This window comes from Mesorhizobium sp. M0598, from assembly GCF_040320865.1.
In the GTDB taxonomy this organism is placed as follows: Bacteria; Pseudomonadota; Alphaproteobacteria; order Rhizobiales; family Rhizobiaceae; genus Mesorhizobium.
In genome coordinates, this window is record NZ_JAMYQL010000010.1 from 110,297 (window position 1) to 206,711 (window position 96,415).

At 63.5% G+C, this 96,415-nt stretch carries 89 protein-coding genes, 1 other RNA gene and 2 pseudogenes (1 of these 92 only partly in view); 29 read left to right on the forward strand and 63 right to left on the reverse strand.

All coding sequences use genetic code 11. From position 1 onward, the window contains the following. Positions 1 to 124: the 3' portion of a DUF4169 family protein gene (locus NKI59_RS15270; RefSeq protein WP_352705129.1), read on the forward strand. It extends 80 nt beyond the left edge of the window; only the last 124 of its 204 coding nucleotides appear in the window; the start codon falls outside the window, past its left edge; it ends in the stop codon at positions 122 to 124. Between the two features lie 20 nt (positions 125 to 144). Continuing rightward, complete coding sequence (locus tag NKI59_RS15275) at positions 145 to 366, forward strand: ribbon-helix-helix domain-containing protein (protein WP_023676709.1); 222 nt, start codon at positions 145 to 147, stop codon at positions 364 to 366. Here the strand turns inward: NKI59_RS15275 and NKI59_RS35085 are convergent. Beyond that, positions 330 to 653: a hypothetical protein gene (locus NKI59_RS35085; RefSeq protein ID WP_502901065.1), complete on the reverse strand. Its 324-nt coding sequence runs from the start codon at positions 651 to 653 to the stop codon at positions 330 to 332. The two genes, NKI59_RS15275 and NKI59_RS35085, sit on opposite strands and share 37 nt — an antisense overlap. An 86-nt stretch (positions 654 to 739) precedes the next feature. Between NKI59_RS35085 and NKI59_RS15285 the strand changes: the two are divergent. Next, positions 740 to 1,045, forward strand: a pseudogene (locus tag NKI59_RS15285) (MarR family winged helix-turn-helix transcriptional regulator); the annotation flags it as partial. A gap of 11 nt (positions 1,046 to 1,056) precedes the next feature. Here the strand turns inward: NKI59_RS15285 and NKI59_RS15290 are convergent. Then, positions 1,057 to 5,178, reverse strand: a complete 4,122-nt coding sequence (locus NKI59_RS15290; RefSeq protein ID WP_352705131.1) for an AsmA family protein — start codon at positions 5,176 to 5,178, stop codon at positions 1,057 to 1,059. Between the two features lie 94 nt (positions 5,179 to 5,272). Further along, positions 5,273 to 6,688 (reverse strand): FAD-binding oxidoreductase, encoded by a 1,416-nt coding sequence (locus NKI59_RS15295; RefSeq protein ID WP_352705133.1) that lies wholly within the window; start codon positions 6,686 to 6,688, stop codon positions 5,273 to 5,275. 119 nt (positions 6,689 to 6,807) lie between these two features. Here NKI59_RS15295 and NKI59_RS15300 point away from each other — a divergent pair, with 119 nt between their 5' ends. Then, complete coding sequence (locus NKI59_RS15300) at positions 6,808 to 7,293, forward strand: thioesterase family protein (RefSeq protein WP_352705135.1); 486 nt, start codon at positions 6,808 to 6,810, stop codon at positions 7,291 to 7,293. 147 nt (positions 7,294 to 7,440) lie between these two features. Continuing rightward, positions 7,441 to 7,638 (forward strand): hypothetical protein, encoded by a 198-nt coding sequence (locus tag NKI59_RS15305; protein ID WP_023676715.1) that lies wholly within the window; start codon positions 7,441 to 7,443, stop codon positions 7,636 to 7,638. A 72-nt stretch (positions 7,639 to 7,710) separates the two neighbouring features. Here the strand turns inward: NKI59_RS15305 and NKI59_RS15310 are convergent, their stop codons facing one another. Beyond that, positions 7,711 to 8,190 (reverse strand): Lrp/AsnC family transcriptional regulator, encoded by a 480-nt coding sequence (locus NKI59_RS15310; RefSeq protein WP_352501111.1) that lies wholly within the window; start codon positions 8,188 to 8,190, stop codon positions 7,711 to 7,713. Positions 8,191 to 8,280: 90 nt separating this feature from the next. Here NKI59_RS15310 and NKI59_RS15315 point away from each other — a divergent pair, with 90 nt between their 5' ends. Further along, positions 8,281 to 9,189 (forward strand): EamA family transporter, encoded by a 909-nt coding sequence (locus tag NKI59_RS15315; protein WP_352501033.1) that lies wholly within the window; start codon positions 8,281 to 8,283, stop codon positions 9,187 to 9,189. Here the strand turns inward: NKI59_RS15315 and NKI59_RS15320 are convergent, their stop codons facing one another. Then, positions 9,190 to 10,089: a dienelactone hydrolase family protein gene (locus NKI59_RS15320; RefSeq protein WP_352705137.1), complete on the reverse strand. Its 900-nt coding sequence runs from the start codon at positions 10,087 to 10,089 to the stop codon at positions 9,190 to 9,192. Positions 10,090 to 10,361: 272 nt separating this feature from the next. Here NKI59_RS15320 and NKI59_RS15325 point away from each other — a divergent pair, with 272 nt between their 5' ends. Beyond that, positions 10,362 to 10,511: a hypothetical protein gene (locus NKI59_RS15325; RefSeq protein WP_023676719.1), complete on the forward strand. Its 150-nt coding sequence runs from the start codon at positions 10,362 to 10,364 to the stop codon at positions 10,509 to 10,511. 9 nt (positions 10,512 to 10,520) lie between these two features. Further along, positions 10,521 to 10,952, forward strand: coding sequence for a hypothetical protein (locus NKI59_RS15330; protein WP_352705139.1), 432 nt, complete (start codon positions 10,521 to 10,523; stop codon positions 10,950 to 10,952). A 10-nt stretch (positions 10,953 to 10,962) separates the two neighbouring features. On the opposite strand, the gene NKI59_RS15335 is transcribed toward NKI59_RS15330, so the two are convergent. Beyond that, on the reverse strand, positions 10,963 to 13,275 hold the full coding sequence (locus NKI59_RS15335; protein WP_352705141.1) for a glucose/quinate/shikimate family membrane-bound PQQ-dependent dehydrogenase: 2,313 nt from the start codon (positions 13,273 to 13,275) through the stop codon (positions 10,963 to 10,965). 252 nt (positions 13,276 to 13,527) lie between these two features. Here NKI59_RS15335 and NKI59_RS15340 point away from each other — a divergent pair, with 252 nt between their 5' ends. Then, positions 13,528 to 16,251, forward strand: coding sequence for an ATP-dependent helicase (locus NKI59_RS15340; protein WP_352705143.1), 2,724 nt, complete (start codon positions 13,528 to 13,530; stop codon positions 16,249 to 16,251). Positions 16,252 to 16,260: 9 nt separating this feature from the next. Here NKI59_RS15340 and NKI59_RS15345 read toward each other — a convergent pair whose 3' ends face one another. The 5 genes from NKI59_RS15345 to NKI59_RS15365 all read right to left on the reverse strand — a co-directional run bounded on the left by NKI59_RS15345 (position 16,261) and on the right by NKI59_RS15365 (position 21,309). After that, positions 16,261 to 17,310, reverse strand: coding sequence for an ABC transporter permease (locus tag NKI59_RS15345; protein WP_023676723.1), 1,050 nt, complete (start codon positions 17,308 to 17,310; stop codon positions 16,261 to 16,263). Then, a complete protein-coding gene (locus NKI59_RS15350; RefSeq protein WP_352705145.1) occupies positions 17,307 to 18,104 on the reverse strand; it encodes an ATP-binding cassette domain-containing protein in 798 nt (265 codons plus the stop codon). Before NKI59_RS15350 ends, NKI59_RS15345 begins: the two co-directional genes overlap by 4 nt. 86 nt (positions 18,105 to 18,190) lie before the next feature. Further along, on the reverse strand, positions 18,191 to 19,204 hold the full coding sequence (locus tag NKI59_RS15355) for a substrate-binding domain-containing protein (protein WP_023676725.1): 1,014 nt from the start codon (positions 19,202 to 19,204) through the stop codon (positions 18,191 to 18,193). 165 nt (positions 19,205 to 19,369) lie between these two features. After that, positions 19,370 to 20,275 carry a sugar phosphate isomerase/epimerase family protein gene (locus NKI59_RS15360; protein ID WP_502901067.1) on the reverse strand — a complete coding sequence of 302 codons (906 nt, stop codon included), beginning with the start codon at positions 20,273 to 20,275 and terminating at the stop codon, positions 19,370 to 19,372. Next, positions 20,275 to 21,309, reverse strand: coding sequence for a Gfo/Idh/MocA family protein (locus tag NKI59_RS15365; RefSeq protein ID WP_352705149.1), 1,035 nt, complete (start codon positions 21,307 to 21,309; stop codon positions 20,275 to 20,277). The genes NKI59_RS15360 and NKI59_RS15365 overlap by 1 nt, the downstream gene beginning before the upstream one ends. A gap of 195 nt (positions 21,310 to 21,504) precedes the next feature. Between NKI59_RS15365 and NKI59_RS15370 the strand changes: the two genes are divergently transcribed. After that, positions 21,505 to 22,530 carry a LacI family DNA-binding transcriptional regulator gene (locus tag NKI59_RS15370; RefSeq protein WP_352705151.1) on the forward strand — a complete coding sequence of 342 codons (1,026 nt, stop codon included), beginning with the start codon at positions 21,505 to 21,507 and terminating at the stop codon, positions 22,528 to 22,530. 10 nt (positions 22,531 to 22,540) lie between these two features. Here the strand turns inward: NKI59_RS15370 and NKI59_RS15375 are convergent, their stop codons facing one another. From NKI59_RS15375 to NKI59_RS15400, 7 genes and pseudogenes are all read right to left on the reverse strand, one after another. Continuing rightward, the gene (locus tag NKI59_RS15375) at positions 22,541 to 23,458 is read right to left on the reverse strand and encodes a ribokinase (RefSeq protein WP_352705153.1); all 918 of its coding nucleotides are present in this window, start codon (positions 23,456 to 23,458) and stop codon (positions 22,541 to 22,543) included. Further along, the gene (locus tag NKI59_RS15380) at positions 23,455 to 24,330 is read right to left on the reverse strand and encodes a MurR/RpiR family transcriptional regulator (RefSeq protein ID WP_023676730.1); all 876 of its coding nucleotides are present in this window, start codon (positions 24,328 to 24,330) and stop codon (positions 23,455 to 23,457) included. Before NKI59_RS15380 ends, NKI59_RS15375 begins: the two co-directional genes overlap by 4 nt. After that, entirely contained in the window at positions 24,327 to 25,304 is a 978-nt protein-coding gene (locus NKI59_RS15385) for an ABC transporter permease (protein ID WP_352456543.1), read from the reverse strand. Before NKI59_RS15385 ends, NKI59_RS15380 begins: the two co-directional genes overlap by 4 nt. 16 nt (positions 25,305 to 25,320) lie before the next feature. Next, positions 25,321 to 25,734, reverse strand: a pseudogene (locus NKI59_RS35090) (ATP-binding cassette domain-containing protein); the annotation flags it as partial. Then, positions 25,713 to 26,846 (reverse strand): sugar ABC transporter ATP-binding protein, encoded by a 1,134-nt coding sequence (locus NKI59_RS15390; RefSeq protein WP_502901066.1) that lies wholly within the window; start codon positions 26,844 to 26,846, stop codon positions 25,713 to 25,715. The pseudogene NKI59_RS35090 and the gene NKI59_RS15390, both read right to left, overlap by 22 nt. Before the next feature lie 56 nt (positions 26,847 to 26,902). Next, positions 26,903 to 27,961 carry a sugar ABC transporter substrate-binding protein gene (locus NKI59_RS15395; protein ID WP_352705155.1) on the reverse strand — a complete coding sequence of 353 codons (1,059 nt, stop codon included), beginning with the start codon at positions 27,959 to 27,961 and terminating at the stop codon, positions 26,903 to 26,905. A gap of 43 nt (positions 27,962 to 28,004) precedes the next feature. Further along, complete coding sequence (locus NKI59_RS15400; RefSeq protein ID WP_352705157.1) at positions 28,005 to 28,994, reverse strand: TIM barrel protein; 990 nt, start codon at positions 28,992 to 28,994, stop codon at positions 28,005 to 28,007. Positions 28,995 to 29,241: 247 nt separating this feature from the next. On the opposite strand from NKI59_RS15400, the gene NKI59_RS15405 reads away from it, so the two are divergent. After that, a complete protein-coding gene (locus tag NKI59_RS15405; protein WP_352705159.1) occupies positions 29,242 to 30,720 on the forward strand; it encodes an esterase-like activity of phytase family protein in 1,479 nt (492 codons plus the stop codon). A 137-nt stretch (positions 30,721 to 30,857) separates the two neighbouring features. Here the strand turns inward: NKI59_RS15405 and NKI59_RS15410 are convergent, their stop codons facing one another. Next, the gene (locus NKI59_RS15410) at positions 30,858 to 31,646 is read right to left on the reverse strand and encodes a L,D-transpeptidase (protein WP_352705160.1); all 789 of its coding nucleotides are present in this window, start codon (positions 31,644 to 31,646) and stop codon (positions 30,858 to 30,860) included. Between the two features lie 193 nt (positions 31,647 to 31,839). Here NKI59_RS15410 and NKI59_RS15415 point away from each other — a divergent pair, with 193 nt between their 5' ends. Beyond that, a complete protein-coding gene (locus NKI59_RS15415; RefSeq protein ID WP_352705162.1) occupies positions 31,840 to 33,312 on the forward strand; it encodes an MATE family efflux transporter in 1,473 nt (490 codons plus the stop codon). A gap of 9 nt (positions 33,313 to 33,321) precedes the next feature. Here the strand turns inward: NKI59_RS15415 and NKI59_RS15420 are convergent, their stop codons facing one another. Continuing rightward, the gene (locus NKI59_RS15420) at positions 33,322 to 34,530 is read right to left on the reverse strand and encodes an MFS transporter (protein WP_352705164.1); all 1,209 of its coding nucleotides are present in this window, start codon (positions 34,528 to 34,530) and stop codon (positions 33,322 to 33,324) included. A gap of 156 nt (positions 34,531 to 34,686) precedes the next feature. Here NKI59_RS15420 and NKI59_RS15425 point away from each other — a divergent pair, with 156 nt between their 5' ends. Next, positions 34,687 to 35,262, forward strand: a complete 576-nt coding sequence (locus NKI59_RS15425) for a TMEM175 family protein (protein ID WP_352705166.1) — start codon at positions 34,687 to 34,689, stop codon at positions 35,260 to 35,262. Between the two features lie 6 nt (positions 35,263 to 35,268). Here NKI59_RS15425 and NKI59_RS15430 read toward each other — a convergent pair whose 3' ends face one another. Beyond that, positions 35,269 to 35,550 (reverse strand): hypothetical protein, encoded by a 282-nt coding sequence (locus NKI59_RS15430; protein ID WP_023721174.1) that lies wholly within the window; start codon positions 35,548 to 35,550, stop codon positions 35,269 to 35,271. Positions 35,551 to 35,680: 130 nt separating this feature from the next. Here NKI59_RS15430 and NKI59_RS15435 point away from each other — a divergent pair, with 130 nt between their 5' ends. Next, positions 35,681 to 36,553: an SDR family NAD(P)-dependent oxidoreductase gene (locus tag NKI59_RS15435; RefSeq protein WP_352687592.1), complete on the forward strand. Its 873-nt coding sequence runs from the start codon at positions 35,681 to 35,683 to the stop codon at positions 36,551 to 36,553. 69 nt (positions 36,554 to 36,622) lie between these two features. On the opposite strand, the gene NKI59_RS15440 is transcribed toward NKI59_RS15435, so the two are convergent. The 3 genes from NKI59_RS15440 to NKI59_RS15450 all read right to left on the reverse strand — a co-directional run bounded on the left by NKI59_RS15440 (position 36,623) and on the right by NKI59_RS15450 (position 38,449). Further along, positions 36,623 to 37,054, reverse strand: coding sequence for a low affinity iron permease family protein (locus NKI59_RS15440; protein ID WP_031211766.1), 432 nt, complete (start codon positions 37,052 to 37,054; stop codon positions 36,623 to 36,625). Between the two features lie 168 nt (positions 37,055 to 37,222). After that, positions 37,223 to 37,864: a DapH/DapD/GlmU-related protein gene (locus NKI59_RS15445; RefSeq protein WP_352705168.1), complete on the reverse strand. Its 642-nt coding sequence runs from the start codon at positions 37,862 to 37,864 to the stop codon at positions 37,223 to 37,225. A gap of 96 nt (positions 37,865 to 37,960) precedes the next feature. Beyond that, positions 37,961 to 38,449, reverse strand: coding sequence for a CreA family protein (locus NKI59_RS15450; protein WP_023676745.1), 489 nt, complete (start codon positions 38,447 to 38,449; stop codon positions 37,961 to 37,963). 205 nt (positions 38,450 to 38,654) lie between these two features. Between NKI59_RS15450 and NKI59_RS15455 the strand changes: the two genes are divergently transcribed. Both NKI59_RS15455 and NKI59_RS15460 read left to right on the forward strand, forming a co-directional pair. Continuing rightward, positions 38,655 to 39,233 carry an SCO family protein gene (locus tag NKI59_RS15455; RefSeq protein WP_352465122.1) on the forward strand — a complete coding sequence of 193 codons (579 nt, stop codon included), beginning with the start codon at positions 38,655 to 38,657 and terminating at the stop codon, positions 39,231 to 39,233. Positions 39,234 to 39,244: 11 nt separating this feature from the next. Continuing rightward, positions 39,245 to 40,117, forward strand: a complete 873-nt coding sequence (locus tag NKI59_RS15460) for a 50S ribosomal protein L11 methyltransferase (protein WP_352705171.1) — start codon at positions 39,245 to 39,247, stop codon at positions 40,115 to 40,117. A gap of 39 nt (positions 40,118 to 40,156) precedes the next feature. On the opposite strand, the gene NKI59_RS15465 is transcribed toward NKI59_RS15460, so the two are convergent. Further along, positions 40,157 to 40,336, reverse strand: coding sequence for a hypothetical protein (locus NKI59_RS15465; RefSeq protein WP_031211768.1), 180 nt, complete (start codon positions 40,334 to 40,336; stop codon positions 40,157 to 40,159). A 201-nt stretch (positions 40,337 to 40,537) separates the two neighbouring features. Between NKI59_RS15465 and NKI59_RS15470 the strand changes: the two genes are divergently transcribed. Then, positions 40,538 to 42,382, forward strand: coding sequence for an aminopeptidase P family protein (locus NKI59_RS15470; RefSeq protein WP_352705173.1), 1,845 nt, complete (start codon positions 40,538 to 40,540; stop codon positions 42,380 to 42,382). Here the strand turns inward: NKI59_RS15470 and NKI59_RS15475 are convergent. The 24 genes from NKI59_RS15475 to mraZ form a co-directional block, all read right to left on the reverse strand. Further along, positions 42,372 to 43,262 carry a LysR family transcriptional regulator gene (locus tag NKI59_RS15475; protein ID WP_352705175.1) on the reverse strand — a complete coding sequence of 297 codons (891 nt, stop codon included), beginning with the start codon at positions 43,260 to 43,262 and terminating at the stop codon, positions 42,372 to 42,374. The two genes, NKI59_RS15470 and NKI59_RS15475, sit on opposite strands and share 11 nt — an antisense overlap. 316 nt (positions 43,263 to 43,578) lie before the next feature. Continuing rightward, on the reverse strand, positions 43,579 to 43,875 hold the full coding sequence (locus NKI59_RS15480; RefSeq protein ID WP_352667125.1) for an AzlD family protein: 297 nt from the start codon (positions 43,873 to 43,875) through the stop codon (positions 43,579 to 43,581). Beyond that, positions 43,872 to 44,600, reverse strand: a complete 729-nt coding sequence (locus NKI59_RS15485; protein ID WP_352705177.1) for an AzlC family ABC transporter permease — start codon at positions 44,598 to 44,600, stop codon at positions 43,872 to 43,874. The genes NKI59_RS15480 and NKI59_RS15485 overlap by 4 nt, the downstream gene beginning before the upstream one ends. A 119-nt stretch (positions 44,601 to 44,719) precedes the next feature. Then, positions 44,720 to 45,412, reverse strand: coding sequence for a DUF2461 domain-containing protein (locus NKI59_RS15490; protein ID WP_352705179.1), 693 nt, complete (start codon positions 45,410 to 45,412; stop codon positions 44,720 to 44,722). Next, positions 45,412 to 47,619, reverse strand: coding sequence for an NAD-dependent DNA ligase LigA (ligA, locus tag NKI59_RS15495; protein ID WP_352705181.1), 2,208 nt, complete (start codon positions 47,617 to 47,619; stop codon positions 45,412 to 45,414). Before ligA ends, NKI59_RS15490 begins: the two co-directional genes overlap by 1 nt. Positions 47,620 to 47,859: 240 nt before the next feature. Further along, the gene (gene recN, locus NKI59_RS15500; protein ID WP_352705183.1) at positions 47,860 to 49,533 is read right to left on the reverse strand and encodes a DNA repair protein RecN; all 1,674 of its coding nucleotides are present in this window, start codon (positions 49,531 to 49,533) and stop codon (positions 47,860 to 47,862) included. Positions 49,534 to 49,546: 13 nt separating this feature from the next. Continuing rightward, positions 49,547 to 50,416: an outer membrane protein assembly factor BamD gene (locus NKI59_RS15505; RefSeq protein ID WP_023676756.1), complete on the reverse strand. Its 870-nt coding sequence runs from the start codon at positions 50,414 to 50,416 to the stop codon at positions 49,547 to 49,549. 203 nt (positions 50,417 to 50,619) lie between these two features. Then, the gene (gene lpxC / locus NKI59_RS15510; protein WP_352692044.1) at positions 50,620 to 51,567 is read right to left on the reverse strand and encodes a UDP-3-O-acyl-N-acetylglucosamine deacetylase; all 948 of its coding nucleotides are present in this window, start codon (positions 51,565 to 51,567) and stop codon (positions 50,620 to 50,622) included. A 279-nt stretch (positions 51,568 to 51,846) separates the two neighbouring features. Then, positions 51,847 to 53,517 carry a cell division protein FtsZ gene (ftsZ, locus tag NKI59_RS15515; RefSeq protein WP_352705185.1) on the reverse strand — a complete coding sequence of 557 codons (1,671 nt, stop codon included), beginning with the start codon at positions 53,515 to 53,517 and terminating at the stop codon, positions 51,847 to 51,849. A gap of 68 nt (positions 53,518 to 53,585) precedes the next feature. After that, positions 53,586 to 54,893 carry a cell division protein FtsA gene (ftsA, locus tag NKI59_RS15520; RefSeq protein WP_023676759.1) on the reverse strand — a complete coding sequence of 436 codons (1,308 nt, stop codon included), beginning with the start codon at positions 54,891 to 54,893 and terminating at the stop codon, positions 53,586 to 53,588. Continuing rightward, positions 54,890 to 55,831, reverse strand: coding sequence for a cell division protein FtsQ/DivIB (locus NKI59_RS15525; RefSeq protein WP_352471564.1), 942 nt, complete (start codon positions 55,829 to 55,831; stop codon positions 54,890 to 54,892). The genes ftsA and NKI59_RS15525 overlap by 4 nt, the downstream gene beginning before the upstream one ends. Continuing rightward, entirely contained in the window at positions 55,819 to 56,745 is a 927-nt protein-coding gene (locus tag NKI59_RS15530; RefSeq protein WP_352471563.1) for a D-alanine--D-alanine ligase, read from the reverse strand. Before NKI59_RS15530 ends, NKI59_RS15525 begins: the two co-directional genes overlap by 13 nt. A gap of 312 nt (positions 56,746 to 57,057) precedes the next feature. Then, positions 57,058 to 58,023 carry a UDP-N-acetylmuramate dehydrogenase gene (gene murB / locus NKI59_RS15535; RefSeq protein WP_031211769.1) on the reverse strand — a complete coding sequence of 322 codons (966 nt, stop codon included), beginning with the start codon at positions 58,021 to 58,023 and terminating at the stop codon, positions 57,058 to 57,060. Further along, the gene (gene murC, locus NKI59_RS15540; protein WP_352705188.1) at positions 58,020 to 59,426 is read right to left on the reverse strand and encodes a UDP-N-acetylmuramate--L-alanine ligase; all 1,407 of its coding nucleotides are present in this window, start codon (positions 59,424 to 59,426) and stop codon (positions 58,020 to 58,022) included. The genes murB and murC overlap by 4 nt, the downstream gene beginning before the upstream one ends. After that, complete coding sequence (gene murG, locus NKI59_RS15545; RefSeq protein WP_352705190.1) at positions 59,423 to 60,550, reverse strand: undecaprenyldiphospho-muramoylpentapeptide beta-N-acetylglucosaminyltransferase; 1,128 nt, start codon at positions 60,548 to 60,550, stop codon at positions 59,423 to 59,425. Before murG ends, murC begins: the two co-directional genes overlap by 4 nt. Before the next feature lies 1 nt (position 60,551). Continuing rightward, positions 60,552 to 61,703 (reverse strand): putative lipid II flippase FtsW, encoded by a 1,152-nt coding sequence (ftsW, locus tag NKI59_RS15550; RefSeq protein WP_352705192.1) that lies wholly within the window; start codon positions 61,701 to 61,703, stop codon positions 60,552 to 60,554. Beyond that, complete coding sequence (gene murD / locus NKI59_RS15555; protein ID WP_352705194.1) at positions 61,703 to 63,103, reverse strand: UDP-N-acetylmuramoyl-L-alanine--D-glutamate ligase; 1,401 nt, start codon at positions 63,101 to 63,103, stop codon at positions 61,703 to 61,705. The genes ftsW and murD overlap by 1 nt, the downstream gene beginning before the upstream one ends. Before the next feature lie 8 nt (positions 63,104 to 63,111). Continuing rightward, positions 63,112 to 64,194 (reverse strand): phospho-N-acetylmuramoyl-pentapeptide-transferase, encoded by a 1,083-nt coding sequence (gene mraY, locus NKI59_RS15560; protein WP_023676767.1) that lies wholly within the window; start codon positions 64,192 to 64,194, stop codon positions 63,112 to 63,114. Between the two features lie 24 nt (positions 64,195 to 64,218). Beyond that, complete coding sequence (locus NKI59_RS15565; protein ID WP_352705196.1) at positions 64,219 to 65,652, reverse strand: UDP-N-acetylmuramoylalanyl-D-glutamyl-2,6-diaminopimelate--D-alanyl-D-alanine ligase; 1,434 nt, start codon at positions 65,650 to 65,652, stop codon at positions 64,219 to 64,221. Further along, on the reverse strand, positions 65,649 to 67,103 hold the full coding sequence (locus NKI59_RS15570; protein ID WP_352705198.1) for a UDP-N-acetylmuramoyl-L-alanyl-D-glutamate--2,6-diaminopimelate ligase: 1,455 nt from the start codon (positions 67,101 to 67,103) through the stop codon (positions 65,649 to 65,651). The genes NKI59_RS15565 and NKI59_RS15570 overlap by 4 nt, the downstream gene beginning before the upstream one ends. 54 nt (positions 67,104 to 67,157) lie before the next feature. Beyond that, positions 67,158 to 68,903 carry a peptidoglycan D,D-transpeptidase FtsI family protein gene (locus NKI59_RS15575; protein WP_352705200.1) on the reverse strand — a complete coding sequence of 582 codons (1,746 nt, stop codon included), beginning with the start codon at positions 68,901 to 68,903 and terminating at the stop codon, positions 67,158 to 67,160. Then, positions 68,900 to 69,277: a cell division protein FtsL gene (gene ftsL / locus NKI59_RS15580; RefSeq protein WP_023676771.1), complete on the reverse strand. Its 378-nt coding sequence runs from the start codon at positions 69,275 to 69,277 to the stop codon at positions 68,900 to 68,902. Before ftsL ends, NKI59_RS15575 begins: the two co-directional genes overlap by 4 nt. Before the next feature lie 4 nt (positions 69,278 to 69,281). Continuing rightward, positions 69,282 to 70,313, reverse strand: a complete 1,032-nt coding sequence (gene rsmH / locus NKI59_RS15585) for a 16S rRNA (cytosine(1402)-N(4))-methyltransferase RsmH (RefSeq protein WP_352705202.1) — start codon at positions 70,311 to 70,313, stop codon at positions 69,282 to 69,284. Next, the gene (gene mraZ / locus NKI59_RS15590; protein ID WP_352705204.1) at positions 70,310 to 70,768 is read right to left on the reverse strand and encodes a division/cell wall cluster transcriptional repressor MraZ; all 459 of its coding nucleotides are present in this window, start codon (positions 70,766 to 70,768) and stop codon (positions 70,310 to 70,312) included. Before mraZ ends, rsmH begins: the two co-directional genes overlap by 4 nt. A 405-nt stretch (positions 70,769 to 71,173) precedes the next feature. Between mraZ and NKI59_RS15595 the strand changes: the two genes are divergently transcribed. Next, positions 71,174 to 72,289, forward strand: coding sequence for a cystathionine gamma-lyase (locus NKI59_RS15595; RefSeq protein WP_352705206.1), 1,116 nt, complete (start codon positions 71,174 to 71,176; stop codon positions 72,287 to 72,289). An 8-nt stretch (positions 72,290 to 72,297) separates the two neighbouring features. On the opposite strand, the gene NKI59_RS15600 is transcribed toward NKI59_RS15595, so the two are convergent. The 7 genes from NKI59_RS15600 to NKI59_RS15630 form a co-directional block, all read right to left on the reverse strand. Next, positions 72,298 to 72,591, reverse strand: a complete 294-nt coding sequence (locus NKI59_RS15600) for a type II toxin-antitoxin system RelE/ParE family toxin (RefSeq protein WP_352501067.1) — start codon at positions 72,589 to 72,591, stop codon at positions 72,298 to 72,300. Beyond that, entirely contained in the window at positions 72,588 to 72,869 is a 282-nt protein-coding gene (locus tag NKI59_RS15605; protein WP_352705208.1) for a type II toxin-antitoxin system ParD family antitoxin, read from the reverse strand. The genes NKI59_RS15600 and NKI59_RS15605 overlap by 4 nt, the downstream gene beginning before the upstream one ends. Before the next feature lie 153 nt (positions 72,870 to 73,022). After that, an RNA gene (gene rnpB / locus NKI59_RS15610) (RNase P RNA component class A) lies at positions 73,023 to 73,421 on the reverse strand. A gap of 59 nt (positions 73,422 to 73,480) precedes the next feature. Then, the gene (locus NKI59_RS15615; RefSeq protein ID WP_352471549.1) at positions 73,481 to 74,230 is read right to left on the reverse strand and encodes a lytic transglycosylase domain-containing protein; all 750 of its coding nucleotides are present in this window, start codon (positions 74,228 to 74,230) and stop codon (positions 73,481 to 73,483) included. A gap of 185 nt (positions 74,231 to 74,415) precedes the next feature. Then, entirely contained in the window at positions 74,416 to 75,183 is a 768-nt protein-coding gene (locus NKI59_RS15620) for an N-acetylmuramoyl-L-alanine amidase (protein ID WP_352705210.1), read from the reverse strand. Beyond that, positions 75,180 to 75,899, reverse strand: coding sequence for a TerB family tellurite resistance protein (locus tag NKI59_RS15625; protein ID WP_352471547.1), 720 nt, complete (start codon positions 75,897 to 75,899; stop codon positions 75,180 to 75,182). The genes NKI59_RS15620 and NKI59_RS15625 overlap by 4 nt, the downstream gene beginning before the upstream one ends. Positions 75,900 to 76,096: 197 nt before the next feature. Beyond that, positions 76,097 to 76,303, reverse strand: a complete 207-nt coding sequence (locus NKI59_RS15630; protein ID WP_023676780.1) for a hypothetical protein — start codon at positions 76,301 to 76,303, stop codon at positions 76,097 to 76,099. Between the two features lie 182 nt (positions 76,304 to 76,485). Here NKI59_RS15630 and NKI59_RS15635 point away from each other — a divergent pair, with 182 nt between their 5' ends. The 5 genes from NKI59_RS15635 (at position 76,486) to NKI59_RS15655 (ending at position 83,118) form a co-directional block, all read left to right on the forward strand. Further along, on the forward strand, positions 76,486 to 80,373 hold the full coding sequence (locus tag NKI59_RS15635) for a hydantoinase B/oxoprolinase family protein (RefSeq protein WP_352705212.1): 3,888 nt from the start codon (positions 76,486 to 76,488) through the stop codon (positions 80,371 to 80,373). A gap of 82 nt (positions 80,374 to 80,455) precedes the next feature. Next, positions 80,456 to 81,703, forward strand: coding sequence for a BtaA family protein (locus NKI59_RS15640; RefSeq protein WP_352705214.1), 1,248 nt, complete (start codon positions 80,456 to 80,458; stop codon positions 81,701 to 81,703). Then, the gene (locus tag NKI59_RS15645) at positions 81,700 to 82,365 is read left to right on the forward strand and encodes a class I SAM-dependent methyltransferase (RefSeq protein WP_352705216.1); all 666 of its coding nucleotides are present in this window, start codon (positions 81,700 to 81,702) and stop codon (positions 82,363 to 82,365) included. The genes NKI59_RS15640 and NKI59_RS15645 overlap by 4 nt, the downstream gene beginning before the upstream one ends. Before the next feature lie 135 nt (positions 82,366 to 82,500). After that, positions 82,501 to 82,797 carry a type II toxin-antitoxin system RelE/ParE family toxin gene (locus NKI59_RS15650; RefSeq protein ID WP_352456184.1) on the forward strand — a complete coding sequence of 99 codons (297 nt, stop codon included), beginning with the start codon at positions 82,501 to 82,503 and terminating at the stop codon, positions 82,795 to 82,797. 12 nt (positions 82,798 to 82,809) lie between these two features. Further along, positions 82,810 to 83,118 (forward strand): HigA family addiction module antitoxin, encoded by a 309-nt coding sequence (locus tag NKI59_RS15655; protein WP_352453138.1) that lies wholly within the window; start codon positions 82,810 to 82,812, stop codon positions 83,116 to 83,118. A gap of 24 nt (positions 83,119 to 83,142) precedes the next feature. On the opposite strand, the gene NKI59_RS15660 is transcribed toward NKI59_RS15655, so the two are convergent. Continuing rightward, positions 83,143 to 84,522, reverse strand: a complete 1,380-nt coding sequence (locus NKI59_RS15660; protein WP_352705218.1) for a serine hydrolase domain-containing protein — start codon at positions 84,520 to 84,522, stop codon at positions 83,143 to 83,145. Positions 84,523 to 84,927: 405 nt separating this feature from the next. On the opposite strand from NKI59_RS15660, the gene NKI59_RS15665 reads away from it, so the two are divergent. Then, a complete protein-coding gene (locus NKI59_RS15665; RefSeq protein ID WP_502897774.1) occupies positions 84,928 to 85,725 on the forward strand; it encodes a glycoside hydrolase family 25 protein in 798 nt (265 codons plus the stop codon). Between the two features lie 80 nt (positions 85,726 to 85,805). Beyond that, positions 85,806 to 86,978 (forward strand): lytic murein transglycosylase, encoded by a 1,173-nt coding sequence (locus tag NKI59_RS15670; RefSeq protein ID WP_352680278.1) that lies wholly within the window; start codon positions 85,806 to 85,808, stop codon positions 86,976 to 86,978. Positions 86,979 to 87,100: 122 nt separating this feature from the next. Here NKI59_RS15670 and NKI59_RS15675 read toward each other — a convergent pair whose 3' ends face one another. Then, positions 87,101 to 87,994 carry a LysR family transcriptional regulator gene (locus NKI59_RS15675; protein WP_352680279.1) on the reverse strand — a complete coding sequence of 298 codons (894 nt, stop codon included), beginning with the start codon at positions 87,992 to 87,994 and terminating at the stop codon, positions 87,101 to 87,103. Positions 87,995 to 88,117: 123 nt separating this feature from the next. Here NKI59_RS15675 and NKI59_RS15680 point away from each other — a divergent pair, with 123 nt between their 5' ends. After that, positions 88,118 to 88,849, forward strand: coding sequence for an SDR family oxidoreductase (locus NKI59_RS15680; RefSeq protein WP_352705220.1), 732 nt, complete (start codon positions 88,118 to 88,120; stop codon positions 88,847 to 88,849). Positions 88,850 to 88,939: 90 nt separating this feature from the next. Here NKI59_RS15680 and NKI59_RS15685 read toward each other — a convergent pair whose 3' ends face one another. Continuing rightward, positions 88,940 to 90,160, reverse strand: a complete 1,221-nt coding sequence (locus NKI59_RS15685) for an alanine racemase (RefSeq protein ID WP_352465177.1) — start codon at positions 90,158 to 90,160, stop codon at positions 88,940 to 88,942. A 226-nt stretch (positions 90,161 to 90,386) separates the two neighbouring features. Between NKI59_RS15685 and NKI59_RS15690 the strand changes: the two genes are divergently transcribed. Continuing rightward, complete coding sequence (locus NKI59_RS15690; protein ID WP_352705222.1) at positions 90,387 to 91,304, forward strand: DMT family transporter; 918 nt, start codon at positions 90,387 to 90,389, stop codon at positions 91,302 to 91,304. A gap of 36 nt (positions 91,305 to 91,340) precedes the next feature. Here the strand turns inward: NKI59_RS15690 and NKI59_RS15695 are convergent, their stop codons facing one another. The 4 genes from NKI59_RS15695 to NKI59_RS15710 all read right to left on the reverse strand — a co-directional run bounded on the left by NKI59_RS15695 (position 91,341) and on the right by NKI59_RS15710 (position 94,956). Further along, on the reverse strand, positions 91,341 to 92,030 hold the full coding sequence (locus NKI59_RS15695; protein WP_352705224.1) for an RES family NAD+ phosphorylase: 690 nt from the start codon (positions 92,028 to 92,030) through the stop codon (positions 91,341 to 91,343). After that, entirely contained in the window at positions 92,031 to 92,468 is a 438-nt protein-coding gene (locus NKI59_RS15700) for an antitoxin Xre/MbcA/ParS toxin-binding domain-containing protein (protein ID WP_352705226.1), read from the reverse strand. Between the two features lie 548 nt (positions 92,469 to 93,016). After that, entirely contained in the window at positions 93,017 to 93,934 is a 918-nt protein-coding gene (gene metF / locus NKI59_RS15705) for a methylenetetrahydrofolate reductase [NAD(P)H] (RefSeq protein WP_352705228.1), read from the reverse strand. Continuing rightward, positions 93,934 to 94,956, reverse strand: a complete 1,023-nt coding sequence (locus NKI59_RS15710; RefSeq protein WP_352705230.1) for an ArsR/SmtB family transcription factor — start codon at positions 94,954 to 94,956, stop codon at positions 93,934 to 93,936. The genes metF and NKI59_RS15710 overlap by 1 nt, the downstream gene beginning before the upstream one ends. Positions 94,957 to 95,098: 142 nt before the next feature. Here NKI59_RS15710 and tsaA point away from each other — a divergent pair, with 142 nt between their 5' ends. Both tsaA and NKI59_RS15720 read left to right on the forward strand, forming a co-directional pair. Then, on the forward strand, positions 95,099 to 95,617 hold the full coding sequence (gene tsaA, locus NKI59_RS15715; protein ID WP_352705239.1) for a tRNA (N6-threonylcarbamoyladenosine(37)-N6)-methyltransferase TrmO: 519 nt from the start codon (positions 95,099 to 95,101) through the stop codon (positions 95,615 to 95,617). After that, on the forward strand, positions 95,617 to 95,928 hold the full coding sequence (locus tag NKI59_RS15720) for a DUF2293 domain-containing protein (RefSeq protein ID WP_023721229.1): 312 nt from the start codon (positions 95,617 to 95,619) through the stop codon (positions 95,926 to 95,928). Before tsaA ends, NKI59_RS15720 begins: the two co-directional genes overlap by 1 nt. The last annotated feature ends 487 nt before the right edge of the window (positions 95,929 to 96,415 follow it).

A 96,415-nucleotide genomic window follows, 5' to 3' on the forward strand; every position in this document is an offset into this window, starting at 1 on the left:
GGCGCTGCATGGCCGTTCCAAACCCAGCCGGGATCGCGACCGCCTGATCGCCGACAAGGCCGATAAATTCGTCGCCGGCCATCGCCGCGAAAATTCGGGCGATTCGGACAAATCCGATGCTTGAAGTGTGAGTAGGATCGTCTCGTGAGCCCGGTGGAAAAGCGCTCGGTCACCATTCGCGGCCACCGCACCAGCTATTCGCTCGAAAAGCCTTTTTACGACGAACTGGGCGCCATCGCGGCCGTGCGAAAACTGACGCTCGCCGCGCTTGTCGCCGAAATCGACGAGAGCCGCCCGCGGGATGCCAATCTCTCCTCGGCGCTCCGGCTCTATGTGCTGGATTGGGCCAAGCGCGGCAAGTTGTAGCCTTCAGGCAACGCTATCCTGTTTCCTGTGCCGGATACGGAAGCCCAGCAAAGCCGAGCGGTCGCGTTCTTCGGCCTGCCATGCAGCGTATCCTGCAGTTTCAGGTCGGCGAGCGTGAACTGGCCAAAATAGGCGATGTTCGTGGCAAGCCGGATCAGCTTCACGAGGGCAATGCCGGCAAACAACCCCGCCGTCGCAACCACCACCGCTATGCCGGCAATGAGCAGCACCCGGGCATCGGTGGTAAAATCGCGCAGATGGCCGGGGTTGGCGTGATCGGACTTCATTTGCAGACCTTGCTTTCTGGCGGCGTGCCGACTTGCGGATGGGTCGCCGGCCGTGCCACCGAGGATGGCGGGCACGAGCGATGTTGGTGACACCACGCCAGCATCAGGCCCTGCCTGCAATCAAAGGGTTTCCCGGCGGAGGGCCGGTGACCATTGGCGACCTCGCGGAGCGCCCGCGCATCCGCCATCACAGCGCAGTGGAATTGGTCAACCGTCTTTGCGAAGCCGGGCTGGTCGCGAGGGACCACGACGAGGAGGACCACCGCCGCGTGCTGCTGCGGCTGACCCAGCGCGCAGACGACAGTCTCGCCGATCTGTCAGCCGCTCATCTCGACGAACTCGGGCGGATCGAGCCGATGCTGAAGCGCTTGCTTGCTGGAGGCGACACATAAGGGATGCGCCGTCACCCGCCATTCAGTGATTTCAGCAGATCGTCGATCGACGAGGGATCGAGCTTGAGCTTTGGCGGGGGCTGCACTGGCGGTGGCACGTTGTTTGCGGCCGGTGGCTCCCGTTCCGCGCGCTCCGCCGCGGCCTTGCGTTCGGCGTCGAGCCTTGCCTTCTCTTCCGAGGCGATCCGCAACGCCTCTTCCGCCCTCTGGCGTTGCTGTTCTTCGGCCTGCGCGGCTTCCTCGGCAGCCTGTTGCGCCGCCTTGGCTTTGGCTTCGGCATCCGCTGCGGCCTTTGCAGCCGCCTCGGCTTTCGCCCTGGCCTCGGCTTCGGCTTTCGCCGCTGCATCCGCCTTTGCCTTGGCTTCAGCCTGCGCCCTGGCCTCCGCTTCGGCTTGGGCCTGCGCCTCAGCTTCGGCCTTTGCCTTGGCGTCCGCTTCAGCTTTCGCTTTGGCCTCAGCCTGCGCCCTCGCCTCCGCATCCGCCTGTGCCTTGGCGTCCGCTTCAGCCTTCGCCTTGGCTTCAGCCTGCGCCCTCGCCTCGGCTTCGGCCTGGGCCTGAGCCTCGGCTTCGGCCTTTGCCTTGGCGTCGGCCTCGGCCTTCAGCCGCGCTGCTTCCTGTTGCCTGCGCAGTTCCTCCGCCGCTCTTTCACGCTCGGTTTGCAGCGCAGCGTAGTAGCGCACCTCACGCCGCAGCCTTTGTTTCTCGAGCAGTGCGGCTTGCATGGCTTCGACCCGCTGCTGCTCCTTTTCCAGCGCACGCTGGGTCAGGAACTGTGCCAGCGGCTCGCTGTCGAACTGCCGTTTGGTGGCGCCAAACGGCCCGTCGACGCTGAAATTCAAAATCGGTTCGGAGCCGACCAGCGCCTCATCGCCGGGCCGGTAGGCGATCTCGCCCTTGGCATCGACGGTGCTGGTGTTCAGATCGGCGGTGATGTCGGCGGACAGCGTCGCGCCCGGGCTTTCGAATTTGACCGGCGGCGCCCTCAGCGTGCCGCCGGCGATGGTGAAGGCAATATCGGTGTCCTGCGCCGGAAAACTGCCCGCCGCGGCGATCTGCGGCACAAAGCCGGCGGTCTTCGACGCGTCGATATCGCGCCCTATCGCGTCGGCCTTGGCAATGAATGCGCCAAAGGCATCGGGATTGAAGCCGGCAATAGTCATGCCCTTCAGCGTCGCCGTGCCGGAACCGGACAGCGCCGCAACCATCGCGTCGACCGATTTGCCGCTGGTCGAAAGCGCCGTCGAGAACTCGCCGCTTCCGCTGATGCCGGCCTCCGGCAGCACGGCTGCCAGATCGGCGCCGGCGAGTTTCATCTGACTGGAGAAAAGCCCGGTGCCGTCATTGTTCTTGAGCTCGAACAGGCCACTCAACGCGCCGCCGAGGAACTTTGCCTTGAGGTCGGAAACGCGGATGCCCTCCTGGTCGAGCTGCAGCGACAGCGCAGCGTCATAGGCGGTGGCAAGCGGACCGGCGGCAAGCGACGCCGCCGTCAGATCGAGATCGGCGGTAAATGGCAGACTGGATTTCTGGCTGAACGGTGCCGTCGGCCAGGTCCTGTCGTTGACAAGGAAGGCCTGGTCGCCGAACAGCATCACCGCCATCGGATCGAGGTCCAGCTCGTCCAGCGACAGCGCGCCGGCAAGATGCGGCAGCCCCTCGTTGATGTCGATATTTACGTCACCGGAAACCGCCGCTTCGTTGACGGCGCCGCTGAGGCCGCTCAGCACCAGGAGACCATTGCCGTAATCGGCATCGGCTGCAAGCGACGTCGACATGCCGGTGCCCATGCCGGGCAGGCCGACGCCGGTCGTCATCAGCCATGGCTCGATGTCGGCCGTTTCAAGGCTGACCTTGCCCTTGGCGGCCGCGCCTTGAGGCGTGTCGGCAATTGTCCCGTCGAAACCAGCTTTGAAGTCGTTGCCGGCCAGGCTGAAGCGTGTCGCCAGGCCGCCGCCAAGCGTGCCTTTGGCCGAGACCTCGGTAGTCGCCTCGCCAAGCATGCCGAGTGGCAGCGCCGGCAGACCGTAAAGCGCCAGAAGCGCGGTGGCGTCGGCGTTCCTTGCGTTGAAGGTCAGCGTCACCGGCGCTTCGAGAGGCCGGTCGAGCGCCCCTTTGCCGGACAACGACGCCGAAAAGGCCGAGCCACCGGCCTTGCCCTGTGCGCTCATTGCCAGTCCAGTCGTACCGTCGCCATTGTCTGCGGCACTCGTGACCGCATCGATACGCGCATCCTGGAACAGCTCGGGATAGGCAGCAGCACGCTCCGCCAGGCCCTTCAGCACTGCATTGTCGGGATAATGCTGGACGGCGACGTCGATCAGCGGCTTGAGGTCGACGGCGACCACCGAGGCGTCGAGCTTGCCGGTCGGGCTCGCCGGGAAATCCTTGATTCGACCGGTAGCGCTGATCGAGGCGCCGGCAAGTCCGCCGACCGACAGGCGATCGATCTCAAGCAGCCCATCGCGCAATCTAAGCGCGGTGTCGACGCTATCGGCGGTCAACCCGCCGGCGCTGACCGGCCCGGCCTTGATCTGGAAATCGAGGTCGCGGTCGGAAAAGCGGTTGGCGCCCTTGTCGCTGACGAAGATCGAGGCGAAGGCGGCGAGCCCGTCGACATCGAGTTCGCCACCTTCCAGTTGCATCAGCACCGATGGCCTTGTGTCGTCGGGCTGGCTGGAATCGATGCGGCCGGAGAACTTCGCCTTGCCGAGGATGAGTTCGAGATCGCTGAAGGCCTGGTGCTTCTCGCTCAAATCCACCTTGGCCTTGAAGCCGGCGGCCGGCAAGCGGCGGATCGCCTCGTCGACGTCCTTCGACAGCCATGCGGCGAAGCCGGAGGGCTGCGCCACCGCCAGAAGCAGCGATCCGGTGAAACCGAAATGGTCCTCGACGCTGACCATGCCGTTGGCTTCCAGCTTGGCGCGGCCGGGCAGCGTGGCGGCCAGCGATTTTACCGCCCAGCCGCCCTCGGCTGGCTCGGCGGACAGGTGCACGTCGCGAACGGTGGTATCGCCTGCCACCACCGCCGGCAGTTTCACCTCGACCGTGCCCGGTATGGTCGGCTTCGGCAGGTCGAGCAGCGCCTGCTCCAGCGCCGCCACCCGCTCGGACAGCGTCAATCCGGCACCGGCCGCCGCCCCCACGGCCTCGTCGAACTGCACCTGCGCGCCATCGGCCTCGATCGAGAAATGCGGCTTCAGCCCAAGGTCGACCGCAGCCTTGCCGTCGGCAGTGTAGGGATTGTCGCGCGGCCCGGTCTCGAAGCGGAATTCGTCGACGCCGAGCTTCTGGTGGTCGAGCGAAAACTTGCCGTTCAGCCTGAAGCCCGGGTCCGGTTTGCCGGCGCTGACTTTCAGCGCCTCGCCGCCGGTGCCCAGCTGCCGCGCCGCAGTCTGATCTGCGCCCGATATCTTGAACTGGCCCGAATAGACGGCGGCGCCCTCGACGAGGCCCACATTGCCGTCGGTCTCGATGACCAGCGGATAGGCGTCCGGATCGGCCTTGAGCCTGAGCCGCATTTGCCCGTCCGGTTCGGCCTTGCCGGTGGAAGCGGCGATCGTCGTCCGCAACCCGTCCAGCAACAGCGAGCCGTCCAGCCGCCAGGGGCCGGCCAGCGACTTGGCCGAGATCGTCGAGTTGATCTCGGAAATAAGATGGCTGCGCCCGCCGGCGGCGTGGCTGAGCGCGATCTGTCCTTCCGTCACCGTCAGCTTCTCGATGGAGATCTGGCCGGGATCGAAGGGCGAGGACGGCCGTATCGTCCAGTCGACCGTGCCGTCGGCGGCGATGTCGATCGTCGCCTTCGGCCGCACCAGCCGCATGTCGAAGATCAGCACCTCGCCGCGCAGGAATGGCGCGAGTTCTGCATCCATCGAAAAGGTTTCGACGGTCATCGCCGGCTGGCCGTTAGGGCCACCGGCAACGGCGACGTTGGAAAAGGTCACCGAGGGGAACGGCAACAGCCTTGCCGTCGCATCGCCTCGCACGGTCACCTTGCGGCCCAGGACGGCACTGGCCTCGCGCTCGAAATCGGCACGGTAACCTGTCCAGTCGACAAAGTACGGCACCACCAGCGCCGCACACAGCACCAGCACAAGAAGCCCACCGAAGATCACGAACAGGCGTGCGAGCATGAACTCCTAGACAGTTGATAGTAAAGTCAGTGGCACTCTACCCGCATCAGCGTGTCGATAAAGAGGCAAATCGGGGCGCGGCAGCGGCCTGATGTCAGTCCTTTCCCGGCAGTATCTTCCCCGGGTTCATGATGTTCAGCGGATCGAGCGCCTGCTTGATCGTGCGCATAATGTCGACGCCATGGCCGAGCTCATGCCGCAGGAAGCCGATCTTGCCTTGCCCTATGCCATGTTCGCCAGTGCAGGTGCCGTCCATGGCGATGGCGCGCAAATTGAGCCGCGCCACGAATTTTTCGGCCAGCGCGATCTCTTTCGGGTCGTCCACGTCCATCAGCACCAGCACATGGAAATTGCCGTCGCCGGCATGGCCGACGATCGGGGCGATCAGGCCCATCTCGGCGATATCCGCCTCGGTCTCGGTGACGCATTCGGCAAAGCGCGAGATCGGCACGCAGACATCGGTCGACAGGCCCTTGGCGCCCGGCCGCAGCGTCAGCGACGACCAGTAGGCATCGTGCCGGGCTTTCCACAATTTTGTCCGCTCTTCGGCGACGCTGGTCCACAGGAACGGACCGCCGCTATTTTCCTCGGCGATCATGCCGAAGGTCTCGGCCTGTTCGGCGACGCTGGCATCGCTGCCGTGGAACTCGACGAACAGGCACGGGCTCTCCGGATAGTCGAGCTTCGAATAGGTCTTCATCGCCCGCATCTGCAGCGCGTTGACCAATTCTATGCGCGCCACCGGAATGCCCATCTGGATGGTCGCGATCACCGTGTTGCACGCCGCCTCGAGGCTGGGAAACGGGCAGACGCCGCCTGAAATCGCCTGTGGAATGCCCTGCAGCTTCAAAGTCAGCTCTGTGATGATGCCAAGCGTGCCTTCCGAACCGATCAGCAGCCGCGTCAGATCATAGCCGGCCGAGCTTTTCTTGGCGCGCTTGCCGGTCGTCACTGCTTCCCCGTCGGCCATCACCGCCGTCAGCGACAGGACGTTCTCGCGCATCGTGCCGTAGCGCACCGCGTTGGTGCCCGACGCACGCGTCGCCGCCATGCCGCCGAGCGAGGCATTGGCACCCGGGTCGATCGGAAAGAACAGGCCGGTGTCGCGCAGGTGCCGGTTGAGATCCTCGCGCGTCACGCCGGGCTCGACGGTGCAGTCGAGGTCCTGCGGATTGACCGCAATGATGCGGTTCATGCGTGACGTATCGAGCGAGATGCCGCCGCCCGGCGCATTGGTGTGGCCTTCCAGCGAGGAACCGACGCCAAAGGCGATCACCGGCACGCGATGCGCCGCGCATGCGCGCACGATCTCCTGCACCTCCTCCGTCGTCTCGGCAAAGGCGACGCCGTCCGGCGCCTGCGTCGGAATATAGGTCGTGGTGTGCGCGTGCTGGGCCCGGATCGCCTGGCCGGTCTGGAATCGCTCGCCGAGCCGCTGCTTGAGGATGCCGAGTACGGCGGCAATGCCTTCTTCGTTGCGCTCGACCGGATTGAGGTCGCTTAGAGCCATCGATTCCTCCGCGAATGGACCAGCGTCCACCCTTGTTCTGCATCTACGGATGCGTAGTCTCACCAACCACGCTCTGTCCAGTCCACGCTCATCCCGGCATGACGAGAAGGAAGTTTCCGATGCCCATCTCCGCCCCTTTCGTCTCTCGTGCCATGGACATCGAGGAGGCCTGGATCGACTACAATGGCCATCTCAACATGGCCTATTACAACGTGCTATTCGATCGTTGCTCCGACGAGGCCTTCGAGATGATGGGGATGGGGCCGGATTATGTGAAAGAACGACGGCTGACCATCTACACGGCGGAAGTCCATGTCTGCTACGTCCAGGAGTTGCATCTCGACCACAAGGTCACGGTCTCGTTCCAACTCCTCGACCATGACGAGAAGCGCCTGAGGGCCTATCAGGAAATCCGCCATCTCGACGGCTGGCTTGCCGCCACATCCGAAACGCTGTCGCTGCACGTCGACATGGCTGGCCCGAAGGTGGCGCCCTTCCCCGCCGACGTCCTGGCCAGGGTGGAAGCGATGCGCGCCGCCCATGCTGCCCTGCCGATGCCGGAGCGCGCCGGCCGCTCGATCGGTATTCGTCGTAAGTCGGCTTGAACCACGGTCCAACCGCCGTTAACCTTACCGAGGTTTTAACGTGAACAAGCCGAATTGAGACGTTGAACGACTCAGCGCGGCGTTGGAAAACCGTCCGCATCGAATTGCGATACGGGCGGCGGAGCAGCAGCGGTTCGGGGAACGTGCATGAAAACCGATATCAAGGTCGAGGCGGACAGGCTGGCGGCTGATCCACGCATCACCGACTATGATTTCTGGCGCTCGCTGAAGAACCTCAATAACGAGATCTTCCACATCGCCAACAACAACGAGCCGATCCCTTTCGCCATGATCCGCTGGCGCGCCATCCTGAAGCAGGCGCGGATGAAACGCGGCCACGCCTGAACGGTGGGGGAAGAAACAGACCGGCCGTCCGGTTTGCATTTCTGATGATGTGCTGACGAACGATCCCAAGCGTCACAGCTGGCGCTTCACCGCCCCCAGCGGCGATCGCGGCACCACGGGCGACGACTGGATGATCGCCGTATTGGTCATCGCGAACGGAATGATCCGGTCGATCACCCGCTCGAGCTCGGCCACCGAGGCGACATGCGCCAGCGCGATGAAACAGTCTTCACCGGTGACCCGGTCGCATTGGGCGATTTCCGGTAGGTCGCGGATGATTTCGGCCACGACAGCCAGTTGCCCCGGCACCGGCCTGATCCGCAGCCATGCCGACAGCTTCATGCCGAGCGCGGCCGGATTGATGCGCACCGTATAGGCCTCGATCACACCGCTTTCCTGCAGCCGCTTGATGCGCTCGGCAACGCTCGGCGCCGACAGGCCGACCGACCGCGCCAATTCGGCGGTGCTGGTGCGCGCGTCCTTTTCCAGCAGGCGCAGAATTTTCAGGTCCGCCGGATCCAGATCGCTATTTTCATTTCGAAAGCGTTTCAGCGGAATACTCCTTGCTTTCGGAAAGGAAATGGCCGAAATGCCCGGCAATTATCCATATCAATGGCAAAAATCGCCTGCGATACTGATCCCATGCAAGATCGGACGCAAGCCCCCGCAGCAAGTCCGGCACTCGCCGGCCCCGCCTTTATCTTGGCAAACGCAGTGCCGCCGCATCTCTGGTTCGGCGTCAGCGCCGTGTTCCACTATCTCGGACCGGCCTTGGCGGTGCTGCTGTTCCCGCATGTCGGCGTGCTGGGCATGGCTTGGCTGCGCATCGCCACCGCGGCACTCGTCTTTGCCCCATTGACCCGGCCATGGGCGGTCTTCGCCCGCGCCGATCGCTCGACGCGGTTGTTGCTTGTGGCTTTCGGCGTCTGCCTTGGGGTGATGAATTGCTCGTTTTACCTGGCGCTCGACCGGCTGCCGATCTCGCTGGTGGCGGCGATCGAATTCGTCGGCACCATCGGCGTTGCGCTTGTTGGCCTCAGAAGCCCGCGCAATATCGCCGCCCTCGCAATCGCTATCGCCGGCACCCTGTTGCTGATCGACGTCAAATGGTCGAGCGATCCCGTCGGCCTGTTCTGGGCCTTCCTCAACGGCACGCTGTTCGTTGGCTACATCGTGCTCGGCCACCGCGTCGCGCGCGGCGGCGCCGGCGATGGCATCGCCGGGCTGGGTGCCGCCATGGCGGTCGCCCTTCTCGTCGTTCTGCCGATCGGTTTCGCCGATGCACTGCCGGCTTTCTCGGCGCCGCCGCTGCTGCTTGCGGCGGTCGGCGTCGGCATCTGCTCGTCGGTCATTCCCTATATTTGCGACCAGCTTGCGATGTCGCGGCTGCCGCGCTCCAGCTTCGCGCTGATGCTGTCATTGCTGCCGGTCACCGCAACGTTGATCGGCGTCATCGTGCTGCGGCAGGTGCCGAGCCTCACCGACTGCCTTGGCATCGCCCTGGTGGTGGCCGGCGTCGCCCTTCACAAACCGGCGCCGGCGCCCACCTGATCAGGCCAGCTTCTCCTTGAGGAACGCGATCGTCCTGGCCCAGGCGAGGTCAGCCGCCTTCTTGTCATAGCGGGCCGCCGACGTTTCGTTGTTGAAGGCATGGTTGGCGCCTTCATAGACATAGACCGAGTATTCGACATGGGCCGCGTCGAGTGCCTTCTTGAAGGCATCGATGCCGGCATTGGTGCGGGTGTCGAGCCCGGCATAATGCAGCATGAGCGCGGCCTTGATCTTCGGCACGTCCTCGGCCTGTGGCTGCATGCCGTAATAGGCGACGGCGGCGGCGAGGTCCGGCGCGTTGACGGCCAGCATGTTCACCGTGCCGCCGCCCCAGCAGAAGCCGACAGCGCCGACCTTGCCGTTGCCGTCCTTGTAGCCTTTGAGGTAGGCGACGGTTGCCACGGCATTGGCGGCGACCTGTGCTGGATCGAGCTGGGAAAACAGGTCACGTGCCCTGTTTTCATCGTCCGGTGTGCCGCCGAGCGGTGTCATGAAGTCCGGCGCAAGCGCCACGAACCCTTCCAGCGCAACGCGCCGCGCCACATCGCGAATATGCGGGTTGAGACCCCTGTTCTCGTGCACCACGATGACGGTGCCAAGCTTGCCGGTCTGGTCCGCCGGCCTGACCAGATAGCCCTTCATCTCGCCAGCGCTGCCGGGATAGCTGATGTCCTCGCCTTTCACACGCGGATCGTCTTCCGCCACGATTGCCGCCTGGGCCGAGTTCGCCGCCAGCAGCGGCGCGATCGCGGCAGCTGCCGCACCCGATCCGGCAAGCCTGGTCAACTGCTCCATGAAGCGCCGCCGGTCGAGCGTCAGATGGGTGTATTCGTCATAGGCATCGATCATCGCCTGGGTAATGACAGGCTCGGCGACGGCGGGTTCGGCAGGTGTTGTCATGGCGCGCTCCTCGTCGGCGCCCCCCGCGGCAACATAGAGCCGAAGCTTGCCTGGTCCAGTCACGGCTGAGTGAGGCTGCCATAAGTCCCTGCACGAGGGCCGTGATGCCGCTAGCCCCACTGTCGTTAAATTTTGGTCCTTTGTGGCAATGCTAAATGCACGCACCACAATGTAAAAAGAAGTTACCGGGCTATGCCTCACTCGGGCCATTTGGCGAACGACAATGGCCATTTGGCGGGAAAAGAATGCCTGATTGACGAAGGAACACGCCCATGACCTTTCCCTCCCCGCTTCTGGCAAGTGGGTTCGCCCTCGCCGCTATGGCTTTGCTGGCGCTGCGGTTCACTGCCTTCACCGCCTTCAAACGATCGTTGATCAAGATCCGCGCCAACCGGCACCCGCCCGCAAACACCAAAGCCTGAGGAAAGGTCATGGACGTTCAGGACATCATCAACACCGTCTCCCAGAAATCCGGTCTCAACCAGGCTTTGGCGGAAAAGATCGCCGGCACGATTTTCTCGGTGCTCGAACACGAGGCGGAAGGCACGACCCTGTCGAACTTCTTCGCCAAAATCCCGGGAGCAGACGCCCTGGCCAAGCAGTATGATGTCATGGCTCCCGGCGCGGCTTCCGGTGGTGGCCTCCTGTCCTCGCTGGAGGGCGCGCTCGGCGGCGCTCTCGGCGAAAAGACCGGCGCGCTGATCAACGGCGTCGCCATACTCAAGGCATCAGGCCTTACGCTGGCACAGATCAGCCAGGCCGGCACGATGCTGGTCCAGCAGGCCGAGGCAGCAGCCGGCCCGCAGCTGACCAGTGAGGTACTTGCATCGGTACCCGACCTGAAAGGGCATCTCGGCCTCTGAAGGAACTTCTCTATTTCGGCAGCGTATAGGCCATCACATAATCGCCCGGCTTGGTGCCGACCGAGCCGTGGCCGCCGGCAACGATGACGACCAACTGGCGCCCGTCGGCTACCGTGTAGGTCATCGGTGTCGACTGCCCGCCCGCCGGCAGCCGTGCCTGCCAGAGCTGTTTGCCGGTCGTCAGGTCATAAGCGCGCACATAGTCGTCGACCGCCGCACCGAGGAAGGCGACGCCGCCGGCAGTGATCGTCGGCCCGCCAATGCCGGGCACGCCGACCTTGAATGGCAGCGGCAATGGCGTCATGTCGTAGACGGTGCCGTTGCGATGCTTGTAGACGATCTTTCCGGTCCGAAGGTCGGCACCCGCCACATAGCCCCAGGGCGGCGCCTGGCAGGGAATGCCGAGCGGCGACAGGAACGGCTTCAATATTACTGCGTAAGGCGCACCGTCATTGCGGTTCAGGCCCTGTTCGCTGCCCTTGGTGTCACCGGGCGGCGGCACGTCGGCGCGCGGCACCAGCTTGGAGATGAACGCCAGGTATGTCGGCATGCCAAACATCACCTGCCGGACCGGATCGACTGCCACGCCGCCCCAGTTGAAGGTGCCGAAATTGCCGGGGTAGATCAGCGAGCCCTGCAGCGACGGCGGCGTGTAGCGGCCCTCATAGCGCAACTTCCGGAGCTCGATCCGGCAGGCCAGCTGGTCGAACATGGTGATGCCCCACATATCGGCGCCGGTCAGCGGTTTCGGACTGAAGCTCAGGTCCGAGAGCGGCTGCGTCGGCGAGGTATGGTCGCCTTCGATCGCGCCGCCCGGCGCCGGCACTTCCTTGACCGGAACGATCGGCTCGCCGCTGCGCCGGTCGAGCACATAGAGGTCGCCCTGCTTGGTCGGCCCGACCAGCGCCGGCACCACGCCACTTTCCGTGGTGATGTCGACCAGCGTCGGCTGCGCCGGCACGTCCATGTCCCAGAGATCGTGGTGCACGGTCTGCCGCACCCAGCGCAATTGTCCGCTGTTGAGATCGAGCGCGGTGATCGAAGAGGAGAATTTCTCGTCATTGGCACTGCGTCCGGCACCGAGTTGGTCCGGCGTCTTGTTGCCGAGCGGCACATAAAGCAGCCCGAGCTTCTCGTCGACGCTCGCCGTCGACCACATGTTGGGTGAGTTGTTGGTGTAGGTCTGGTCCGGCGGCAGCGGCGTCGTCTGATCCGGATTGCCGGAATCCCAATTCCACAACAGCGCGCCGGTGTCGGCATCGTAGGCACGGATGACCCCGGACGGCTCCTGCGTCGAATAATTGTCGTTGACCGCGCCGCCGACGATGATCTTGTTGGCGACGATCAGCGGCGCCGAGGTCGAATAATAATAGCCCGGCTTCGGATATGGCATGTTGGCGAGCAGGTTCAGCGTGCCGCCTTCGGCGAAAGTCGGGCAGACCTGGCCATTCGCCGCATCGAGCGCGATCAGCCGGGCGTCGGATGTCGGCAGGTAGATGCGTGTGGCGCAGGGCTGGCCGGCGGCGACCTTGGCATCGGCATAATAGGACACGCCGCGGCAGGTCTGGTGCTGGCGGTCCTTGTTGAGCTTGACCTGCGGATCGAAGCGCCATTTCTCCTTACCGCTCGCGGCATCGATGGCGATGGCGAAATTATGCGGCGTGCAGATGTAGAGCGTGTCGCCGATTTTTAGCGGCGTCACCTGATAGGTCGTCTCGCCGATGTCGTCGGGCCCTTTCACGTCGCCGGTGCGATAGGTCCAGGCCGGCTGCAGATTGGCAACGTTTTCGGCGGTGATCTGGTCGAGCGGCGAATAGCGCTGGCCATATTGCGTGCGACCGTAATAGTGCCATTCGCCAGCCGGCACGTTGCCGCCGAGATCGGCCGTCGGCGTCACCTTGTCGGTGTTGAGTTCACCCGCAATATCCTTTGGATCGGTCGTCATCGAATAGCCGGCGACCGCAAGCGAGGCCAGCACGGCGAGGATCAGCGGCGCGCGTCCGTCGGGACCGGTAAGCCCGCGCCGCGCCCATGGCGTCAACAGCCATAGCGCGACAAGCACGATGATGCCGCCGCGCGGGCCGAGCTCCCACCAGTCGAAGCCGATCTCCCAGACCGCCCAGGCGAGCGTGCCGAGCACGATCGCCGCGTAGAGCCACAGCGCCGTGGATCTGCGCCTGTAGAGCAGCCAGGCCGCGACAAGGAAAGCTAGACCGACGATGACGTAATACCAGCTGCCCCCCAGCGTCACGAGCCAGATGCCGCCGCCGCCAACCGCCAGGCCGATGAGGAAAAGGATCAGGGAGGTGATGACCACAGCCAAGACGGTGCTCCTTCGACTGGTGCGCTCCGCGACGCGTCCATGGGCAACCCCGCATTGCGTTCCTGCCCCCACGCAACTTTCTCCGGCCCGCCTCCCCTGTCAAGCAAGCTCGGCGTTTTACGGCGCCGGCCCATCGCAAGCCAGGCGTTTTGGTTAGCGGACCCATTCAGATTGTGAGTCTACCGACTGGGCAGAGAACAAAACGGAGACACTTCTGGCCTTTCGCTGCCGAATCACTACATTCGGGGGGAGATGTCCGGCTTTTCGGAAGACATGCCCTTTTTTGACGAACCGAACGCGCGGCCCGTGGCCCCGTCGGGCATTGCCGCGCGCGCCATGGCTGCCCGCAGCGGCCACAACAATGCGCCCGATTATCTCAACGGCCTCAACCCCGAGCAGCGGCTGGCGGTGGAAACCACCGAAGGCCCGGTGCTGGTGCTGGCCGGCGCCGGCACCGGCAAAACGCGCGTCCTGACCACCCGCATCGCCCACATCCTTGCCACCGGCAAGGCTTTCCCCTCGCAGATCCTCGCCGTCACCTTCACCAACAAGGCGGCGCGCGAGATGAAGCAGCGCATCGGCCTGTTGATCGGCGAAGGCAATGTCGAGGGCATGCCGTGGCTCGGCACCTTCCACTCGATTGGAGTGAAGCTGCTGCGCAGACATGCCGAGCTGGCCGGGCTCAAATCCGACTTCACCATTCTCGACACGGACGACGTGGTGCGCCTGATCAAGCAGCTTATCCAGGCCGAAGGGCTGGACGACAAGCGCTGGCCGGCCAAGCAGTTCGCCCAGATGATCGACGGCTGGAAGAACAAGGGCCTCGGTCCCGCCGACATCCCCGAGGGCGATGCCCGTGCCTTCGCCAACGGCAAGGGCCGCGAGCTCTACAAGGCCTATCAGGAGCGGCTGAAAACGCTGAACGCTTGCGACTTCGGCGATCTCCTGTGCCATCCGATCCGCATCTTCCGCGCCAATCCGGACGTGCTGAAGGAATACCACAAGCGCTTCCGCTACATCCTCGTCGACGAATATCAGGACACCAACACCGCCCAGTACATGTGGCTGCGGCTCTTGGCGCAGCGGCCGCAATCCTCCCCCCTTGAGGGGGAGGTGCCCGCGAAGCGGGCGGAGGGGGTTGCCGCAGAAGGCACCGCTAGAGCGTCGAGCACTGCCGCCGGTAGGTCGAGCACTGCCGCACGGACCCCACCCGACCGGGCTTCGCCCGGCCACCCTCCCCTCAAGGGGGAGGGAAGCCCGCGCCTGTCCACCGTAAATATCTGCTGCGTCGGCGACGACGATCAGTCCATCTATGGCTGGCGCGGCGCCGAGGTCGACAACATCCTGCGCTTCGACAAGGATTTCCCCGGCGCCACCATCATAAGGCTGGAGCGCAACTATCGCTCGACCGCGCACATCCTCGGCACCGCCTCCCACCTCATCGCCCACAATGAGGGCCGCTTCGGCAAGACGCTGTTTACCGAAAAGATCGCCGAGGACGACGAGAAGGTGCATGTCCATGCCGCCTGGGATTCCGAAGAGGAGGCCCGCGCCGTCGGCGAGACCATCGAGGCCTATCAGCGCCAGAAGCACAATCTCAACGAGATGGCGATTCTCGTCCGCGCCTCCTTCCAGATGCGCGAATTCGAGGACCGCTTCGTCACGCTCGGCCTCAATTACCGCGTCATCGGCGGCCCGCGCTTTTATGAGCGGCTCGAAATCCGCGATGCGCTGGCCTTCTTCCGCGTCGTCGCCAACAGCGGCGACGACCTCGCCTTCGAGCGCATCGTCAACGTGCCGAAGCGCGGCCTTGGCGAGGCCACCATCCGCCAGATCCACGACACCGCACGGGCGCTGCGCATCCCGATGCTGGAGGCGGCGGCAAAACTTGCCGAAAGCGACGAGCTGAAGCCGAAGCCGCGCGCCGCACTGCGCGAGGTATCGGCCAATTTCGAGCGCTGGCAGAAGGCGCTGGAAACCACGCCGCACACCGAGCTCGCCGAGACCATTCTCGAGGAGAGCGGCTACACCGATATGTGGAAGAACGACCGCTCGGTGGAAGCGCCAGGCCGGCTGGAGAACCTCAAGGAGTTGATCCGCTCCATGGAGGAGTACGAATCGCTGCGCTCTTTCCTCGAACATGTCGCACTCGTCATGGACGCCGAGCAGAACGCCGAGCTCGACGCCGTCAACATCATGACGCTGCATTCGGCCAAGGGCCTCGAATTCGAAACCGTGTTCCTGCCCGGCTGGGAGGAAGGCCTGTTCCCGCACCAACGCTCGCTCGACGAGGGCGGCCGCTCCGGGCTCGAGGAGGAGCGCCGGCTTGCCTATGTCGGCCTGACCCGCGCCAAGAAGAACCTGCACATCTGGTTCGTCTCCAATCGGCGCATCCACGGCCTCTGGCAATCGACCATCCCGTCGCGCTTCCTCGACGAGCTGCCGGAAGCCCATGTCGAAGTTTCCGAGAGCGGCAACAGCTACGGCGGTTACGGCAATTCCTATGGCGGCGGCTCGTTCGCCTCCGGTCGCGGCGGCCAAGGGGCAGCCAGGCAGAACCCCTATGGGGCGTCGCGCTTCGACAACATTGGCGGCAATTCCGGCGCCGAGAAATCCGGCGCTTTCTCCAGCACCTATGCGACGCCGGGCTGGCAGCGCGCCCAAGCGAACCGCACCGAGGCCACCGACCGCAATTGGGGCACGCGCTCCGGTCACCAGGTCGAGCGCATCGGCTATGGCGAGACCGACTCCGGCTACGGCGCCGGCCGCAGCTCGGTCAAGGGCCGCACCATCGACGGCGAGCTGGTCGCCAAATCCGTCGCCGACACGCCGTCCCCCTTCAGCGTCGGCGACCGCGTCTTCCACCAGAAATTCGGCAACGGCAACATCTCGGCCATCGAAGGCAACAAGCTGACAATCGACTTCGACAAGGCCGGTCAGAAGCGTGTGCTGGACGGGTTTGTGACGGGGGTTTGAGGTCGCCCTTCACCGATACCGCGCCTGGTTCCACTTGTGGCCGAGCAGCGACAGGATGATGATCAGCCCGTTGAAGAACTGGACGTAAAAGCCGCTCAGGCCTGCCGCGACGACGCCTGTCTGGATGAAGGAGACCGTGACCGCGCCGATCGCACCGCCGACGACGGTGCCGATGCCGCCCCAGGTCGGAGTGCCGCCGACGAACACCGATGCCAGCACCGGCAGCAGGTATCCGTCGCCCGCCGTCGGCCACCAGGTGAAGTTGATCATCACCGAAAACGTGCCGGCGATCGCAGCCCCGATGCCGACGAAGACGAACACTTTTACCCGCACGCGCTTGACGTCGATACCCATCTGCTGGGCGCTGTCGGGATTGTCGCCGACCACCTTGACCTGCGCGCCGAAGCGATGGCGGTTGTAGAGCAGCGCCGACAGCACGACGAAGCCGATGGCCCAGAAGATCTGCACCGGAATGCCGTAAAGCTGGCTGGAGAAGATCTTGTAGGCCCAGCTGTCGGCAAGGCCGGTCAGCGCCGTCGACCTGCCCTCGTTGATGATCTGGATCAGGCCGCGCAGCAGGAAATTCATGCCGAGCGTGGCGATCAGCGACGACAGCCCGCCATAGACGACCAGTGAGCCGACCAGGAAGCCGAGCAGCATGCCGGTTATCATTGCGGCGGCGATGCCGAGGAACGGGTCGTAGCCGGCCTGCACGACCAGCGCAAACACCCAGGAGGCAAAGCCCATCGTCGCCGGAAACGACAGGTCGATCTCGCCGCAAGTGACGACGAAGACCAGCGGCACCACCACGAACAGCGCCACCGGCAGCGTGGTCAGCACGGAACTGTAGAGATACCAGGTGGTGAACACGATCGGGTTGGCGATCATGAACACCGCCATCATGACGATGAACACGGCAAGCGTGCCGAGCGCGGCGCGGTTGTCGAGGATGAACCCGCGCAGCCAGTTGTCGGACGGGTGTCTCCACTCTTTCCCGGCGGTTTCGCCATGCGTGCCGCCGAGGGGGCTCTGCAGATCGGGTTCCATGGTCTTGCTCATCGTGCCGCCCTCCCCGCATCGCCCGCGTCGTGCAACCCCGGCAATCCGCTGGGGTGGGCGACGTCTTCCATGAAATTGATCAGATCCTCGGCCGATTTGACCTCGCTGCGGTCGGCGGTGAGCGCGACCTTGCCGCGGTCCAGCACCACGAAGCGATCGGCGATATCGTAGACATGGTGGATGTTGTGGCCGATGAACAGGATCGAGCGCCCGCTCGCCCGCACCTGGCGCACGAAGTGGAAGACCTTGGCGGTCTCGGTCAGCGATAGCGCGGTCGTCGGTTCGTCGAGGACTATCAGCTCCGCCTTCTTATAGATGGCCCGCGCGATCGCCACGCCCTGGCGTTCGCCGCCCGAGAGCTGGCCGACGATCGACTGTGGCGTGAACACTTTCGAGGTGAAGCCGATCTCGCGCATCAGCCGGCTCGCCTCCGCGATCTCCTTGTTGACCTTCAGCCAGCCAAGCCAGCCGGTGAGCTCGCGGCCCATGAAGATATTGCGCACGATCGTCTGCTGCACGGCGAGCGCCCGGTCCTGGAACACGGTCTCGATGCCGGCGTCGCGCGAGCGCGCAGGGCTCCATCCGGTCACCGGCTTGCCGCGGACGAGAATCTCGCCGCTAGTCGGTTTGACCACGCCGGACAGGATCTTGATCAGCGTCGACTTGCCGGCGCCATTGTCGCCGATCAGGCCGACCACCTCGCCGCGATCGACGCTGAGATTGACCCCGCCCAGCGCATAGACCTGGCCATAGGACTTGCTGATGTCGCGCAGTTCGATGAGGCGTTCGGCCATGGCGATCCGCGCTTGCTTGTCGCGGGCCGGCCTTTTCGCCGGAGGGCCCGCCGGCCGGGCTCGATCCCGGCCGACGGCTTGGGAGGTCAGCGCAACGCCTGCTTGGCGAGCTCGGCGACGATCTCGTAATTCTGCGGCGTGACGAAGCCGGCGCCGGTGTCGACGTTCATCGGCGCAAGGCCGAGCACCACCTGCTGGCAGAGGCTGAGGATCGGCAGATAGCCTTGCAGGAACGGCTGCTGGTCGGCCGTCAGCTGCACCCAGCCGCCCTTGAAGCCCTCGACGATCTGCGGGCTGGTGTCGAAGCCGAAGTTGAAGATATCGCCCGGCTTCCTGCCCGCCGCCTGCATGTAAGTCGGGACGTTGCCCAGCATCTGCCCGCCGGGATAGCCAACCGCCTTGACGTCGGGATTGTTGAGCAGTGCCGCGGTGATCACCGGAAGGGCCAGATTTGGGTCGGAAGCCCATTCGCCGCTTGGCGGCGAGGAGAGCTGTATGACCTCGACGCCCGCTTCCTTGAGGGCAGCGACAGTGCCGCGCTCGCGCGCGCCGCGGCTCTCGTTCTCGAACGGGCCGATCATGATTGCCTTATCGCCGGCCTTGAGCCCGGCCAGCTTGACCGCCTCGGCGCCAAGCGCGCGGCCCTGCTGCTCCTGCTGGGCACCGACATAGCCGCCGCCGAACGCCGCCGTGACCGTCGGCACCGGCACGTTCTGGTACATCATCTTGATGCCGTCCTTGTGCGCCTGTTCGGCCAGCGGCATGATCGCGGCGTCGCCGGGGTGGCCCATCATGGCGATGCCTTGGGGCTTGACCGCGACAGCCTCGCGCAATTGCTGCACCATCTTCTCGACATCCCACTGGGAAAAGATGTAGTCGACCTTCGGCCCGAGATCGGCCGCCGCCTGCTTCGCGCCATTATAGACGATCGTGCCGAAGGCATCGCCCTCGGCACCGCCGACGAAGAAACGGATATGGACATCCTTGCACCACTGGGCATCGAGCGCCTGCGCCGGCAAGGTCGAGAGTGCGGCGGCGAGCGCCATCGCGGCCGCCGCGACGGTCGAGCGCAGAACTGTCCTTCTCATCGTAATGCTCATGCACTTATCCTCCCTTTGTTCCCTCGCTAGCCGAGGGGTTTTGACGATCGCTTCGGCATTGCGCCGCAATCTTTCGCTGGCCGGCACCTCCCGCCGGCTTGTCCTGTTTTTATGCATGTCGTTATCGCAAAACCGCTGGGCACTTTTGCGCGACATGCATTAGCCTCACACCGGGTTCGGCAGGTAGCTCGCGCCTCCCCGGCATTGTTGGAGATAGTCCAGCGCACGCGCCTGGCCGGTGATCTCGAGATCGCCGCGGTAGACCGGGTCGTGCCAGCCCTCGATGTCGATGGCGCCCTTGTAGCCGGCCAGCCGCAGCTCGCTGATCACCCGCGTCCAGTCGCTATCGCCGAAGCCAGGGGTGCGCATCTGAACGAACGGCAGGCGGCCGAACACGCCATGTTCGCGGATCACGTCCCAGCGCACCGTCGCGTCCTTGCCGTGGACGTGGAAGATACGCGGCGCCCATTTGCGGATCTGCGGGATCGGATCGATCAGATAGACCAGCTGGTGGCAGGGCTCCCACTCCAGGCCGAGATTGTCGTCCGGCAATTCGTTGAACATCAGCTCCCAGGCGTCCGGATTGTGGGCGATGTTCCAGTCGCCGCTGGCCCAGTTGCCGTCCATGGCGCAGTTCTCGAACGCGATGCGCACGCCCTTGTCGGCGGCCCGCTTTGCCAGCTTCCCCCAGACCTCGCGGAAGCGCGGCAGGCTGTCGGGCAGCGGCTTGCCGCGGATGCGGCCGGTAAAGCCGCTGACCACATTGGTGCCGAACAGATGCGCGTTGTCGATGATCGTTTCCCACGCCTCGAGCACGCCGCGATCGACTTCACCGCTCTCCAGCGGGTTGCCGAACACGCCGATTGCCGAGACGACGACATCGGCATCGCCGATCGCCTCGCGGATCTCGCCTGCCAGCCGTGGAATGTCCTTGCCGCCCAGCGTCTGCCAGAAGAACGGCTGGATGCTCTCGAAGCCGAGCGGCAGAATCTGCCTGACATAGGCGGCCGGGTCGTCCAGATTGGCCCGCACCATTGTGCCGATCCTGATGTCGAGCAGCGGGTTTGGCATCATGATCCTTCCTGTGCAGCGATGGCGACCCGGCGCCCGGTTTCGGCGCTCTCGATCGCAGCGAAAACCATGGCCAGGCTTTTGATGTTGTCGGCGCCGCGCGTCTCCGGCGCGGTGCCGGTCTCGACGGCGCGGACGAAATCCTGGATGATGCCGAGATGGCCGCCGACGCGATCTGCCGGGTCGAGCGGCGGCACGGCTATCGATTCGGTGCGGTCGAACAGGCCTTCACGGACCGGCCGCACGACTTCCGCCTTCAACCCGTCCGCGCCGTCCCAGACAATGCTGCCGCGCTCGGCGACGATCCGCCATGTACTGTCCCAGCTGGTACGGAAGCCGGCCGCGCACCAGCTGCCGGCATAGGTGAACAGCTTGCCGCCGCCGAGGTCGAAGCTTGCGGTTGCCGACGACCCTTGCCGATACCAGGAATTGACCGGCTCCCACTCCTGGCAATAGACGCCGGCCGGCTCGCCGGCCACCATGTAGCGGGCCGCATCGAATGTGTGGATCGCCATATCGAGCAGCAGCACATGGCGCATCTCTTCGCGAAAACCGCCGAAATGCGGCGCAACGAAGAAATCGGCGTGGATGCTGGTTGGCGCACCAATGGCGCCGGAATCGAGAAAGCGCCGGATGCGCCTGACATTGGCGACATAGCGGCGGTTCTGCACGACGGCATGGATGCGGCCGGCGCTGCGGGCCGCCTCGACAATGGCACGCGCATTGTCCGGGCTGTCGGCCAGCGGCTTTTCGGTCAAGAGATGGCAATGGTGGGCAAAGGCGGAAAGCGCGACCTCGCGGCGGGCGGCGGGAACCACGACGTCGAATACCGCGTCGGGCCTGGTCTGGTCGAGCACGGCGTCGAGGTCGGTTCCGATGACGGCGCCGGAAAGCTCGTATTCGCGCGCCCTTGCCCGCGCCCTTTCGGCGTCGAGATCAACCAGGCCGACAATGGCGAGCCCATCGATCTGCTTGGCCGCATCGAGCCAGGCCTTGCTCATCGCGCCGCAGCCGACCAGGACGACATTGATCATCCAGCACTCCTCCCTCTCGGCCCCTCCAGACCGATCGTCACGGCGTTCACGGCAGGGCCGCAAACGTTCTTCCGTAAACGTTTACGAGAACACACCCGATGGCGTAGAATGTCAATTGGCCGATCGCGAAAAACGTGATGCCGGCTTGGCCCGGAGAGCGGCCGGTGCTAGCCAAGCAAGGGGGAGAACTGTCCTTTGGCGTCCAGTATTCACGACCTTGCGCGTCACCTGAATATTTCGATCGGCACGGTGTCGCGCGCGCTCAACGGCCGCGCCGACGTCAATGCCGACACACGCCAGCGCGTGCTCGATGCGGCCAAGAAGCTGAATTATTCGCCGAACCAGTCCGGCCGCAGCCTACGGCGCGGCGCCACCCATTCGATCGCCTTCATGCTGCAGCCTCATCCGGGCGACCAGGAATATGGCGAGCCGTTCTTCATTCCGTTCCTGACCGGGTTGCAGGCCAAGCTCGCCGAAAGCGGCCTCGACCTGATCGTGGTGATGGGCGCGCCGGGCGACTATCAGCAGGAGCGCCTGCGCCGTGTCGTCGAGACGCGGCGGGCCGATGCCGTGGTGCTGGCCTGGACGCGGCGCGAGGACGAGCGCATCGACTATTTGACCCAGGCCGGTTTCCCGTTCGCGACGCTCGGCCGCAGCCGCTCCGGCGGCGATGCCTATCCCTCGCTCGACCTCGATTTCGAAAAAGCCGGGGCTGACGCGGTCGATCGTCTCGTCGCGCGCGGTCACCGCCGCATCGCAGCCATCCGCCCGTCGCTCGACCTCAATTTCGGCTATCTGTTCCTCGCCGGCTATCGCAAGGCGTTGCGGCGGCACGGCATCGAATTCGACCCCGCGTTGATCGCCGACGGCTTCATCAACGAGGCCGGCGGCTACGCGGTGACGCCGAAGGTCATGCACTCCAAGGACCCGCCGACGGCCATCATCTTCAACAACGACGCGATGGCGCTTGGCGGCTGCAAGGCTCTGGCCGAGGCGGGCATCAGGCCCGGGCACGACGTCGCGGTGATCGTCATCGTCGACACGCCGCTTTGCCGCTATTTTTCGCCGGCGCTGACCGGCTTCCGACCGGCGCTGGAGCCGATGGGCGAGCGGTTGGCCGAAATGCTGCTGGCATCGATCCCGGCTTACGCCGGCGCCGAAGGCGCACGCATCATCCGTGAAGTCTGGCCGCTGGAACTGATCGCGCGCGACAGCGATTGAATCGCGGCGGTCACTGAGCAGGCTCAGATTGAACAAGACCCCCGCGCTCGCGCTCCGGCGTTGCGACCAGCGAGGCAGCGGCGGCATTGGCGGCGGCAAATGCCGCCTCGACGGGCTCTCCACGCGCAAGCCACGCCGCAAAGGCGCCGACGAATTCATCACCGGCACCGTGGGTGCTGACCACCTCCACCGGCATCGCCGGCAAGGCGAATGCCTGGCCGTCGCGGTCGCAATAGGCAACGCCCTCGCCGCCGGCCGTGACGATTGCAGCCGGATAGAAACCGACGAGCATGCCGGCCGCCTTCGCAGCACCCTCGAGCGTGTCGACGACCGAAACGCCGGCCAGGAACTCCGCCTCGATGGCGTTGACGATGACGATGTCGGTCAGCGCGATCAGTTCGGCTGTCAGCTTTCGCGCCGGCGCCGCATTGAGAACGACGCGGCCGCCATACGCCTTCACCGCTCGCGCCGCGGCGATATTGGCGGCTTCCGGTACCTCGTTTTGCAGCAGCAGAACCGCCGTTTGCGCGATCAGCTCGGCCGCCTCAGTAATGTCCTTTTCGCCGAGAGTGAGATTGCTGCCCGAGACGATCACCGCGCCATAGTCGCCGCTGTCGTCGAAAATCGCTACGCTCATCCCCGAGCCGGCGCCCGAAGCCACTCCCACGAAGCGCTGGTCGATGCCGTTGCGATCGAGATTGTCGAGAAGCGCGCGGCCGAAATCATCGTCGCCGACAGCTCCGATCATCGCCGCACGCACGCCGGCCCGCGCTGCCGACACCGCCTGGTTGCCGCCCTTGCCGCCGCATTTCGGATGCCAGGCATGACCGGTCACCGTTTCGCCCTTGCGCGGGCGATCGGCGGCTTCGACCATGATGTCGTAATGCAGGCTGCCGAATACGGTCACCAGCGGCGGGGAAGCCGTCATGTGCCCTTATCTTTCCGTTTCGACGTCACCGCAGACATGGTGCGGCCGAGATTGCGCTCCGCCGCCTGGTAGTCGCGTTGCGCGACCGCGACGAACAGCGCGTCGAGAATGTTGAGCTGGGCAATGCGGGCCGCTGCGTTCTCACCCATCAACGGCGAGCCTTGCGCGGTCGAGCAAAGCACGATGTCGGCGACGGCTGCCAATGGCGAGTTGTCATAGTTGGTGATGGCCAGCGTACGCGCGCCGCTTTTGCGCGCAAGTTGGATGGCGTCGATGACGGCGCTCGTGTTGCCGGAATGCGAGAAGCCGACAGCAATGTCGTCGGCGCCGAGCAGCGAGGCCGACATCAGCATCATGTGCGAATCGTCGTAGACAGAGGTGCGGATGCCGATGCGCAGGAATTTGTGCGAAACGTCGCGTGCGATCTGCGCCGAGCCGCCGACGCCGTAGAAATCGCGATTCCTGGCGCGGTAAAGCAGATCGGCGGCACGGTCGAAATCGTCCATGTCGAGGATGGCCAGCGTCTCCTCCAGCGCCTGGATAGAGGTGCGGAACACCTTCTGCACGATCTCGGCCGAACTGTCGTCCACCGACAGCTCCTGATGCATCTCGGCGGTCGGCAGGCGGCTGTATTCATAGACCGCCGTGCGAAAATCGCGGTAGCCGGAAAAACCCAGCTTCTTGGCGATCTTGACCACCATCGCCTCCGAGACACCGGCCTCCTCGGCGATCTGCTTGAGCGGTATGGTCTCGTCGAAGCCGCGCCGTCCGAAGACGGTTTCAACCACCTTCGCCTCGAGCGGCGTCAGATGCGGCATCATCATGCGAATGCGCGGTCCTACTGCTTTCAGGTCCAGCCCGGTCAAGGTCATCCACGTCCCCTCGTCACGCGATCGATAAGCATCGCGGCGAGGATTATAAGGCCAGTTGCCAGGAGCTGATAGAAGGACTGCACGTTCATCAGCGTCAGGCCGTTGCGCATGCTGCCAAGAATGACGGCACCCAGGATGGTGCCGACGACGCTGCCCTTGCCGCCCATCAGCGAGGCACCGCCGATCGCCGCCGCTGCTATGGCGTCGAGCTCCCAGAGATTGCCCAGAATGGGTTCGGCCGCACCCAGCCGGCCGATCAGGATCTGCGCTGCAAGCGCTGCCAGCAGGCCCGAGATCATATAGGCGGCGATCTTGGTGCGGGCGATCGGCACGCCGGCTATGTAGGCCGCCTCCTCATTGCCGCCGACGGCGAGCAGATATTCGCCGAACGGCGTCTTCTTGAGGATGATCCAGGCAATCAGCGCGACCACGGCCACGATGATGACCGCCAACGGCAATCCGAACAGCGAGCCGTTGAAAATGGCACGGAAGCCGGCAGGCAGGCCGAGCACCGGATTGCCGCCGGTATAGATCAGCGCCAGCGCCCGGTAGGTGCTGAGCGTTCCCAGCGTGACGATGAAGGGCTGCAGCCCGACATAGGCGACCAGCACGCCGTTGAGCAGTCCGCAGGCAAGGCCGATGGCGAAGCCAGCGGCGATGGCCAGCGGAAACGGCACACCGGCAACCAGCATCGAGGCCGAGATGACCGCCGAAAGGGCTGCCGTCGGCCCGACGGACAGGTCGATGCCGCCCGAGATGATGACCAGCGTCATGCCCAACGCCAGGCACGCATTGATGCTCGACTGCTGCAGGATGTTGATCAGGTTACGCTCGGCAAAGAAGCCGGGGACCAGCGCCCCGAAGACGGCGAGGATCACCACCAGGCCGATCAGCGTGCCGGCGTCGCGCACGGAAAACCGATGCAGGAAATCTGCCCTTGGGCGCGCTGCTGTGTGTTGGGTTATATCGGTCATCCGCTGGTCCTGTCCGTTATGCACCGGCCCGATGGCCTTGCGCCTTGCCGGCATCAATCTCCGTTTGGGGTATGGCGTGCGCGGCGATCGCCTGTTCGCTGAGACTTGCGCGGCCCAGTTCGGCGGCGACCGTGCCGTCGCGCATGACCAGCACGCGGTCGGCGAGCCGCATCACCTCGGGGAGTTCGGACGACACGACGATTACCGAATGGCCTTCGGCGGCGAGTTCCTCGATCAGGTGGTAGATCTCCGCCTTGGCGCCGACATCGATGCCGCGCGTCGGCTCGTCGAACAGAAGGATCCGCGTTCCCGCCGCCAGCCAGCGGCCGATGATCGCTTTCTGCTGGTTGCCGCCGCTGAACAGGCGGATCGGCCGATCGAGCAGGAACGGCCTGAGATTGACCCGCTTCATCTTCTCGGCCGCGACCGTTTCAGCCTTTTGTGATTGATGACGCCGCGCGGCGCGAACACGCCCATCGAGGCCAGCGCCATGTTGCTGGAGATCGACCGCAACGGCACGATGCCTTCGCGCTTGCGCTCCTCCGGCACCAGGCCGATGCCGGCCGCGATGGCGTCGCGCGGACTGGAAAGCTTTACCGCCTTGCCGTCGATCTCAATTGTGCCTGATGAGGTCCGGTCGGCGCCGGCCAGGACCCGCAGCAGTTCGGTGCGGCCCGAGCCGACCAGGCCGGCAACGCCCAGCACCTCGCCGCGATGCAGGTCGAACGAAACGTCACGGACCTTGGTTGCCGAGGCGAGGCCACGCACGCTCAGCCTGATCTCGGCGGAAGCATGCGAGCGGTGCTGTTCCTGGGCGAGCTCGCGGCCGACCATCATCGAAACGACGGATTTTTCCGAGACCTGTGCGAGATCGACGGACCCGACCACGGCGCCGTCGCGCATGATGGTGGCGCGCTGGCAGATGCCGAACACCTCGTCCAGCTTGTGCGAGACATAGACGACCGCGACACCGTCGCGGGCCAGGCCGGCAATGACTTCCGCCAGCCGTTCGAACTCGCTCGGCGTGAGGCTCGACGTCGGCTCGTCCATCGCCACGATCCTGGCCCGGTCGAGCAGCGCCCGGGCGATCTCGACGATCTGCCGCTGCGCCACCTTCAGGCTGCCAAGCGGGGCTGCCGGATCGATGGTCGGGTCGATGGCGGCCAGCGCTTCCGCAGCGCGGCCTTCCTGCTCGCGCCGTGCGACGAAGACGCCGCCGCGCGTCAACGGATGGCCGAGGAACATGTTCTGGGCGACGCTGAGGCGTGGCACCTGCTGTAATTCCTGATGGATCATCGCCACGCCGGCGGCGCGCGCCGCGACCGGGTTGTTCAGCGTCACCGGTTTGCCGTCAATAAGCACGCTTCCCGCCGTCGGCCGGTAGACGCCTGACAGTATGCGCAGCAGCGTCGATTTGCCGGCGCCGTTTTCACCGAGCAGGCCATGGATCTCGCCGGCGCCGACCGAAAACGACACTTCGCTCAGCGCCCGCACAGCCGGAAACTCTTTGGAAATGCCCTCGAATTGCAGCCGCGCTGACATTGCTTCGGTTCTCCAGGCAAGGTGCCGACCCAAGGCCGGCACCTGCCGGCCCTGCTCTACTGGCCCGCTGCCGCGTCCTCGAGCAGCGCCTTGCGCACGGCATCGCCGTCGCCGGAGTAACGGTCGGCATTGTCCTTGGTGATCAGCGCCTGCGGCGTGGCGACGACGCGCGGCAGCTTCTGCCCGGCCACCAGTCGCAGCGCCGATTCCAGCGCCACCTCGCCGGTCAGCACCGGGAACGAATCGACGGTGCCGGTCAGCTCGCCGGCGCGGATCGAGGCATAGGCGTCGGAGATGCCGTCGGTGCCGAAGACCGCAACCTTGTCCTGCAGCCCGGCAGCCTTGACCGCCTCGACGATGCCCAGCGCCATGCCGTCATTGTTGGCATAGAAGCCGATCAGGTCGGGGTGCTGCTGCAGGATGTTGGTGGCCGCGTCGTAGGAGGTCTGGCGATCCCAGTTACCGGGGACGCTGGCGACGACGTCGAACTTGCCGGCCTCGGTGATCGTTGTCTTGAAACCGTCGGTGCGCTGGACGGCGGCGTAGACGCCGGCCTGGCCTTCGACGATGGCGACCTTGCCGCCGTCCGGCCGGTTCTTGATGAACCATTTGGCGACGCGCACGCCGTTGTCGCGCTGGACATTACCGACATAATGCTCGGCCTGCGGGATGACCGCGTCGTTGACGTTGACCACCGGCACGTTGGCCGCCTTGGCCTGTTCCATGATCGGCTGCAGGTTGGAGTCGGTCTGCGGCGAAACCAGAAGCACGTTGTAGCCTTGCGTGACCAGGCCTTCGGCGATGGTGAGCTGGCCGAGTTGGTCGCCCTCGCTCTGCGCCGCCTGGTAGACGACGGGCACGCCGATGCGGTCGCCGAACGACTTGTAGCCCTCACCCAGAGAGCGCCAGTATTCGTTGGTCAGCGTCTTGGAGACCGCACCCGCCTTGGTTCCCTCGGGCAGCTTGGGAAAAGCCCCGAACTTGGCCTCGAGCTGCGACCAGTCGATGCGATCCTTCTCGGTGTCGGAATTGAGCGGCGCGAGGTCCGCGGAAAACGACGAGCCTATAGACAGCGCCATCAGGGCAGCGGTGGCGGTGGCAAGCAGAAATTTCATGGTCTTTCCCTCCCTGGTTGAAAACGGTGATGGCGCCGGAGCTTCAGCTGTCCGGCCCGAGCATGGCTTCCTGGATGATGGCCTGCGAGGCGACCGCGTCCTGACGGTCGACGGCAGTGGACAGGCGATTGTCCTTTTCCAGCCGATCGACGACGCGCAGCATGCGCTTGACAGTCGCGATGTTGACTTCGCATTCGTGGACCGGGTCGAGCCCGGTCATGTCGGGGAACGTGTCGAAGTAGATGGCGCCGGCATAGCCGTCTCGACGGATCTGCCTGAGCAGCTCGATCGTCTGCAGCGTATGCACGGCCCCGACCATCAGGCCGTCGTCGCGCTTGGCGTAGCCGTCGTTGAGATGCACGCCGAGCAGCTTGCTGTGTCGCGCCACCAGCGCAGCGGCGAAAGCCGGCTGCTCGTCGGCGTAGAGCACATGGGCGAAATCGAGCGTCACGCCGAGATTGGGCAGGCCGATCTCGCGGATCGCCAGCAACGTCGTCGCCGCATCGGGCATCAGGCTGTAGGAGCGCGGCTCGTTGGGTTTGTATTCAAGGCTGATCTGACAGCCCGGATCATGCGCCGCTACTTCACGAATACCATCGATTTCGTGTTGCCAAACTGTTGCGTAGTCAGCCTGGAAGGCGTAGTCGAAGCCATCCTGCCCCAACCACAATGTCATCAGGCTGGCGCCGGCCTCGCGCGCGGCGTCGATGCCGGCCTTGGTCAGGTCGATAGCCTCGCGGCGAACGGAAGGATCCGGATTGGTGAAGGCGCCGAGCTTGAAAGCCGGGTTAGAGTAGTAGCGCATGGCGAAGCCATTGATCGAAAGCCCGAAATCGCTGAGTTTGCGCGCTATTACCGCAGGCTTTTCATCGACATGGTCGGGGAAGTTGAGGTCGAGATCGGTCAACTCCGCAACCTTCGCCGCACGTGCCGCCATTTGCAGCATAGACGGTTTGCCGACAAGATCGGGCCACTCGGACTGTGGCCGCGAGGCAAAGGAATTGAGGCGGGTGGCGAAACGATAGGCGGTCATCGGGGACCTTTCATTGTCATAACTTTACATGAGAACGATTATTTGTAAAGTTGTTAATTGCTCGCTCGGCGACGACGAATTCGCCATACCCCAGGCCAATTGCGACCACGGGGACAAGCAAGCGCGGCACTGTCACGCAAGTATCATGTTCGCGTCCTAGATCGCTTCTCCGAAGGCTTTCGCGGCATCCTTGATGCGACGCGGCGCTTTTTCGGGCCCCGGCAGCTTTGTCACAAAGAGGATTTCCATGAAAAACCTGCACCGAACCGCGTCCCTCGCCGTCGCGCTGGCGATGTTCACCGCCTTGACTCCGGCCTTGGCAGAAAACGCCGCGACCGTCGGCGGAGTCAGCTTCGTCAACAAGGGCTTGGTCGGTGTCGGCCGCATCCCGGCCAGCCAGAAGGACAAGTTCGGCGAGACGTTTGGCTCCGGCTCAGGCATGTCGATCGACGCTGCCGGCTGGACGCATGGCGCCGATGGCTACAAGGGCTGGTTATGGCTGTTGCCGGACCGCGGCTACAACGTCGTCGGCACCACCGATTACCGCCCGCGCCTCAACACGATCGCCCTCGAGTTCGCCCCGATCGCGCCGGGTGCGGCACCGGCCACCGGCCAGGAACAATCGGGCCTCAAGGCGACGCTTGCCGACACCATGCTTTTGACCGACGACAAGGGTACCGACGCAACCGGCCTCGATCCGCTCAACGGCGTGCGTGCCGCGACCGACGACATGCCGATCCTGCCCGAAGCCAACGGCAAGCTCGCGCTCGATAACGAAGCGATCGCGCGGCTGCCCGACGGCACGCTGTTCATCTCGGACGAATACGGTCCGAACATCTACCGCTTCTCCGCCGATGGGCGTCTGATGTCGGCAACGCAGCCGCCGGCGGCGCTTGTCCCGATGCGTCACGGGACGCCAAACTTTGCTTCCAACAATCCGGGACCTGGCGCGGCAGACCCAGATCCGAAAGATCCCGAAACCGGCCGCCAGAACAACCAGGGCCTCGAAGGCATGGCGCTGACGCCGGACGGGAAGTTCCTGATTGCCGTGCTGCAGTCGGCCCCAAGGCAGGATGGCGGCGATTCCGCCTCGACGCGTCAGAACACGCGCGCGCTGGTCTACGATGCCTCGGATCCCGGCCAGCTCAAGCTCGCGCATGAATATGTCGTGCCGCTGCCGGTGTTCACCGATGCCAAGGGCAAAACCAAGATCGCCGCGCAGAGCGAAATCGTGGCGCTGTCGGACAAGACCTTCCTGATGCTGGCGCGCGACAGCGGCAACGGCCAGGGGCTGAAGGGCGACACCTCGCTCCATCGCGAGATCAGCGTCGTCGATGTGTCGGCGGCAACCGATATCGCCGGCACAGAGTTCGACAAGGACAAGCCGCTGGCGCCCAAGGGTGAGCTCGATCCATCGGTGACGCCGGCCAAGCTGACGCCGTTCATCGACATCAACGACAAGAGCGAGCTCGGCCGCTTCGGGTTGCACAATGGCGCGCCCAACGACCGCAACAACCTTTCGGAGAAATGGGAGGCGATGTCGGTGGTGAGCGTCCTCGATCCAAAGCTGCCCGACGACTATTTCCTGTTCGTCGCCAATGACAATGACTTCCTCACGCAGGACGGCTTCCAGGTCGGCGCGGCCTACAAGGCCGAGGATGGCGCCGATGTTGATACCATGTTCCTGGTCTATCAGGTCACGCTCCCAAGCCTCGCCAAGAAGTAGCGGCACCCATACAGGCGGACGCGCGGAACGCGTCCGCCTGAGCTGGCGCGATTGAGCGGTCGTGCCCTTCAGTTGCGGCTCGCCCGCGCAAGGACGGTGTCCCAGTGCGTTGCAAAACCTGCGACTGACGAAGGCACTTACCTCAACATCTCCGCGTCCTTTGGCACGCCGGCATCGATCGGCTCGGCCGTCCTGTTCGACACGGCGGCGATCTTCCCGGCGGCCGACAGGTTCGGGCGCACGAAGACCGGCGCGACGCCGTCGACGCGGCTGTAGAGGTCGATAATGTCCTGATTCATGAAGCGCACACAGCCGGAGGAAGCGTTCTTCCCAATGGAATCCCACTCCGGTGTGCCGTGCAGCCGATACATCGTGTCCTTGCCGTCGCGGAAGAGATACAGCGCGCGGGCGCCAAGCGGGCTCTGCGGGCCGGGCGGCATGCCGTCCTTGTATTTCGCCAGTTCCGGCCGGCGTTGGATCATTTCCGGCGGCGGCGTCCAGACCGGCCACTTCTTCCTCGCCTGAACCACGGCGCTGCCGGTCCATCCGAAACCGGCCTTGCCGAGGCTGACGCCATAGCGAATTGCCTTGCCGCCGTCGCGCACCAGATAGAGGAAGTGCTCGGAAGTATCGACGACGATCGTGCCGGGTTTTTCTCCAGTCGGGTCGGCCACGATTTGACGCACGAATTTCGGATCGACCTTGGCTACCGGAATTGCCGGCAGTTGATAGCCCTCGTCGATGCGCGCGGCATACATGCTTGCGGCATCGCCGAGAGCCGGATCGCTTGGTGCCGCGGGCACCGGCGGCGCCGCCACGTCCGTCGTGGTGCACGACGAAAGAGCCACGGAGGCCGCGCCCAGAGCGGATGCACCAAGAAAGGCGCGCCGGTTCAGGCGCTCAAAAAACAACGGAATATCGGACATGAGCCCCCCGGCTTACCCATGAGATCCAGGAAAATGCGGCCCCACGCGTGCGGGATCAATATACGATTCCGGAAGGTTTGAGAAATGCTTAGACCAAGACACGCCAAGCGGAATTTACAGCGCCGCATCGACCTCTCCCGTTAAATCGGCAATCATTGCGGACTCAAGACAAGCCTTCGCCGAGTTGCCTGCCATGGACGACAACATGCCCCCGCGCCGGCAGACCGGCGACCTCACCAGTGGGCCTATCCCGCGCACCCTTTTGCTGTTTGCCCTGCCGGTGCTCGGCTCCAATGTGCTGCAGTCGCTCAACGGCTCGATAAATGCCGTGTGGGTCGGCCGTTTCCTCGGTGAAGCGGCGCTGACCGCCACGTCCAATGCCAACCTTGTGCTGTTTCTCATCCTCGGCACCGTCTTCGGCATCGGCATGGCGGCGACCATCCTGGTCGCGCAATCCGTCGGCGCCCGCGATCTGCCCGAAGCCCGGCGCATCGTCGGCACCAGCGCCACCTTCTTCTTCCTCGTCTCGGTGGTGTTCGCGGTCTGCGGCTGGATCTGGGTCGATGCGATCCTCGATGCACTCGGCACGCCAGCCGATGCGTTGCCGCTGGCGCGCTCCTATCTGCGCATCATCTTCCTCGCCGTGCCGATGATGAACCTGCTCTCCTTCGTCATGACGGTGCTGCGCGGCGCCGGCGACTCGCGCACGCCCTTCCTTTTTATGGCGCTGGCCGTCGTGCTCGACGTCATTTTGAACCCGTTGCTCATCCTCGGCATCGGCCCATTCCCCGAACTCGGCATCGCCGGCTCGGCCGCCTCGACGCTGATCGGCCAGACGGTAAGCGTGGTTGCCATCCTGATCGTGCTTTATGCGCGCAAGCACCCGCTGCGGCTGGCCGGCGCCAATCTCGCTCTGCTGCGGCCGGACCCGGCGCTGCTGCGCATTGTCGTCTTCAAGGGCGTGCCGATGGGCCTGCAGATGATCGTCGTTTCGGCCGCGGCGCTGACGGTGATGGGCATGGTCAACTCGTACGGCTCGCAGGTCGCGGCTGCCTACGGCATAGCCGCACAGCTCTGGACCTATATCCAGATGCCGGCGCTCGCCATCGGCGCCGCGGTGTCGTCCATGGCGGCGCAAAATGTCGGCGCCAGGCGCTGGGACCGGATTGGACGCATCGCCACCTCCGGCGTCGGCTTCAACCTTGTGCTCACCGGCATGCTCGTCGCGCTGCTGTTCGTATTCGATCGCGGGGTGCTCAGCCTCTTCCTTGGCAGCGACAGTGCAGCAATCGACATCGCCACTCACATCAACAAGATCGCGTCGTGGTCCTTCATCCTGTTCGGCATCACCATCGTGCTCTTCGCCACCGTGCGTGCCACCGGCGCGGTGATGCCGCCGCTGATTATCCTGGTGATCTCGGTGCTGCTGGTGCGCACCAGCTTCGCCTATTTCTTCAGAAGCGTGATCGGCGAGGAAGCGCTGTGGTGGAGCTTTCCGGCTGGCTCTATAACCTCGCTCGTGCTGGCCGCGGCCTATTATCGCTTCGGCCGCTGGCGCAGCCTGCACATGATCGAGAGCCGGCCGGCTGCCGGCGAACCGCCGGATACCGGCCTCGGCGTACCGCGCCAGCGCGCGCATCTTTCGCCCGAGACACCGAACGGCTGAAGGGTCGGCTCAGCGCGCGTATTTCGCGCCAAACCCGAGAGCGACCAGGGAAAAGACGACAATCATGCCGGCAAAGGCCAGGCTTGCCACGGTCGCACCTGCCACCGTCGACAGAACGCCGATGCCGATGACCGGCAGCGCGTTGCCGCAAAAACAGCAGATGAAGAAGGCCGAGACGACTTCGGCGCGCCGGTCCGCCGGCGCGATCTCGTTCACCACTTGCAAGCCGCCGCGATAGCCAAGCGCTGCCGCCACGCCGCACAAGGCGGTCCCGGCAATCATTATGGCCATCGAGGCGAAGACCTGCGCCGCAACAATCAGCGCGACGGTTGGGATCATCAGCGCAAGCGCCGCGAACATCGCGGCTCGGCTCGAAAGACGTGCCGTCACTACAATGGTGGCGGCCGTCACGATTGCCAATTCAAAGAACAGAGCGCCGGCTTCGGCATGGTTGGTTACCTGCAGCTGCTGCGCCAAAATGCTCGGTGCGAGTGCTGCATAAAAGCCGACCAGCGCCATTGCGCCAAAGCCGGTCACCGCCGGCGCAACGAAACTTGCGCGGATGTCATCGGGTACGGAAAGCCGCGGCCGCATCGAAACGTCAGCCAGTTTCCCCGGCCGCGAAACGGTTTCCCGCGTGCGCCAGACCAGCAGGGTTACAGTCGCGAGCATCGCCAGGTAGACGACGAATGTCAGCCTGAGCGGCCAAGGCGCGTATTCGGCGAGCAACCCGGCCCCCAGCGCACCGAGGCCGAGGCCGAGAAAATTGGTGCTGGTGGCAATCGTCGCCGCCTGTGACTTGTCGTCGGTCGGGAGCAATTCGGCGAGCCAGGCGGTGCCGGTGCCCGCGCCGACGCCGATTCCCAGTCCACTCAGAATTCGGGCGATGTCGAGCCAGGCGACATTTTCGGCGAACAGGAAAACCACCGCGCTGACGACGGCCACCGCCATCCCGGCCAATGCCATTGGACGGCGCCCGATGACATCGGACACACGCCCTAACATCAGAAGCGCTGCCAGATTGCCGATGACATAGACGGCGTAGACCAGCGTCAAAGTGATCTGCGAGAAGCCGAAGACCTGCTTGTAGATGATGTAAAGTGGCGTCAGCGCCGTGCTGCCGGCGAAAAGAGCCGCAATCATGGCGGCCACGGCGGCCGCTGCAGCGCGGCCGCCGAGTTCGTAATCGCGCGTCATGACTTGAGCGTGAGCTGTCATTTTTTCGGCCTTTTGCTGTTCGGGATCCGACATCCTAACGCCTTTTTCGCGTCAGCCGTTCCCTCTCCCCGGCTTGCTCCTGACAAGTTTGGCAGCTTTGCCGATGGCGCTGAGCGAGATCCTCTTTTAACTTCAGCGGATTGTCAGGGGAGATTCATGGGCAAGGGACGAGTCGAGGCATTCACCGATGGCGTGGTCGCCATCATCATCACCATCATGGTGCTGGAATTGAAGGTGCCGCATGGCGAGGATTTTTCCGCGCTGGCACCAGTCTGGCCGATATTCCTCAGCTATGTGTTGTCCTTCATCAATGTCGGCATCTACTGGAATAATTTGCACAACATGTTCCATACCGTGCAGCGGGTCGACGGCCGCGTGCTGTGGGCGAACCTCAACCTGCTGTTCTGGCTATCGCTGATGCCGGCGACGACAGCCTTCATGGGTGAGAACCATTTCGCGCCGGTGCCGGTTGCCGTCTATGGCGTCGACCTGGCGCTCTGCGCCATCGGCTTCAACATCCTCACCCTGGCCCTGCATCGACTGCACGGCAACGAGACTCTCTTCGCCAGGGCGTTGGGCAATGACCTCAAGGGAAAGATCTCGCTGGTCCTTTATCTTTCCGCCATCGCGCTGACCTTCGTCAATCACTGGATCGGTGTCGCGATCTATGTCCTGGTGGCGATGGTCTGGTTAGTGCCGGACAGGCGCTTCGAGCGGCTGATCGAGAAATAGGCCCGTCTAGCCCCGCATTTCTTTCAGCTTTTCCGCTACCGAAGCGGCAAGGTCGGCGTAGCGCTCCTCCAGCCGCTCGGCCGCCTTGATCACTGAAAAATCATGGCCGAATTTTTCCAGCGCCATGCGCAGCTTTTCGACAAATTCGGCCTGTTTTTCGAGCGCCGAAAACAGCGTTTTCACTTGCGCTTCGCTGATGTCGGGATTGGCGAGCATCTGCGGCACCTCGCGGCTCATCTGGTCGCCGGTGGCAGTCTGTTCTTTCAGGATCTCGATCCAGTCGGTCAATCGTCAGGTCTCCTTTTTCGATATCAGCATGCGCAGCGCCCGCCGATGCGGTCAACCCGAAGATGCCGGCACCGGCTTGCGCGAGTCTCGTTCCGCGCTAAGTTCGCCGCGGCCAGAACAGGAGAAAATCATGACCACCGACGCCGAGATCCAGACCGCCCTGCCCGCACTTGCCTCAGGCAATGTCGCCGTCGTTACCGGCGCGGCCAGCGGCATCGGCCTTGCCGCCGCCAAAAGGCTGGCGGCGATGGGCATGAAGATCGTGCTGGCCGATATCGGCGGCGCACGCCTCGATGAGGCCCGGCGCGCCGTCGCCGCCATCGCCGGCGACAGCGCCGTGATTGCCATTGCCACCGACGTTTCGAAAGCCGACGAGCTCGACCGCCTCGCCGAAAGGACGTCCGGCACTTTCGGCGACGTGTCGCTGCTGATGAACAATGCCGGCGTCGGCAACAATCCCGGCAAGCCGTGGGAAAGCCGCGACGCTTGGAAACGGCTGCTGGACATCAATTTCTGGGGCGTCGTCCATGGCGTCGAGGCCTTCGCGCCGCGCATGCTGGCGGCGGGAAAGCCCGGCCTGATCGTCAACACCGGCTCCAAGCAAGGCATTACCACGCCGCCCGGCAACCTCGCCTACAACGTTTCCAAGGCGGGCGTGAAGACCTATACCGAAGGCCTGGCGCACGCGCTGCGCAACGAGCCGGGCGCCAGTGTCGCGGCGCATCTGCTTATCCCCGGGTTCACTTTTACCGGCCTGACCGAAGGCGCCGCCGAAAAGCCGGCCGGAGCCTGGACCGGCGAGCAGGTCATCGACTTCATGCTGGCCTCGCTGTTGCGTGGCGATTTCTACATCCTGTGTCCCGATAACGAGGCGACCCGGTCCATGGACGAAAAGCGCATGGCCTGGGCGATTGGCGACATCATTGAGAACCGCCCTGCCCTGTCGCGCTGGCACCCGGACTACAAGGATGCTTTCGCGGCATTCATGACACGCAGCGCATGATCCCGAACCGAAGATCACCGTAGCAAAGAATCGGGTCCGATCTTCGCAGGTATGCGCCGGACCTTTATATCACGCCGCTGCGTGCTTCTTCGTGTTCCGCTTCTTCGCCATGGCTTTCTCGGCTGCCAACTCGGCAAGCTTCTGATCATGCCGCTTCGCTGCCTGTTCGCATTTCTTGCGGATCTCTTCGACCTCGGTCTCAGTCAGGTGTTCGATACCGATGAAGGTGTTCTGGGCTGTGCTGACCCGGATCAATTCGTCGAGCTTCGCCTGGATCGCGGCGCCATCGCGGTTCTGGGTGTTCTGGATGAGAAACACCATCAGGAAGGTGACGACCGTCGTGCCGGTGTTGATGACGAGCTGCCAGGTGTCCGAAAAGCCGAACATCGGCCCGCTTGCCGCCCAGACGACGATGATCAGGAAACAGACGGCAAACGTCGGCGGCAGGCCGGCAAAATGGGCGACGTTGTTGGCGATCCTAGTGAAAAGCTTCTCAATCATTCAAACTCCCTCAACAGCCGGGCGACGAACCCGGACGGAAGCCGAGTTCATTGTGTCTGCAGAAACAGTTGGCAGCCGCTCCTGGTTCCCTCGCGGCGGAAGGTCGCGGGTACATTGTTGGAGGAGCAGATCGCGCAGGCCGTCGGACCGCTTGCAGATAGCCCGAACTCAGGCGGCGTCGTTTTCCCAGCGGTCGAGGAAAGCCTCGATGGGCAAGGCCTGCATGTCGGGGACTGCCCTGGCCAGTTTCTCGACCGGCCAGTCCCACCAGGCGAGACGTTCGATCCGGGCCGCAGTTCCCGCGCTGAAGCGCTGCCGCAATGGCGTGGCCGGAACGCCGGCGACGATTGCATAGGCCGGCACGTCGCGCGTCACCACCGAGTTGGCACCGACGATCGCGCCATTGCCGATCGCCACGCCCGGCATGATCACGGCGCCATGGCCGATCCAGACATCATGGCCGATGCTGACGGCTCTCGCCCGCCGCCGGTCGCGGAATGCCTGATCGACACCCAGCCAGCGGAAGTACTCGTTGGGCCGGTAGCTGATTTTGTGCTGCGTCAGCCGCTCGACCGGATGCTCCAGCGCATTGATGCGGCTGTTGGCGGCGACCGAGCAGAATTTGCCGATCGTCGTATAGATCGCCTCGGCGTGGCGCTCGAAGTAGGAGAAGTCGCCAACCATGACTTCACGTAAGATGACGCGCTCGCCGATCGACGCATAGCGTCCAAGCTTGCACGCCTTCAGTTCCGCCGTCGGATGGATGCGCGGCTCGGGATCTTTCAGGACAAGGTGTTCGGGACGGTCCATGCGCGCGCTTTACGCCCGCGCGCATAGTCTCGCAAGCCAAGTGCAGCGCCGCGCATCAGTTTGGACGCGCCAAGGACCCTGTAGCACCTTAAGTCTCTATTTCGGCTTGCCGCTGGTCCACACCACGTTCTGGCCGTAGAGCGGCACGGTGGTGACCGACATTTTTGCCGAGCCATCCTGCACCTGGCGTGAATGCGACAGGTAGATCAGCGTCTCGTTGGCCTTGTCGTAGATACGGTTCACCACCTGCTTTTTCCAGATCAGGCTGATGCCTTGCTTGAACACCTCCTCGCCGGCCTCGCTCATGTCGATGTCGCCAATGGTGATCGGCCCGGTCTGGCGGCAGGAGATCGAGGAATCGGACGGGTCCTCGAACCAGTTGCCTTTCTGCAGGCGGTCGATCACGCCACGGTCGAAATAGGAGACGTGGCAGGTCACGCCCTCGACCTTCGGATCCTTGATCGCCTCGACGATGATATCGTTGCCGAGCCAATCGACGCCGACCTTGCCGACTTCCTCGGCGGCGGCCGCGCCGGCGCCAATGACAAGGCATGCGGCTAACGCGCCGCCAATCAGTTTTCGCAAAGAGGCCTCCTGCGGTTCGAATTTTGCCGACCTCAGGTGGGACGAACGGCAGCGCTTTGCAAGCAGATCGCCTCCCACAGGATTGCCGGTTGCGGCAACGCGACATCTTTGCGTCGGCGCGACCGAACCGCTAAGAGTGTTCGCCAAGCCAGGGCCTTCACGGCGCCAACCCGGCGCCCGATGGAATAACGACGGACTTTCACTGATGATGCGTTCAATTCTGGTCGGTATTCTCGTCCTGATGGCCGCCGGAATCGGCTGGCTCACCTTCGACTGGTACCGCGGACATTATGGCGGCGAGCCGTTCGGAGCACCGTTCACGCTGGTCGACCAGAAGGGCGCGCCGGTCACCGAAGCCGCGTTTCGCGGCCACCCCAGCGTCGTCTTCTTCGGCTTCACGCACTGTCCGGAAGTCTGCCCGACCACGCTTTTCGAGTTGGCCGGCTGGCTGAAGACGATGGGCGACGACGGCAAGAACCTGCGTGCCTATTTCGTTACGGTCGACCCGGAGCGCGATACGCCCGAAATCATGAACACCTATGTCAGCAATTTCTCCGATCGCATCCTCGGCATCACTGGCGATCCCGACAAGGTCCACGCCATGGCCAAGTCCTTCGGCATCTACTGGAAGAAAGTCGACACGAACGACGGCGACTACACGATGGACCACACTGCTTCGGTGCTGCTGCTCAACGCCAAGGGCGATTTCGCCGGCACCATTGCCTATGGCGAAAGCCCGGATGCCGCCATCGCCAAGCTCAAACGGCTGGCGGCGGAGGGTTGACACATCCGGTAATGACGCAGACGCGTTTGTATTTCACCGCGGGCAAGATCGAGGCTGACCGCATCTTCGCGGCGCTCGGTGCGGCATTCGACGATGAGGGCCTGCCGATTGCGGTGCTCGAGGTCGACGAGGACCGCGACATCCACGAAGTATCGCTCTATGCCGACGACGACGTCGATGCGGTCGAGGCGCGGCTTAGGGACATCCTTGCCGGACTGTCGCTGTCGAAACCGATAGCGCGCGAAGCGCTGCCCGACATCGACTGGGTGGCGCGCTCGCTGAAGGGATTGAAGCCGGTGCGGGCCGGGCGCTTCTTCGTCCATGGCGCGCATGACCGCAGGAAGCGACACAGCGGCGAACTCGCCATCGAGATCGAGGCCGGCCTTGCCTTCGGTACCGGCCATCACGGCACCACCGCCGGCTGCCTCGAAATGCTGGAGCAGGTCATACGGCGCGAGCATCCGCGCAACGCGCTCGACCTTGGCACCGGCAGCGCGGTGCTCGCCATCGCGGTGGCCAAGCTCGCGCATATACCGGTGCTGGCGACCGACATCGACCCGGTCGCCGTCAAGGTGGCGGGCGCCAATGCGCGACTGAACCAGGTCAAGGGGCTCATTGAAACGGTGGCGGCGCCCGGTTTTCATCATCCGATCTTTGCCGCGCGTGCGCCCTTCGACCTGATCGTCGCCAACATATTGGCGCGGCCGCTGATGCGTCTGGCGCCGCAAATGGCCGGACATATGGCGCTCGGTGGCTCGATCGTTTTGTCGGGCATCCTCGAGCGCCAGCGCGATGCGGTAATCGCGGCCTATGTCGGCCAGAAATTCCGGCACGTCCGCACCTTGCACCGCGAGGGCTGGGTGACGATTCACCTCAAGCGCTGAGGCGCAGCGCCTTCAACGCAAGCCGGAATCCGCTCGGACTTAGCGCGAGTTCGCCGCTTTCTTCAGCTGTTCGCGATCGTAGCCGTGAGCTTTCAGCGTTTCGTCGTCAAAGCCAAGCAGAACGCCGCTCACATACCGGCTCGCTTCGCGCTGGCGAGCTTCGATCAGCGCTTTCACAGCGTTTCTGAAAAATCCGCGTCTAGGTGAAATCGTGGACATGACGGTCTCCCTTGCAGGGCAATAGGACTCTTTCCTCCACGTGAAGAAGGTAAGCCTTGCTGACGCTTTTTGAAATCGCCGATTCTGCATGGCCTCCATGCGCAAAGAGACACGCAGCAACCGGGAATGATCGGTCCGAAAATCGATTCCGATTTTCGAAGTCATGCGCTACGGTCGCGCCAGCATTCGAGGAGAGCCGACATGTTCCAGACCTTCGATTCCGCCGGCGATCCGGCCGTTGGCAAGCCGCGCGTGGCAATGCTGCGCCAATGGTTGGCGGCGAACGGGCTGGATGGCTTCATTGTGCCCCGTGCCGACGAGCACCAGGGCGAATATGTCGCCGATCGCTCGGCACGGCTGAAATGGCTGACCGGCTTCAGCGGCTCGGCCGGAGTCGCCATTGTGCTTGGCGAGCGCGCCGTCATGTTTGTCGACGGGCGCTACACGCTGCAGGTGCGCCAGGAGGTCGATCTCGACATCTTTTCGATCGAGAGCCTTGTCGACAACCCGCCGGCCAACTGGATCAAGGACAATCTCGGCAAGGGCGTGCGATTGGGCTTCGATCCGTGGCTGCATACGATCAGCGACGTCAAGGCGCTGAAAGCCTCGGCCGAGAAATCCGGCGCGATACTGGTGCCGCTCGAAGAGAATCCGATCGACGCCATCTGGCAGGACCAGCCCGGGCCGCCACTGGCACCGGTCGAGATCCACCCGATCGGCTTTGCCGGCGAACTGGCCAAGGACAAGCTGGTGCGGCTGGCAGCGGCCATCGAGAAGGACGGCGCCACCCATGCCGTGCTGACCGACCCCTCCTCCATTGCCTGGGCGTTCGACATCCGTGGCGGCGACGTACCGCACACACCGCTGGCGCTCGGCTTTGCCGTGCTCGCCGCCGACGGCTCGCATCTGCTTTTCATGGACCAGCGCAAGTTTTCGCGCACCGTCGCGGCCTACCTGACGCAGCTCGCCGAATTGCACGAACCAGGTGAATTCGAATCGGCAATCGTCACCCGGGCCAAGGGCGGCGCAAAAATCGCGCTGGACCCGGTTCTCGCGGCGGACAAGCTCAGAATGCTGGTCGAGGATAATGGCGGCACCGTCATTGCCACGGCCGATCCGGCCCGCATTCCACGCGCAACAAAGAACAAAGCTGAGATCGCCGGCGCACGCGCCGCACATCGCCGCGACGGCGCCGCGGTCGCCAAGCTGCTGTGCTGGCTCGACCGCCAGAAGCCCGGCACGCTCGACGAAATCGCCGTTGTCACCAGGCTTGAGGAGACGCGCCGTCAGACCGGCGAAGAAACGCAGATGCCGCTGCGCGACGTATCGTTCGATACCATCTCCGGCGCTGGTCCTAACGGCGCTATCATGCACTACCGCGTCTCCCGCGCCACCAATCGCAAGCTGGGGGATGGCGAGCTGTTCCTGCTCGATTCCGGCGGGCAGTACCAGGACGGCACCACCGACATTACCCGCACGGTTCCGATTGGCGCGCCAACCGAGGAGATGCGCGAGCGCTTCACGCTGGTGCTGAAAGGCATGATCGGCATCTCCATGCTGCGCTTCCCCCAGGGCACGCGCGGCTCCGAAATCGATACAGTGGCGCGCCTGGCGCTATGGAGACACGGCTGCGATTTCGCCCATGGCACCGGGCACGGTGTCGGCTCCTATCTTGCCGTGCATGAGGGCCCGCAGCGTATCGCCAAGACCGGTACCGAGAAGCTGCTGGCCGGCATGATCGTCTCCAACGAGCCCGGCTATTACAAGGAAGGTTCCTACGGCATCCGCATCGAGAACTTGATTCTGGTGACACCGGCCGAGGCAATCGAGGGCGGCGACATCGCCATGCACGGCTTCGAGACACTGACGCTGGCGCCGATCGACAAGCGGCTGGTCCGATCGGACCTTTTAACCCGCGACGAGTTGCATTGGCTTGACGAATACCATGCGCGCGTACTGGCCGAGATCGGACCGATGCTCGACGGCGAAACGCTGGCCTGGCTGGAAAAGGCAACCGCGCCGCTGCCGCACGACTTCAAGCAATAGCCGCGGCGGCAACGCCGGTTGACAGGCTTTGCTCCGCAAGCAGTCCCTGCAAAGCGGTGACGTTGGGAGAACCGGCTCCCTTGCGCCAGAACAACACCGTGACGGCGTTGTCTTCGTCAGAGGGCAGTTCGTGCAGCTTTAGCCAGCGGCTTTCCGGGAAACCCGAAAGCACGCTTTTCGGCATCAGCGCTATGCCCATGCCAGCCACCACGCAACCAAGGATGGCATGGTATGAACCAAGCTCGATGGTTTTCTCGGCCATGAACCCTCTGCGCGCATACCATTGTTCCAGCCGCTTGCGGTGCGGACAGCCGTGCTCGAAGGCTATCATGGTTTTGGGCATGTCCAGGTGGTCTTCGACCGAAACGCGCGATGCCGCCGAGACAATGACCAGCTGCTCGTGAAATGCGGGCAGCTTTTCGAACGGAACGTCAGCGATCGGCTCGGCGGCGAACGCTGCATCGAGCTCACCGGCAAGCATGGCGGTCGCGAGAACCTGCGGATTGCCGGTGCGCAACTGGATTTCCACTTCGGGATGCCGTGCATGGTATTCGGCGAGCAGACTTGGAAGCCGTGCCGCGGCGGTGCTCTCCATGGCACCTAGGCGAAGAGTGCCGCGCGGGCGTGGATCGAGCATCGCCGTTCGCGCCTCCTCCGCAAGCGCCAGCAGCCGATCCGCATAGCCGACCAATCTGTGACCGGCCGGCGATACGTGCAGGCGCTTGCCCTCCCGGATAAACAGCTGCACGCCGAGATCCTCCTCGAGCTGCCGGATGCGTGTGGTCACGTTCGACTGCACGCGAAACAGTTTTTCCGCCGCCCTGGTGATTCCGCCCTCGCGCACCACCGTGCGGAAGATGCGCAGATCGGCCAAATCCATACATCTCTCCTGGAGAACATAACGATCTTAATTATTCATTTTAACTGATTATGCCTTTCCCGTAAATCGCCGGTGTAGCTGCCGATCAACACGGCAAACCAGGGGAGATGGAAATGTCGCGTGAGCCCTTCGGCATCCAGCCGATCGATCTAAGCGCATTGACGCCGAAGCAGCGCGAAGCGCTCTACAGCGACGCCGTGCGTCGCGCCCGCCAGGAGAGAGCGGAGGCGATCCGGCTGAGCCTGTCGTGGGTCGGCGCGGCAATAGTCGCTGCGGTAAAGCGCATGTGTGCTCTCGCCGCCAAAGCAAAAGTCGATCAGCCGACGAGCTGCCGCGCGAGGATCAGCACGGCAGCACCCGCCAGGAACATCGCCATCAGGCCGCCGCGCAGTGAGACCAAGCCGGCAACGATCAAGGCTGCCCATTCCGCCGGCCCGGCGCTGAGCGCCGCCGGCGCCACCAGCGTGGTCAGCACCGCCGCCGGCACGGCGCTGAGCCCGGCTTCGACGCGCGGATGGATATGATCGAAGCGGGAGATCACCAGATGACCGCCGATGCGGGTCAGATAGGTCGCGATCGAAGCGGCGATGATGATCCACAAGGTCGTGCTCATGGCCGTGCCTCCACGCCGCTGTGGCGGGGCGGCAGGATGACGGCGAGCAGCACGCCCGCCAGCGCACCTATGGAGACATGCCAGGGCGAGCCGACCGTTTTGTATGCAATGATGGAGGCGGCAGCGCTGGCGACGACCACCGGCAGCCACAGCGGCCGCTTGCGGAAGCTCATGACCAGGCCGAGAAAATAGATCGGCAGCAGGAAGTCGATGCCCAGCGCGTGGGTGTCGGGAATAAGCTTGCCGAACATCGCGCCGAGCGCGCTTTCGATCACCCAGAACACATAGACCGGCAGCCCAAGCCCCATATACCAGGTAAACCCGACGGTATCGCCGGCCTCCGCCTTGCGCTCGGCCACCGCGAACTGCGGATCGGTGAGCACGAAGTAGCCTATCGCCTGCTGGATCAGCGGCCAATGCGCGATGCGCCGGCCGATACCGGCCGAATAGAGGACATGGCGAAAATTCACCGCAAAGATCGAAAGCACGATCAGCCACGGCGCGACATGCTGGCCGAACAGCTCGATGCCGACCATCTGGCTGGCGCCGCCGAACACCGTTGCGCTCATCAGGAACGCTTCGAGCACGGAAAACCCGTTGTCGACCGCGAGCGCCCCGAACAGCAACGCAAACGGCGCCGACGCCACCACGACGGGCATGCTGAGCCGCACGCCGTCCCAGAAATCGCTTTTCGCACTGTTTTCGGAGATTGCTTCCGCCGACATCGACCGCTCCTCGGGAAGCGCCTATGTAGGGAGGGCGGCGCGGCTTGTCACACCAATTCGCTTGAGGCAAACGATCAGCGGAAATGACAGCTGAAGGTCGCGCAAACGCGCTTCCGTGCCTAGCGCGGCGAAGCCTTGCCTTCGATCGCCCTGCCCCAGTCAAGCAACGGTTTTGCCCGCATGAAGAAGTCGACGAGTTCGTCGACCAATCCAGCTCCGTAGATATCCGCCGGCTCGATTGCGTGCCGGACGGCAAAATGCCGGTTGCGGATCGCGGCAGCGAGATCGGGCTCGGCGATATGCTCGAAGCCGCGCGGCGTGCGCTTCATGCAGCCGTCCGGGTCGAATTCGAGGCCGTTCTTCTTCAGCGCCGCAACGAGGGTACGGAATTCAGCGGGCCGCTTCGCGATCGCGTTGCGCAGCGCCAGCAATAGCTCCGGTCCAGGCTGCCACCAGGCAACGGCGGCAAAGCAGCGCTCCAGCCCGATATGGACGTAAAACACGCCCTGTTCCATCTTGGTGCCGTCAGGCGAAAGGATCGCCGACAAATGCCGGTTATAAGGCCGTTTGTCCTTGGCGAAACGCACGTCGCGATTAATCCGGAACAGCGACTTCTTGCGGTCGCCGCGCAGGCCGAGCCCCGCGGCCGTGAAGCGCTCGGAGAGCGTCTCGACCAGATCGCCGAAGGGATCGCGCAGGTCGCGTTCGAAAAGGTCGCGGTTCTCTAAAAACCACTCCCGGCTCTGATGAAAATCCAGCGCCTTGAGGAAGGGAATGGCCTTTTGCCCAAAACCGTTGAACGCAGCCGCCATCACCCGCCCTTGCCAATCCGCTGCAGCCAGGTGTCCTCGTCGATCACCTCGATGCCGAATTTGGTCGCATCCTTCAGCTTGGAACCGGCGCCTGGCCCTGCCACCAGAAGATCGGTCTTCGCGGAAACCGAGCCGGCGACCTTCGCGCCGAGACGTTCGGCCATCGCCTTGGCCTCCGGGCGCGTCATCTTTTCCAGCGTGCCTGTAAACACGATTGTCTTGCCGGCGACCGCACTATCGGCTGAGACGTTCACAATGTACGGCTTCGGGTGGACCTGTGTGAGCAGCGCTTCAAGTACGGCGTCGTTGCGTTCATTGCCGAAGAAATCGCGAAGGGCGCCTATCACCGTATCGCCGATGCCGTTGATCGAAGGAAAAACGGTGTGTGGATCGGCTGCCGCTGCTGTCTCCTTGCCAATGCGGATCAACTCCTCGATCGTCGAGAAGGTTCGGGCGAGCACAGCGGCCGTCGTTTCGCCGATATGGCGGATGCCCAGCGCAAAGATGAAGCGATCAAGTTCGGGTTCGCGGCGGGCGTCGATGGCAGCGAAGAGCTTGTCGAGGCCGTCATAGTTGCGTTCCTCGACGCTGCGTACATTCTTGCGCGTTTTGCCCGATGCGGCCTCGCGCTGCCTGGCCTGCTCCTCCCGTCGCTCCGCCAGCGCCTTGGTGACGGCGGGACGGCGGTCCCGGAGGGTGAAGATATCGGCGGCAGTCTTGACCAACCCGGCATTGAAGAACAGGTCTATGTTTTCAGCGCCCAGGCCTTCGATATCCATGGCGCCGCGCGACACAAAGTGGCGTAATCCTTCCACGGCCTGCGCGGGGCAGATCAGCTCGCCGGTGCACCGTCGGCGGGAATCCTCCTTGCCGGTCTTCTCGTTGATCTCGCGCGTTGCGGGTGAGCCGCAGATCGGACATTTGTGCGGGAATTCGTAGGGCACGGCATCAGTCGGCCGCTTGTCGGCGACGACACTCACGATTTGCGGAATGACGTCCCCTGCCCGCTGGATGACCACCGTGTCGCCGATACGCACGTCATAGCCGTCGCGGATCGGCTGGCCGTTGCTGTCCAGACCCTTGATGTAATCTTCGTTGTGAAGCGTGACATTTTCGACCACGACGCCGCCGACCGTGACGGGTGCAAGCCGGGCAACGGGCGCCAGCGTACCGGTACGGCCCACCTGAATGTCGATCCTGAGCACGGTTGTCATCGCCTGTTCGGCTGGAAATTTGTGGGCAATGGCCCAGCGTGGTTCGCCAGTGACGAAACCCCATCTGCGCTGCAATTCCAGCTGGTCGACCTTGTAGACGACGCCGTCGATGTCGTAGCCCAGCGATGAGCGCTGGGTCTCGATTAGGTGATAGTGCGCGACCAGTTCCTCGACCGATCTTGCCCGGACCATCAGCGGGCTGACCTTGAATCCCCACTCCGCGAATTTTTGCACGGAATCGTATTGGGTCGGAGCTGGATCCTTTGAAGTATAGCCCCAGGCGTAAGCAAAGAATTTAAGGTTGCGGCTGGCGGTAACTAACGGGTCCTTTTGGCGGAGCGACCCGGCCGCCGTGTTACGCGGATTGACGTAATCCTGGCCGCCTATCGCCGCCGAACGTTGCTTCAGCGCCTCGAATTCCGCGTAGGTCATATAGACCTCACCGCGTATTTCGATGACCTCGGGCCAGTCCGATCCCTTCAAGGTCTTGGGAATATCGGCGATGGTCTTGATATTGGCGGTGATGTCCTCGCCGACGACGCCGTCGCCGCGCGTTGCTCCCTGCACGAACACACCGCCTTCATACCGCAGGGAAGCCGATAGCCCGTCGATCTTCGGCTCCGCCGTGAAGGCGATGTTCAGATCCTTGTCGCGGTCAAAGAATCGCCGGCCCCGTTCTATGAAGTCCGCGACGTCCTGGTCGGTATAGGCCTTGGCAAGGCTGAGCATCGGCACCGCGTGGCGCACCTTGGCAAAACCTTCGGCCGGCGGGGCGCCGACCCTGCGTGAGGGCGAATCCTCACGCACAAGATGCGGGAACTGCTGCTCGATGGCGAGGTTGCGCCGGGTCAGCGCGTCATATTCCGCATCCGTGATTATCGGCGCGTCCTCGCCATGGTAGCGCCGGTCGTGCTCGGCGATCTCCTGCGCCAACCGCTTCAACTCGCTTGCCGCCTCGCTTTCGCTGAGCGACTCGACTGGTTTTTCGTCCATGCACTGCTCCCTCCACGGTGGCGCGACACAATAGAACAGGATTCTCTCACGAGGGAGAGACCAGGCACGGAAAATCATTCCTGAACAGCAGGATGGCGCCAGACCCTGACTCAGGTCGCGAGCGCCGGAAACGAACTCGCCTGGAGCAATTCCAGGAAAAAGTGTGAAACGGTTTCCGTCCGGAATTGCGCAAACAAAGAGGTAGAGCGGTTCGGCGTTTCCGTGAAACGATGAAACGCTCTAGGCTGCCGCGGTGTTCTCCCGTAGCAGCCGCTCGGCCGCCGCGCGCGCCTCGTCGGTGATGGTGGCACCGGCGAGCATGCGTGCGATCTCTTCCTGCCGCGCCGCCCGGTCCATCTCGGCGATGCCGGTCGAGACCCGGTCGGCCCCGCCTGATTTGGAGATCAGGAAATGCGTCGCCGCGCGCGCCGCCACTTGTGGTGCATGCGTGACCGAAAGCACCTGCACGCGTTTTGCCAGCCGCGCCAGCCGCTGGCCGATGGCGTCGGCAACCGCACCGCCGACGCCGGTGTCGATTTCGTCGAAGACCAAGGTCGGCGCCGAGCCCCGGTCAGCGAGTGCTACCTTCAACGCCAGCAGGAAGCGCGAAAGCTCGCCGCCGGAAGCGACTTTCATCATTGGGCCGGGCCTGGTGCCGGGATTGGTGCGCACCCAGAACTCGACCTGGTCGATGCCTTCTTCCATGCGGCTCTCGGCATCGCTTGCGATCTCGACGATGAATTCGGCCCGTTCGAGCTTCAGCGCCGGCAGTTCGGCCATTACCGCCTTGGTCAGCCCGACGGCCGCCGCATGGCGAAGCGACGACAGCTGGGCCGCCGTAGTGTCATAGGCCTGGCGCGCCGCCGCAGCCTGTTTCTCCAGCGCCTGCAGGCGCTCCTCGCCGGCGTCGAGATCGGCAAGATCGGCCGCCATGGTGTCACGCAATTGCGCCAGGTCGTCGACGGCGACGCTGTGCTTGCGCGAGGCGGCACGCAGCGAAAACAGCCGCTCCTCGGCTTTCTCCAGCCGCTGCGGATCATATTCGGTGGCGCGCAGTGCGGCTTCGACGCCCGACTGCGCCGCGTCGAGCGACAGCATCGCCTCGTCGAGCGATTTGACGACATCCTCGAGCAAGCCGGGCGCTTCGGTCACCTTGCGCTGCAGCCGCCTGAGCAGGCTGGCCAGTTGCGGCAAGGGCGAGGACGGACCCGAGAGCACATCCTGGGCATCGTGGACTTCCGAGGCGATCTTTTCCGCCCGCATCATCGCGGCGCGCAGTTCGGCGAGCTCGGTCTCTTCGCCCGGTTGCGGATCGAGCCTGGTCAATTCGGCGACCGCCGCACGCAGATAATCGGCCTCACGGGCAGCTGCTTCGACTTTGGCCCGGTGCCGTGAAAATTCCTGCTCGCAGGTACGCCAATGCCGCCACGCCTCGCCGGTTGCCCGAGCAGCGCCGAGATGGCCGCCGAAACTGTCGAGCAACTCGCGATGGGCGCCGGGATCGACCAAAGCGCGCTCGTCATGCTGGCCGTGGATCTCGACCAGCGCACGGCCGATGTCGCGCATCAGCGTCACGCTGGACGGCTGGTCGTTGACGAACACGCGCGTGCGGCCGTCAGCCGTCTGGACGCGGCGCAGGATGATTTCGCCGTCGTCCTCGATGGCATTCTCGGCAAGCAACATGCGAGCCGCGTGGTTGCGCGGCACGTCGAACACGGCGATGATCTGGCCTTGTGCCGCGCCATGCCGCACCAGCGAAGCATCGCCGCGGGCGCCAAGCGCCAGCGACAAGGCGTCGAGCAGGATGGACTTTCCGGCGCCGGTTTCGCCGGTAAGCACCGAAAGGCCGGACGAGAAGTCGATGTCCAGCTTCTCGATCAGAACGATATCGCGGATCGACAGCCTGGAGAGCATGGTAACGCGCCGCTCAGGCGCCGGTGATCAGCTTCCCGGCCTTGGAGATCCACGATCCGGCATTCTCGCGCGGCTCGAGCCCACCACTCTGCAGGAGCTTGTAGGAGTCCTTGTACCACTGGCTGTCGGGATAGTTGGTGCCGAGCACGGCCGCAGCGGTCTGCGCTTCCGACGTCAGCCCCATCGCATAGTAGCTCTCGGTCAGACGCGCCAGCGCCTCCTCGACATGGCGTGTGTTGGAATAGTTCTCCACCACGTTGCGGAACCGTTTGACGGCTGCGATGTATTCGCGGCGCTCGAGATAATAGCGGCCGATCTGCATCTCTTTGCCGGCGAGCTGATCGTTGGCGAAGCGGATCTTCTCCTTGGCGTCGTCGGCATATTCGGACGTGGGCCAGCGCGTCACGAGGTCCTGCATCGTCTGCACGGTAAGACGCGCTTCCTTCTGGTCCTGGGTGACGTCCTTGATCTGACGGTAGTAGCTCAGCCCGATAATGTACTGGGCATAGGCTGCATCGTCGGTCGACGGGTAGAGGGTCAGGTAGCGCTTGGCCGAACCGATCGCCTCGTCGTAATTGCCCTGTCGGTAGTCGGCAAAGGCACCCATCACCATCGATTTGCGGGCGAATTCGGAATAGGGATGCTGGCGGTCGACGGCATCGAACTTGCGGCTTGCCTCCTGCAGTCGCCCGGCATTCAGATTGGCGAGACCCTGATTGTAGAGCACGTCGGCCGGCTCGGTCTGATCGACATAGGTCGATAGATCGACGTCCTTCTCGGACGACATGCAGGCCGACAGAAACAGCGATGGAACGACCACCGAAAGCGCCAGGAAAACAGCCCGCCGCAGCGCCTTCGATTGACCAACTCGCTTGAAAAACATGTTTGGATTCCGCCCTTTCGGCGTCATTTCAGTCGACGGCAGCAGCCATAAACCATAATTGCCTTGCCCGGCAACGCTATCCCCGGCCAATCGCACATTTTTGTGGCGGTTTGGCGCCACCTGGAAAGCTGTGTAATTTGGCCGGCCGGTGATGCATCCATGCAACACAGCTTGACCGCAATGTGGCCGCAAGACCTTAGGAATCAGATCATCCAGGGCGCATAGAGGGGTGCGTTGACGGCGCTCATCTCGGCGGTACGCCCGCGCTCGCGGCGCGTCGTCTCAACGATCTCGAAAGCCGAACGGTCCGACAAGAGACGGCGCAGCGCAGCTGCGTTCAACCTGTGGCCGCCACGATAGGAGCGGAAGCAGCCGATGAACCGGGCACCGGCGAGCGCCAGGTCGCCCATCGCATCCATCGTCTTGTGGCGCGCGAACTCGTTGGGATAGCGCAGGCCTCCCATGTTGATCACGCGGTTGTCGTCGCCGATCACCAGGGAGTTTTCCAAAGACGAGCCGAGCGCATAGCCGGCCGCCCACAGCCGCTCGACGTCCTTCATGAAACCGAAAGTGCGGGCCCGCGCGACGTCGCGGCGGAAAATGTCGGCGTTCATGTCGGATGCAAAAAGCTGGCGCCCGATCGCCGGGCTTTCGAAATCGATCTCGATCTCGAAGCGCGTGCCGTCATAGGGCCTGAACTCCGCCCAGCAGGCGCCGTTCTCGATGCGAACCGGCTTGACCACCCTGATGTAGCGACGCTTGACCGGCAGCGTTTCGATGCCTGCCTGGTCAATGGCCTCGACGAACATCACTGCGCTGCCGTCGAGGATAGGCACCTCATGGCCGTCGATTTCGATGACGAGATTGTCGATTCCAAGCCCGAAAAGCGTCGCCATCAGATGCTCGACCGTGGCAATGTGCTCGCCTTGCGGATCGCCAAGCATGGTGCAGAGATCGGTGGCGCCGACCTCGGAGACGAGCGCGCGAAATTCGTGGCTTCCGCTCGCATTCGAAAGCTGGAAGACGACACCCGTATCGGCATCCGCCGGCAGGAAATGGACGGTGACCGAATTGCCACTGTGAACGCCGATGCCAGTCAGCGTCGCGCGCGATTTAAGTGTCGTCTGATAGTCGTGCAAAACAATCCCCATAGCCCTTGCTGCCTAGGTCCGCTTCATCTGCCCTGAGGGCGCGGCTCTTGATTGATCGGCAGGCAGGGCCACTTCCCCGAGACTCCCAGCAAACCGACTTTGGTCGGTGGCGAAGATAATGATCCCGCAGGGAGACTCCAAATCACGGTTTCTTACTCTTTGTAACTGCGGTCCAGCGCGGGATTGCCCCATAAGTCCTTGTTTTACAATCACTTTTAAAGTTTACAGGCGAACAGTTTCCTGCTCGCCTGTTAATAACTGTTACGAACCGTTAACAGATCAATTGGCCTGTCGGCGCAGGAAGGCGGGAATCTCCAACTGATCGTCTTCCTGGACAGCCCGGCTCTGCGGCGTCAGGCGGCCCTGCTCGTCCAGTTGGCCGCGGCGCGGCGCGTAAAGCTGCGGATCCTGGCTGGCTAGGCGGCGCACTTCGGCCGGCGCCTGGCGCAGTTTCGGTTCGCGCGGCTGCGCCGGCTGCAGCCGTGCAGGCTCCTCTTCGCGGCGGGTCAGACCGTTGGTCAGGCGCTTGAGCAACCCCATCGGGCCGCTGTTCTCGTGGTCGGCCGGGCGGATCTTGGCTTCCACTTCGGCCTTCACCTGCGGCGGGAAATCCTCGACCCGCGGCATGCGCTGGGGCGCTGCGGCAACCGGCTGCGGCATTTCACGATGCGGAGCCGGCTGCATCGCTTGCTGAACCACTGGCTGCATCATCGGCTGCGGCTGAGCCGGTGGCGCCTGGAAGATCTTGCTCTGCGGGCGGAAGTCTTCCGCATGGGCGACCGGTGCCGGGCGGGCCTGCGCCATCGCTGCCGCATTCGCCTCGGCGAGCTGAATGGCCTCGGCGACCGGATCGGCAGCACGTGGTTCATAGATCGGCTGCTGGACAGGCGCCGGGCGCATTTCCGTGACCTGGGCCGCCGGGCGGCTGACCGGCTTCGGCGGAGCCGCACGGATGGCGATCGGCGCGGCAGCGATTTCGGCCGCCGATTTGTCGATGCCGGTGGCGACCACCGACACGCGGATAACGCCTTCGAGTTCCTCGTCGAAGGTGGCGCCCAGAATGATGTTGGCGTCCTGGTCGACCTCTTCGCGAATGCGGGTTGCCGCCTCATCGACTTCGAACAGGGTCAGGTCGCGGCCGCCGGTGATCGAGATCAGCAGGCCCTTGGCGCCCTTCATCGAGGTCTCGTCGAGCAGCGGGTTGGCGATGGCGGCTTCCGCCGCGGCCATTGCGCGGCCCTCGCCCGAAGCCTCGCCGGTTCCCATCATCGCCTTGCCCATTTCGCGCATGACCGAGCGGACGTCGGCGAAGTCGAGATTGATCAGGCCTTCCTTGACCATCAGGTCGGTAATGCAGGCAACGCCCGAATAGAGCACCTGGTCGGCCATCGCGAAGGCATCGGCGAAGGTGGTCTTGTCGTTCGCCAGCCGGAACAGGTTCTGGTTGGGAATGACGATCAGGGTATCGACGCATTTCTGCAGTTCCTCGATACCCATGTCGGCCGTCTTCATGCGGCGCTGGCCTTCGAAGTGGAACGGCTTGGTGACGACGCCGACGGTGAGGATACCCTTTTCGCGGGCAGCGCGGGCAACGACGGGAGCCGCCCCGGTGCCGGTGCCGCCGCCCATGCCGGCAGTGACGAAGCACATATGCGTGTTGGAGAGATGATCGATGATCTCGTCGATGCATTCCTCCGCCGCCGCGCGCCCGACTTCAGGCTGCGATCCGGCGCCGAGACCTTCGGTGACATGCGCGCCGAGCTGGATCAGCCGCTCGGCCTTCGACATCGTCAGTGCCTGCGCGTCGGTGTTGGCCACCACGAACTCGACGCCGCGCAAGCCGGCGGTGATCATGTTGTTGACGGCATTGCCGCCGCCGCCGCCGACACCGAACACGGTGATGCGCGGCTTGAGCTCGGTGATGTCCGGCTTCTGCAGATTGATGGTCATTGTCTCCGTCCTTTGCCTTTCCCGCCGCTTCGCCGCCGCGGCCGCCTATGGGGCTGTCCCCGTCAAAATTAAAAACTGTCTCTCAACCACTGACTCATTCGATGCAGTTTTCCGCCTGTTCCGGTCATCCGAAGACCGGAAATTCCCTTCGCCGGCCGGCTCTCGAAGCTCGCCATCTGTGGATAGATCAGAAGTCCGACCGGGGTCGAGAAAGCCGGCCCCTTGGCCGCCTCGGGCAAGCCTGCCACGCCAAGCGGGCGTCCGATGCGCACATTGCGGCCGAGAATGCGGCGTGCTGCTTCTGGCAGGCCGGCAAGCTGGCTGGCACCGCCGGTCAGCACCACGCGCTTGCCGACGGCGTTGCCGTAGCCGGATTTGTTCAGCCGGTCGCGCAACAATTCCAGCGTCTCGTCGATGCGGGCGCGGATGATGCGCGTCATCACCGAGCGCGGTATCTGCAACGGCACCTCGCCGTCCTCGCCGATCGGATGGATGGAAACCAGGTCGCGGTCGTCGGCACTGCCAGGCAGCGCCGAGCCATGCATCACTTTCAGCCTTTCGGCGGCATCGAGCGAGGTCGACAGGCCCTTGGCCATATCCAGCGTGACGTGGTTGCCGCCGATCGCGATGGCATCGCCATGGACGAACTTGCCTTCCGAAAACACCGAGATCGTCGTCGTGCCGCCGCCCATGTCGATGCAGGCCGCGCCCATTTCGAGCTCGTCGTCGACCAGCGCAGCAAGCCCACTGGCATAGGGCGTCGCCACCATGCGTTCAACCGACAGATGCGAGCGGTTGATGCAGAGCTCCAGATTGCGCAAGGGCGCTGCGTCGCCTGTCAGCACGTGCATGTCGACCCCAAGCTGGTCGCCAACCATGCCGCGCGGATCGCGCACACCGCGCTCGGCATCCAGCGAAAAGGCTACGGGAAGCGAATGGATCACCTCGCGCTCGGCCCGCAACGCCTGCTTGGCGCCGGCGGCAAGCACGCGCTTGATGTCGGCCTCGTCGGCCTCATGGCCGCCGAGATTGATGGTGGCCGAAAAAGCCTCGCTCTTCAGCCGGCCGGCAGTCATGTTGACGATCAGCGAATCGACCGTCAGTCCCGCCATGCGTTCGGCGGCGTCGACGGCAAGACGGATGGCGTGCTCGGCACGGTCGAGATCGATGACGACGCCCGATTTCACGCCTTGCGATTTCTGGTGGCCGATGCCGATCACCTGGACGCGATGCGAGCGTCCGCGCAGCAGCTTGCCATCGTCGCGCGGCTTGAGTTTGGCCACCACGCAGCAGACCTTGCTGGAGCCGACATCCAGCACCGTCAGGATGCCGGACCGGCGCGACGAGGCATCGCTATTGCCGCCAAGCCAGCTCATATCTTCGTCTCCGGCTTGCGCTTCAGCATCTTGGGCTTTTCGTCGAGCGCGGCTTGGCGCTGTGTCGCCGCTTCCGGCGTCAACTGGACGACCAGACGATCGGAAAGGCGCATGTCGACGGCGGCGATGTCGCGCGTCAAAAGCCCGTTCTCGTGATCCATCCTGACCAGGTCGGCAATCGCCTGATCCTCACCGTCTTCGGGAAGCTTGATCGTGATGCCGTTTTCAAGCTTGAGATCCCAGCGCCGCTCGCCAATGCGGATATAGCCCTTGATCCGCGCGGCGAGCTCCGGATAATTCTTGATCTTGGCTAGGAAATCCGGCGCTGTGGCCGGTGCGCCGGTGCCGATGATCAGCGGCAGCAATATCTGCTTGCCGCCGGAGAACGGCGCAATGACGGTGCCGGATTTCTCGATGACCGAAAGCGCGCTGCCTTGCTGCCACAGCGCGAACGGCTCGCGCTCCTCGACGCGCACTTCCAGCGTATGCGGGTAGACCTTGCGCACTGCCGCGGCTTCGACCCAGGGTAGCGTGGTGATGCGTTCGCGCGCGGCTTCGGCATCGAAACCGATCAGCGAGGTCCAGCCGTCGAGTTCCAGCCTGTCGAGAATATCGATCTCGGACGTTTCGCGGTTGCCGACGACCTTGACCTGGTCGACCGCAAAGCCGGTGCGGGCGGTGACACTCTGGACGATGGCGTCGGAATATCCGCCGAGATAGGCGCCATAGGCACTGCTCGAAACAAGCAGTGCCGCCGACAGCATGGCAGCGCAATAGGGCGGCGCTTCGAAGTCGCCTTCGCCGAGGCGCGCCAGCACGCGCACCGGCCGGCGGAGCAGGCGCGGCAGCACGAAATGGTCGAACGACAACGGCATGCCGAACAGCGCCGGCCCGGCCGCGCCCTTCCCCTTGCCCTGTCCCCACTTCAACGCAGACACGAAGCGTCCTCCACCATCCAACTCAACAAATCGCCAAACGAGTGTCCCGCTTGCGCGGCGATTTCCGGCACCAAAGACGTCGGCGTCATGCCCGGCTGGGTGTTGACCTCGAGCCAGACAATTTCGCCGTTTTCGGAGTGACGATCGTCATAACGGAAGTCCGACCGGGAAACGCCCCGACAGCCGATAGCTTGGTGAGCCTTGAGCGTCAGTGTCTGTATTTTTTGGTAAATATTCGGTGAAAGTTTTGCCGGGCATTCGTGTTTTGATCCTCCCGCGACGTATTTTGAATCATAGTCGTAGAAGGAATGGCCGGTCGGGATGATCTCGCAGACACCGAGCGCCACATCGCCCATCACCGCGCACGTCAATTCCCGCCCGTGCACATAACGCTCGACCATCACCGTATCGCCATATCTCCACTCGGACGAGCCGATGATCTGCGGCGGATGCGACTGGCCTTCATGGACGATGACGACACCGAAGCTTGACCCTTCGTTGACCGGCTTGACGACATAGGGCGGCTTCATCGGGTGCTTGTTCTGGATGGCGAAGCGATTGGCCACCTTCGATTCCGCCACCGGAATGCCCCCCGCCTTGGCGACCTTCTTGGCTTGTTCCTTGTTCATCGCGAGCGCCGAGGCAAGCACGCCGGAATGGGTGTACGGAATGGCGAGGTACTCGAGGATACCCTGGATGGTGCCGTCCTCGCCGAAGGGGCCGTGCAGCGCATTGAAGACGACGTCAGGCTTGAGCGCGCTGAGCACCGAGCCGATATCGCGCGAGACGTCGACGCGGGTGACCTGGTAGCCCTCTCCCTCGAGCGCATCGGCGCAGGCCTTACCCGACGACAGGGACACGGGCCGCTCGGACGAGAATCCCCCCAGAAGGACGGCCACATGCTTGCTTGTCATTCCCCGTCATTTCCTCTCACAGCAGGCCTGCACCATCGCGCATGCCCCGAAAAGCATCGCGCACTCAAATGCGCCCGAGCAACTTCGCTCCCGTGTTTCCGCAACATTGAGTCCGAGTCTCCCGGCAGGTTGCCCCCCAGACGGAAACGCGAGTAACGCGTCGAAACGACTCAAATCAGGAAACGCTTCAGGGCAGAGAATCAGAGAGTTGATTCGCTGGCAAGTGCTTACGATTCCGATGGATTCACTTTCCGCAAAAACGGCAGCAAAATGTGAATTCATGAGTCCGAAAGGCAACGGCGGTCAGCTTGCCTAAAGCAACTGCCCGAGAAATTCCTGGACGGCATGGCCCGGCCGAAAATTACCGATGCGCTTGATCTCCCACTGCAGCCGGATGCCTGATCTTTCGAGCACGCGCGCACGCACCGTCTCACCGAGATATTCAAGCTCGTAGCCCGTGGCCGTTCCGGTGTTGATCATGAAGTTGCAATGCATCGGCGACATCTGCGCCCCGCCGACCATCAGGCCGCGGCAGCCGGCCTTGTCGATCTCCTTCCAGGCGGAGGTGCCCTCAGGATTCTTGAAGGTAGAGCCACCGGTCTTTTCGCGGATCGGCTGCACGGTCTCGCGATGGTTCTGGACAGCATCCATCGCGGCCTTGATCGCCGCCTTGTCCTCAGGAATGCCTTCGAGCAGCGCCGACGTGAAGATCAGCCCGGACGGCGCCGCTGAATGGCGATAGGCATAGCCCATATCGGCATTGCTCAGCGTATGAACATTGCCCTTGCGGTCGAGTGCCCGTACCTCGACCACGCGCTCGCGCGTCTCGACGCCATTGGCGCCGGCGTTCATCCTCAGCGCTCCGCCAATGGCGCCGGGAATGCCGTGGTAGAAATGAAAGCCACCGATGCCGGCCTCGTAGGCAACGGCCGCAAGGCGCTTGTCGGGTGTCGCGGCACCCGCCTTGATCGTGGTCGGCGCAATCACTTCGGTCTCGCCAAAGCCTTTGGCCGAAAGCCGGATGACAAAGCCCGCAATGCCGCCGTCACGGACAAGCAAGTTCGAGCCGACGCCGACGATGGTCAGCGGAATTTCCTCCGGCACCGCCTTCAGGAACGTGGCAAGATCGTCCTCGTCGGCCGGCTGGAACAATGCGTCCGCCAGCCCGCCGGCTCGAAACCAGGTGATCTTGTCCATCTCGGCATTGGGCGTGATGCGGCCGCGCAGTCCGGCAAGCCGGTCGCCAAGCTTCTCGATCAACGCCTGGCCGCGCATCATGAGATGGTCCCGCCGAGTTCCTTGGGCAGCGCATAGGCCCATTGGGTGATGTTGCCGGCGCCGAGGAAGACGACGAAATCGCCCGGCTTCGCCACCTCGCGCACGATCGGCGCAATCGCCGCTGGACCTTCGATGTAGCGTGCGTCGCGATGGCCGCCGGAGCGGATGCGCGACACCAGTGCGTCGGACGTGACGCCGTCGATCGGTTCCTCACCGGCCGCATAGACGGGCGCCACCATTACCGTATCGGCGTCGTTGAAGCAGACGGAAAACTCGTCGAACAGATCGCGCAGCCGGGTGAAGCGATGCGGTTGGGTAACGGCGATGATGCGACCCTTGGTAGCGCTGCGCGCAGCCTTCAGTACCGCCGTGATCTCGACCGGATGATGACCGTAATCGTCGAACATATCGACACCGTTCCACGAACCGGTATGGGTGAAGCGCCGCTTGACGCCCGCGAAAGAAGACAGGCCCTTCTTGATTGCCTCAGCCGAAAGGCCGAGCTCATGCGCGACGGCAATCGCCGCCGTCGCATTGGAGACATTGTGGCGCCCGGGCATGGGCAGCCGCAGGCCTGATATCGTTATCTGGCCGTGCGTCTTGCGGTCGCGGATCACCACGTCGAATTCCGAGGTCGGGCCGTCCATGCGGTGATTGGTGAAGCGCACGTCGGCCTGCGCATTTTCGCCATAGGTGATGACGCGCCGGTCCTCGATGCGGGCGACCAGCGCCTGCACCTCGGGATGGTCGGTGCACATCACACCAAAGCCGTAGAACGGCACATTCTCGACGAACTGACGAAACGCTTCGCGCACTTTGTCGAAGGAGCCGTAATGGTCGAGGTGCTCGGGGTCGATATTGGTGACGACGGCAATCTCGGCCGGCAGCTTGAGGAAGGTGCCGTCGCTCTCGTCGGCCTCGACCACCATCCATTCGCCGTCTCCCATGCGGGCATTGGTGCCATAGGCATTGATGATGCCGCCATTGATTACTGTCGGGTCGAGCCCGCCGGCTTCGAGTAGCGTCGCCACCATCGAAGTCGTCGTCGTCTTGCCATGCGTGCCGCCGATCGCCACCGCTTGGCGGAAACGCATCAGCTCTGCCAGCATCTCCGCGCGGCGGACAATGGGAAGCAATTTTTCCCGCGCGGCCTTCAGTTCCGGATTGGATTTCTTGATTGCGGTGGAGACGACGACCACTTCGGCCTCGCCGAGGTTCTCGGCCTGATGGCCGACGAAGCATTCGATGCCCTTGTCGCGCAGCCGCTGCACATTGGCGCTTTCGGCCTGGTCGGACCCTTGTACCTTGTAGCCGAGATTGTGCAGCACCTCGGCGATGCCGCTCATGCCGATGCCGCCAATGCCGATGAAATGCACGAGGCCGATCGTCTGCGGCATCTTCATGCGTGCGTCTCCTTCCTGAATTCCGAAACGGTTTTCCTGGACGCAATAGCCTCTGTCAGATCGGCGAGCAACCGCGCGGCATCCGGTTTTCCGGACGATTTCGCCGCCGCGGCCATTGTCGCCGCCTTGCCTGGATCATCCATCAGCCCGCCGACAAGCACGGCGATCCGCTCCGCCGAAAGCGTGGATTGCGGATGCACCTCGGCGCCGCCCGCTGCCGCAAGGGCCGCCGCATTCGCCGCCTGGTCGTGGTCGAGCGCGTGCGGATAAGGCACCAGCAGCGCCGGCCGGCCGATCACCGCGATTTCCGATACGGTCGATGCGCCGGAGCGCGACATCACCAGATGCGCCGCCGCCAGCCGCGCCGCCATGTCGGTGAAGAAGGGCGACACCTCGGCCTCGATGTCAAGCGTGGCATAGGCCGCTTTCACCCGCGCCACATCGTCGGCGCGCGCCTGCTGGGTGATCGCCAGCCGCCTGCGCTGTACATCGGAAAGCCGGGCGATCGCCGCCGGCACCGCATCGGAAAAGAACTGCGCGCCTTGGCTGCCGCCAAACACCAGAAATCGGAACGGCTCTTCACCGGCCGATGCGGCATAAGGCGTCTTCGCCGCTTCCAGCACTTGCGGCCTGACCGGATTGCCGGTGGTCACCGTCTTGACGCCTGTAGCACTTGTGTCTTCCGGTAGGAAACCACCGGCAATAGCGTCGACGCGGCCGGCGAGCGCCCGGTTGGCACGGCCCATCACCGCGTTCTGCTCGTGGATCAGCGTCGGCACCTTGCGCCGGGTCGCGGCATAGAGCGGCGGCAGCGTCGGATAGCCGCCGAAGCCGACCACGATGGCGGGCTTGACGCTGGCGATGACGGCCGATGCCTGCCGCACCCCGCGCCAGATTTTCCAAAATGCGGCGAGCACGGCAAAAGGATTTTTCGACCCCATCGTCGCCGACTGGATCGGATGGATGGCGGCCGCCGGGAACTGCCCGGCAAAGCGCTCGGCGCGTTCGTCCGTCGCCAGGTGCACCGCCCAGCCGCGCCCGGTCAGTTCGTGCGCCAGTGCCTCGGCCGGGAACAGATGTCCGCCCGTTCCGCCCGCCGCCAGAAGGATGACCCCCTTGGCCATCTCACTCCGCCGGCATCGCACGCGGCGACGGCATGAAGCCCAGCTGCTTGCGCTTTTCCGGGCGCTTGCGCGTCAGCGCCAGCACCATGCCCATCGAGATGGCGATCGCGATCTGCGAGGAACCGCCGTAGGAAATGAACGGCAGCGTCATGCCCTTGGCGGGCATCAGCTGCAGATTGACGGCCATGTTGATGACCGACTGCAGGCCGAAGACCGTGACCAGGCCGCCAACCGCATAGCGTGTGAAATCGTCCTGCTCCTTCAGTGCCGTGTTGAGGCCGCGCAGCACGATGAACCCGAAGATGGACATGATGAAGAAGCACATGATCAGCCCGAATTCCTCGCCGGCGACCGAGAAGACGAAGTCGGCATGGCTGTCGGGGATGACCCGTTTGACGGTGCCCTCGCCCGGCCCGACGCCGAACCAGCCGCCATTGATCAGCGCCTCGCGGCCCATGTCGACCTGGAACGTGTCGCCCTCGCCGGTCATGAAGCGGTCGATACGGCCGGCAACGTGCGGGAACACTGTATAGGCGGCGAACACGCCGCCGACGCCTGCAGCACCCAGCGCGACGATCCACAGCCACGGCAATCCGGCCATGAAGAACATCACCCCCCAGGTGCCGAGCACCAGCATGGTCTGCCCAAGGTCAGGCTGCGCCACCAGCAGCGAGATGACCAGTGCAAGCAGCAACATGGCGAACAAATTGCCCGGAATGTCGGGCTGGCGCTTGTGCTCGGCGAACAGCCAGGCGCAGATGATGACGAAGGCCGGTTTCAGGAACTCGGACGGCTGGATCGACAGGCCGGCTAGCGACACCCAGCGCCGCGCGCCCTTCACCTCGACGCCGATATAGAGCACCGCCACCATCAGAAACAGCATGATGCACAACATGACCAGCGCCATGCGCCGGATCTGCCTGGATTCAAGGAACGAGACGGCCAGCATTACCCCAAGCGCCGGAATGGTGAAGATAATCTGGCGTGTCGCGAAGTGGAAACTGTCGAGCCCGATGCGCTCGGCCACCGCCGGGCTTGCGGCGAAGGACAAAACGATGCCGAGCCCCATCAGCGACAGGAACGCCGCCAGGAACCAGCGATCGATCGTCCACCACCAGGTCGCCACAGGGCTTTTGTCGAGACGGCTTTGCATTATCGTGTCCCTCCGATGGGCTTCACGCCATCAATGGCGGTTGCGGCTTGCCTGAACGCCTCGCCGCGGACTTCGAAATTCTTGAACTGGTCGAAACTGGCGCAGGCCGGCGACAGCAGCACCACTGCCTCGCCGCTACTATCCCTGGCCGCATCGCGGGCGGCGTGTTCGACTGCCGCCGCCAACGTGCCTGATATCTCGTAGGGCACCGCTTCGCCCAGCGTCGCCGAAAAGGCCGGTGCGGCTTCGCCGATCAGATAGGCCTTGGCGATGCGCGGGAAGAAGCCGCGTAACGGCTCGATGCCGCCCTCTTTCGGCAGGCCGCCGGCAATCCAGTAGATACGCGCAAAGCTCGACAGCGCCGGTGCAGCGGCATCGGCATTGGTCGCCTTGGAATCGTTGACGAACAGCACATGCCCTTTGCGGCCGACCTGCTCCATGCGGTGCGCCAGCCCAGGGAAACTCTCCAGTCCGGATTGGATCTCGCCGAGCTCGAGCCCGACCTTGAGGCAGGCGGCGGCGGCGGCCAGCGCGTTCTGCGAATTGTGCTGGCCGCGCAACGAGCCGATGCCTTCGAGGAAGGCGACACGGCTGTAGCGGCCGTGCACGGCTTCCATTAAGTTGGTGCCGTCAGCGAAATAACCGTCGGTCAGCGGCAGGCGCTTGGAGATGCGGATGACCTGCCGGCCGGCCCGCTCCAGCCGATCGGCGATCTGGGCGCACCAGGAATCGTCGACACCGATGATTGCCGTCTCGCTGCCGGCCACCAGCCGCTCCTTGATCGAGGCGTAGTGTTGCATCGTGCCATGGCGGTCGAGATGGTCCGGCGTCAGGTTGAGCAGCACACCGGCCGTCGGATTGATCGAAGGGGCAAGATCGATCTGGTAGGAAGAGCACTCAACCACATAGTGCCGTTCAGGCTGCGGCGGATCGAGCGTCATCACCGCGCGGCCGATATTGCCGCCCATCTGCGTGTCGCGCCCAGCCGATTTTAGGATGTGCGCCGTCAGTGCCGTGGTCGTCGACTTGCCGTTGGTGCCGGTAATGGCAATGAAAGGTGCTGCCGGTGCCAGCAGCATCCGCTCGCGGCAGAAAAGCTCGATGTCGCCGATGATCTCCACGCCTGAGCCCCGCGCCAGCTCGACGGTCCAGTGCGGCTTGGGATGCGTCAGCGGCACGCCGGGCGACAGCACGAAGGCGGAAAACCTCGCCCAGTCCGCACCGCGCAGGTCCGCTGTCGTGATGCCGACCGCGCCGGCCTTGGCGACGCTATCGGGATTGTCGTCCCAGGCCAGCACATCCGCGCCGCCCTCGATCAGCGCGCGCGCCGTGGCAATCCCCGAGCCACCGAGCCCGAAGAGCGAAACGCGCTTGCCTGAAAAGGATGCGGCGGGGATCAAGCGGCCTCCTATCTGAGCTTCAGGGTCGACAGGCCGACCAGCGCCAGGATGACGGCGATGATCCAGAAGCGGATCACCACCTGGCTTTCGGTCCAGCCGAGCTTTTCGAAATGATGGTGGATCGGCGCCATCAGGAAGACGCGCTTGCCGGTCATCTTGAAGTAGCCGACCTGGATGATGACCGAGAATATCTCGACGACGAACAGGCCGCCGACGATGACCAGCACGATCTCGTGCTTGGTCGCCACCGCGACCGTGCCGATCAGCCCACCCAGCGCCAGCGAGCCGGTGTCGCCCATGAAGATCGCCGCCGGCGGCGCATTGAACCAGAGGAAACCGAGACCGGCGCCGATCACCGCTCCAAGGACCACCGCAAGTTCACCGGTGCCGGGCACGAAATGGATCTGCAGATATTCGGCGAACACCGCGTTGCCGGAGAGATAGGCGATGACGCCGAAGGATGCGGCTGCGATCATGATCGGCACGATCGCCAGCCCGTCGAGACCGTCGGTCAGGTTCACCGCATTGCCGGCGCCGACGATGACGAAGCACGAGAACGGGATGAAGAACCAGCCGAGATTGACGAGAAACTCCTTGGCGAAAGGGAATGTCAACGATGACGAGAACGGCGCCTGGCCGTTATGCATGATCACCCAGGCGGCGATGCCGGCGATGACGAATTCGAGCCCCAGCCGCGCCTTGCCGGAAAAGCCGAGATGCGATTGCTTGGTTACTTTGAGATAATCGTCGTAAAAGCCGATCGAGCCGAATCCCAGCGTCACCAGCAGGACCACCCAGACGTAGATGCTCGACAGGTTCGCCCACAGCAGCGACGAACCGACGATGCCGGACAGGATCATCAGTCCGCCCATTGTCGGCGTTCCCGCCTTCTTGAAATGCGTCTGCGGCCCGTCGGCACGGATCGGCTGGCCTTTGCCTTGCCGCAGCCGCAGCGAATTGATGATGGTCGGTCCGAAAATGAACACGATCAGTGCCGCTGTGATCAGCGCTCCGCCGGTGCGGAAGGTTATGTAGCGGAAGACGTTGAAGACCGAGATCTTGTCCGCAAATTCGACGAGCAGTGTTAGCATGCGCTTGCGTCCCCCGGACCGATCCTAGGTCTGTCTGCTGGTTGTGGCTTCCGCCGGAAACTTGCCGAGCAACGCCTCGACCAGCTTTGAAAAGCCTATGCCCTTCGACGATTTGATCATGACCACGTCGCCGGGCTTCAATTCCGATAGAAGAACCGGTTTCAGATCTTCCGCACCGGCGCGGTACTCCGTCCTGATCTCGCCGGGCAAAACGTCGGCCAGCGCCCGCATCTCCGGGCCGCCGAGAAAGACCGTGCGCGTGTCGGTGCCGACGATCAGACCGGCAAGCGCGGCATGCAATTTCGCCGAATGGCTGCCGAGCTCGAGCATATCACCGAGCACGGCAATGCGCCTGCCCTCGCCCGACACCGGCGTCGTGTTGAGCAGTGCCATTGCAGCGCTCATCGACGCCGGATTGGCGTTGTAGCTCTCGTCGATGAGCGTGATCGGCCCGTTGGGGTGACGCAACACATAGCGCTTGCCGCGTCCGCGTTCGGGCGAAAGATCGGCCAGCGCCTGCGCAACTCTGGTGACGTCGGCGCCGACCAGATGCGCGGCACCAAGCACCGCGAGCACGTTCTGCACCATATGGCGGCCCGGCGCGCCGATCCTGGCGACAATCTCGTGCCCGCCAATCTTGGCGGTGATGACCGAGTGATCGGCATTGAGCTCGCATTTGATCAGTTTGAAGGTCGCCCGGGCATTCTCGCCGAACCCGTAGACATGCTCGACGCCGGCCTCTTTGGCCATCTTCTCCAGCAGCTTCCAGCGCGCATCGTCGCGGTTGAGAAGGGCGGCGCCACCGGGCTCCAGTCCCTCGAAAACCTCTGCCTTGGCCTTGGCGATCTCGTCCAGGTTGCGGAAGAAGCCGAGGTGAGCCGCCGCGATCAACGTGACGATGGCGACATGCGGCCGGACCATCTTGACCAGAGGCCGGATCTCGTCGGGATGGTTCATGCCGATCTCGAAGACGGCATAGTCGCAATCCTGCGGCATGCGCGCCAGCGTCAGCGGCACGCCCCATTGATTGTTGAACGACTGGGCCGATGCATGCACCGTACCGACCGCGGAGAGAGCGTGGCGTAGCGCTTCCTTGGTGGTGGTCTTGCCCGCCGACCCGGTCACGGCAATCACCCTGGCCTTTGAGCGTGCGCGCGCGGCAACGCCGAGCTTTTCCAGAGCGACAAGCACGTCCTCCACGACGATCATCGGTGCCGTCAGCCGCCCCAGCGACGGCAGCTTGCCCTCGGCGACGACCAGCACGCCGGCGCCCGCCTTGATGGCGGCGGTGACGAAATCATGGCCGTCCATCGCCTCGCCCTTGATGGCGAAGAAAGCGTCTCCCGCCTGCAGGCTGCGGCTGTCGATGGAAATGCCGGCGATGCCTTCAGGCATCGGACCGAGCGGCCGGCCATCCATGGCGGCAACCAGCGCCTCGGAGGTCCACAGATAGCTCACGCTGCTTGCTCCCGCAGCGCCGAGCGAACCTCTTCATGATCGGAAAAATGCAGCGTCTCGGTGCCGATGGTCTGGCCTTCCTCATGGCCCTTGCCGGCCACGATCAGCGTGTCGCCAGCGTGAAGCATCCCGACCGCCTCGTGGATGGCCCTGCGCCGGTCGCCGATCTCGATGGCGCCAGGTGCGGCCTCCAGGATCGCGGCGCGGATCGTCTCGGGTACTTCCGAGCGGGGATTGTCGTCGGTGACGATGACGACATCGGCCAGCCTTGTGGCGATCTCGCCCATGATCGGCCGCTTGCCCCGGTCGCGGTCGCCGCCGCAACCGAATACGACGATGACGCGGCCGGTGGTAAAGGGGCGCACCGAAGCCAGCACGTTTTCCAGCGCATCCGGCTTATGAGCGTAGTCGACATAGACGGGCGCGCCGTTGGCGGCCGTCCCGACAAGGTCGAGCCGTCCCGGCGCGCCCTTCAATTTCTCCAGCGCCATCAACGCCTTGGCAACAGATGTTCCAGTCGAAATGGCGAGGCCGGCCGACACCAGCGCATTTGCAATCTGGAAGTCGCCGGCCAGCGGCAAGTCGACTTCATGGAGAACGCCGTCCGCTTCGACCTCGGCGCGCTGACGGTGGCGCTCGTGCTCGACCCGCTTCAGCCGCAGGAAATCGCCGTGCCGGCCGACCGTCAGCACATTCAGTCCCCCTGCCCGCGCCGCCTTGATCGTCGGCTCCGACCACGGGTCGTCGGCAAAGATGACCGCCGGCGCGCCCTTCGGCAGCAGCGCGTCGAACAGACGCAATTTGGCGCGATGATAGTCCTCGACCGTCGGATGATAGTCCATATGGTCGCGGCCGAGATTGGTGAAGCCGCCGGCCGCAAGCTTGACGCCGTCGAGCCGGCGCTGGTCGAGGCCATGGCTGGACGCTTCCATCGAGGCGTGGGTGACGCCGGCCTCCGCCAGCTCCTTGAGCAGCCTGTGTAGTGCCACCGGATCCGGCGTGGTCAGCGAGCCATATTCGTTGCGGCCCGGCGCCACCACGCCGGTCGTGCCGATCGAGGCGGCGGCGAAACCCGCCTGCTCCCATATCTGCCGGGTGAATGCGGCGACCGAGGTCTTGCCGCTGGTTCCGGTCACCGCGACCATGGTTTGCGGTTGCTTGCCGAAAAAACGGGCAGCACTCAGCGCCAGCGCAAGGCGCGGATCGTCTACGACAAGAACCGGAACTGGCAGCCCGGCGACCGCACTGCCCTTGCCGACCACGATCGCTGCGGCGCCTCGGCTCGCGGCATCGGCTGCGTAGGCTGCGCCATCCGCCTTGGAGCCGGTGAGCGCGAAAAAGACGACGCCCCGTGTCACCTGGCGGGAATCCGACGAAATCCCTGTAACCTCCATGTCGAAGGAAGCTGTCCCCTCGACAGGCAGGATACCGGCTAGATTTTTCAGCTTCATCGAACCCCGTTCATCGCAACAAAATAGCGCGCAGTTGCCGGCGCGCCCCAAGAATCACTGATAGGAAACCAGCGTTGCACCATTTTCATGGCTGAAATCTGGCTTCACGCCAAGCATGGAAGCCGCACGTCGGATGATGTTTGCAGCCATGATGCCCGCGTTCGAGGCGGCCGTAGCACCCATGCCGGGCTTTTCCGGCTTCGGTTCGTCGGCGATCGTAAGCACTATGTATTGCGGATCGTCCATCGGGAAAGCCGCAACGAAGGCGTTGAAATTCTTTTCCTTCGAGTAACGGCCGTTGACAACCTTCTCCGCCGTTCCCGTCTTGCCGCCCACCCGGTATCCTGGCACTCGTGCATTGCGACCGGATCCCTTTTCGGCATTGAGTGCATAGAGATAGCGCATGCCCTCGACCGTCTTGTCGCTGACCACTTTCTTGGCCACCGCCATCGCCTGCTCCTGCGTGCGCGGCAGGAAGGTCGGGTCCATCAGATAGCCGCCATTCATCAGCGCGGCGCAGCCGACCGCTGTCTGCAGCGGCGTCGTCGACACACCGTGGCCGAAGGCGATGGTGATCGAATTGACCTGCTTCCAGACCTTGGGCTCGGTCGGCCGAGCGACTTCCGGCAGTTCGGTCTGCATCTTCTCGAGGATTCCCAGGCGATGCAGGAATTCGCGGTGTCCGTCGATGCCAACCGCTTCGGCTTCCTTGGCAGAGCCGATATTGGAGGAGTAGATGAACACTTCCGGCACCGACAGTACCCGGCCCTTGCCATGGAAATCATGGATGGTTTGATGGCCGATCCTGATCGGGCGCGATGCGTCGAAACGGCTTTGCAGCGTTATCTTGCCGGAATCGAGCGCCATGGCGGTAGTGAAGCTCTTGAAGGTCGACCCCATTTCGTAGAGGCCGGCCGACATGCGGTTGAGCCGGTCCTTGTCCTGCGCGTTATAGGGGTTGTTCGGATCGAAATCCGGAACCGACGCCATCGCCAGCACCTCGCCGGTCTTGACGTTGAGCACAACGGCGCCCGCCGCGATCGCGTGGTACTTTTCCATGCCGGTGGCGACCTCGTCGCGCACGATATGCTGGACGCGCAGGTCGATCGAGAGCTGCACCGGCTTCAAATCCTTGGCCACCGCCAGACCCGACGCCTGAAGGTCGCTCAAGCCTTGTTCGTCGATGTATTTCTCCATGCCGGAGATGCCCTGATTGTCGATGTTGGTGAGGCCGACAATGTAGGACGAGGTTTCGCCGGCCGGATAGAACCGGCGCTTTTCGGTTCGAAAGCCGAATCCGGGGATGCCGAGTTGCATGATGTCGGCCTGCTGCTTCGGCGTCAGTTGCCGCTGCAGCCAGACGAAGCCGGCGCCGCTCTTCAGCTTGTTATATGTCTGCTCGTAGTCGATCTCGGGAAGCACCGTCGACAGCTTTTCGATCGCCTCGTCGGCATCGACGATGCGGCGCGGTTCGGCAAACAGCGACGCGGTCTTGATGTCGGTCGCCAGCACTTCGCCGTTACGGTCGACGATGTCGGGTCGCGATGCCGTCACCCGGCTCTGCGGCCCGCCCGACAGGTCGGGATTCTGGAAACCCAGATAGACCAGCCGCCCGGCAATGGTCGAATAGATGCCGAAGAACACCGCCATCGTCATGACGATGCGGGTCCTGCCCTTGCCACCGGTCGCCTTGCGGGCACCTTCGACCACGATTGATCCGCCCGCGCTGGGCTTCGAACCGCGCTTCAGCAGCCTGCCAATCTTTGGAAATCTGGCGGCGATTGGAAATCCGGTGATCATTGGACGATGCCTCCGGTCACCACGGGATCCTTGCCGCCGATATCGGCCATGCCGCCCAGCCGCTGCGATGAAAGGTCCTCGATGTTGACGGGTTTCGCCGGCAGATCGTCCAGCCCGACGATCTGGCGCGCATTGACCGGCTCGAGTCCGAGTTGCGATTTGTAGATTTCGGTGAGCTTCTGCAGGCGCGACGGCTGGGTAAGCAGGCTCCAGTCCGCCTTGAGCAGGTCGATCGTGTCCTCCTCATAACGGATCTGCGCCTGGATCTTGTGCACTGCCGCCAGTTGCTCCTCGGCCTCGCGCTTGGTCTTGTAGGTCAGGGCAGCCGCCGAAACCATGACGGCGATCAGGACTATGTCGCTGGTACGAAACACGTGCTCACCTCTCTCCCGGTCGATCGGCGCCGGGAAGCTTTGGGCCAGGCAGTTTTGGCAGGCCGAAAATCGAAAAATCGCCGGCACGCGCCGGCGCCTCTGTACGGATCGCAGCGCGCAGCCTTGCCGAGCGCGCCCGCGGATTTGCCGATATCTCGGCATCGCCAGGCGTCACGCCGCCGCCCTTCTTGGTGAAGGTGGCGGTGCGCGCCCGCGCCTCGGGCAGGTGCCGCGATCCGGTCGCTGAATCGGCTCTGTCGGCGATGAAGCGCTTGACGATGCGGTCTTCGAGGGAATGGAAGGTCACCACGACAAGCCGCCCGCCCGGTTTCAGGACGCGCTCTGCGGCAAACAGTGCCTTGGCCAGTTCTCCGAGTTCGTCATTGACGAAGATGCGCAGCGCCTGGAAAACGCGGGTGGCCGGATGTATCTTGTCTTTCGGCGCGCGACCGATATGCGTCTCGATGGCATCGGCAAGGTCGAGCGTGCGCTCGAAGGGGCGTTTTTCGCGACGGCTCTCGATCATGCGGGCGATGCGCCCGGCATGGCGTTCCTCGCCGAGAAAACCGAAGATGCGGGCAAGATCGCCCACCTTGAAGGTGTTGACGACGTCGGCGGCGCTCAGGCCCGCCTGCGCCATGCGCATGTCGAGCGGTCCATCGGCCCGGAATGAAAAGCCGCGCCCCGGCTGGTCGATCTGCATGGAGGAGATGCCGATGTCGAGCACGACGCCATCGGCACTTTCAACCTGCTCGTCGAGCGTCGAGAACGGTGCCTGGACAAGCCTGAGCTTGCCGCCGGACTGCTGTTCAAGGGCCCGCCCCGCCGCGATCGCATCCGGATCGCGGTCGATGGCGACGACCGAGGCTCCGCTTGCCAGAATGGCCTTGGTGTAGCCGCCGGCACCGAACGTGCCGTCGACGATCACCTCGCCTTTTGTCGGAGCCAGCGCCTCCAGAACTTCGGCAAGGAGGACCGGAATGTGGCGGGCTGGTCCGCCAGCGGCATGAACTTCATCGCCGTCGCCCGCCATCATTCCGTCCGCTCCCCGGGCTTCGTCCCCTGCCGAAGCTGCAAAAGCCGGGCGCGTGCTTCCGTCCCATAGGCGCTGAGCCGTCCCGGCTCCCAGATCTGAAAGAAATTGCCGCGGCCAACGAAGGCCACTTCCGCTGAAATGCCGGTATGCTCGCGAATGAAATCGCTCATCGTAATACGGCCGTCCTGGTCGAGCTTCAGAAACGTTCCATCGCCATGGCAGAAGAACGACATGTCGTCCGCCGTCTGCAGGAACGGGTCTTCCTGGGCGATGCGCTGCTCGTAGCGATCGAGCAGGTCGAGCCCACCGACATCCATCGCCGGGCGATCCAGGCAGCGTAGCGCATAAAGTTCCGAATAGCCGCGTTTCTGCACAACGGCACGGAAATGCGCCGGCACGGACACCCGTCCCTTCGCATCTATCCTGTTCACCGCGTTCGACAGAAACCGGTCCATTACGCGTTACGGCCGCTTGCGCCGCCGCACCCCTCTGCATCTTCCTGTCCGCGCCGCCCCGGCCCGGTCGACGTCCAAAACCCGCTTCGTTGTGACGGACGAACGCAGGCAAACGCGCAGCCGCCGCGGCTGCCCGATTGGCGTACGCTTCACCCTGACACGGAACGAAGGCTTGAGTATCGGAATGGGATATCATGGGGTGTTATGGGCGTCAACGGGAACAGTCTTCAAAACGCGCCTGCCACGACTGGGGAGAGCAGCTTTGACGGCACTCCGATCTTTATCCTCCATTAAGCCTAACGAAGCGTTTAGAGCCGTGTGGCCCAACCGGAGCCGGCTTGCTGCGGATCGCTGCCGCGCATAGCCTCGGCATCTCCTTTTCCGGTCAGTAACGAGGTTGAAACCATGTCCGAAACAGCCAAGTCACGCGCCGCGGCACTTCCCCATCTGCGCCGCGGCGGGCTGGCCAAGGGCGACCCGATCCCCTTGCCCCTGACCATGGCCGCCATCTTTCATGCGCCCGGCGACGCCACCGGCTATGATCAATATGGCCGCTTCAGCAATCCAACCTGGGATGCGGTCGAGCACATGCTGGCGCATCTGGAAGACGCCCCATGCGTCGCCTTTCCCTCGGGGATGGCTGCCATCTCGGCAGTATTTTTCGGCCTGCTCAAAGCCGGCGACCGTATCCTGCTGCCGTCCGACGGCTATCACACGACGAGAGCGCTGGCAGAGCGCTTCCTGAAGTCCTTCGGCGTCGCTTATGATGTCCGGCCGACGTCGAGCTTCCTCGACGGCGGCTTCGACGGATACCGGCTTGCCTTCGTCGAAACGCCCGCCAACCCGGGACTGGATATATGCGACATCGCAGTCGTCGCCGAAGCCGTGCACAAAGCGGGTGCGGGGCTTGTGGTCGACAACACGACGATGACGCCTTTCGGCCAGCGCCCGCTCGATCTCGGCGCAGACATCGTCATTGCCGCCGACACCAAGGCACCAAACGGCCATTCCGATGTGCTGTTCGGCCATGTCGCCAGCCGCGACGCGGACATTATCTCGAGGGTGACCGACTGGCGCGAGACGTCGGGCGCCATCCCCGGGCCGTTCGAGGCATGGCTGGTGCATCGCGGCCTCGAAACGCTGGACGTGCGCTTCGACCGCATGTGCGCTTCCGCCGAAATGATAGCGCGACGACTGAAAAACCATCGCGCGATCAGCGGCTTGCGCTTTCCGGGACTGGAGAGCGATCCATCGCACAATCTTGCCCGCGCCCAGATGGAGCGCTTCGGTTTTCTCATCTCCTTCGTGCTCGCCTCGGAGGACAAGGCCGAGGATTTCATCAACAATTGCGCCTTGATGCAGGCAGCGACTTCGTTCGGCGGCGTGCACACTTCGGCGGAACGGCGATCAAAAAGGGGAGATGCCGTTCCGCCCGGCTTCGTTCGCCTGTCGGTCGGCTGCGAGCCGGTGGAAGAGCTTTGGCAGGCGATCGAGGCGTCGCTGGACGCAATCGGTGGCTGAATCGGCAATCACGAATTCAGATCGTCGGCGTCGATCTTGCGCCGGCCGTGCAGCACGCGAACGATTTCGATCGCCTCTTCACTGACGCGGTACAGGGTGAGGTATTCGCCGACGATCAGGTGACGGATTCCGGTTGCGATGTCTTCGCGCGGCGCACCTGAGAAGGGGTGCAGGGTCAGCAAATCCCACCGCCTTTGCAAGAGATCCACGAGCCGAACCGCCGCATTTGGATTCTGTTCGGCAATGTAGTCGCCGATGGCTTCGAGGTCGATCAATGCCTGAGGAAGCAGGCGGTATTTCACTCCTCAAGGCCTTTGGTTCCGGCCATTTTCAGATATTTGGCGCGCAGCCGTTCCATGATTGGCGGCCCGTCCAGCCCCGGCCCGCTGTCGATCCCTTCCTGCACCAGTCTGCGCAATTCCTCGACCGTGTAGCCGAGCAGGTCGCGCCGGTCCTTCCATTGCCTCAGCGCGTCGCGGATCACCTCGCTCGCCGAGGCATATTCGCCGGCGGCGACCACGTCGTCGACCACCGCCGCCAATTCCGGCGACAGCGTGATGCTGCGTTTATTGACTCCCATGACGCGCTCCTCAGTACCGCCATGCAAATGGTACGATTTAATCGCACCATTTTCAAGAAATGCCGCGCTCGATTGCAGAGCGAAAATTGAAACCAACGGTGCGCCCGAAGACGCAACCTGCTGATATCAGGAGATTTCCTTTTATCGGGGAAAACTGCCAGCTGGCCTGTAAGCCGGGTTCTGTATGGCCCTCGCCGCTTACACGGCGAGAACGTGGCGGCCATTCATCTTGGGCGCATGTTGCCATACGCCTCACGCAACCTACCCGGACGGTGAGCCGGAAACAACCCTCGAGGGTTTCCCCTCGCACCGCCCCTATTCGGTCTTGCTCCCGGTGGGGTTTACCGTGCCGCTCCTGTTGCCAGTCGCGCGGTGGGCTCTTACCCCACCCTTTCACCCTTGCCACGATTGGATCGTGGCGGTTTGCTTTCTGTGGCACTTTCCCTGGGGTCGCCCCCGCCGGCCATTAACCGGCACCGTGTCTCCATGGAGCCCGGACTTTCCTCACCCGCAGCCTTTCGGCTTCGCGGGTGCGGCCGCCCGGCCAGCTGGCAAGGCGTATAAAGGGGTTCAGGCCCGAAAACGCAAACGAAAAAGCAAGTTGTCGCTTGTCAGGCGGGCGCTCCAAGTGCAGCCAGCTGGACCTTGACCTTGCCGCAATAGGCTGCGGACACCGGGTTCATCCGTGTGGCGGCATGGCCGGCATTGTATTTCAGGATCGTGCCGCAGGTCGTGCCGCCGCCGAGATCCCGCGCCATGGCGAGGTACTTCATGCCGTATTTGATGTTGGTATCTGGATCGTAGAGGCCCTGAACCGAACCGCTATAGCCCATCATCCGCGCCGTCGCCGGCTTGATCTGCATCAGGCCGATCTCGCCGGCGCTGCCGACCTGGTTCGGTTGGTAGTTGCTTTCGATCTTGATGACGGCGTTGGCGAGCGACACCGGGACGCCATAGCTGGCGGCATAACGCGCAATGATCGCCGAATACTGTCCGCTGGCGCCGACTACCACCGCCTGAGGCGCTGGCCTGCTCTTCGGAGCGACTGACGCCGTTGCCATGTGGTCGATGCTTTTGCGGTTACGCTTCACATAGTGTTTTGAGATTGTCTTTCTTGCAGCGGTTGGCTTTTTCGCAGGGGCCGGCTTTTTCGTCCTTACCGCGGTTGCTTGTTCCACTTTTGCGGTGGCGGTCTTCTCTACTTTTGCACCACGGGTGGCTTTCGGCACGGCGGTTTTGCCGGCTGCGGCACTGAAGCCCTGATCGGCCCGCTGGCTCAGCGGTGCGCTGTTTGCCGCACTGAAGGCAAAAGTCATTACGCCGGCAGCAATGGCTGCCGTTAAAACGGTCAATTTCTGCATGTGATCCTGTTCTGTTTGATCTGCACAAAGAACTTCGCGCAGATACCCTCAATCAACATCGGAACATTTGGGGGGATAGACGTCCGACAATCTGTACGGATCGCCTTTGACGACGGAATTGGCGCCAAAGAAGGCGACGCAAGTCACTTTGAGTAACAGATTGTAATTTTTAAGCTGGCAAAAGATTATTTGAGAGAGGCTATCCTTACGGAAGCGAGCAGCCTTTCCAGCGTGCGGATCGTCGATCCATCAGCCATGCCATCGACCAGGCGCTGCCGGAAATGCCGCTGAAATGCCTCTACCACGATTTCGGTCTGCCGGTCGAAAGTGCCGGTGATCTCGACGCCATAACCATAGAGCGCCAGCATCGACTGCAGCGCCTCTACCTCGGCGCCGGTATCGCCTGGCTTCAGCACGGCGCCGCGCCGGATCGGTGCTGCCGGCACAACATGGCCGATACCGGCGGCAAACAAGGCCTTCCATGGAAATTTCTCGCCTGGATCGACCTTGCGCCCCGGTGCCACGTCGGAATGGGCAAGCACCCGCTGCGCCGGAATGGAATGGCGCTCGACGATGCCGGCGCACAGGCCGATCACCGCGTCGATCTGCGGTTTTGCAAAGTTGCGATAGCCGAGCATATGCCCCGGATTGACGATCTCGATGCCGATCGAACAGGAGTTGACGTCGTTCAGCCCGAACCACGAACTCCTGCCGGCATGCCAGGCGCGGTCGCTTTCCCTTACCATCTGAACAATGCGGCCGTCCTCATGGACCAGGTAGTGCGACGAGACCTCGCTTGCCGGATCGCACAACCATGCCTCGGCACCGGCGCCGGTAGCCATGCCGGTGTAGTGCAGCACGATCATATCGGGTCCGGGCGTCCCGCGCCGTGGTCCGAAATTCGGCGATACCCTGACCTCGGCGCTCGGCTCATCGGGCGGAAAGCCGCTCATGCGTGCCGCAGGCCTCGCTCGATCATTTCATAGGCCGCGTTGATCGCCGCCAGCCTGGTCGTCGCGATCTTGATGAATTCCTGCGGCAGGCCGCGTGCGATCAGCCGGTCCGGATGATTGTCGGAGACCAGCTTGCGGTAGCGCCTGCGGACCTCCTCGAACGGCTTCCCGCGCTCGATGCCGAGCACAACATAGGGATCGGCGGCACCCAGATCGACATGCCGGGCCAGGATGCTCTGGTAATGCGCCTCATCGATGCGGAATATCTCGGCGATGCGATGCAGGAATTCGCCCTCGCGCTCATGCACCAGCCCGTCGGCCTTGGCGATGTGGAACAGCCCGTCGAGTATATCCTCGAGCATCAGGCAGTTCGAATGGCCCGAACCGCAAAGCTGCGCCATCCGCTCGGCATAGGTCTCGAAACCGGCAATGTCGCGTTTGGCCAAATCGTAGAGCCGCGCCACATTGCGCCTCTGTTCCTTCGGCACCTCGAATATTTCCTGGAAGGCGCGCACCTCGTCTTGCGTGACGATGCCGTCTGCCTTGGCCATCTTGGCCGACAGGGCGATCATCGCCACCGAGAAGGCGACGCGCCGGCGCAGATCGGCATCGCCGGAGAAAACCGTGCGCACGGCCTCGACCACTTCGGCGACGCCTGACGACGCTGAAGATGAAACGCGTGTGACGAAGTCGCCAAGGCGGTCCCAAATCGACATGGGGGCTTCATAGGACCAACCACCCATCGCTATCAAGCCAAGACAGTGCCGCAGGGGCTGGCCCAATCGATTTGGCGCAATGCCTGAGGCGGCTGGCGCCAGCGCTCACGTCGTCGCACTCGGCCGCCAGGCGCTGGTATCGTAAGCAGCAGAAAGGCCGGCCTGTGAGGCCAGCCTTTCCTTGGTTGTCACATTGACTACTGAGCCGGAGCAGCCGGCGCAGGCGCCGGAGCCGGAGCCGGCTCGGCAGGCTTGTTGGCGTCAGGAGCAGCCGGCTTCATCGTCTGGTCGGATGCCGGCGGGTTGGTGCTCTGCGTCGTGGTGTTGTCGGTGCCGCTGTTGCTGCAGGCGGCAAGGCCAAGCAACGCAAGCGCCGACACCGACGCAAGAATGAGTTTCTTCATGATATCTCTCCTCTAATCACGCCTCCGTTACCGGCGGCGGTCGAGGACACAATGCGTAAGCTGCGCATGAGTTTCGTAACGTTGCATTTCTGCCTGTAACATATTCCAATCACTTGACGATTGCCGGTCAGGGCCTCGCGAGCTAACAGATCGAACAGGGAAAAATCCAGGGAGCCGCCGCAGTGACTGCAAAATGGGATTTCTGGATCGACCGCGGCGGTACCTTCACCGACGTCATCGGCCGTGACCCGGAAGGCGCACTGCACCCGCGCAAGCTGCTGTCCGAGAATCCCGAAGCCTATGCCGATGCTGCCATCCATGGCATTCGCGAGCTGCTCGGCGTCCAACCCGGCGCTCCAATCCCCTCCGCTCTGATCGGCGATGTCAAGATGGGCACAACGGTTGCCACCAATGCGCTTCTCGAGCGCAAGGGCGACCGTGTGCTTCTGCTCATCACCAAAGGCTTCCGCGATGCCCTGAGGATTGCCTATCAGGCCAGGCCCGATATCTTTGCCAAGCAGATTATCCTTCCCGAACAGCTCTATGAGCATGTCGTCGAAATCGACGAAAGGGTTCGCGCCGACGGCAGTGTCGAGCGCCTGCTCGACATTGCTTCGGTACGCCCGGCTATTGAGCAAGCCAAGGCGGATGGCATCGATGCGGTCGCGATCGTCTTAATGCATGCCTGGAAACATCCCGAGCACGAAAAGGCGGTCGCCAAAGTCTGTCGAAAGCTCGGATTCTCGCAGGTCTCGGTCAGTCACGAGGTCTCGCCGCTGATCAAGCTGGTCGGCCGTGGCGACACCACGGTGGTCGACGCCTATCTGTCGCCGATCCTGGCTAGGTATGTGCAGAAGGTGGCGGAGGAACTGGGTGCCCTCTCCCCGCTCGAGGGGGAGGTGGCTGCGCAGCAGCCAGAGGGGGTCATCTCAGAAGGCACCGCCAGAGTGTCGAACCCAGTCGAGCCGACCCCACCCGGCGGCTTCGCCGCCACCCTCCCCTCAAGCGGGAGGGAAAGCCCTCGCCTCATGTTCATGATGTCGTCGGGCGGCCTCACCGCCGCCGACATGTTCCAGGGCAAGGATGCGCTGTTGTCCGGCCCGGCCGGCGGTGTCGTCGGCATGGTCGAGACGGCAAAACTCGCCGGTTTCGGCAAAGTCATAGGCTTCGACATGGGCGGCACCTCCACCGATGTCGCCCATTACGATGGTGACTACGAGCGCGCCTTCGACACCGAGGTCGCCGGCGTGCGCATCCGCGCGCCGATGATGCGCATCCACACCGTTGCTGCAGGCGGCGGCTCGATCCTCCATTACGAGGCCGGCCGCTTTCGCGCCGGGCCGGATTCGGCCGGCGCCAATCCCGGCCCGGCCGCCTATAGGCGCGGCGGCCCGTTGGCCGTCACTGACGCCAATGTCATGCTGGGCAAGCTGCAGCCCGAGTTCTTCCCGGCTATTTTTGGACCGGGCCAGGACGAACCGCTCGACGTCCAGACGGTTCGCGAAAAATTCACCGCACTTGCCGCCGAGATCGGCGACGGCCGCTCGCCGGAAACCGTCGCCGAAGGGTTCATCACCATCGCCGTCGAAAACATGGCCAACGCCATCAAGAAGATTTCGGTGCAGCGCGGCTACGATGTCACCGAATACCTCCTGAACTGCTTCGGCGGCGCCGGCGGCCAGCACGCTTGCCTGGTCGCCGATGCGCTCGGCATGGAGGCGGTGCTGATCCATCCCTTCTCAGGCCTGCTCTCGGCATACGGCATCGGCCTATCCTCTGTATTTGCGTCACGCCAGCAGGCGCTGCTGAAGCCGCTGGCGGACAATTCCGGGCCAGCGATCGATGAACTCATCGCAACGCTGCGCAAAGCCGTCATCGACGAACTCGCCGCGCAAGGCATCAGCGAAGACGCGGTCGCCTCGAGACCGGTGCTGCAGATCCGCTACGACGGCACCGATACCGCGCTGCCTGTGAACTTCGGGCACGGCTCGATTGCGCAGGCCAAGGCGGACTTCGAACTGGCGCACAAGGCGCAGTTCGGTTTCGTCTACGACGACAAGCCGATGATCGTCGAATCGGTCGGCGTCGAGGGTACCGATACCGGCGGCACCGGCCGCGAGGAACAAAGCCTTCCTGGCGTTCGCCACTCCAGACCAGCGCAGAAACGGGTGCGCCTCTACTCTGAAGGTCAATGGCGCACCGCTGGGGTTTATTTCCGTGAGTATGACAACGGCATCCCTGATCTCGACCCCGGTTGCCAGATCGCCGGCCCCGCTTTGATCATCGAGCCGAACCAGACCATTATCGTCGAGCCGGGCTGGCAGGCCGAGATCACCGCCAAGGACCACGTATTGATGCGGCGCGTCGAGAAGAAGCGCCGACAGGCCGCACTCGGCACCGAAGCCGATCCGGTGATGCTGGAGGTCTTCAACAACCTGTTCATGTCGATCGCCGAACAGATGGGCGTAACGCTGCAAAACACTGCCTATTCCGTCAACATCAAGGAGCGGCTCGATTTCTCCTGCGCCGTCTTCGACCGGAATGGCGCGCTGGTCGCCAATGCACCGCATATGCCGGTGCATCTCGGTTCCATGGATCGCTCGGTGGAGACCATCATCCGGCTCAATTCCGGCGACATTCACCCCGGCGACGTCTTTGCGCTGAACGCACCTTACAATGGCGGCACGCATCTGCCTGATATCACCGTGGTGACGCCGGTGTTTTCCCTCCCCCTTGAGGGGAGGGTGGCCGCGAAGCGGCCGGGTGGGGTCCTCGCAGAAGGCACCACAAATGCGTCGAGCACTGCCGCAACGACCCCCTCCGGCGGCTTCGCCGCCACCTCCCCCTCGAGGGGGGAGGAGATCCTCTTCTACGTCGCCTCGCGTGGCCATCATGCCGACATCGGCGGCACCGCGCCCGGCTCGATGACGCCGCTTGCCACAACCGTCGACGAGGAAGGCGTGCTGTTCGATAATTTCCGCATCGTCGATCGCGGCCGGTTCCGCGAGAAGGACCTGGAGACGCTGCTCACCAACCACCCCTACCCGGCGCGCAATCCGCACCAGAACATCGCCGACCTCAAGGCGCAGATCGCCGCGAACGAAAAGGGCGTCGCCGAGCTGCGCAAGATGGTCGCGCATTTCGGCCTCGATGTCGTCGAAGCCTATATGGGCCATGTCCAGGACAATGCCGCCGAAAGCGTGCGCCGCGTTCTGGAGCGGCTGCCCGACAGTTCCGAATACGAATATCCGACCGACACCGGCCAAATGATCAAGGTGAAGATATCGGTCGACCGGCGGAAGCGCGAAGCCACCGTCGACTTCACCGGAACGTCGCCGGTGATGAAGAACAATTTCAATGCGCCAGAGCCAGTCGCCCGAGCCGCTGTGCTTTATGCCTTCCGCGTCATGGTCGAAGACAACATCCCGATGAATGCCGGATGTCTGCGGCCGATCAACATCGTCATTCCCGACGGCTCGATGCTGAAGCCCGCCTATCCCGCGGCAGTCGTCGCCGGTAACGTCGAGACCTCGCAGCACGTCACCAACGCGCTGTTCGGCGCCATGGGCGCGATGGCCAATGCGCAAGGCACGATGAACAATCTCACCTTCGGCAACAAGCAGTACCAATATTACGAGACGATCTGCTCGGGCTCGCCGGCCGGCCGGATGAACGACGGCCGCGGTTTTGCCGGCACCTCCGGCGTCCACACCCATATGACCAATTCGCGCCTGACCGATCCGGAAGTGCTGGAACTGCGTTTCCCGGTATTGCTCGAGGATTTCCATATCCGCGAAGGCTCCGGCGGGAAAGGCAAATGGAGCGCCGGCGACGGCACCAGGCGCACCATCCGCTTCCTCGAAAAAATGGAATGCGCGATCCTGTCCTCGCATCGCAACCGCCCGCCGCGGGGACTGGACGGAGGCGGCGATGGCGAGGCCGGTTCGACCAAGGTCCGCCGCAAGACCGGCGCGATCGAGACGCTGAAAGCCTGCGATCAGACCATCCTCGACGCTGGCGAGGCGGTCATCGTGACGACGCCGGCCCCAGGTGGATTTGGCAAGGCCTGAACTCGCGTCAACAGGCTGTCACTGGCCTGTCATCACCCTGCGCTACCCGCTTGCGGCAAAGCAAACGGGGAATCGCCTTGCCATGACGGACATTTCTGGGGACCTGGTTTTTCGCCGCGGCAAGGAAGTCGGCAAGGCCGTCTACCAGAACCGCCCGCTGTCGAAAGCCGGCATCTCCGAGCGCCTGTTCGCCTTCCTGTTCTCCGGCCTCGTCTATCCGCAGATCTGGGAAGACCCCGAAATCGACATGGACGCGATGCAGCTCGGGACGGGCCACCGCATCGTCACCATTGCCTCCGGCGGCTGTAACATCCTTGCCTATCTCACCCGCTCGCCGGAAAGGATCGATGCCGTCGACCTCAACGCTGCCCATATCGCGCTGAACCGGATGAAGCTCGAAGCCGTCCGTCACCTGCCGTCGCAGGGCGACCTGTTCCGTTTCTTCGGCGCGGCTGAGACCGGGCACAATTCACAGGCCTACGATCGCTTCATCGCACCGCATCTCGACCCGGTCAGCCGGCATTATTGGGAGCGCCGCAACTGGCGCGGCCGTCGCCGCATCGCTGTCTTCGACCGCAATTTCTACCAGACCGGCCTGCTTGGCCTGTTCATCGCGATCGGCCACCGCACCGCAAAATTTTTCGGCGTCGACCCGGCCGGCATCATGGACGCCAAGAGCATCGCCGATCAGCGCCGCTTCTTCGACGAAGAGCTGGCGCCGGTCTTCGAAAAACCGCTGCTGAAATGGGCGACCTCGCGAAAGGCTTCGCTGTTCGGCCTCGGCATTCCGCCGGCCCAGTACGATTCGCTGATCACCTCCGGTGACGGCACCATGGCCAGCGTGCTGAAGGCACGACTGGAAAAGCTCGCCTGCGATTTTCCGCTGAAGACCAATTATTTCGCCTGGCAGGCTTTCGCCCGCCGCTACCCTAATCCGGGCGAGGCCGCCCTGCCCGCCTATCTCGAAAAGCGCAACTACAAGACGATCCGCAACAATGTCGATCGCGTTGCCATCCACCACGCCAATCTGATCGAGTTCCTTGCCGGAAAGGATGCCGGCTCGGTGGATCGCTTCGTGCTGCTCGATGCACAGGACTGGATGACCGACCACCAGCTCGACGGGTTGTGGGCCGAGATCACCCGAACCGCCTCCACCGGCGCCCGCGTCATCTTCCGCACGGCAGCGGAACCCAGCCTGCTGCCCGGCCGCGTCTCGAATTCGCTGCTCGATCAGTGGCGCTACGAGAACGACGCCTCGCGCGAGTTTTCGGCGCGCGACCGCTCGGCCATCTATGGCGGCTTCCATCTCTATGTGAAGCGGTCCGCATGAGCACGACCGACTTGCCGGCCAGCCATGCCGAGCTGATGGACGGCGTCTACCGCTGGCAGCGTCATATTTACGACCTGACCCGCAAATACTATCTGCTCGGCCGCGACCGGCTTATCGCCGGACTGGATGTGCCGGCCGGCGGCACCGTGCTCGAGCTCGGCTGCGGCACCGGCCGCAACATCATCCTCGCCGCCCGCCACTATCCCGGCGCGCGCTTCCTCGGCCTCGATATTTCGGCCGAGATGCTGGAGACGGCCACTGCCGCCCTCGCGCGCGAAGGCCTCTCCGGCCGCGTCACGCTGGCGCGCGGCGATGCCACGAATTTCGACGCGAAAGCGCTGTTCGGCGTCGAAAGTTTCGACCGCGTCTTTGTCTCATATTCGCTGTCGATGATCCCCGGCTGGGAAAAGACGGTATCCGCGGCTCTTGCTGCTCTGTCACCGGGTGGCTCGCTGCATGTCGTCGATTTTGGCCAGCAGGAAGCCTTGCCCAGCTGGTTCCGCAAGCTGTTGCGCGGCTGGCTGAAAAAATTCCATGTCCAGCCGCGTGAAGCCCTGCGCGACGTCCTGGAATCGGAATCTGCGAGAGTTGGTGCAAGCCTTCGATTCAGAACACTTTATCGCGGCTACAGCTGGCTCGGCGTGATCAAGATCGCCATCTAATATCAATTTTGGCGTGGAAGGTTTTGGGGCTCCAATTCTAAATGGGGGCCGTGGCTGAAATCAGTTAATTGGCTAAATCACACATTGCCATGTGACCCAAGGAGTGGTACATTATCTCCTCGCCGGAAGCATGGGATGATCATCGGCTTTAGAGATGGATGGCTGCGGGCTTTCTTCGTGGACGACACCCACTCCCGCAATATTCCGTCCGATCTCGAAAGCCGTTTGTTCCGCAAGCTCCAGATGATTGACGACGCGGCGATCGATCAGGATTTGCGTGTGCCGCCCAGCAACCATTTCGAGAAGTTGCGCGGCAATCTCGAAGGCTTCCATTCGATCCGTGTCAACAAACAATGGCGGCTGGTCTTCCGCTGGGACGGGGGCCGGGGCGAGGCGTCGGACATCTATCTCGACGACCACAGTTATATATAAGTGAGGTGAGACATGTTGATGACCGCACGCAAGCCAGCAACGGTTGGCGAAATTCTTACGGAAGAATTCATGCAACCACTCGGCCTGACACAGGCGGCTTTGGCCGAAGCTATGAGCGTCCAGCGCAAGCATGTGAACGAATTGTGCAACGGCCGCCGCAACGTGACGGCGGCTACCGCGCTCATTCTGGCGCGGGTGTTTGGCAACAGCCCGGATTTCTGGTTGAACGTCCAGCGCCGTAACGATCTTTGGACGGTTATGAATTCACCCGACGAGCGGGCGCGTGTTGATCGCGCCAAGCCTTTGGCGACAGCCGCATAGACAAGACTGCGACCGCCGCATTCCTCAGTGCAGCGCCTTGATCAGCGCCGCCACCATCGCCTGCGGCCGGTAGCCGAGCCTGGCCGGCGTCAGCCCGAGCCGCACCACAACCAGCTGCTCTGAGGGGATGATGGCAACCGTTTGCCCATCATGCCCCTCCATCCAATAGGTGTCCTTGGGCACGCCGGCGGCAGTGCCGGCGCCGGGGTTTTCTTCGTCGCCCGGTCCTTCTATCCATAATTGCCCCTTGCCGTAGACTTTCGAGGCAGTTGCCGGTTCCCGCATCCAGTCGACGAAGCCGGCGGGCAGGATCTCCTGGCCGTTCCAGACGCCGCCCTGCAGCAGGAACTGGCCGAAGCGCGCCCAGTCGCGTGCCGTGGCATAGAGATAGGACGAGCCGACGAAGGTGCCGTGCTCGTCGGCCTCAAGCACAGCGCTCTGCATGCCGAGCGGATCGAACAGCGCGTTCCTCGGCCACGCCAGTGCCTTGTCCTTGTCGCCGATTGCGTCCTGCCACAGCCTGGACAGCATCACCGCCGTGCCGCTCGAATAGGAAAACACCTTGCCGATCTCGCCGGTCAGCGGCTTGGATCCGGCAAAGCCCGCCATGTCCGGTTCGAGATAGAGCATGCGCGTTACGTCGGCGACGTCGCCATAATCCTCGTTGAATTCCAGCCCGCTCGACATCGCCATCATGTCGGCGAGGCTGATCACGGCGCGGCCATCTCCCTTCCAGGGACCGAACAGACCCTGGTTGGTCATCGCCAGCTTGCCCTCCTTCACCAGCGTGCCGACGATCGCCGCATTTACGGTCTTGGTCATTGACCAGCCCAATAGCGGCGTCTTTTCGGAAAAGCCGTCGCCATAACGCTCAGCGACGATGCGGCCGTTCTTGACCACCACGACCGCCCGCATGCCGGCGCCGGTCATTGCTGGATCGTCGAGGACTTTCGCGACCTCGGGATCCTGCGAGGCATCGGCCTTGTCGCCCTCCGGCCAGATCAGATCGGGCAGCGGCGCCGGCGTCGGTGCAGCTCCGGCGACAGCCTTGGCGGCGGCAATATCGCCGTCGGGAACCGAGGCGCAGCCGAGCCCGTCGCGCGCAACCGCGACACTTTTGCCGAGCACACCGAACAGGCCGGCCGAAACCGTTCCCTTCTCCTTGTCGACCGACACTCTCATCAGCTTCAGCAGCGGATGACCCGGCGCCTGCACATCGACGGCGAGCACGTCGTTGGCGTCTCGCCCGGCGATGAAGACGTTCGAGCAGACGATCTTGGCGGCATAGCCGGAACCGACGCGGATCAGTTCCGGCGGCGCGAAATACAGCCAGCCGGCGAGTATCGCGGCGGCCAGCACAGCCAGGCCGAGCAGCCATTTGACGAACTTCAGGAGGATCTGCATTTTTTCGAATTCCCCTGAGCGCGATCTATGTCATCGATTTGCCGCCATTGTTTCGGCAAAATCGCGGCTCTTGTCGAGCGCCGTCAACCGAATATCAACCATGATCGGCGATCACAGGTGAATGTCGCCCAGAAGTGCGCAGCGGTTTTGGGACAACGACATGCATAGACAAAAGAGCTAAGCGCGTCGAAGCGACGCGCTTAGGACAGACCGGGCGATCCTGTGGGGTGACCGTCCGGCGGGGCTTGAATGCATGCGTCCCAAAACTGCGTAACGGTTTGGGAATGCATGAAACGAAGATCCAGGCGCGTCGCGTAAGTCGGTTTCAGACACGCTGCGCCTGGTCGAGGGGCACCCGCGGAAAGACCCATCAGCGGCCGGCTGAAACCGGCTCGGGAAGTAGCGATGCGCCGTTTCGCGGTTCTCATCACGCTGACGCTGCTTGGTGCCTGCTCGACAGTCGAGGATCTGACGCCATCGCTGTCGTCGTCCAGCGCCTCGATGGTTGCGGTACGCGCGCCGCGTTTTGCCGATTCCGACCCGCATGAATGGGATAGCGGCGCACCGTGGAGCTACGCCGTCCACGGCACCGACGTCTCCAAATACCAGACCTCGATCGACTGGCCGGCGGCCAGGGCCAGCGGCATCTCCTTCGCCTTTATCAAGGCAACCGAAGGCGGAGACCGTTTCGATGAAGCTTTCAACGAGCATTGGAGCCGCACCAAGGCCTCGGGCGTCCCCCGTGCCGCCTATCATTTCTTCTACTTTTGCACGCCGGCCGCTACCCAGGCGCGCTGGTTCATCCAGAACGTGCCCAGAGACGGTTCGGCGATGCCGCCGGTTCTCGACATGGAATGGAACCCGAAATCGCCGACCTGCAAGCTGCGGCCAGATCCCGCCACGGTACGCAGCGAGATGAGCACATTCCTCGAAATCGTCGAAAAACACTACGGCAAGAAGCCGATCATCTACACGTCGGTCGACTTCTTCGAAGATAATGGTTTATCGGGTTTCCGCGGCTACCCCTACTGGCTGCGCTCCGTCGCCGGGCACCCGCGCCAGAAATACGGCAGCCATCCCTTCACCTTCTGGCAGTATACCGGAACGGGTGTCGTGCCGGGCATGGCCGGAAACGCCGACATCAACGTCTTCAACGGCTCCGAAGCCGCCTGGAAGAAGTGGTTGCGGCAGAACACCCGTTGACACCAGGCCTGCCGCCTGCTTTTCGACACAGCCAATGACGAATGCCCGCAACCGCTGGTAATCTTCTCGGAAGGATGGCGATGCGATCGCGCTTTGGAATTATCGCGGCGCTGCTCCTGACCGCCGTGCCGGCCGCGGCACAGCAATGCGGCGGGGATTTCGAGTCATGGAAGCACGGCGTGGCGGCGGAGGCCAGGGCGGCCGGCGTCGGCGCTGCCGGCCTTGATGCGCTGGAAAACGCCACCCTCGATGAGAAGGCGTTGGCACGCGACCGCGCCCAGGGCGTCTTCACCCAGACCTTCATCGAATTCTCGAACCGCATGATCTCGTCCCATCGGCTGAAGCAAGGTGCGGCCAATCTGCAAAAATATGCCGAGGTCTTTGTCCGCGCCGATCGCGAATACGGCGTGCAGGCGCCGGTCATCGCCGCCTTCTGGGCCCTGGAGACCGATTTTGGCGCCGTGCAGGGCGATTTTCATACGCTGAACGCGCTGGTGAGCCTCTCGCATGACTGCCGCCGTCCGCAGTTGTTCCGGCCGCAGATCGTGCCGCTGCTGATGTTGATCGATCGCGGCGTGGTGCCGGCCGACGTGACCGGTGCCTGGGCCGGCGAGATCGGCCAGACGCAGATGTTGCCTTCCGACTATCTCGGCCACGGCGTCGACGGCGACGGCGATGGCTTGGTCGACCTGCGCGGCAGCGCGCCGGACGTGATCATGAGCACGGCCAGCAAGATCCAGTCGCGCGGCTGGAAGCGCGACCAGCCCTGGATCGAGGAAGTCCGTGTGCCTGACGATTTGCCGTGGGAGCAGACGGGACGCACCAACAAGCTGCCGTTGACGCAATGGAGCCAGTGGGGCGTTACCAGGCCCGACGGTACGCCGCTTCTCGACAACGGCCTGAAGGCCGGCCTGGCGCTGCCCATGGGTCGCAAGGGGCCAGCCTTCCTGACCTACGACAATTTCGACGTCTATCTCGAGTGGAACCAGTCCTTCACCTATGCCCTGACCGCGGCAAATCTTGCCGCCCGACTGGGGGGCGCGCCGCGATTCGATCCGCGCAACCCCGAACCCGGCCTCGACGGCGACCAGATGAAGGCGCTGCAGACCAAGCTCGAAGCGAAAGGCTATGACGTCGGCACCGTCGACGGCATCCTGGGCACCAACACCCGCGAAGCCATCCGCAAGGAGCAGATGCGTCTGGGCCTGCCGGTCGACGGCTGGCCGACTCCGGAGCTGCTGGACAGGCTGTGAAGGTGGTGAATGGTGAATGGTGAATGGTGAATGGTGAAAAGAATAGAACAGGAGCCGCATTGAGCACCAGAGCTACCACTATTCACTATTCACTATTCACTATTCACTATTCACTATTCACATCACCGCCTGGCAAGCAGGAAATCGATGAACGCTCGCAACGGCGCCGGAACTTGGCGGGAACTCGCGTGATATAGATAAAAACCCGGAAATCTCGGCGACCAGGCTTCGAGAAAACGGATTAGCTTTCCCGCTTCGATCCACGGCCGGACCTGGTATTCCAGCATGTACGCCACGCCGACCCCATCCAGAACCGCCCCGATCATCAGTTCCGTATCGTTGACCGTCAGGCCGCCGCTGACGGCCACTTCCAAGGCACGCTGGCCTCGGGCGAACTCCCAGCGGTAGAGATTGCCGCCGCTCGGCCATTGGAAATTGATGCATTGGTGATGATGCAGGTCCGCGGGGCGACGGGGTATCGGGCGATGCGCCAGATAGCTCGGCGCCGCCACTGCGGCCATCTCGAGTTCCTCGCTGAGTTTCACCGCCACCATGTCCTTGTGCAGCCGCTCACCCAATCTGATTCCGGCATCGAAGCGGCCCTCGACGATGTCGGTGAGCATGTCGTCGACAATGATTGTGAGGGCGATATCGGGATAGGCGCGGCGGAAATCGCCGAGGATCGGCGCGATGAAACGCGTGGCGGCAATGCGCGGAACATTGATGCGCAGCGAGCCTGCCGGCCGGCCGCGTGATGCATGCGCGTCGGCGACGGCCCCTTCCAGTTCGCTGAACGCCGGTGCGATGCGGGCAAACAGCTTCTCGCCCTCAGCCGTCGGCGACATGCTGCGCGTGGTGCGGTTGAGCAGGCGGACACCGAGACGCTCTTCCAGCCCACGTATCGTCTGGCTGAGTGCTGGAGGCGAAATCCTGAGTTTGGCCGCGGCGCGGACGAAGCTGCCCTCTTCGATGATTGCTGCAAATGCCGTGAGTTCGGAAAACTCGGTTCCGCGCATTATGTACCCCAGGCTTAACAAGTCAGTAAGATAATAGGCTATTCTCTGAGCAATAGCATGCCCATAGCTTTCCCTGGAACGCCGCTCGATCGAGGCGGCCGTAATCAGACGGAAGGAACAGCCATGCATCGTCCACTCGAAGGCAAAACCGCACTTGTGACCGGCAGCTCGCGTGGCATCGGGCGCGCCATCGCCGAGGGGCTCGCGGCCAAGGGTGCTGCCGTGGTCGTCAACTATGTGGGCAACGAGAAAGCAGCCAGGGAAGTGGTTGCCGCCATTGAAGGGATTGGCGGAAAAGCGATCGCCATCCAGGCGGACGTCTCCAGCATCCCCGACATTCGCAAGCTGTTCGACGAAACCGAGAGGCAGATGGGGCCGATTGACGTCGTCGTCGCCAATGTCGGCGTCGCCGTCATAAAACCGCTCGTCGAGGCTACCGAAGCGGACTTCGATCATGTGTTCGGCACCAATGCCAAGGGCACCTTCTTCACGTTTCAGGAGGCGGCGCGCCGCGTTCGCGACGGTGGCCGCATCATTGCCGTTTCCACCGGTGGAACCAGGATGTTCTTCACGCACACGGCGCTCTATCTCGGCAGCAAGGGAGCCGTCGAACAGTTCGTCCGCGTCCTCGCGCGCGAACTCGGCCCGCGCTCCGTTACCGTGAATGCGCTTTCACCAGGCTTCACCGACACCGACCTGCTTCCCGAACGGGACCGCGCCGTGGCCGCCGGCATGTCGCCCTTCGGCCGGATCGGAGCGCCGCGCGACGTCGCCGATGTCGCGGTTTTCCTGGCCTCGGACGAGGCTCGCTGGCTTACCGGCGAGAATATCCAGGCCGGCGGCGGCGTGGCCTGACTGAATGGTGAATGGTGACGATTCACGGGAGCGGGACGGAAGCAAGAACTACTTCTATTCACTATTCACTATTCACTATTCCACCATTAACTAATCCGCCATCGTCTCCAGGCTGGCAAACCCCTGCGGCGCATCGCCTTCGTCGAATGGCGTCGCCACCTCGACGAAAGTGTCGGGATAGAAGCCGTTGAACCGTGTTCGGAGCGACAGCGAATAGGCGCCGATATGGCCGATCTCGATCCAGTCACCGGTATCGACGGTTTCGGGCAGCCAGAACGGCCGCGACAATATATCGACGGAATCGCAAGTCGCGCCACAGACCTTGAACGGCACGATGGTCTTGTCCTCGCCATTGCGCGAGCGGATCGCCGGATCGGGGATGAAGCGCGCCGGCAACGTGATCTTGCCGGTCCATGAATCCGACAGCGACGCCCAGATGCCGTCATTGATGTAGAGCCTTTTGCCCTTGCGCAGCAGCACTCGCACGATCAGCGACAGGCAGCGCGCCACGATCACCCGGCCCGGCTCGGCCACCAGCGGCATCTGGTCGAACTGGTACTCCTGGAGGTCGCCCGACAACCGCGACATGATCTGGCCGAGCGACGGCATTTCCGGCTTGCGGCTGTTCGGATCATGACCGTATTCGGCCGGAAAGCCGCCGCCGACATCGAGCCCGGCAATGTCGAAGCCGACGCGGTTGCGCACCCAGTCGGCGGAGGCCAGCGCCCGCTCGTAGGTGTCGGGATCCTCGATCTGGCTGCCGACGTGAAAGCACAGCCCGACCTTGTAGCCCGTCCGGTTCAGCCGTTCGGCCAGTTCGACCGCATTGGCCGGTCCGGCGCCGAACTTCTTCGACAGTTCGTAAGCTGCCGAGCCTTTCGTCTGGATGCGCACGAACACGGTAATCGCGCCCGGATCGATGTCGAGCGCCCGCACCACCCTGGTCAGCTTGGTGATCTCGTCCTCATGGTCGAGCGAAATGACGCGGACGGCGTATTTTTCCAGCGCCAGCCTGATGTCCGACTGCGCCTTCACGGGGTGCATGTAGAGCATCTCGGCGTCGGGCGAGACGGCGCGCACGGCAGCGAATTCGCCGGGCGAGGCCACATCGAAGGCACTGACGCCGGCCTCGACCAGGGCGTTGAGCACGATCCGCTCGCCATTGGTCTTGACCGCATAGGCAGTCTTGCCGGGAAACATGCCCATGAACTGTTTGGCGTCCGCCTTCAGCACCTGCGGGCGGAAGCAATAGATCGGATCGTCCGGGCGAAGCGCCAGCGCTGCCTCGCGGGCATTTTCGAATCGCTGCATGGACGAATCCCTTGACTGAGGCTGCGCACAATTAATCCAAGCTAGCGGCTAATGAAAACAATTCTATGTCTCGCCGCCCTAGCTTCGCGGCGCTACGCCGTTCTGTACGCCGGTTATGAGCGAGCTAGGCCATCGCTCAGGTTTCGGGTGGCCCTTGCCGCCGGACCGGGTGGAGCGTGAACAGATGCCTGAAGAGAGCAAGGCATCTCGTCTGGGAGGACGACCAATGGCGATAGCTGCCACCACCACAATGCGCGGGCCGATGGTGCTCAAGGACTGGGCGCAGCTTCTGCTGCTCGGCGCGATCTGGGGCGGCTCGTTCTTCTTTGCCCGTATTGCGGTAGCGGAACTTCCGCCGCTGGTGCTGGTGCTGTTCCGCGTCACCATAGCTGCGATCGCGTTGCAGCTCTATCTTGCGGTCCGTGGCCCGTCGTTTCGCCTCGCCTTGCCGCATGCCGGCCTGTTCTTCCTGCTGGCGCTCGCCAACAATGTCATCCCTTTCTCGCTGATCTTTGCCGGCCAGACCGAGCTTGGCGCCGGTGTCGCCTCGGTGCTCAATTCGACGACGCCGTTCTGGACGCTGATCCTCGCCAACGCCCTGACCAGCGACGAAAAGCTGTCGTGGAACAAGCTTGCCGGCATCGCCCTCGGTATCGCGGGAACGGCGGTGATGATCGGCCCCGGCCTCGTCGCCGGGCTCGGCGGTCCGGTCTGGGCGAAATTCGCGCTCATCGGAGCGTCGCTATCCTATGCGGTTGCACTGATGATTGCCCGCCGCTTCAGGGGTGTGCCGTCGCCGGTCATTGCCACCGGACAATTGACCTGCTCGACCGTTATCATGGTTCCGGTCGTTCTGTTCACCTATGATGCCGCCAATCTGTTTTCGGCTTCACCGCCGGTCTGGGCGGCGGTGCTGGCACTGGCTCTGCTGTCGACGGCCTTCGCCTACATCCTCTATTTCAATCTCGTCGCCTCGGCCGGCGCCACCAACGCCTCGCTGGTCACGCTCATCGTGCCGGCCAGTGCCATCCTGCTCGGCTTCCTGTTCCTGGGCGAGCGGCTCGAACTGTTCGAACTCGGCGGCATGGCGCTGATCGCCCTCGGCCTCGTCACCATCGACGGTCGACTGTTCTGGCGGCGTTAGAGATGGCGCAGCGAAGTTGTCGCTCCCGATCGTGCGCTATATGGGCGTGATCGCGGGAACAGATGAACCCTGCCATTCCAGACGCCAGATACCGCCTTGCCGGAGATTCTGAACGAGATCGGGAAGGAAGGCGGCAAGGCAGGTCCCGCCGACATGTCTCACGGAAGGATAGACAAAGCCGCTCGCGGCGTCTTGCTTGCGGAGTTGCTTCGCCAGCGCCTGACCGGCAGGATAGGCTAAGACAGTATCCGGATCGAGCACCGGGTCCTTGCTGAACTCAGCACCGCGCAGATCGTGAAACGAGCCTATGAAGTCGGCAACGAGCTCCGCGTAGTCGGTGACGTTTTCGAAACGTTCGATTGCGGCAAGCTCGCGCGTCAGATGAAAAGAGACCTCGCCGAGTGCGGTTTCCGCATCGAACGCACAGTACCAGACGCCCCTGGCATCATCGTTGAAACGATTGCCGCCCGGACGGGTGTAAGCGAACGCCGCATTGATGAAGGTGTAGCCCGGTCTCCCGAAAACCAGTTCGCGCGGATCGAGGTCGGGCAATCCCCCCTGCTGCGCCTGAAGGCGGCCGCTGGTGGCTCCTTCGAGCTCCGCAAGGTCCTCCAAATCTCCATGATTCCTGGCCAACGGCATCAGGACCGGTTCCTTGAACCTGCCTGTCGAAATCAGCCGGATCGTATCGCGCTGGGAAATGTCAGCGCGCGGCGGGATCTGCATTCAAAGTCCACCGCGCAAAGCGTCGATATGTTGGCGAACCTGCAGCAGCTTCGGAATGCCGCCCTCGATCATTACGTCCAGGGGGCGCCGGCCACCATAGAGAGGCCCTTTGTTCGGCAACCGCACCCATTCATCGGCAAGCGCTTCGGAGAACAGAAGCCGCAGTCCCTTGAAGATGCCGATCAGGGCGCTGATGCGTGTCAGCGAATCCTGGGAGAGAACGCCCTCCCACTCGCCTTTCTTCATGCGGAACCAGGTTCTCTCCGACACGTCGCCGATCAAGGTACAGATCTCGGTGCTGGTCAGATGCCAGATGTCTGCGAGCCTGATGATGCCGGCAACAGCCGCTGGCGTGAGCCGCGCCCGTGCCGAGGCATCCGCCAGATTTGCCGGCAAAGCCTGATTTGCAGGATCGCGAACCGCACAAGCGACACTCATTCCAGCCTCCATCACTTGGCAGGCAATATACTGCCAATTGGCAGAAAATTCAAGTCCTAGCTATCTCACAACGCTGCCGATTGCCTACCGCATTCTCTTCAGTCGGTCCGAAAATCGATTCCGATTTCCGCCGCGGTAGCGCTGCCATTCTCGCTACTGCCACAGCTTTGCCACAAATTATTCACAGGTCCCGAGCCGGCTTTTGACAAAGAGTTTCAATGCCTAACGGCAAACGGCAGGTCGCAAATTCCACAATCTCGTCGCATTGCAGCAAAGTTTCTGCTTGCCTGTGGCACAAATGACCCTAGACTCTCGCCATAGCTCTTTAAGAGGAGGCTATGACATGGGACTGACGAGGCCGATCAACGCATTGATGATTTGTGCTGCGTTTGCATTCATTGGCGCCCTCATTATGGGCGTCCTTCCATAAGGCCGCTGAGCGGGGGAAGACCAGCACCGAATACTCCAAACCATTGAAAAGGCCGGGCATTTTGCCCGGCCTTTTGCATTCCCCCGATCTTTGACATTTCAAAAAGGTGCCTGCCGCCTTACGCCGCGGCGGATCCCGCCGCCTCGACTTCGTGCGACCTGATGCCGATCATGTGGCAGATGGCGAAGACCAGATCGGCCCGGTTCATCGTGTAGAAGTGAAAATCGCCGACGCCGCGCTCGACAAGGTCCAGCACCTGCTCGGCCGCCACGGCAGATGCCACCAGCGCATGCGTTTGCGGATCGTTCTGCAGCCCATCGAAACGCTCGGCCAGCCATGCCGGCACCAAGGCGCCGCACCGCGCCGAAAAGTTGGCGACCTGGGTGAAATTGTGCACCGGCAATATGCCCGGCACGATCGGTATGTAGATGCCGGCCCGCCGTGCCCGTTCGACATAGCGCTCATAGAGATCGTTGTCGAAGAAGAACTGGGTGATCGCCCGCGTCGCGCCATTGTCGGCCTTGCGCTTCAGCATGTCGAAGTCGGTGGCGAAATCCGGGCTTTCCGGATGCTTTTCCGGATAGGCCGAGACCGAGATGTCGAAATCGCCGGCGCCCTTCAGCGCATCAACCAGCTCGGCGCCATTGGCATAGCCTTCCGGATGCGGCCGGTAAGTCGCGCCGACGCCCTCGGCCGGATCGCCGCGCAGAGCGACGAAACGCTTGACGCCCATATCGGCGAACTCCCGGATCACCGCATCGACCTCGTGACGCGCCGCATCGACACAGGTCATGTGCGCCGCCGGCGTCAACGTCGTTTCATTGAGGATGCGCTTGACGGTGCGGGCCGTCCGCTCGCGGGTCGAACCACCGGCGCCATAGGTGACCGAGACGAATTTCGGCTTGAGCGGCTCAAGCCGGGTGACCGTGTCCCACAGCCTTGCTTCCATCTCATCGTTTTTCGGCGGAAAGAACTCGAACGAAACCCTGACCTTGTCGCCGATGTCGGGGCGGCGGGAGAAGCGGAACTGGTTCATCAGGCGGTTTCCCCTATCGGATACGCATTGGCCGGTTGTCTGTCGTTGGAAGGCTCGGCAATCAGCATGCGCCGATCGCGGCCGAGCCAGAGTTTGACGGTGAGCTTGGCCTCGTTGCCGCCGCGCGGCTCGAATTCCTGGCTGTCCTCAAGGTCGAGGCCGGCCTCGGAAAACCAGTCGCCAATTTGCCGGTCGGAAAAGCCGAGACGCATATGCGCGTGCTCCTCGCGCAAGAACTCCAGCGCGTGCGGCGCGAAATCGACGATCACCAGCCGGCCGGCCGGGCGCAACAGACGCGCCGCCTCGCGGATGGCGCGGGCGGGATCGTCGAGATAATGCAGCACCTGATGGATGGTAACGAGATCAAAGGCGTCGCGTTCGACCGGTGGCGCAAAAATGTCGCCCTGGCGCACTTGTGCATTCGAAACGCCGGCCCTGTCGAGATTGGCGCGCGCCACCGTCAGCATCTCGCGCGACATGTCGATGCCGACACCGCGCCGATAGAGCGGCGAAAAGATCTCGAGCAGCCGTCCGGTGCCGGTGCCGAGATCGAGCATCGACTGGAACGGCCGCTTGCCGACGAGCTTGATGAGAGCTGCTTCGACCGCGCGATCCGGCACATGCAGCGAGCGGATATGGTCCCAGCTTGCGGCGTTTACCGAGAAATATTCGGCAGCCCGGTCCTGCCGCTTGCGCTTGACTGCGGCCAGCCGTTCGAGATCACGCTCGACCTGCGGATCGGCGCCGCGGATGCCGGAGACCAGCCTGAGCACGAAATCGCGCGACGCGTCGGAATCCGATAGCCGGAAGAACGCCCACGAGCCCTCCTGGTAGCGGCCGATCAGCCCGGCCTCCAGCAGCAATTTCAAATGGCGCGAGACGCGCGGCTGCGACTGGCCAAGGATTTCGGTGAGATCGGACACGGTCAGATCGCCGCGCGACAGCAGCGCCAATATGCGCAGCCGGCTGGATTCGGCAGCCGCCTTCAATGTATCTACCATCGTGTCGAGAGCGACATGCATGCGAGCATTCTCTTTGAAAAGATATAAACATATGTTTATGTCGGTTTGGATAGGCTTGCAAGCGCTATGTCGCTTCCGGACAAGAAAATGACGCATGCGTGGCGGATCGCGCAAGAACGGACGCATGATCGGGGCGAGAACCATGTTCGAGACGCGCAGCGGCGAAAAGCTCCTGGAAACCGACCCGGCAACGATGCCGCCGGATGGCCATGTCGTCTTCATCGGCCGCATCGCTTCGCCGTGGACGACACGGGAAACTTGCCCCAAGAACATGAAGGCGGCGCGGGAGACGGGACAGCCGGCGGTTCTCACGATCGATCCGCTCTATCGGGACGGCCTGCTTGGGCTGGAACGCGCCAGCCACGTGATCATCCTGTCCTGGCTGCACCATGCGCCGCGGCAACTGATTGTCCAGAAACCCCGCCATGCCACAGAGCCGAAAGGCGTCTTTTCGCTGCGCTCCCCTGCCCGGCCGAACCCAATTGGGCTGCATGTCGCCAGGCTGGTTGCCGTCGACATCGACACCGGCCGCATCGATCTCGACGCCATCGATGTGCTCGACGGCACGCCGGTCATCGACATCAAGCCCTATTTCGCTTCGACCGATGCCTTTGCCGAGGCGACCATGGCCGGGCGGGACGAGCCAGGACGGGTGGAGTGATGAGCGCGCCGACCGGCCGCCGCCGCGCCATCGCCAAGGCGCTGACAGCGCTCCTGCCGCTGGCGCCCTATGCCGACATGGAAAAGATCCGTGCGGATGCCGGCGCCGTGCATATGAAGACCTTGCCGCCGAGCATTGCCGTGTGGCTGGCGACGATAGCCCACATCCGCCATATGCACACCGACTACGAAAAGCTGCTGGCCGAAGGCTATGACCGCGATTCCGCGCGCTTCTTCGTCATCGAGCAAACCAACATCGTGCTGACCCGCTGGCGCGCCACTCGGCTGCTCGACGATGAGGATGAGGCGTAGAGAATGGCAGGCACACGCGTCGAGTTCTGCGCTCTTCACCGCTGTGATTAGCGAAATCGAGAGGTGACGGCCAATCTCCCCCCAAGTGGGGAGATGTCCGGCAGGACAGAGGGGGCGCTGTCCCGCCGACCTCAGGTCGGCAGCATCGGAACTTTCAAGGCCTGAAATAAAAAACCCGCCTCGGAGGGCGGATCGTTGGAGCCAATTAGCACCATACCCAGATTAGTAGCATAGCTGCCGGCACAAAGCAAGAACAAACTTGCTGTGTTTTAGGGAAATCGCTTCAGGTTGGCATCGCGGCTTCATTCCAGCTTGGGTTCCTCGCCCCCACGAAAGTGGGGGAGAGGTGGCTCGGCGAAGCCGAGACGGAGAGGGGGAACCGCGCTCTCCGAAGGCCCCTCTCCGGGCGCGGGAGGGCCCCCACCACCCCCCCCCAGCGCGGGGGGGCGCGCACCCCGCTCAGCGCCGGGGCGCGGAGGGACCGGGG

Excerpts from the sequence above, each read along its gene's own strand:
- NKI59_RS35085 (WP_502901065.1), bottom strand. The coding sequence starts at position 653 with ATGAAGTCCGATCACGCCAACCCCGGCCATCTGCGCGATTTTACCACC.
- NKI59_RS15290 (WP_352705131.1), bottom strand. The coding sequence starts at position 5,178 with ATGCTCGCACGCCTGTTCGTGATCTTCGGTGGGCTTCTTGTGCTGGTG.
- NKI59_RS15295 (WP_352705133.1), bottom strand. The coding sequence starts at position 6,688 with ATGGCTCTAAGCGACCTCAATCCGGTCGAGCGCAACGAAGAAGGCATT.
- NKI59_RS15300 (WP_352705135.1), top strand. The coding sequence starts at position 6,808 with ATGCCCATCTCCGCCCCTTTCGTCTCTCGTGCCATGGACATCGAGGAG.
- NKI59_RS15305 (WP_023676715.1), top strand. The coding sequence starts at position 7,441 with ATGAAAACCGATATCAAGGTCGAGGCGGACAGGCTGGCGGCTGATCCA.
- NKI59_RS15315 (WP_352501033.1), top strand. The coding sequence starts at position 8,281 with ATGCAAGATCGGACGCAAGCCCCCGCAGCAAGTCCGGCACTCGCCGGC.
- NKI59_RS15320 (WP_352705137.1), bottom strand. The coding sequence starts at position 10,089 with ATGACAACACCTGCCGAACCCGCCGTCGCCGAGCCTGTCATTACCCAG.
- NKI59_RS15325 (WP_023676719.1), top strand. The coding sequence starts at position 10,362 with ATGACCTTTCCCTCCCCGCTTCTGGCAAGTGGGTTCGCCCTCGCCGCT.
- NKI59_RS15330 (WP_352705139.1), top strand. The coding sequence starts at position 10,521 with ATGGACGTTCAGGACATCATCAACACCGTCTCCCAGAAATCCGGTCTC.
- NKI59_RS15340 (WP_352705143.1), top strand. The coding sequence starts at position 13,528 with ATGTCCGGCTTTTCGGAAGACATGCCCTTTTTTGACGAACCGAACGCG.
- NKI59_RS15345 (WP_023676723.1), bottom strand. The coding sequence starts at position 17,310 with ATGAGCAAGACCATGGAACCCGATCTGCAGAGCCCCCTCGGCGGCACG.
- NKI59_RS15350 (WP_352705145.1), bottom strand. The coding sequence starts at position 18,104 with ATGGCCGAACGCCTCATCGAACTGCGCGACATCAGCAAGTCCTATGGC.
- NKI59_RS15355 (WP_023676725.1), bottom strand. The coding sequence starts at position 19,204 with ATGAGCATTACGATGAGAAGGACAGTTCTGCGCTCGACCGTCGCGGCG.
- NKI59_RS15360 (WP_502901067.1), bottom strand. The coding sequence starts at position 20,275 with ATGCCAAACCCGCTGCTCGACATCAGGATCGGCACAATGGTGCGGGCC.
- NKI59_RS15365 (WP_352705149.1), bottom strand. The coding sequence starts at position 21,309 with ATGATCAATGTCGTCCTGGTCGGCTGCGGCGCGATGAGCAAGGCCTGG.
- NKI59_RS15375 (WP_352705153.1), bottom strand. The coding sequence starts at position 23,458 with ATGACGGCTTCCCCGCCGCTGGTGACCGTATTCGGCAGCCTGCATTAC.
- NKI59_RS15380 (WP_023676730.1), bottom strand. The coding sequence starts at position 24,330 with ATGACCTTGACCGGGCTGGACCTGAAAGCAGTAGGACCGCGCATTCGC.
- NKI59_RS15385 (WP_352456543.1), bottom strand. The coding sequence starts at position 25,304 with ATGACCGATATAACCCAACACACAGCAGCGCGCCCAAGGGCAGATTTC.
- NKI59_RS15390 (WP_502901066.1), bottom strand. The coding sequence starts at position 26,846 with ATGTCAGCGCGGCTGCAATTCGAGGGCATTTCCAAAGAGTTTCCGGCT.
- NKI59_RS15395 (WP_352705155.1), bottom strand. The coding sequence starts at position 27,961 with ATGAAATTTCTGCTTGCCACCGCCACCGCTGCCCTGATGGCGCTGTCT.
- NKI59_RS15400 (WP_352705157.1), bottom strand. The coding sequence starts at position 28,994 with ATGACCGCCTATCGTTTCGCCACCCGCCTCAATTCCTTTGCCTCGCGG.
- NKI59_RS15405 (WP_352705159.1), top strand. The coding sequence starts at position 29,242 with ATGAAAAACCTGCACCGAACCGCGTCCCTCGCCGTCGCGCTGGCGATG.
- NKI59_RS15410 (WP_352705160.1), bottom strand. The coding sequence starts at position 31,646 with ATGTCCGATATTCCGTTGTTTTTTGAGCGCCTGAACCGGCGCGCCTTT.
- NKI59_RS15415 (WP_352705162.1), top strand. The coding sequence starts at position 31,840 with ATGGACGACAACATGCCCCCGCGCCGGCAGACCGGCGACCTCACCAGT.
- NKI59_RS15420 (WP_352705164.1), bottom strand. The coding sequence starts at position 34,530 with ATGACAGCTCACGCTCAAGTCATGACGCGCGATTACGAACTCGGCGGC.
- NKI59_RS15425 (WP_352705166.1), top strand. The coding sequence starts at position 34,687 with ATGGGCAAGGGACGAGTCGAGGCATTCACCGATGGCGTGGTCGCCATC.
- NKI59_RS15435 (WP_352687592.1), top strand. The coding sequence starts at position 35,681 with ATGACCACCGACGCCGAGATCCAGACCGCCCTGCCCGCACTTGCCTCA.
- NKI59_RS15440 (WP_031211766.1), bottom strand. The coding sequence starts at position 37,054 with ATGATTGAGAAGCTTTTCACTAGGATCGCCAACAACGTCGCCCATTTT.
- NKI59_RS15445 (WP_352705168.1), bottom strand. The coding sequence starts at position 37,864 with ATGGACCGTCCCGAACACCTTGTCCTGAAAGATCCCGAGCCGCGCATC.
- NKI59_RS15455 (WP_352465122.1), top strand. The coding sequence starts at position 38,655 with ATGATGCGTTCAATTCTGGTCGGTATTCTCGTCCTGATGGCCGCCGGA.
- NKI59_RS15460 (WP_352705171.1), top strand. The coding sequence starts at position 39,245 with ATGACGCAGACGCGTTTGTATTTCACCGCGGGCAAGATCGAGGCTGAC.
- NKI59_RS15465 (WP_031211768.1), bottom strand. The coding sequence starts at position 40,336 with ATGTCCACGATTTCACCTAGACGCGGATTTTTCAGAAACGCTGTGAAA.
- NKI59_RS15470 (WP_352705173.1), top strand. The coding sequence starts at position 40,538 with ATGTTCCAGACCTTCGATTCCGCCGGCGATCCGGCCGTTGGCAAGCCG.
- NKI59_RS15475 (WP_352705175.1), bottom strand. The coding sequence starts at position 43,262 with ATGGATTTGGCCGATCTGCGCATCTTCCGCACGGTGGTGCGCGAGGGC.
- NKI59_RS15480 (WP_352667125.1), bottom strand. The coding sequence starts at position 43,875 with ATGAGCACGACCTTGTGGATCATCATCGCCGCTTCGATCGCGACCTAT.
- NKI59_RS15485 (WP_352705177.1), bottom strand. The coding sequence starts at position 44,600 with ATGTCGGCGGAAGCAATCTCCGAAAACAGTGCGAAAAGCGATTTCTGG.
- NKI59_RS15490 (WP_352705179.1), bottom strand. The coding sequence starts at position 45,412 with ATGGCGGCTGCGTTCAACGGTTTTGGGCAAAAGGCCATTCCCTTCCTC.
- ligA (WP_352705181.1), bottom strand. The coding sequence starts at position 47,619 with ATGGACGAAAAACCAGTCGAGTCGCTCAGCGAAAGCGAGGCGGCAAGC.
- recN (WP_352705183.1), bottom strand. The coding sequence starts at position 49,533 with ATGCTCTCCAGGCTGTCGATCCGCGATATCGTTCTGATCGAGAAGCTG.
- NKI59_RS15505 (WP_023676756.1), bottom strand. The coding sequence starts at position 50,416 with ATGTTTTTCAAGCGAGTTGGTCAATCGAAGGCGCTGCGGCGGGCTGTT.
- lpxC (WP_352692044.1), bottom strand. The coding sequence starts at position 51,567 with ATGGGGATTGTTTTGCACGACTATCAGACGACACTTAAATCGCGCGCG.
- ftsZ (WP_352705185.1), bottom strand. The coding sequence starts at position 53,517 with ATGACCATCAATCTGCAGAAGCCGGACATCACCGAGCTCAAGCCGCGC.
- ftsA (WP_023676759.1), bottom strand. The coding sequence starts at position 54,893 with ATGAGCTGGCTTGGCGGCAATAGCGATGCCTCGTCGCGCCGGTCCGGC.
- NKI59_RS15530 (WP_352471563.1), bottom strand. The coding sequence starts at position 56,745 with ATGACAAGCAAGCATGTGGCCGTCCTTCTGGGGGGATTCTCGTCCGAG.
- murB (WP_031211769.1), bottom strand. The coding sequence starts at position 58,023 with ATGATGCGCGGCCAGGCGTTGATCGAGAAGCTTGGCGACCGGCTTGCC.
- murC (WP_352705188.1), bottom strand. The coding sequence starts at position 59,426 with ATGAAGATGCCGCAGACGATCGGCCTCGTGCATTTCATCGGCATTGGC.
- murG (WP_352705190.1), bottom strand. The coding sequence starts at position 60,550 with ATGGCCAAGGGGGTCATCCTTCTGGCGGCGGGCGGAACGGGCGGACAT.
- ftsW (WP_352705192.1), bottom strand. The coding sequence starts at position 61,703 with ATGCAAAGCCGTCTCGACAAAAGCCCTGTGGCGACCTGGTGGTGGACG.
- mraY (WP_023676767.1), bottom strand. The coding sequence starts at position 64,194 with ATGCTAACACTGCTCGTCGAATTTGCGGACAAGATCTCGGTCTTCAAC.
- NKI59_RS15570 (WP_352705198.1), bottom strand. The coding sequence starts at position 67,103 with ATGAAGCTGAAAAATCTAGCCGGTATCCTGCCTGTCGAGGGGACAGCT.
- NKI59_RS15575 (WP_352705200.1), bottom strand. The coding sequence starts at position 68,903 with ATGATCACCGGATTTCCAATCGCCGCCAGATTTCCAAAGATTGGCAGG.
- rsmH (WP_352705202.1), bottom strand. The coding sequence starts at position 70,313 with ATGATGGCGGGCGACGGCGATGAAGTTCATGCCGCTGGCGGACCAGCC.
- mraZ (WP_352705204.1), bottom strand. The coding sequence starts at position 70,768 with ATGGACCGGTTTCTGTCGAACGCGGTGAACAGGATAGATGCGAAGGGA.
- NKI59_RS15595 (WP_352705206.1), top strand. The coding sequence starts at position 71,174 with ATGTCCGAAACAGCCAAGTCACGCGCCGCGGCACTTCCCCATCTGCGC.
- NKI59_RS15605 (WP_352705208.1), bottom strand. The coding sequence starts at position 72,869 with ATGGGAGTCAATAAACGCAGCATCACGCTGTCGCCGGAATTGGCGGCG.
- NKI59_RS15615 (WP_352471549.1), bottom strand. The coding sequence starts at position 74,230 with ATGCAGAAATTGACCGTTTTAACGGCAGCCATTGCTGCCGGCGTAATG.
- NKI59_RS15620 (WP_352705210.1), bottom strand. The coding sequence starts at position 75,183 with ATGAGCGGCTTTCCGCCCGATGAGCCGAGCGCCGAGGTCAGGGTATCG.
- NKI59_RS15625 (WP_352471547.1), bottom strand. The coding sequence starts at position 75,899 with ATGTCGATTTGGGACCGCCTTGGCGACTTCGTCACACGCGTTTCATCT.
- NKI59_RS15630 (WP_023676780.1), bottom strand. The coding sequence starts at position 76,303 with ATGAAGAAACTCATTCTTGCGTCGGTGTCGGCGCTTGCGTTGCTTGGC.
- NKI59_RS15640 (WP_352705214.1), top strand. The coding sequence starts at position 80,456 with ATGACGGACATTTCTGGGGACCTGGTTTTTCGCCGCGGCAAGGAAGTC.
- NKI59_RS15645 (WP_352705216.1), top strand. The coding sequence starts at position 81,700 with ATGAGCACGACCGACTTGCCGGCCAGCCATGCCGAGCTGATGGACGGC.
- NKI59_RS15650 (WP_352456184.1), top strand. The coding sequence starts at position 82,501 with ATGATCATCGGCTTTAGAGATGGATGGCTGCGGGCTTTCTTCGTGGAC.
- NKI59_RS15655 (WP_352453138.1), top strand. The coding sequence starts at position 82,810 with ATGTTGATGACCGCACGCAAGCCAGCAACGGTTGGCGAAATTCTTACG.
- NKI59_RS15660 (WP_352705218.1), bottom strand. The coding sequence starts at position 84,522 with ATGCAGATCCTCCTGAAGTTCGTCAAATGGCTGCTCGGCCTGGCTGTG.
- NKI59_RS15665 (WP_502897774.1), top strand. The coding sequence starts at position 84,928 with ATGCGCCGTTTCGCGGTTCTCATCACGCTGACGCTGCTTGGTGCCTGC.
- NKI59_RS15670 (WP_352680278.1), top strand. The coding sequence starts at position 85,806 with ATGCGATCGCGCTTTGGAATTATCGCGGCGCTGCTCCTGACCGCCGTG.
- NKI59_RS15675 (WP_352680279.1), bottom strand. The coding sequence starts at position 87,994 with ATGCGCGGAACCGAGTTTTCCGAACTCACGGCATTTGCAGCAATCATC.
- NKI59_RS15680 (WP_352705220.1), top strand. The coding sequence starts at position 88,118 with ATGCATCGTCCACTCGAAGGCAAAACCGCACTTGTGACCGGCAGCTCG.
- NKI59_RS15685 (WP_352465177.1), bottom strand. The coding sequence starts at position 90,160 with ATGCAGCGATTCGAAAATGCCCGCGAGGCAGCGCTGGCGCTTCGCCCG.
- NKI59_RS15690 (WP_352705222.1), top strand. The coding sequence starts at position 90,387 with ATGGCGATAGCTGCCACCACCACAATGCGCGGGCCGATGGTGCTCAAG.
- NKI59_RS15695 (WP_352705224.1), bottom strand. The coding sequence starts at position 92,030 with ATGCAGATCCCGCCGCGCGCTGACATTTCCCAGCGCGATACGATCCGG.
- NKI59_RS15700 (WP_352705226.1), bottom strand. The coding sequence starts at position 92,468 with ATGAGTGTCGCTTGTGCGGTTCGCGATCCTGCAAATCAGGCTTTGCCG.
- metF (WP_352705228.1), bottom strand. The coding sequence starts at position 93,934 with ATGAACCAGTTCCGCTTCTCCCGCCGCCCCGACATCGGCGACAAGGTC.
- NKI59_RS15710 (WP_352705230.1), bottom strand. The coding sequence starts at position 94,956 with ATGCATGTCGCTCTCGACACGATGGTAGATACATTGAAGGCGGCTGCC.
- tsaA (WP_352705239.1), top strand. The coding sequence starts at position 95,099 with ATGTTCGAGACGCGCAGCGGCGAAAAGCTCCTGGAAACCGACCCGGCA.
- NKI59_RS15720 (WP_023721229.1), top strand. The coding sequence starts at position 95,617 with ATGAGCGCGCCGACCGGCCGCCGCCGCGCCATCGCCAAGGCGCTGACA.